The organism is Sphingomicrobium sp. XHP0239, assembly GCF_039555325.1.
GTDB lineage: Bacteria > Pseudomonadota > Alphaproteobacteria > Sphingomonadales > Sphingomonadaceae > Sphingomicrobium > Sphingomicrobium maritimum.
On sequence record NZ_CP154608.1, the window covers coordinates 561,187 to 670,269 of the forward strand.

Annotated in this window: 117 protein-coding genes, 1 tRNA gene, 1 pseudogene and 2 riboswitches (2 of these 121 cut by a window edge); of the genes and pseudogenes, 50 read left to right on the top strand and 69 right to left on the bottom strand. The window is 64.8% G+C overall.

Translation table 11 applies throughout. From position 1 onward, the window contains the following. The 6 genes from WJT74_RS02820 to queE form a co-directional block, all read left to right on the top strand. Positions 1 to 250, top strand: partial view of an Hsp33 family molecular chaperone HslO gene (locus WJT74_RS02820; RefSeq protein WP_343346612.1) — the 3' end only. Its footprint begins 686 nt before the window's first position; the window shows 250 of its 936 coding nt (coding positions 687-936); its start codon lies beyond the left edge, outside the window; its stop codon occupies positions 248 to 250. A gap of 51 nt (positions 251 to 301) precedes the next feature. Then, entirely contained in the window at positions 302 to 712 is a 411-nt protein-coding gene (locus WJT74_RS02825) for a DUF3617 domain-containing protein (protein WP_343346614.1), read from the top strand. Between the two features lie 124 nt (positions 713 to 836). Beyond that, positions 837 to 1,187 (top strand): DUF3147 family protein, encoded by a 351-nt coding sequence (locus WJT74_RS02830; RefSeq protein WP_343346616.1) that lies wholly within the window; start codon positions 837 to 839, stop codon positions 1,185 to 1,187. Next, positions 1,184 to 1,852, top strand: coding sequence for a 7-cyano-7-deazaguanine synthase QueC (gene queC / locus WJT74_RS02835; protein ID WP_343346618.1), 669 nt, complete (start codon positions 1,184 to 1,186; stop codon positions 1,850 to 1,852). Before WJT74_RS02830 ends, queC begins: the two co-directional genes overlap by 4 nt. Further along, a complete protein-coding gene (locus WJT74_RS02840) occupies positions 1,849 to 2,262 on the top strand; it encodes a hypothetical protein (RefSeq protein ID WP_343346621.1) in 414 nt (137 codons plus the stop codon). The genes queC and WJT74_RS02840 overlap by 4 nt, the downstream gene beginning before the upstream one ends. Then, a complete protein-coding gene (gene queE, locus WJT74_RS02845; RefSeq protein ID WP_343346624.1) occupies positions 2,259 to 2,888 on the top strand; it encodes a 7-carboxy-7-deazaguanine synthase in 630 nt (209 codons plus the stop codon). The genes WJT74_RS02840 and queE overlap by 4 nt, the downstream gene beginning before the upstream one ends. A gap of 18 nt (positions 2,889 to 2,906) precedes the next feature. Here queE and WJT74_RS02850 read toward each other — a convergent pair whose 3' ends face one another. Beyond that, complete coding sequence (locus WJT74_RS02850; protein WP_343346627.1) at positions 2,907 to 3,137, bottom strand: hypothetical protein; 231 nt, start codon at positions 3,135 to 3,137, stop codon at positions 2,907 to 2,909. A 1-nt stretch (position 3,138) separates the two neighbouring features. Next, a complete protein-coding gene (lipB, locus tag WJT74_RS02855; RefSeq protein ID WP_343346630.1) occupies positions 3,139 to 3,786 on the bottom strand; it encodes a lipoyl(octanoyl) transferase LipB in 648 nt (215 codons plus the stop codon). Between the two features lie 84 nt (positions 3,787 to 3,870). On the opposite strand from lipB, the gene WJT74_RS02860 reads away from it, so the two are divergent. Continuing rightward, entirely contained in the window at positions 3,871 to 4,716 is an 846-nt protein-coding gene (locus tag WJT74_RS02860; protein ID WP_343346633.1) for a glycerophosphoryl diester phosphodiesterase membrane domain-containing protein, read from the top strand. A gap of 6 nt (positions 4,717 to 4,722) precedes the next feature. Here WJT74_RS02860 and hemF read toward each other — a convergent pair whose 3' ends face one another. After that, positions 4,723 to 5,574, bottom strand: coding sequence for an oxygen-dependent coproporphyrinogen oxidase (gene hemF / locus WJT74_RS02865; protein WP_343346636.1), 852 nt, complete (start codon positions 5,572 to 5,574; stop codon positions 4,723 to 4,725). 205 nt (positions 5,575 to 5,779) lie between these two features. Here hemF and petA point away from each other — a divergent pair, with 205 nt between their 5' ends. From petA to WJT74_RS02885, 4 genes are read left to right on the top strand one after another with little or no spacing between them, the layout of a single operon-like run. Beyond that, complete coding sequence (petA, locus tag WJT74_RS02870) at positions 5,780 to 6,331, top strand: ubiquinol-cytochrome c reductase iron-sulfur subunit (protein ID WP_343348264.1); 552 nt, start codon at positions 5,780 to 5,782, stop codon at positions 6,329 to 6,331. A 20-nt stretch (positions 6,332 to 6,351) separates the two neighbouring features. Next, positions 6,352 to 7,638, top strand: a complete 1,287-nt coding sequence (locus WJT74_RS02875; RefSeq protein WP_343346639.1) for a cytochrome b — start codon at positions 6,352 to 6,354, stop codon at positions 7,636 to 7,638. Between the two features lie 28 nt (positions 7,639 to 7,666). After that, on the top strand, positions 7,667 to 8,653 hold the full coding sequence (locus WJT74_RS02880) for a cytochrome c1 (RefSeq protein ID WP_343346642.1): 987 nt from the start codon (positions 7,667 to 7,669) through the stop codon (positions 8,651 to 8,653). A gap of 46 nt (positions 8,654 to 8,699) precedes the next feature. Continuing rightward, positions 8,700 to 9,257 carry an adenine phosphoribosyltransferase gene (locus WJT74_RS02885; RefSeq protein WP_343346644.1) on the top strand — a complete coding sequence of 186 codons (558 nt, stop codon included), beginning with the start codon at positions 8,700 to 8,702 and terminating at the stop codon, positions 9,255 to 9,257. Here the strand turns inward: WJT74_RS02885 and WJT74_RS02890 are convergent. Continuing rightward, positions 9,254 to 9,712, bottom strand: a complete 459-nt coding sequence (locus tag WJT74_RS02890) for a MaoC family dehydratase (protein ID WP_343346646.1) — start codon at positions 9,710 to 9,712, stop codon at positions 9,254 to 9,256. The two genes, WJT74_RS02885 and WJT74_RS02890, sit on opposite strands and share 4 nt — an antisense overlap. Next, on the bottom strand, positions 9,705 to 10,805 hold the full coding sequence (ychF, locus tag WJT74_RS02895) for a redox-regulated ATPase YchF (RefSeq protein WP_343346648.1): 1,101 nt from the start codon (positions 10,803 to 10,805) through the stop codon (positions 9,705 to 9,707). Before ychF ends, WJT74_RS02890 begins: the two co-directional genes overlap by 8 nt. Before the next feature lie 118 nt (positions 10,806 to 10,923). Here ychF and WJT74_RS02900 point away from each other — a divergent pair, with 118 nt between their 5' ends. Then, positions 10,924 to 11,520: a CPBP family intramembrane glutamic endopeptidase gene (locus WJT74_RS02900; protein WP_343346651.1), complete on the top strand. Its 597-nt coding sequence runs from the start codon at positions 10,924 to 10,926 to the stop codon at positions 11,518 to 11,520. Here WJT74_RS02900 and WJT74_RS02905 read toward each other — a convergent pair. The 6 genes from WJT74_RS02905 to WJT74_RS02930 all read right to left on the bottom strand — a co-directional run bounded on the left by WJT74_RS02905 (position 11,512) and on the right by WJT74_RS02930 (position 16,636). Beyond that, positions 11,512 to 12,516: an SDR family oxidoreductase gene (locus tag WJT74_RS02905; protein ID WP_343346653.1), complete on the bottom strand. Its 1,005-nt coding sequence runs from the start codon at positions 12,514 to 12,516 to the stop codon at positions 11,512 to 11,514. The two genes, WJT74_RS02900 and WJT74_RS02905, sit on opposite strands and share 9 nt — an antisense overlap. 42 nt (positions 12,517 to 12,558) lie before the next feature. Beyond that, the gene (locus WJT74_RS02910; RefSeq protein ID WP_343346656.1) at positions 12,559 to 13,155 is read right to left on the bottom strand and encodes a TIGR02466 family protein; all 597 of its coding nucleotides are present in this window, start codon (positions 13,153 to 13,155) and stop codon (positions 12,559 to 12,561) included. Then, the gene (pth, locus tag WJT74_RS02915; protein ID WP_343346659.1) at positions 13,152 to 13,721 is read right to left on the bottom strand and encodes an aminoacyl-tRNA hydrolase; all 570 of its coding nucleotides are present in this window, start codon (positions 13,719 to 13,721) and stop codon (positions 13,152 to 13,154) included. The genes WJT74_RS02910 and pth overlap by 4 nt, the downstream gene beginning before the upstream one ends. Before the next feature lie 88 nt (positions 13,722 to 13,809). Continuing rightward, on the bottom strand, positions 13,810 to 14,481 hold the full coding sequence (locus WJT74_RS02920) for a 50S ribosomal protein L25/general stress protein Ctc (RefSeq protein ID WP_343346661.1): 672 nt from the start codon (positions 14,479 to 14,481) through the stop codon (positions 13,810 to 13,812). 175 nt (positions 14,482 to 14,656) lie between these two features. Next, the gene (locus WJT74_RS02925; RefSeq protein ID WP_343346663.1) at positions 14,657 to 15,607 is read right to left on the bottom strand and encodes a TraB/GumN family protein; all 951 of its coding nucleotides are present in this window, start codon (positions 15,605 to 15,607) and stop codon (positions 14,657 to 14,659) included. A 90-nt stretch (positions 15,608 to 15,697) separates the two neighbouring features. Then, positions 15,698 to 16,636 (bottom strand): TraB/GumN family protein, encoded by a 939-nt coding sequence (locus WJT74_RS02930; protein ID WP_343346665.1) that lies wholly within the window; start codon positions 16,634 to 16,636, stop codon positions 15,698 to 15,700. A 217-nt stretch (positions 16,637 to 16,853) separates the two neighbouring features. On the opposite strand from WJT74_RS02930, the gene WJT74_RS02935 reads away from it, so the two are divergent. Continuing rightward, positions 16,854 to 17,711: a glycine--tRNA ligase subunit alpha gene (locus tag WJT74_RS02935; RefSeq protein ID WP_343346668.1), complete on the top strand. Its 858-nt coding sequence runs from the start codon at positions 16,854 to 16,856 to the stop codon at positions 17,709 to 17,711. Continuing rightward, positions 17,711 to 19,825, top strand: coding sequence for a glycine--tRNA ligase subunit beta (gene glyS / locus WJT74_RS02940; protein ID WP_343346670.1), 2,115 nt, complete (start codon positions 17,711 to 17,713; stop codon positions 19,823 to 19,825). The genes WJT74_RS02935 and glyS overlap by 1 nt, the downstream gene beginning before the upstream one ends. A 61-nt stretch (positions 19,826 to 19,886) precedes the next feature. Here the strand turns inward: glyS and WJT74_RS02945 are convergent, their stop codons facing one another. The 8 genes from WJT74_RS02945 to WJT74_RS02980 all read right to left on the bottom strand — a co-directional run bounded on the left by WJT74_RS02945 (position 19,887) and on the right by WJT74_RS02980 (position 27,255). Next, complete coding sequence (locus WJT74_RS02945) at positions 19,887 to 20,195, bottom strand: hypothetical protein (protein WP_343346673.1); 309 nt, start codon at positions 20,193 to 20,195, stop codon at positions 19,887 to 19,889. 139 nt (positions 20,196 to 20,334) lie between these two features. Then, the gene (locus WJT74_RS02950; RefSeq protein ID WP_343346676.1) at positions 20,335 to 21,324 is read right to left on the bottom strand and encodes a type II secretion system F family protein; all 990 of its coding nucleotides are present in this window, start codon (positions 21,322 to 21,324) and stop codon (positions 20,335 to 20,337) included. Between the two features lie 15 nt (positions 21,325 to 21,339). Further along, entirely contained in the window at positions 21,340 to 22,308 is a 969-nt protein-coding gene (locus tag WJT74_RS02955; protein WP_343346679.1) for a type II secretion system F family protein, read from the bottom strand. 89 nt (positions 22,309 to 22,397) lie between these two features. Next, a complete protein-coding gene (locus WJT74_RS02960; protein WP_343346681.1) occupies positions 22,398 to 23,678 on the bottom strand; it encodes a pilus assembly protein CpaE in 1,281 nt (426 codons plus the stop codon). Between the two features lie 2 nt (positions 23,679 to 23,680). Further along, positions 23,681 to 24,277, bottom strand: a complete 597-nt coding sequence (locus WJT74_RS02965) for a CpaD family pilus assembly lipoprotein (RefSeq protein WP_343346683.1) — start codon at positions 24,275 to 24,277, stop codon at positions 23,681 to 23,683. 25 nt (positions 24,278 to 24,302) lie between these two features. Next, entirely contained in the window at positions 24,303 to 25,718 is a 1,416-nt protein-coding gene (locus WJT74_RS02970) for a type II and III secretion system protein family protein (protein ID WP_343346685.1), read from the bottom strand. A 1-nt stretch (position 25,719) separates the two neighbouring features. Continuing rightward, positions 25,720 to 26,763, bottom strand: a complete 1,044-nt coding sequence (cpaB, locus tag WJT74_RS02975) for a Flp pilus assembly protein CpaB (protein WP_343346687.1) — start codon at positions 26,761 to 26,763, stop codon at positions 25,720 to 25,722. A gap of 45 nt (positions 26,764 to 26,808) precedes the next feature. Continuing rightward, complete coding sequence (locus WJT74_RS02980; protein WP_343348266.1) at positions 26,809 to 27,255, bottom strand: A24 family peptidase; 447 nt, start codon at positions 27,253 to 27,255, stop codon at positions 26,809 to 26,811. 80 nt (positions 27,256 to 27,335) lie between these two features. Between WJT74_RS02980 and WJT74_RS02985 the strand changes: the two genes are divergently transcribed. Then, positions 27,336 to 28,451, top strand: a complete 1,116-nt coding sequence (locus tag WJT74_RS02985) for an NAD(P)/FAD-dependent oxidoreductase (protein WP_343346689.1) — start codon at positions 27,336 to 27,338, stop codon at positions 28,449 to 28,451. On the opposite strand, the gene rnhA is transcribed toward WJT74_RS02985, so the two are convergent. Together rnhA and ispH are read right to left on the bottom strand one after the other, a co-directional pair. After that, the gene (gene rnhA / locus WJT74_RS02990) at positions 28,427 to 28,888 is read right to left on the bottom strand and encodes a ribonuclease HI (RefSeq protein ID WP_432215230.1); all 462 of its coding nucleotides are present in this window, start codon (positions 28,886 to 28,888) and stop codon (positions 28,427 to 28,429) included. The two genes, WJT74_RS02985 and rnhA, sit on opposite strands and share 25 nt — an antisense overlap. Before the next feature lie 5 nt (positions 28,889 to 28,893). Next, complete coding sequence (gene ispH / locus WJT74_RS02995) at positions 28,894 to 29,841, bottom strand: 4-hydroxy-3-methylbut-2-enyl diphosphate reductase (protein WP_343346692.1); 948 nt, start codon at positions 29,839 to 29,841, stop codon at positions 28,894 to 28,896. Between the two features lie 90 nt (positions 29,842 to 29,931). Here ispH and WJT74_RS03000 point away from each other — a divergent pair, with 90 nt between their 5' ends. The 8 genes from WJT74_RS03000 to WJT74_RS03035 all read left to right on the top strand — a co-directional run bounded on the left by WJT74_RS03000 (position 29,932) and on the right by WJT74_RS03035 (position 36,964). Further along, the gene (locus tag WJT74_RS03000) at positions 29,932 to 30,564 is read left to right on the top strand and encodes a hypothetical protein (protein WP_343346695.1); all 633 of its coding nucleotides are present in this window, start codon (positions 29,932 to 29,934) and stop codon (positions 30,562 to 30,564) included. A gap of 80 nt (positions 30,565 to 30,644) precedes the next feature. After that, positions 30,645 to 30,752, top strand: a riboswitch (glycine riboswitch). After that, a riboswitch (glycine riboswitch) is annotated at positions 30,753 to 30,840 on the top strand. Positions 30,841 to 30,899: 59 nt separating this feature from the next. After that, entirely contained in the window at positions 30,900 to 32,018 is a 1,119-nt protein-coding gene (gene gcvT / locus WJT74_RS03005) for a glycine cleavage system aminomethyltransferase GcvT (RefSeq protein WP_343346698.1), read from the top strand. Continuing rightward, on the top strand, positions 32,015 to 32,386 hold the full coding sequence (gene gcvH, locus WJT74_RS03010; RefSeq protein WP_343346700.1) for a glycine cleavage system protein GcvH: 372 nt from the start codon (positions 32,015 to 32,017) through the stop codon (positions 32,384 to 32,386). The genes gcvT and gcvH overlap by 4 nt, the downstream gene beginning before the upstream one ends. A gap of 16 nt (positions 32,387 to 32,402) precedes the next feature. Continuing rightward, positions 32,403 to 33,770: an aminomethyl-transferring glycine dehydrogenase subunit GcvPA gene (gcvPA, locus tag WJT74_RS03015; RefSeq protein ID WP_343346703.1), complete on the top strand. Its 1,368-nt coding sequence runs from the start codon at positions 32,403 to 32,405 to the stop codon at positions 33,768 to 33,770. Further along, positions 33,767 to 35,440 (top strand): aminomethyl-transferring glycine dehydrogenase subunit GcvPB, encoded by a 1,674-nt coding sequence (gene gcvPB, locus WJT74_RS03020; RefSeq protein ID WP_343346705.1) that lies wholly within the window; start codon positions 33,767 to 33,769, stop codon positions 35,438 to 35,440. The genes gcvPA and gcvPB overlap by 4 nt, the downstream gene beginning before the upstream one ends. Before the next feature lies 1 nt (position 35,441). Then, positions 35,442 to 35,915 (top strand): ABA4-like family protein, encoded by a 474-nt coding sequence (locus WJT74_RS03025; RefSeq protein ID WP_343346708.1) that lies wholly within the window; start codon positions 35,442 to 35,444, stop codon positions 35,913 to 35,915. Further along, a complete protein-coding gene (locus WJT74_RS03030) occupies positions 35,912 to 36,547 on the top strand; it encodes a DUF938 domain-containing protein (RefSeq protein WP_343346710.1) in 636 nt (211 codons plus the stop codon). Before WJT74_RS03025 ends, WJT74_RS03030 begins: the two co-directional genes overlap by 4 nt. A gap of 36 nt (positions 36,548 to 36,583) precedes the next feature. Continuing rightward, the gene (locus WJT74_RS03035) at positions 36,584 to 36,964 is read left to right on the top strand and encodes a PilZ domain-containing protein (protein WP_343346712.1); all 381 of its coding nucleotides are present in this window, start codon (positions 36,584 to 36,586) and stop codon (positions 36,962 to 36,964) included. 33 nt (positions 36,965 to 36,997) lie between these two features. On the opposite strand, the gene WJT74_RS03040 is transcribed toward WJT74_RS03035, so the two are convergent. Next, a complete protein-coding gene (locus tag WJT74_RS03040) occupies positions 36,998 to 37,645 on the bottom strand; it encodes a PilZ domain-containing protein (RefSeq protein WP_343346714.1) in 648 nt (215 codons plus the stop codon). Positions 37,646 to 37,922: 277 nt separating this feature from the next. On the opposite strand from WJT74_RS03040, the gene WJT74_RS03045 reads away from it, so the two are divergent. From WJT74_RS03045 to WJT74_RS03080, 8 genes are all read left to right on the top strand, one after another. Beyond that, on the top strand, positions 37,923 to 38,882 hold the full coding sequence (locus WJT74_RS03045) for a glycosyltransferase family 2 protein (protein WP_343346717.1): 960 nt from the start codon (positions 37,923 to 37,925) through the stop codon (positions 38,880 to 38,882). Then, positions 38,866 to 40,314, top strand: a complete 1,449-nt coding sequence (locus WJT74_RS03050) for a hypothetical protein (protein WP_343346719.1) — start codon at positions 38,866 to 38,868, stop codon at positions 40,312 to 40,314. The genes WJT74_RS03045 and WJT74_RS03050 overlap by 17 nt, the downstream gene beginning before the upstream one ends. A 22-nt stretch (positions 40,315 to 40,336) precedes the next feature. Next, complete coding sequence (locus WJT74_RS03055; protein WP_343346721.1) at positions 40,337 to 41,203, top strand: hypothetical protein; 867 nt, start codon at positions 40,337 to 40,339, stop codon at positions 41,201 to 41,203. A 178-nt stretch (positions 41,204 to 41,381) separates the two neighbouring features. After that, positions 41,382 to 41,876, top strand: a complete 495-nt coding sequence (locus WJT74_RS03060) for a 2Fe-2S iron-sulfur cluster-binding protein (protein WP_343348065.1) — start codon at positions 41,382 to 41,384, stop codon at positions 41,874 to 41,876. Then, positions 41,873 to 42,859 (top strand): FAD binding domain-containing protein, encoded by a 987-nt coding sequence (locus tag WJT74_RS03065; RefSeq protein WP_343346723.1) that lies wholly within the window; start codon positions 41,873 to 41,875, stop codon positions 42,857 to 42,859. Before WJT74_RS03060 ends, WJT74_RS03065 begins: the two co-directional genes overlap by 4 nt. Then, on the top strand, positions 42,856 to 45,045 hold the full coding sequence (locus WJT74_RS03070; RefSeq protein ID WP_343346726.1) for a xanthine dehydrogenase family protein molybdopterin-binding subunit: 2,190 nt from the start codon (positions 42,856 to 42,858) through the stop codon (positions 45,043 to 45,045). Before WJT74_RS03065 ends, WJT74_RS03070 begins: the two co-directional genes overlap by 4 nt. Beyond that, positions 45,042 to 45,893, top strand: a complete 852-nt coding sequence (locus WJT74_RS03075) for an XdhC family protein (protein ID WP_343346728.1) — start codon at positions 45,042 to 45,044, stop codon at positions 45,891 to 45,893. Before WJT74_RS03070 ends, WJT74_RS03075 begins: the two co-directional genes overlap by 4 nt. Then, positions 45,883 to 46,452 carry a nucleotidyltransferase family protein gene (locus WJT74_RS03080; RefSeq protein WP_343346730.1) on the top strand — a complete coding sequence of 190 codons (570 nt, stop codon included), beginning with the start codon at positions 45,883 to 45,885 and terminating at the stop codon, positions 46,450 to 46,452. The genes WJT74_RS03075 and WJT74_RS03080 overlap by 11 nt, the downstream gene beginning before the upstream one ends. Before the next feature lie 68 nt (positions 46,453 to 46,520). On the opposite strand, the gene WJT74_RS03085 is transcribed toward WJT74_RS03080, so the two are convergent. From WJT74_RS03085 to WJT74_RS03170, 18 genes are all read right to left on the bottom strand, one after another. Beyond that, positions 46,521 to 47,516, bottom strand: coding sequence for an LLM class flavin-dependent oxidoreductase (locus WJT74_RS03085; protein WP_343346733.1), 996 nt, complete (start codon positions 47,514 to 47,516; stop codon positions 46,521 to 46,523). 180 nt (positions 47,517 to 47,696) lie between these two features. Then, entirely contained in the window at positions 47,697 to 48,479 is a 783-nt protein-coding gene (locus tag WJT74_RS03090; RefSeq protein ID WP_343346737.1) for a mechanosensitive ion channel domain-containing protein, read from the bottom strand. A 176-nt stretch (positions 48,480 to 48,655) separates the two neighbouring features. Then, positions 48,656 to 49,003: a D-Ala-D-Ala carboxypeptidase family metallohydrolase gene (locus tag WJT74_RS03095; RefSeq protein ID WP_343346740.1), complete on the bottom strand. Its 348-nt coding sequence runs from the start codon at positions 49,001 to 49,003 to the stop codon at positions 48,656 to 48,658. Between the two features lie 220 nt (positions 49,004 to 49,223). Further along, positions 49,224 to 49,709: an A24 family peptidase gene (locus WJT74_RS03100; protein ID WP_343346743.1), complete on the bottom strand. Its 486-nt coding sequence runs from the start codon at positions 49,707 to 49,709 to the stop codon at positions 49,224 to 49,226. Continuing rightward, positions 49,706 to 50,404, bottom strand: a complete 699-nt coding sequence (locus tag WJT74_RS03105; RefSeq protein WP_343346745.1) for a tetratricopeptide repeat protein — start codon at positions 50,402 to 50,404, stop codon at positions 49,706 to 49,708. Before WJT74_RS03105 ends, WJT74_RS03100 begins: the two co-directional genes overlap by 4 nt. Before the next feature lie 89 nt (positions 50,405 to 50,493). Continuing rightward, positions 50,494 to 51,504, bottom strand: coding sequence for a tetratricopeptide repeat protein (locus WJT74_RS03110; protein WP_343346747.1), 1,011 nt, complete (start codon positions 51,502 to 51,504; stop codon positions 50,494 to 50,496). Positions 51,505 to 51,515: 11 nt separating this feature from the next. Then, entirely contained in the window at positions 51,516 to 52,481 is a 966-nt protein-coding gene (locus WJT74_RS03115) for a type II secretion system F family protein (RefSeq protein ID WP_343346750.1), read from the bottom strand. A 16-nt stretch (positions 52,482 to 52,497) separates the two neighbouring features. Beyond that, positions 52,498 to 53,502, bottom strand: coding sequence for a type II secretion system F family protein (locus tag WJT74_RS03120; RefSeq protein ID WP_343346753.1), 1,005 nt, complete (start codon positions 53,500 to 53,502; stop codon positions 52,498 to 52,500). Then, positions 53,499 to 54,899 (bottom strand): CpaF family protein, encoded by a 1,401-nt coding sequence (locus tag WJT74_RS03125; RefSeq protein ID WP_343346756.1) that lies wholly within the window; start codon positions 54,897 to 54,899, stop codon positions 53,499 to 53,501. The genes WJT74_RS03120 and WJT74_RS03125 overlap by 4 nt, the downstream gene beginning before the upstream one ends. A gap of 3 nt (positions 54,900 to 54,902) precedes the next feature. Further along, the gene (locus WJT74_RS03130; RefSeq protein WP_343346759.1) at positions 54,903 to 56,099 is read right to left on the bottom strand and encodes an AAA family ATPase; all 1,197 of its coding nucleotides are present in this window, start codon (positions 56,097 to 56,099) and stop codon (positions 54,903 to 54,905) included. 13 nt (positions 56,100 to 56,112) lie between these two features. Then, positions 56,113 to 56,736: a TadE/TadG family type IV pilus assembly protein gene (locus WJT74_RS03135; RefSeq protein ID WP_343346762.1), complete on the bottom strand. Its 624-nt coding sequence runs from the start codon at positions 56,734 to 56,736 to the stop codon at positions 56,113 to 56,115. Then, positions 56,733 to 57,275, bottom strand: coding sequence for a TadE/TadG family type IV pilus assembly protein (locus tag WJT74_RS03140; protein ID WP_343346765.1), 543 nt, complete (start codon positions 57,273 to 57,275; stop codon positions 56,733 to 56,735). The genes WJT74_RS03135 and WJT74_RS03140 overlap by 4 nt, the downstream gene beginning before the upstream one ends. After that, entirely contained in the window at positions 57,272 to 58,987 is a 1,716-nt protein-coding gene (locus WJT74_RS03145) for a pilus assembly protein TadG-related protein (protein WP_343346767.1), read from the bottom strand. The genes WJT74_RS03140 and WJT74_RS03145 overlap by 4 nt, the downstream gene beginning before the upstream one ends. A gap of 58 nt (positions 58,988 to 59,045) precedes the next feature. Then, positions 59,046 to 59,339, bottom strand: coding sequence for a hypothetical protein (locus WJT74_RS03150; RefSeq protein ID WP_343346769.1), 294 nt, complete (start codon positions 59,337 to 59,339; stop codon positions 59,046 to 59,048). Continuing rightward, complete coding sequence (locus WJT74_RS03155) at positions 59,329 to 60,864, bottom strand: type II and III secretion system protein family protein (RefSeq protein ID WP_343346772.1); 1,536 nt, start codon at positions 60,862 to 60,864, stop codon at positions 59,329 to 59,331. The genes WJT74_RS03150 and WJT74_RS03155 overlap by 11 nt, the downstream gene beginning before the upstream one ends. Further along, positions 60,854 to 61,786, bottom strand: coding sequence for a Flp pilus assembly protein CpaB (cpaB, locus tag WJT74_RS03160; protein ID WP_343346774.1), 933 nt, complete (start codon positions 61,784 to 61,786; stop codon positions 60,854 to 60,856). The genes WJT74_RS03155 and cpaB (WJT74_RS03160) overlap by 11 nt, the downstream gene beginning before the upstream one ends. Positions 61,787 to 61,924: 138 nt before the next feature. Further along, the gene (locus tag WJT74_RS03165; protein WP_343346776.1) at positions 61,925 to 62,107 is read right to left on the bottom strand and encodes a Flp family type IVb pilin; all 183 of its coding nucleotides are present in this window, start codon (positions 62,105 to 62,107) and stop codon (positions 61,925 to 61,927) included. Between the two features lie 424 nt (positions 62,108 to 62,531). Next, entirely contained in the window at positions 62,532 to 63,302 is a 771-nt protein-coding gene (locus WJT74_RS03170; RefSeq protein WP_343346778.1) for a DUF2569 domain-containing protein, read from the bottom strand. A 157-nt stretch (positions 63,303 to 63,459) separates the two neighbouring features. On the opposite strand from WJT74_RS03170, the gene WJT74_RS03175 reads away from it, so the two are divergent. Continuing rightward, the gene (locus tag WJT74_RS03175) at positions 63,460 to 65,103 is read left to right on the top strand and encodes an ATP-binding protein (protein WP_343346780.1); all 1,644 of its coding nucleotides are present in this window, start codon (positions 63,460 to 63,462) and stop codon (positions 65,101 to 65,103) included. A gap of 70 nt (positions 65,104 to 65,173) precedes the next feature. On the opposite strand, the gene WJT74_RS03180 is transcribed toward WJT74_RS03175, so the two are convergent. Together WJT74_RS03180 and folK are read right to left on the bottom strand one after the other, a co-directional pair. Beyond that, a tRNA-Lys gene (locus WJT74_RS03180) sits at positions 65,174 to 65,249 on the bottom strand. A gap of 19 nt (positions 65,250 to 65,268) precedes the next feature. Further along, positions 65,269 to 65,778 carry a 2-amino-4-hydroxy-6-hydroxymethyldihydropteridine diphosphokinase gene (folK, locus tag WJT74_RS03185; protein ID WP_343346782.1) on the bottom strand — a complete coding sequence of 170 codons (510 nt, stop codon included), beginning with the start codon at positions 65,776 to 65,778 and terminating at the stop codon, positions 65,269 to 65,271. Positions 65,779 to 65,844: 66 nt separating this feature from the next. Between folK and WJT74_RS03190 the strand changes: the two are divergent. Together WJT74_RS03190 and WJT74_RS03195 are read left to right on the top strand one after the other, a co-directional pair. Continuing rightward, positions 65,845 to 66,531 (top strand): annotated as a pseudogene (locus WJT74_RS03190) (uracil-DNA glycosylase); the annotation flags it as partial. Beyond that, complete coding sequence (locus WJT74_RS03195) at positions 66,514 to 67,044, top strand: GNAT family N-acetyltransferase (protein WP_343348068.1); 531 nt, start codon at positions 66,514 to 66,516, stop codon at positions 67,042 to 67,044. The pseudogene WJT74_RS03190 and the gene WJT74_RS03195, both read left to right, overlap by 18 nt. On the opposite strand, the gene aguB is transcribed toward WJT74_RS03195, so the two are convergent. Together aguB and WJT74_RS03205 are read right to left on the bottom strand one after the other, a co-directional pair. Further along, positions 67,041 to 67,892 (bottom strand): N-carbamoylputrescine amidase, encoded by an 852-nt coding sequence (aguB, locus tag WJT74_RS03200; RefSeq protein WP_343346784.1) that lies wholly within the window; start codon positions 67,890 to 67,892, stop codon positions 67,041 to 67,043. The two genes, WJT74_RS03195 and aguB, sit on opposite strands and share 4 nt — an antisense overlap. Then, complete coding sequence (locus WJT74_RS03205) at positions 67,889 to 68,869, bottom strand: agmatine deiminase family protein (protein ID WP_343346787.1); 981 nt, start codon at positions 68,867 to 68,869, stop codon at positions 67,889 to 67,891. The genes aguB and WJT74_RS03205 overlap by 4 nt, the downstream gene beginning before the upstream one ends. A 108-nt stretch (positions 68,870 to 68,977) precedes the next feature. Between WJT74_RS03205 and WJT74_RS03210 the strand changes: the two genes are divergently transcribed. Beyond that, complete coding sequence (locus WJT74_RS03210) at positions 68,978 to 70,750, top strand: M61 family metallopeptidase (protein WP_343346791.1); 1,773 nt, start codon at positions 68,978 to 68,980, stop codon at positions 70,748 to 70,750. Positions 70,751 to 70,823: 73 nt separating this feature from the next. Here the strand turns inward: WJT74_RS03210 and rpsD are convergent, their stop codons facing one another. Further along, positions 70,824 to 71,438, bottom strand: coding sequence for a 30S ribosomal protein S4 (gene rpsD, locus WJT74_RS03215; protein WP_343346794.1), 615 nt, complete (start codon positions 71,436 to 71,438; stop codon positions 70,824 to 70,826). A gap of 138 nt (positions 71,439 to 71,576) precedes the next feature. Further along, positions 71,577 to 71,828: a hypothetical protein gene (locus WJT74_RS03220; RefSeq protein WP_343346796.1), complete on the bottom strand. Its 252-nt coding sequence runs from the start codon at positions 71,826 to 71,828 to the stop codon at positions 71,577 to 71,579. Between the two features lie 57 nt (positions 71,829 to 71,885). On the opposite strand from WJT74_RS03220, the gene WJT74_RS03225 reads away from it, so the two are divergent. Then, positions 71,886 to 72,200, top strand: a complete 315-nt coding sequence (locus WJT74_RS03225; RefSeq protein ID WP_343346798.1) for a chorismate mutase — start codon at positions 71,886 to 71,888, stop codon at positions 72,198 to 72,200. Between the two features lie 2 nt (positions 72,201 to 72,202). On the opposite strand, the gene WJT74_RS03230 is transcribed toward WJT74_RS03225, so the two are convergent. From WJT74_RS03230 to rpiB, 5 genes are all read right to left on the bottom strand, one after another. After that, positions 72,203 to 72,529, bottom strand: a complete 327-nt coding sequence (locus WJT74_RS03230; RefSeq protein WP_343346801.1) for a hypothetical protein — start codon at positions 72,527 to 72,529, stop codon at positions 72,203 to 72,205. Positions 72,530 to 72,621: 92 nt separating this feature from the next. Then, positions 72,622 to 73,341, bottom strand: coding sequence for an RNA methyltransferase (locus WJT74_RS03235; RefSeq protein WP_343346803.1), 720 nt, complete (start codon positions 73,339 to 73,341; stop codon positions 72,622 to 72,624). Further along, the gene (gene nrdR / locus WJT74_RS03240; protein ID WP_343346806.1) at positions 73,334 to 73,783 is read right to left on the bottom strand and encodes a transcriptional regulator NrdR; all 450 of its coding nucleotides are present in this window, start codon (positions 73,781 to 73,783) and stop codon (positions 73,334 to 73,336) included. Before nrdR ends, WJT74_RS03235 begins: the two co-directional genes overlap by 8 nt. Further along, positions 73,784 to 75,085, bottom strand: coding sequence for a serine hydroxymethyltransferase (gene glyA / locus WJT74_RS03245; RefSeq protein WP_343346808.1), 1,302 nt, complete (start codon positions 75,083 to 75,085; stop codon positions 73,784 to 73,786). A 13-nt stretch (positions 75,086 to 75,098) separates the two neighbouring features. After that, positions 75,099 to 75,524: a ribose 5-phosphate isomerase B gene (gene rpiB / locus WJT74_RS03250; RefSeq protein WP_343346810.1), complete on the bottom strand. Its 426-nt coding sequence runs from the start codon at positions 75,522 to 75,524 to the stop codon at positions 75,099 to 75,101. Between the two features lie 72 nt (positions 75,525 to 75,596). On the opposite strand from rpiB, the gene WJT74_RS03255 reads away from it, so the two are divergent. Further along, a complete protein-coding gene (locus tag WJT74_RS03255; protein ID WP_343346813.1) occupies positions 75,597 to 76,055 on the top strand; it encodes a DUF3429 domain-containing protein in 459 nt (152 codons plus the stop codon). On the opposite strand, the gene hemA is transcribed toward WJT74_RS03255, so the two are convergent. Genes hemA through WJT74_RS03270 form a run of 3 tightly spaced genes read right to left on the bottom strand, consistent with a single transcriptional unit; the run spans position 76,052 to position 79,203 of the window. Further along, positions 76,052 to 77,272, bottom strand: a complete 1,221-nt coding sequence (gene hemA, locus WJT74_RS03260; RefSeq protein WP_343346815.1) for a 5-aminolevulinate synthase — start codon at positions 77,270 to 77,272, stop codon at positions 76,052 to 76,054. The two genes, WJT74_RS03255 and hemA, sit on opposite strands and share 4 nt — an antisense overlap. Before the next feature lie 41 nt (positions 77,273 to 77,313). Beyond that, complete coding sequence (murI, locus tag WJT74_RS03265) at positions 77,314 to 78,102, bottom strand: glutamate racemase (protein ID WP_343346817.1); 789 nt, start codon at positions 78,100 to 78,102, stop codon at positions 77,314 to 77,316. Positions 78,103 to 78,147: 45 nt separating this feature from the next. After that, entirely contained in the window at positions 78,148 to 79,203 is a 1,056-nt protein-coding gene (locus WJT74_RS03270; RefSeq protein ID WP_343346819.1) for an EF-hand domain-containing protein, read from the bottom strand. 119 nt (positions 79,204 to 79,322) lie between these two features. Between WJT74_RS03270 and plsY the strand changes: the two genes are divergently transcribed. The 3 genes from plsY (at position 79,323) to topA (ending at position 83,627) form a co-directional block, all read left to right on the top strand. Beyond that, positions 79,323 to 79,961 carry a glycerol-3-phosphate 1-O-acyltransferase PlsY gene (gene plsY, locus WJT74_RS03275; protein ID WP_343346821.1) on the top strand — a complete coding sequence of 213 codons (639 nt, stop codon included), beginning with the start codon at positions 79,323 to 79,325 and terminating at the stop codon, positions 79,959 to 79,961. Next, the gene (dprA, locus tag WJT74_RS03280) at positions 79,936 to 81,024 is read left to right on the top strand and encodes a DNA-processing protein DprA (protein WP_343346822.1); all 1,089 of its coding nucleotides are present in this window, start codon (positions 79,936 to 79,938) and stop codon (positions 81,022 to 81,024) included. The genes plsY and dprA overlap by 26 nt, the downstream gene beginning before the upstream one ends. A 71-nt stretch (positions 81,025 to 81,095) precedes the next feature. Then, positions 81,096 to 83,627, top strand: a complete 2,532-nt coding sequence (topA, locus tag WJT74_RS03285) for a type I DNA topoisomerase (RefSeq protein WP_343346824.1) — start codon at positions 81,096 to 81,098, stop codon at positions 83,625 to 83,627. On the opposite strand, the gene WJT74_RS03290 is transcribed toward topA, so the two are convergent. Genes WJT74_RS03290 through coaBC form a run of 3 tightly spaced genes read right to left on the bottom strand, consistent with a single transcriptional unit; the run spans position 83,624 to position 86,003 of the window. Then, positions 83,624 to 84,367 carry a HesA/MoeB/ThiF family protein gene (locus WJT74_RS03290; RefSeq protein ID WP_343346826.1) on the bottom strand — a complete coding sequence of 248 codons (744 nt, stop codon included), beginning with the start codon at positions 84,365 to 84,367 and terminating at the stop codon, positions 83,624 to 83,626. The two genes, topA and WJT74_RS03290, sit on opposite strands and share 4 nt — an antisense overlap. Then, on the bottom strand, positions 84,364 to 84,807 hold the full coding sequence (gene dut / locus WJT74_RS03295) for a dUTP diphosphatase (protein WP_343346829.1): 444 nt from the start codon (positions 84,805 to 84,807) through the stop codon (positions 84,364 to 84,366). Before dut ends, WJT74_RS03290 begins: the two co-directional genes overlap by 4 nt. Then, positions 84,804 to 86,003 (bottom strand): bifunctional phosphopantothenoylcysteine decarboxylase/phosphopantothenate--cysteine ligase CoaBC, encoded by a 1,200-nt coding sequence (gene coaBC, locus WJT74_RS03300; protein ID WP_343346830.1) that lies wholly within the window; start codon positions 86,001 to 86,003, stop codon positions 84,804 to 84,806. Before coaBC ends, dut begins: the two co-directional genes overlap by 4 nt. A gap of 315 nt (positions 86,004 to 86,318) precedes the next feature. Here coaBC and WJT74_RS12215 point away from each other — a divergent pair, with 315 nt between their 5' ends. Both WJT74_RS12215 and WJT74_RS03305 read left to right on the top strand, forming a co-directional pair. Then, a complete protein-coding gene (locus tag WJT74_RS12215; RefSeq protein ID WP_432215237.1) occupies positions 86,319 to 86,435 on the top strand; it encodes an SHOCT domain-containing protein in 117 nt (38 codons plus the stop codon). A 92-nt stretch (positions 86,436 to 86,527) separates the two neighbouring features. After that, the gene (locus tag WJT74_RS03305) at positions 86,528 to 87,268 is read left to right on the top strand and encodes a bacteriorhodopsin (protein ID WP_343346833.1); all 741 of its coding nucleotides are present in this window, start codon (positions 86,528 to 86,530) and stop codon (positions 87,266 to 87,268) included. Here WJT74_RS03305 and ubiB read toward each other — a convergent pair. Both ubiB and WJT74_RS03315 read right to left on the bottom strand, forming a co-directional pair. Beyond that, positions 87,257 to 88,789 carry a 2-polyprenylphenol 6-hydroxylase gene (ubiB, locus tag WJT74_RS03310; RefSeq protein ID WP_343346835.1) on the bottom strand — a complete coding sequence of 511 codons (1,533 nt, stop codon included), beginning with the start codon at positions 88,787 to 88,789 and terminating at the stop codon, positions 87,257 to 87,259. The two genes, WJT74_RS03305 and ubiB, sit on opposite strands and share 12 nt — an antisense overlap. An 11-nt stretch (positions 88,790 to 88,800) precedes the next feature. Beyond that, positions 88,801 to 89,550 carry a class I SAM-dependent methyltransferase gene (locus WJT74_RS03315; protein WP_343346838.1) on the bottom strand — a complete coding sequence of 250 codons (750 nt, stop codon included), beginning with the start codon at positions 89,548 to 89,550 and terminating at the stop codon, positions 88,801 to 88,803. 60 nt (positions 89,551 to 89,610) lie between these two features. On the opposite strand from WJT74_RS03315, the gene mutM reads away from it, so the two are divergent. The 3 genes from mutM (at position 89,611) to dnaA (ending at position 92,596) form a co-directional block, all read left to right on the top strand. After that, the gene (gene mutM / locus WJT74_RS03320) at positions 89,611 to 90,423 is read left to right on the top strand and encodes a bifunctional DNA-formamidopyrimidine glycosylase/DNA-(apurinic or apyrimidinic site) lyase (protein ID WP_343346841.1); all 813 of its coding nucleotides are present in this window, start codon (positions 89,611 to 89,613) and stop codon (positions 90,421 to 90,423) included. A gap of 116 nt (positions 90,424 to 90,539) precedes the next feature. Further along, positions 90,540 to 90,803 (top strand): 30S ribosomal protein S20, encoded by a 264-nt coding sequence (rpsT, locus tag WJT74_RS03325; protein WP_343346843.1) that lies wholly within the window; start codon positions 90,540 to 90,542, stop codon positions 90,801 to 90,803. Between the two features lie 401 nt (positions 90,804 to 91,204). Beyond that, positions 91,205 to 92,596: a chromosomal replication initiator protein DnaA gene (dnaA, locus tag WJT74_RS03330; RefSeq protein ID WP_343346845.1), complete on the top strand. Its 1,392-nt coding sequence runs from the start codon at positions 91,205 to 91,207 to the stop codon at positions 92,594 to 92,596. 66 nt (positions 92,597 to 92,662) lie between these two features. Here dnaA and WJT74_RS03335 read toward each other — a convergent pair whose 3' ends face one another. The 6 genes from WJT74_RS03335 to secB all read right to left on the bottom strand — a co-directional run bounded on the left by WJT74_RS03335 (position 92,663) and on the right by secB (position 99,567). Continuing rightward, positions 92,663 to 93,742 (bottom strand): S1C family serine protease, encoded by a 1,080-nt coding sequence (locus tag WJT74_RS03335; protein ID WP_343346848.1) that lies wholly within the window; start codon positions 93,740 to 93,742, stop codon positions 92,663 to 92,665. Between the two features lie 599 nt (positions 93,743 to 94,341). Next, positions 94,342 to 95,568 (bottom strand): histone deacetylase family protein, encoded by a 1,227-nt coding sequence (locus tag WJT74_RS03340; protein ID WP_343346851.1) that lies wholly within the window; start codon positions 95,566 to 95,568, stop codon positions 94,342 to 94,344. A 71-nt stretch (positions 95,569 to 95,639) separates the two neighbouring features. Then, entirely contained in the window at positions 95,640 to 96,335 is a 696-nt protein-coding gene (locus tag WJT74_RS03345) for a DUF4136 domain-containing protein (protein WP_343346854.1), read from the bottom strand. Between the two features lie 92 nt (positions 96,336 to 96,427). Further along, positions 96,428 to 97,423, bottom strand: coding sequence for a tryptophan--tRNA ligase (trpS, locus tag WJT74_RS03350; protein ID WP_343346857.1), 996 nt, complete (start codon positions 97,421 to 97,423; stop codon positions 96,428 to 96,430). A gap of 2 nt (positions 97,424 to 97,425) precedes the next feature. Next, on the bottom strand, positions 97,426 to 98,988 hold the full coding sequence (gene murJ / locus WJT74_RS03355) for a murein biosynthesis integral membrane protein MurJ (RefSeq protein ID WP_343346859.1): 1,563 nt from the start codon (positions 98,986 to 98,988) through the stop codon (positions 97,426 to 97,428). Positions 98,989 to 99,003: 15 nt separating this feature from the next. Beyond that, positions 99,004 to 99,567, bottom strand: a complete 564-nt coding sequence (gene secB / locus WJT74_RS03360; protein WP_343346862.1) for a protein-export chaperone SecB — start codon at positions 99,565 to 99,567, stop codon at positions 99,004 to 99,006. Between the two features lie 202 nt (positions 99,568 to 99,769). Between secB and WJT74_RS03365 the strand changes: the two genes are divergently transcribed. From WJT74_RS03365 to WJT74_RS03380, 4 genes are all read left to right on the top strand, one after another. Next, a complete protein-coding gene (locus WJT74_RS03365; protein WP_343346863.1) occupies positions 99,770 to 100,426 on the top strand; it encodes a Tim44/TimA family putative adaptor protein in 657 nt (218 codons plus the stop codon). After that, positions 100,426 to 101,631: a murein transglycosylase A gene (mltA, locus tag WJT74_RS03370; RefSeq protein ID WP_343346865.1), complete on the top strand. Its 1,206-nt coding sequence runs from the start codon at positions 100,426 to 100,428 to the stop codon at positions 101,629 to 101,631. Before WJT74_RS03365 ends, mltA begins: the two co-directional genes overlap by 1 nt. Continuing rightward, the gene (locus WJT74_RS03375; RefSeq protein WP_343346867.1) at positions 101,612 to 102,169 is read left to right on the top strand and encodes a Smr/MutS family protein; all 558 of its coding nucleotides are present in this window, start codon (positions 101,612 to 101,614) and stop codon (positions 102,167 to 102,169) included. Before mltA ends, WJT74_RS03375 begins: the two co-directional genes overlap by 20 nt. A gap of 144 nt (positions 102,170 to 102,313) precedes the next feature. After that, the gene (locus WJT74_RS03380; RefSeq protein ID WP_343346870.1) at positions 102,314 to 104,035 is read left to right on the top strand and encodes a putative bifunctional diguanylate cyclase/phosphodiesterase; all 1,722 of its coding nucleotides are present in this window, start codon (positions 102,314 to 102,316) and stop codon (positions 104,033 to 104,035) included. Positions 104,036 to 104,040: 5 nt separating this feature from the next. On the opposite strand, the gene dapE is transcribed toward WJT74_RS03380, so the two are convergent. Together dapE and WJT74_RS03390 are read right to left on the bottom strand one after the other, a co-directional pair. After that, positions 104,041 to 105,174: a succinyl-diaminopimelate desuccinylase gene (dapE, locus tag WJT74_RS03385; RefSeq protein ID WP_343346873.1), complete on the bottom strand. Its 1,134-nt coding sequence runs from the start codon at positions 105,172 to 105,174 to the stop codon at positions 104,041 to 104,043. Beyond that, entirely contained in the window at positions 105,171 to 105,827 is a 657-nt protein-coding gene (locus WJT74_RS03390; protein WP_343346875.1) for a glutathione S-transferase family protein, read from the bottom strand. Before WJT74_RS03390 ends, dapE begins: the two co-directional genes overlap by 4 nt. Positions 105,828 to 105,929: 102 nt before the next feature. On the opposite strand from WJT74_RS03390, the gene WJT74_RS03395 reads away from it, so the two are divergent. Then, on the top strand, positions 105,930 to 107,435 hold the full coding sequence (locus tag WJT74_RS03395) for a glycosyltransferase family 39 protein (protein WP_343346878.1): 1,506 nt from the start codon (positions 105,930 to 105,932) through the stop codon (positions 107,433 to 107,435). Here the strand turns inward: WJT74_RS03395 and yihA are convergent. Both yihA and yidC read right to left on the bottom strand, forming a co-directional pair. After that, the gene (yihA, locus tag WJT74_RS03400; protein ID WP_343346881.1) at positions 107,432 to 108,064 is read right to left on the bottom strand and encodes a ribosome biogenesis GTP-binding protein YihA/YsxC; all 633 of its coding nucleotides are present in this window, start codon (positions 108,062 to 108,064) and stop codon (positions 107,432 to 107,434) included. The two genes, WJT74_RS03395 and yihA, sit on opposite strands and share 4 nt — an antisense overlap. Continuing rightward, positions 108,054 to 109,083 carry the 3' portion of a membrane protein insertase YidC gene (gene yidC, locus WJT74_RS03405; protein WP_343346883.1) on the bottom strand. It continues 710 nt past the right edge of the window, so 1,030 of the gene's 1,740 nt are visible here — the last part of the coding sequence; its start codon lies off the right edge, out of view — the gene reads right to left on this strand; it ends in the stop codon at positions 108,054 to 108,056. Before yidC ends, yihA begins: the two co-directional genes overlap by 11 nt.

A 109,083-nucleotide genomic window follows, 5' to 3' on the forward strand; every position in this document is an offset into this window, starting at 1 on the left:
CGACGCGTTGGTGTGGCGGCTATTCCACGAGGAGGACGAGGTCAGGCTTTCCGATCCGGTGCGGCTGGCGAAGGGTTGCCGCTGCAGTCCCGATTACATCGCCAGCGTCATCGCGCGTTTCCCGGTGGACGAGCGCAAGGACATGGTCGCCGAGGACGGAATGATCCGCGTCGATTGCGCCTTTTGCGCTACGAGCTTCCCGATCGATCCCGATGCGGTGGCCGACACGGAGACGGACGAAGCTGGCTGATACCCCATTGTTTACCTGCGGTTCATCCCCATATCGATAGGGATGATGACGATGAAGCGTGCCATACTAGCGATGAGCGGATTGCTCTTTGCCGCCTCGGCGGCGACGGCGACGGTCGGCGGAAATGCCGATCGCCAAGCTCAGCCGCGTGTTCTCGCGCCCATCGAAGGCGGTCTCTGGGAGATCACGCAGCTGGGAAGCGACGCTCGCCCGCGGCGTCTGTGTCTTCGCGACGTCTCGGTCTTGGCGCAATACGAGCATATGGGCCGCGAATGCACCCGGGTGACGGTCAACGAAAGCGGCAAAAAGGCGCTGGTGCGCTATACCTGCACCGCCGGAGGTTTCGGAACGAGCGAATTCGAGGTGGTCACGCCGCGCTCGATCACCGTCAAGACGCAGGGCATCAAGAACGGCTATCCGTTCAATCGGACGCTGCTGGCCCGGCGCACGGGTTCCTGCTGACCGGTATCACGCCGCCGCTCTGACAGGGGTCGATCGCTCCCAGACGGCGAAGGCGTTCGATGGTCCGTCATGTTGACGATCGACCCGTTTGTCGTGAGGAAGAATTTTCCCTAAGGCGCGCGGCATGACGCTCTTCATTCTCAAGGCGGTGATTTCGGGACTGCTGGTGGCGACCATCAGCACGTTGGCGCAGCGTTGGCCGGGCTGGGGAGGTCTGCTCGCGTCGCTGCCGCTCGTCAGCCTGTTGTCGATCCTGTGGCTCTATGGCGAGACGCGCGATACGGAAAAGGTCGCCGCACTGGCGATGGGGGCATTCTGGTTTTTCCTTCCCTCGATCCCGATGTTCCTCATCATCCCGTTCATGCTGCGCTCGGGCCAGTCCTTCGGCCTGACGATCTCGGTCGCCGTCGCGGTGACGCTGGCCCTCTACGCAGGCTGGTCGCAGATCGCGCCGCGGATGGGGATCGTGCAATGACCGCCAAGGCCGTAATCCTTCTTTCGGGCGGGTTGGACTCGATGGTGTGCGCCGGCCTCGCCCGCGAGGCGGGAATGGCGATCCACGCGCTGACGATCGACTACGGGCAGCGGCACCGGGTGGAGCTGGAAGCGGCGCGGCGGATCGCCGAGGCGATGGGGGCGGCCGAGCATGTCGTCCTGCCGCTGGACCTGACCGTGTTCGGCGGGTCGGCGCTGACCGACGACATCGACGTGCCGAAGGGCGGGGTGGGGAACGAGATCCCCGTCACCTACGTCCCAGCGCGCAACACGGTGTTCCTGTCGCTGTGCCTCGCCTTCGCCGAGACGCGAGGGGCGAACGACATCGTCATCGGGGTGAACAGTCTCGACTATTCGGGCTATCCCGATTGCCGCCCCCAATTCATCGCCAAATTCGAGGAGCTGGCGCGGCTGGCGACCAAGGCGGGGGACGAAGGTGCCGAAATCCGCATCCGCACCCCGCTCCAGGACATGACCAAGGCCGACATCGCGCGCGAAGCGGACCGGCTGGGCATCGATGCGGGCATGAGCCATAGTTGCTACGATCCCATCGGGGACCGCGCCTGTGGGGCGTGCGATGCCTGTCGCCTGCGCGCGCGAGGGTTCGAGGAAGCGGGGCTGCCCGACCCGACGATCTACGCATGAGCCCGGGACGATCCACACCTCTTAAGTGGCGCTGGTGGGCGGAAAAGCTCGGGCCGGAATTGGCGATTTCCATCGATCACAATCGAGTCGAGGTTCGACACAATGGCACGATGACCTATGCCAACGCTCCCTTCTCTTGCGAGCATCTGCTCGTCAGCGAAGCCACATTTTTAGAAGAAGCACTTAATCGGGCAGTGACGAAGCACGGGCTCGGTCTTCGCTGGTGGGCCATGACGTTCGTAATCTCGCCGCCGAAAGTTCCCATCCACGGCATCGAGGCAAACGGGATTTTTCAGGCGGCTGAAATGGCAGGCGCAAATGCCGTCCGATGGGCTAGCGAGCCCACTTGGTGTCCGAACCATTCGACCTGGCAGGATCGATATGTAGATTACGCGAGGGAACGCCGGTGACCTATGCGGTCAAGGAAATGTTCCTGACGCTTCAGGGCGAGGGGATGCAGGCGGGGTCGCGGGCGGTGTTCCTGCGCTTCGCCGGGTGCAACCTGTGGAGCGGTCTCGAGCGCGACCGCGGGAAAGCGATCTGCCAGTTCTGCGATACGCAGTTCGTGGGAACCGACGGGGTCAACGGCGGGAAGTTTCGAGAAGCGGAGGCGTTGGCGGACGCGGTCGCGTCGCTATGGGGCGAAGGCTCGGCGGAACGGCTGGTCGTCTGCACGGGGGGCGAACCCCTGTTGCAACTCGATGCGGCCTTGATCGATGCGCTGCATAGCCGGGGTTTTCGGATCGCGGTCGAGAGCAACGGGACCATCGCCGCACCCGAGGGCATCGACTGGCTGTGCATCTCGCCTAAGGCCGGGTCGGAACTGAAGCAGACATCGGGCAACGAACTGAAGCTGGTTTGGCCCCAACCGTTCGACCTCGACAGGCTGGAGGCCCTCGACTTCGATCACTTCCTCTTGCAGCCGATGGACGGCGAGGCGGTCGATGCGGCGACGGAAGCCGCGATCGAACTGGTCATGGAACGGCCGAAATGGCGCGTGACGCTTCAGACCCACAAGGTGCTGGGACTGGCGTAGCAGCGAAGAAGGCGGCGCCTATTCCGCGCTCTCTTCGCTTTCCTCGCTGGTCGAATCGATGCCCGGCACGTCTTCGTCGGCGAGGCCCCCGTCATAATCGGTCGCGGCGTCGATCGCGGTGATGTCGCGCGGGGCGGGGGTTTCGAGTTCGGTAGCTTCGGGCTGGCCCTCGGTGGGGACGGTTTCCTCGGCCGTGTCGCCACCGCAGGCGGCGAGCGCCAGCAGGGGCAGAGCGAAAATGATGCGCATGTCAGTCTCCTTGGCTCTCGCCTAGCGCGGAGAGGAATTGGGGGAAATGCTTTTCGAGCGCGGTGTCGAGATCGGACATGGTGGCGCCGGTGCCGAGTTTTTCGAGGCTGGTAACGCCATAGTCCGCAATCCCGCAGGGCACGATGCCGCCGAAGTGGGAGAGGTCGGGCGCGACGTTGATCGAGAAGCCGTGCAGCGTAACCCACCGCTTCACCCGCACGCCGATGGCGCCGATCTTGGCTTCTTCCGCGCCCGACCCGGTCCAGATGCCGATGCGTCCGGGCTCGCGGCGGGCCGTCACGTCGAGCGTGCCGAGCGCGTCGATCATCCAGCCTTCCAGGGCGTGGACGAAGCGGCGGATGTCCTTGCCGCGCCGTGCGAGATCGAGATTGAGGTAACCGACCCGCTGTCCGGGACCATGATAGGTGTAGCGCCCGCCGCGGCCCGCATCGAAGACGGGAAAACCGTCCGGGTTGGTCAGCTCCGCCGGATCCGCACTGGTGCCGGCAGTAAATAATGGGGGATGTTCGAGTAGCCAGGCTCGCTCGTGCGCCCCGGTCTCGCGGATCGCGGCGGCGCGCGCCGTCATATCGGCGAGCGCATCCGCGTAGGAGACCGGCGTATCGGAGACGTGCCATTCGGGCTGCATGGGGCGCGATGTGCGATGACGCTTCGCGCTTGGCAAGAGCGCGCGGAACGTTAGGTTGCTCGATCGAACGAAGGGGAGCGAAGCATGGCGGGATTGTCGATCAGCAAGGCATGGGACGACGCGCGTCCGATCATCGCCCGCGACGGGCGGCTGATGTTCATCATCGCGCTTGCCACGGTGGTCCTGCCGCAAGCCATTCTGACACTGGTCGCGCCCGATAGCGGCGAGACGGTGGACGGGGCCGAAGGCTCGTCGTTCCTGCTCTTGGGGCTCAACCTGCTGCTGGCGCTGGTCAATGTCGTCGGGTCGATCGCCATCGCCACGCTCGCGCTGACGAAAGGCGCGAGCGTGGCGGACGGCCTGATGCGCGGGCTGCGGCGTCTGCTGCCGACGATCGGAGCGAGTTTCGTGCTGCTGATCGTCGTGATGGCTATCGTCTTCGGCCTCATGCTGATCGGATTTGCCGGATCGCTGCCCGATCTGTCCGATCCCGAGGCGATGCCGGAAGTCTCCGCGCTCGGCGTCTTCGCGGTACTGGCCATTTTACCAATTCTGCTGTTCGTGGGGGTACGGTTCATGATGATGACCCCGGTCATTGCGGCGGAGAACGAGGGCATCTTCGGGATCCTTCGGCGGACTTGGCGGCTGACGTCGGGCCATTTCTGGCGGCTGCTCGGATTTCTGATTCTGTTCGGGATCGGGGCCATCGTCTTCATCCTCGGAACGACGCTGGTCGGGGGGCTGCTGGTCAAACTCCTGCTCGGCGATCCCGATCCGCTCACCCCCGCTGCGCTGGTCATGGGACTGATCAGCGGGCTGGCGGCGGCAGTGATCACCATCGTCTATTCAACGATTCTCGCGCGACTCTATCTCCAGCTGGCGGGCAAGCCTGCCGATCCCGATGCGGAAGAATTACGGGCCGCGGACTGAGGATGTCTATTCCCACCGCGCGAGCGGGGGGAGGCTCATCAGGATGGCATCGGTGTTGCCGCCGGTCTTGAGGCCGAACAAGGTGCCGCGGTCGTAGAGAAGATTGAATTCAACGTAGCGTCCGCGGAAGTCCAGCAGCGCGGCCATGTCCTCGTCGGTGAAGTCGCTGTCCATGCGTTTGCGCACGATCCTCGGGAAGACGTCGAGGAACGCCTCGCCCACATCGCGTGTGAAGGCGAAATGCGGTTCGAACAGGTCGCCTTCCGCGTCCAGCCGGTCGTAGAAGATCCCGCCGACCCCGCGATGCCGCTGTCGATGGGGCAGATAGAAATAGTCGTCCGCCCATTTGCTGAACTTCTCGTAATAGGTCGGATCGTGCGCGGCGCAGGCTGCGCGCAGGCGGGCGTGGAACGCTTCCGTGTCGTCGTCATAGATCAGCGCCGGATTGAGGTCGGCGCCGCCGCCGAACCAGCGCTTCGACGTCGTGATCATCCGGGTGTTCATGTGCACGGCCGGGACATGAGGATTGGCCATATGGGCGACGAGGCTGATCCCGGTGGCGAAGAAGGAAGGATCCTCCTCGGTTCCGGGAATCGATTTGGCGAATTCCTCGCTGAAGGTGCCGTAGACCGTGGAGACGTTGACCCCGACTTTTTCGAAAACCTTGCCCTTCATCACCCCACGCACGCCGCCGCCGCCATCCTCGCCCGCGGCGTCCTCGCGGTCCCACGCAATATAGTCGAAACGCGCGTCGGATCCGGCCTCCTGCTCGATCGCTTCGAACGCGGTGCAGATGCGGGTGCGCAGCGCTTCGAACCAGTCGCGTGCTGCCTGTTGCTGGGGGTCTAGGGCTTGCATGGGGAGGGGGTTTAGTGAGGACGGGCGGACGCGCAAGGCCGCTTCGTCCCCCTGACCGAAATCATGCCTTGGCAAACGGGGCGAAGCGCGGCTATCAGGCGCCCAACCGAAGGGGTGGCGCCATGCCGGCGATCCGCCCCTGATGCACAAGAGACCTACGGGATTTTCGATGGCCACGACCGCACAACCTGAGCAGCCGGACCCCATGCTGAAGGAAGACGAAGCGACGCCGACCGATGGCGTCCGTCGTCGCGACTTCCTCGATATCGCCGCGCTGAGCTTCGGCGGGGTGGGGGTCGCCGCCGTGGTGCTGCCCCTCATCAACCAGATGAGTCCCGACGCCGACGTGCGCGCGCTGGCCTCGACCGAGATCGACGTCAGCCAGATCCAGCCGGGGCAGGCGATCAAGACCAGCTGGCGCAAGCAGCCGGTGTTCATCCGCAACCTGACGCAGGAAGAGATTGCCGAGGCCAATTCGGTCAACGTCAGCAGCCTTCGCGATGCGCAGACGCTCGACGAGCGCACGCAGGAAGGGCATCGCAACTTCCTTGTCACGCTGGGTGTCTGCACCCATCTCGGGTGCGTGCCGCTGGGCGTCGGCGAGGGCGAGAACAAGGGCGAGTTCGGCGGTTATTTCTGCCCCTGCCACGGGTCGCACTACGACACGGCGGGCCGCATTCGCAAAGGACCCGCGCCGACCAACCTGGTCGTGCCCGAATTCGAATTCGTCACCGACGACCTGATCCGCATCGGGTAGAGGACAAGAGGAAGCACCCCATGAGTTTCGCCTGGGCAAAGCCTTACGAACCCAAGACGCAGCTGGGCCACTGGGTGGACCAGCGCCTGCCGCTGCCGCGCATGATCTACGGCGCGGTCGGGGGCGGCTATCCGGTGCCGCGCAACCTCAACTATGCCTGGAACTTCGGTGTTCTGGCCGGCGTGTTCCTGATGATCCAGATCGTCACCGGCATCGTCCTGGCGATGTGGTACAACAGCCAGGTCGGCACGGCGTTCGGCTCGGTCGAGCACATCATGCGCGACGTCAACGCGGGCTGGTTCCTGCGCTACGCCCACGCCAACGGGGCGAGCTTCTTCTTCATCGTCGTCTACATCCATATCTTCCGCGGGCTGTTCTACGGCTCGTACAAGGCGCCGCGCGAACTCGTGTGGATGCTGGGGCTCGTCGTCTATCTTCTGATGATGGCGACCGCGTTCATGGGCTATGTCCTCCCCTGGGGGCAGATGAGCTATTGGGGCGCACAGGTCATCACGGGCTTCTTCTCGGCCTTCCCCTTCATCGGCGAACCGATCCGCGTGTGGCTGCTCGGTGGATACGTGCCCGACCAGCCGACGCTGACTCGTTTCTTCAGCCTTCATTACCTCCTGCCGTTCGTGATCGCGGGCACGGTGATCCTCAAGACCTGGGCGTTGCACATCCCGGGCTCGTCGAACCCGACCGGCGTGGACGTGAAGACCGAGAAGGACACGTTGCCCTTCCACCCCTTCTACACCGCCAAGGACGGCTGGTTCGTGCTGGCCTTTCTGATGGTCTACGTCGCGGTCACCTTCTTCCTGCCGAACGCGCTGGGTCATGCCGACAACTACATCGAGGCCGATCCGCTGGCGACGCCCGCGCACATCGTGCCCGAATGGTACTTCCTGCCCTTCTACGGGATCCTCAAGGCGTTCACCGCGGACTTCATCCTGCCGGCGAAGCTGTGGGGCGTGGTCGCCATGTTCGCGGCGATCCTCATCCTGTTCCTGCTGCCGTGGCTGGACCGTTCGCCGGTGCGATCGGGTCACTATCGCCCGCTGTTCAAGGTGTTCTTCGGCCTTCTGATCCTCGACGTGTTGCTGCTCGGCTGGGCCGGCGGCGCAGAGGTGACGCCGCTCACGGTCGCGATCATGCAGGTCGCCACCATGTATTATTTCGCGCACTTCCTCATCATCCTGCCGCTGATCTCGAAGTTCGAGAAGCCGATTCCGCTTCCCAATTCGATCTCGAAATCGGCGCTGCACGGCGAGGACGAGGAAAGTGCGCCCTACGGGCTCGCGCGGGCCTGACGACGACACGGGGACAAGAGACGATTTTATGGGTCAGCTGATCAAGTTCATTGGTATCCGCGGCTTCGCTTTCTTCGCGGGCGTGGGCGTCATCATCGTCCTGCTGTTTGCGATGATCGGCGATCTCGCGACCTATTTCAGCGCCGAGCCCGAGGAATCGGCCGAGCATGCGCTGCACAAATATCCCAAGGACGTGTCCTTCTCGTTCGACGGGCCGTTCGGGCGCTATGACGACGCCCAGCTGCAGCGCGGTCTGGCCGTCTATCAGAACGTCTGCGCCTCGTGCCACGGCATGCAGTATGTTGCGTTCCGCAATCTCGAGGAAATCGGGTACAGCGCCGAGGAAGTGAAGGCGTTCGCCGCCAACTGGGCGGTCGAAGTGCCGACCATCGATGCCGACACCGGCGAGGCCACGACCCGCCCCGCACTGCCGACCGACACCTTCCCGATGCCGTTCGAGAACGAGACCGCGGCGCGGCTCGCGAACAACAACGCCTATCCGCCCGACATGAGCCTGATCGTGAAGGCGCGTAGTGGTGGGGCCCCCTACATCTACTCGCTGCTGACGGGCTATCAGGAGCCCTATCAGGGCTATGAAGAGCCGGCAGCCGAGCTGGCGGAACGGTTCCCCGACGCAGCGCCGGGTCCGGGCCTGTATCACAACCCCTATTTCAAGAACCTCAATATCGCGATGCCCCCGCCGATCACGACCGACGGGCAGGTAAGCTATCCCGAGGGTGCGCCCGAACCGACCGTCGAGCAGATGGCGAAGGACGTGACCGCCTTCCTTGCATGGGCCGCCGAACCGCGGGCCGATACGCGCAAGAACGCCGGGACCGCGGTGCTCATCTTCCTCGCCTTCGCGACCGTGTTCGCCTATCTCAGCTATCGCCAGATCTGGGCCGAGGCGAAGCGCAAGGTCGTCGCCAAGGGTCCGCTCGATCCCGAGAACATGGCCGAGCGCGAAGAGGCCAAGGCCGAGGCGGCCGAGAAGGGCCGTGGGGTGAAGGGCTGAGGATTTCGCGGCTTTCGCGGATGATCCCGTCGGGGGCGTCCCGGTAATGGGCGACCTCGACCGATCCCCCGACCGCAATGCCGATCTTCGCGCGATGGTTCGGACCATCGCCGACTTTCCGAAGCCCGGCGTGCAGTTTCGCGACCTCACGACGTTGTTGCTCGATCCCGCCGGATTGAAGGCCAGCATCGAACGGTTGGTGGCGAGCGTCGCGGGTCCGATCGACCTGGTCGCCGCGATCGACGCGCGCGGGTTCGCGATCGGCGGCGCGGTCGCGCAAGCGATGGACGCGGGGCTGCTGCTCATCCGAAAGGACGGCAAGCTGCCGGGCGAGACGATTGCCGAGGCCTATTCGCTCGAATATGGCGAGGACCGGTTGGCGATGCATGTCGACGCCTGCGCTCCCGGCGCCCGCGTCCTGCTGGTCGACGATCTGATCGCGACGGGCGGGACTGCCGGTGCGGCTGCGACCCTGGTGGAGCGGGCCGGGGCCGAACTGGTGGGCGCACGTTTCCTGATCGACCTGCCCGATCTGGGTGGAAGCGCCCGGCTCCGCGAGCGCGGAGTCGAGACGTGGAGCCTGATGGAGTTCGCCGGCGACTAGGCCGGGCGGCGGCGCGTCATCACGTTGCTGGTAAAGCGCATGACTTCGACATCGTCCTGATTGAAAACGCTCGTGCGGGTCTTGTGCAGCCCGACGTCGGAGCGCGAGTTCATCGGGCGCTTTTCGAGCACCTCGGTCTCGAGCCGAAGCGTGTCGCCGGGGTAGACGGGCGTGAGCCATTTGAGGTCGTCGATGCCGGGCGAGCCGAGGCTGGCGATCTTCTGCGGTGCCATCCTGTCGACCAGCATGCGCATCGCCATGGCACCCGTGTGCCAGCCGGAGGCCGAGAGTTTACCGAATAGGCTCGCTTCGGCAGCCGCGTCGTCGAGGTGGAAAGGCTGGGGATCGTAGGCGCTCGCGAAATCGATCACTTCCTCGCGGGTGACCTTGTAGGCGCCGAAACGATCGATACGACCGACGTCGATGTCCTCCCAGAAGACGCGATCGTCAGACATTGAACTTGAACAGCATCACGTCGCCGTCCGAGACCACATAGTCCTTGCCTTCCTGGCGCAGCTTGCCGGCGTCGCGCGCCGCGCTTTCGCCGCCCAGCGACACATAGTCATCGAAGGCGATGGTTTCGGCGCGAATGAAGCCGCGTTCGAAGTCGGTGTGGATCTCGCCGGCCGCCTGCGGCGCGCGCGCACCGCGGAACACTGTCCAGGCGCGTGCTTCCTTGGGGCCGGCGGTGAAAAAGGTGTGGAGATTGAGAAGCTCGTAGCCCGCGCGGATGATCCGGTTGAGGCCGGTTTCTTCGAGGCCCATCTCGCCGAGGAACTCCAGTCGTTCCTCGCGCTCCATCCCGACCATGTCGGCCTCAATCGCGGCGGAGACGATCACGGCCTCCGCACCTTCGGCTTCGGCTTTCTCGAAGACACGCTTGGAGAAATCGTTGCCGGTGGCGGCATCCTCCTCGTTCACGTTACAGACGTAGAGGACGGGCTTTGCGGTCAGAAGCTGCGCCTGTGCGAACTGCTTGGCCTCTTCCTCGTCGTTGATGTCGGTGAGACGCGCGGGCTTGCCTTCGCGCAGGAGATCGAGCGCCTTGCCGAGAACGGCCGCCGTGATCTTCGCTTCCTTGTCACCGCCGGTGGCGCGCTTCTGCGCGTTGGGGACGCGTTTCTCGAGGCTTTCCATGTCGGCGAGGAGGAGTTCGGTCTCGACCACTTCGGCATCGGCGATCGGATCGACGTGGTTGGAGACGTGCTGGATGTCGTCGTCCTCGAAACAGCGCAACACGTGGACGATGGCGTCGACCTCGCGGATGTTGGCGAGAAACTGGTTGCCGAGGCCCTCGCCCTTGGACGCGCCTTTCACGAGACCCGCGATGTCCACAAAGGCAAGCTGGGTCGGCACGACCTTCGCCGACTTGGCGATCTCGGCGATGCGATCGAGGCGCGCGTCCGGAACCGCGACCTGGCCGACGTTGGGCTCGATCGTGCAGAAGGGATAGTTTGCGGCTTGCGCCGCCTGTGTTTCGGTCAGTGCGTTGAAGAGGGTCGATTTGCCCACGTTGGGCAGTCCGACGATGCCGCATTTGAAACCCATGATGTCGTCTTTTCCGTCTGTCGCGAGCGAAGTCGAAGGACCGCTCTTCCTTGCAGCCGCCGACGTAGAGAAAGGACGGTCCTTCGACAAGCGCCGGTCGCGGGGATAGGGGGGAAGCATGGGAGATCGGACCAGAAGCAGCAGCGGCGCGACCTGGGCGACCGTCCTTATCAATCAGATGGCTTTCGCGGGCGCCGGATGGTGGTGGGCCGGTCGGCAGGGGCTGTCGCTGACGCAGGATCTCGCGCCGAGTGTCGACGCAGTGGCGATGGGACTGGCTGCGGCGGTGGGACTATATGGCGCGATCCTCCTGTCGAGATCGCTGTTGCCCGCGGTTTGGCGCGACCTGGATGCTCTGGTGCGCAAGATCTACGCCGAGAGCGGGTTGCCGCTGACGTGGCCCGCGATCCTCTTGCTCGGAACGGCGGCGGGGATCGGCGAGGAAATTCTCTTTCGCGGCGCGCTGCAGGGCTGGCTGGCGCAGGACTGGCCGATCATCGCGGCGGTGGCGTTGCCATCGGTCCTGTTTGCGCTGTTGCATCCCTACAGCCTCGCCTATGTCGCATATGCCTTCGTGATCGGCTGCCTACTGGGCCTCTTGTACGTCGTGACCGGAAGCCTCCTCGCCGTAGTCATCGCGCACGGTTTCTACGACGTGCTGGCGCTCGCCAAGCTCAAGCGAGTCGTCGAGGAGGATGCCGAGGCGTCAGCCTAGGTCGTTCTTCTGCACCGCCTGTACCGCGTCTCCCCAACGCGGGCTTTGTCCGATCCATCCCACCTGCGTCTTGGCGCTGACCAAATTGATCTCGGTCTGCGGTTTGCCGCCGGGATGGACGGGCACGCGCAGCGGCCGCTCGGAAGCGGGCATCGCGACGACGGCACCGATGGCACGGGCGACGTCGAGCACCTCGGCACTGCGGCCCGATCCGTCCTCGTTGCCCATGGCATCGACGATATCGGGATAGCCGGCCTTGTGGATGGGTTCGGCGCGGTCCTTCAACGCATTGGTATAGCGGTTGCGATTGACCCAGATCTCCGTCGGATAGCCGCCGGGCTGGATGATCGTGGAAGTGATGCCATGGGTGTGAAGCTCGTAGCCATATTGCTCCGCCATCGCCTCGACCGCGAACTTGCAGGGGCTGTAGAGCCCAGAAGCGGGCACGATCACGCGGCCGAGCTGCGAGGAGATGAAGAAGAGCGCACCCGAACCCGCCGCGCGCATCATCGGAAGGAAAGCATTGGTCACGCGCTGATAACCGAAGACGTTGGTGTCGAATGCATCGCGCATGGCGGTCTCGTCATGCACTTCGATGGGGCCGGTGATGCCGATCCCGGCATTGTTGACGAGGACGTCGAGACCGCCATCGGCCTCGACCGCCACGACGGCGTCGGCGATTTCTGCCGGCTCGCGGACGTCGAGCCGCAGGACGTGGAGGTCGAGACCCTCGACCTCGGCGAGCGCTTTCAGTTCCGCGCCTTCGGGTCGGGGCGTGTTGCGCATCGTCGCATAGACCCGGGCGCCTTTGCGGGCGAAATGTTCGGCCATCGCGCGACCGAAGCCGGACGAGGTGCCGGTGATGAGGATCCTTTTGCCCGCAAGGCTGGGAGTCTCCATCGTCCGCAGTTCGGCGTCCTGAAATCGTGCTCCGACGCTCGCGGCGGCGCCGATGGCGGTGCCGGTGGCGAGAAGGGTGCGGCGAGTGAGGGACATGGCGGGGCTCCTACGGAATGGGAGCCACAGTCTACACGGACCTCAGGCGAAGTTGAAGCTGATCGACAGCCGTTCGCCGGGGCCGGGGTGGGACAGGACCTCGTGCCGGAGGAAACTCTCCCAGAGGAGAAGAGTGCCGGGTTGCGGTTCGACCGTGATGAACGGCTGCAGATGGTCGGGGGCGTCGTCGCGTCGGATCGGAGCGGCCATCATCATGGTATGGCGCGGATCCTCGAACCGGATGGCGCCGGCCCCGGGAGGGACTTCGACATAAAGCGTTCCCGAAAGAACGCTGTGCGGGTGAAGGTGCGACGTATGATGCGCGCCAGCTTCCATGAGATTGACCCACAGATGGTCGAGCGTGGGTTTGTAGTCCCAGCCCAGTTCCTTCGCGAAAGCGCGGGCGCGGCGAGTGAGAAGGGGTTTCAGATCGCCGATCACGGGATCGCGGGTGACGAGATCGTCGAGCGAGGCGTAGCTGGTGTAGCCCCGATATCCCTTCTCCTCCGCCCATGCCTGTCCGGCCTCGTCTTCTTCTGCGAGGTAGCGGATCGTTTCGGCCAGTTCTTCGAGCCGCTCGCGGTCGAGCATCTCGCTTCGGTGAAGCGGAGTGGCGAAAAGGAGGCGCGTGTTGCTCATGCGCCCTGCCTTAGCGCCACGTCGTTCATGAACCGCGGACCGTCTCCCTTGGCGAGCCAATGCGCTTCGGCCGCCATCGCTCCGAGCATATGGGCGAGATCGTCCATCTCGGCTTTCGCGTAATTGCCGAGAACGTGGCCGGTGACCCGGTCCTTGCGCCCGGGGTGGCCAATACCGATGCGAACGCGACGAAAATCGGGTCCGAGGTGGGCGTTGATGCTGCGAAGCCCGTTGTGTCCGGCGAGACCGCCGCCGTCGCGCACCTTCACCTTCATCGGCGCAAGGTCGAGTTCGTCATGAAAGACGGTGAGCGCCTGTTCGTCGAGCTTGTAGAAGTCGAGCGCGGCACGGACCGACTGGCCGCTTTCGTTCATGAAAGTCTGCGGCTTGAGGAGCAGGACCTTGGCGTTGCCGATGCGACCTTCGCGGATCCGTCCCCTGAACTGCGACTTTTCGGGGCCGAAACCATGTTCCTCGGAGATGACGTCGAGGGCCATGAAGCCGACGTTGTGCCGGTGCAGCTGATATTTCTCGCCCGGATTGCCGAGCCCCGCCCAGATTTGCATGGCCGCGTCCTACCCAAAAACGAAACCGCCGCCCAGCCCGTTGGGCGGAGCGGCGGTTCGATCTTCGCGACTGAAAGCGGGAAGAGGCTTATTCGCCGCCTTCTTCGCCACCTTCGGCGTCGTCGCTCTGCTCGGTTGCGGGGACTTCGCCCGGATCGACGACTTCTTCCTCGTCCTCGTCATCGGCAGCCTTGAGGACACGGGGAGCGACCATCGTCAGCACGGTGTAGTCGCGATCGACCGTTGGCTTGGCGCCCTCGGGCAGCGTGACTTCGCTGATGTGGATGGCATCGCCGATCTCCATGCCGTCGATCGACACGACGATCTCGTCGGGAATGTCGCCGGCATCGACGACCAGTTCGAGCTCGTGACGCACGACGTTGAGCACGCCGCCTTCCTTCTTGCCCGGCGACTTTTCCTCGTCGACGAAGCGGACCGGGATCTTCACCTCGATCTGTGCGCCCTTCACGAGGCGGAAGAAATCGACGTGGATCGGGCGGCTCGTGACCGGATGGAACTGGACATCCTTGGGGAGGGTGCGGTGCTTGTCACCGTCGACCTCGACCCGGACGACCGAATTCATGAAGTGACCCGTCTGGAGCATCTTCACCAATTGCTTTTCCTCGACATGGATGCCGAGGGGTTCCGATTTGCCGCCGTAGACGACGGCGGGGACCCGGCCCTCGCGGCGCAGTTCACGGGAGGCTCCCTTGCCAGCCCGTTCGCGCAGCTCGGCGGGCAGCGTCAGCTGATCGCTCATATGGTTGTTTCCTTTTGGTTTTTCTCTCGTGCCGTCCCGCCTCCAGGGATGACCAGAACGGCGACCGGCGCGCTATAGGGGGGAAGCACGGCGCGTGCAAGCGAAACGGCCTCGGCGCGATCCCGACAGGCTGCGCTACAGACGAACCTCTGCAGACGATTCGGCCCGAGCGCGATTATTCATCGAGGCGGGACACGGCGAGACCATTTCGCTCCAGCATCGTCAGAAGGCTGTCCTCGCCGACGAGATGATTGGCCGGCACGGCAAGGAAGACCGCGCCGGGTGTCGCAAGTCGAGCGCGGATCCATTGAACCCAAGCGGTATTGCGGAGGGTCAGCACAGCCTCGCGAAGGGCGCTGTCGGGTTCGAGATAGCGGTTGAAGCTGCCGTCGATGGCAGCGAGGTCGCCGCGTGTCCAGGCGGCGAGCCTGTCGCCGAAGTCGGCCTTGAGTTCGTCGTTGGTCAAAATGGCGCTTTCGAGAAGCGCGCGCTGCGCCTCGACCGAAAGGCCGTCGTAGAGCGCGAGCTGGTCGTCGTTGGTGGCAAGATAGTCGATCGGCTTGCCTGCCTCTGCGAACGCCGCGCGAAGATCGGGGTCGGTGCCCGCCAACTCGGTCAAGCCGAGGGTGCGGGAGTGGGCGCCCATCAGCGTGATCGCGGCAGCCCAGTTTTCCATGACGTCATAGGTCTGCATCGTCACACCGGTGCGGGCGGCGAGCGTGGAGAGCGTAGGGCGCAGCGCCGGATCGACGCGCTGGAGAAGCGGCGGAAGGTTTCGGTCCAGCCCGATGGCGGCCATGCGCTCGCCGAGCGCCCGTTGTCCTTCGGGATCCGAGCGGGTTTCGAGAACCAGCGTGTCGCTGGCAGCGATGGCGGCGTCGATGGTGCGGGTGCGCCATTCATATTCCTCCGGCAACATCGCGAAGGTGCCGAGGATGTAGATCGTCGTGTCGCCGTCGGCGACCTGCCACAGCGCCGGGTCGACCGCCTCGGCGCGGGCGGCGGCGGAGCGGGGGGCGTCGATCGAGACCGCGCGGCTGCTGTCATATTCGTCGAGGCCGTTGGTAGCCGTGCAGGCACCAAGGCCGAAACTGGCAAGCGCGGCGAGCAGGGCAGGACATTTCACGGTGGGGTCTCCTCGGCATCAGCCGCAAAAAGAAGGGGCGGGCGCACCTTGGCACGCCCGCCCCCGTCAGGGTCAACTGGTTTCGACCGATCAGTCGTCGATGCGCGTCACGGTGTAACCGCGCTGGCGAAGCATGGCGACCACGCTGTCGTCGCCGACGAGGTGACCCGCCCCGACCGCTACGAACACGGTGCCTGGCTGGCCCATTCGCTGGATGATGTCGCCGGTCCAGTCGGTGTTGCGCCGCGTCAACAGGGCGCTGCGCACTTCGCCGCCGATCTCCATGCCCTCGTTGAAGACGTCGCCGATGGCCTGCTCGTCACCGCGGGCCCAGCTGTCCTGCATGCTGGAGAACATTTCGAGGATTTCCTCGTCGCTGGTGTCTTCGAGGCCCTCGAGGATGAATTCGCGCTGCGCCTCGGCCGACATGGTATCGAGATAGCTGAGCTGTTCGCGCGCGGTTTCTAGACCCTTGATGGGAAGGCCGCGCTCCTCGACGATGGTGCGCAGCGTCATCTCGACCCCGCTTTCGCCGGTCATGCCCGCCTTCATCGCGATGGCGTTGGACAGGGTCAGGCCGACGAACCAGGTGTCCATCACGTTGAGCGCCTGGGCAGGGATGCCAAGCGGTTCGACCATCGTCGCGACGCGCGTGGCGTACTCCTCGCCGATGCGAGCCGCGAGCGTGGGCTGCGACGGATCGATCGCCAGTTCGGTGATCAGCGGCTGCAGCGCGGCAGGATTCGACAGGTCGTCTGCGATCTCGAAATAGACTTCGTCGCTTTCCGCGAGCGCGGCGTCGATCGTGTCCGTGCGCCACTGGTAGCCCTCGGGAAGAAGGTGGAAGGTGCCGAGCATGTAGACGGTCGTGTCCTCGTCCGCGACGCGCCAGACGGCGGGGTCGATCGTCCCTTCGGGCGCGGTATTGCCCATCGTCGGGGCGGTGGCGACGGCCATGCCGTCGTCATAGGTGGCGCAGGCGGACAGGCCGAGCGCCGTCGCGGCGAGAAGGACGGTCTTCTTGATCATGATCATTTTTTCCCTTGCGGTTTCAGTGCGTTGAATTTCGCTTCATCGGGCGCGAACAAAGACATGCCACGCCGCGATTGCAAGTCGAACATGGACGATAGTGGTACACTGTGTCGCAGCGGGCACAAAGGTACCCCGCGGATCGCATCCGTGGATCGCTGGATGGTCGTTCGGGCTTGCTTGACGCTGCGGCGCACCTCGCGCAAAGCCCGCACCCATGCTGAGCTTTCAAGATCTGATCCTGACGCTTCACGCCTATTGGGGCGGCCAGGGGTGCGCCATCCTCCAACCCTATGACATGGAAATGGGGGCGGGGACGTTTCACCCTGCGACGACGCTGCGCGCACTGGGGCCGAAACCGTGGAAGGCTGCCTACGTCCAGCCCTGCCGCCGTCCGACCGACGGGCGCTATGGCGAAAATCCAAACCGTCTGGGTCACTATTATCAGTATCAGGTGATGTTGAAGCCGAGCCCTGCGGATCTCCAGGACCTATATCTGGGCTCGTTGCGCGAAATCGGAATCAATCCGCTGAAACACGACATCCGCTTCGTCGAGGACGATTGGGAAAGCCCGACGCTGGGCGCCTGGGGTCTTGGCTGGGAAGTGTGGTGCGACGGGATGGAAGTCACCCAGTTTACTTATTTCCAGCAGGTCGGCGGGTTCGATTGCAAGCCGGTGGCCGGCGAACTGACCTACGGGCTGGAGCGGCTGGCGATGTACATTCAGGGCGTCGACAACGTTTTCGATCTCAAGTTTAACGATGCCGGCACGACCTATCGCGACGTGTTCCTCGAGAACGAGCGTCAGATGAGCAAATACCACTTCGAGGTTGCCGATACCGAGATGCTGTTCGACGCTTTCAAGAAGGCCGCGGGCGAAGCGGAGAATGCTTTGTCGAACGACGTGCCGCTGGCTGCCTACGAACAGGCGATCAAGGCGAGCCACATCTTCAATTCGCTGCAGGCGCGGGGCGTGATCTCGGTGGCCGAACGGCAGGCCTACATCGGCCGCGTTCGTGATCTGGCGAAGGGCGCATGCGCGGCCTGGCTGGAGCGCGAGATGGAGACGGCGTGATGGCGAACTTCCTGCTCGAACTATTGTCGGAGGAAATTCCGGCGCGGATGCAGGCGAAGGCCCGCGAGGATCTGGAACGGCTGTTCGGCGAACGGCTCGCCGAGGCCGGACTGAGTGCGAGCGGGATCGAGACCTATTCGACGCCGCGGCGACTGGCACTGATCGCGCGGGGTCTGCCGGACCGTACCGAAGCCGTGCGCGAGGAAACGAAGGGCCCGCCGACGAGCGCGCCCGACCAGGCGATCGAAGGGTTTCTGCGCAAGGTCGGGCTGTCGAAGGACGATCTTGAGGTGCGCGACGTGAAGGGCCGCGACACCTATTTCGCGGTCGTCGACAGGCCGGGGCAGTCGAGTGCCGATATCCTCGGCCCCGCGATCGCGCAGATCGTTCGCGAGTTTCCCTGGCCCAAGTCGATGCGTTGGGGCCCGGCATCGAGTTCGAACGAGAGCCTACGCTGGGTCCGCCCGCTGCACCGGATCGTGGCGTTGCTGGGCGGCGAGGTGGTGCCGGTCGACATCGATGGCGTCGCGTGCGGGGCAGCGAGCCTCGGTCATCGCTTCCATCATCCGGGCGAAATCACCTTCGGCGGCGCGGACGATTATGTCGAGAAGCTGCGCGCCTGCCACGTGCTGGTGAACCATGAGGAGCGGGAGGCGATCGTCCGCGACGGCGCGAAGAAGGCGGCCGACGCAGTTGGCTACACGCTGATCGAGGACGAGGGTCTGGTGATCGAGAATGCGGGACTGACCGAATGGCCGGTGCCGCTGCTCGGTACGTTCGACGACAATTTTCTCGACGTGCCCGAAGAGGTCATCCAACTGACCGCGCGCACCGACCAGAAGTATTTCGTGATGCGGACCAGCGAGGGGCGGCTTGCCCCCGGGTTCATCTGCACAGCGAATATCGAAAGCAGCGATCCCGATGCGGTCGTGGCGGGCAACCAGCGGGTGCTGGCAGCGCGATTGAGCGATGCGCGCTTCTTTTGGGAGAACGATCTCAAGGTCAGCCTTGCCGACCTGTCGCGCGACCTCAATCGCAGCGTCTTTTTCGAGGGCCTGGGCAGCTATGCCGAGAAGGCGGAGCGGATCGGCGCGCTGTCGGGATACATCGCGCAGTTCGTCGAGGGCGTCGATGCCGATCAGGCACGTGAGGCGGGGCAACTGGCGAAGGCAGATCTGACCAGCGGCACGGTGGGCGAATTTCCCGAATTGCAGGGCACGATCGGAGGCTATCTTGCCAAGGCCATGACGCCCGAGCAGGCCGAAGCCATCGCCTATCAGTATCGCGACGATCCTCCTGGGCCGATGGCGCAGGTCGTCGGTCTCGCGGATCGGATCGACACGCTCGTCGCCTTCTTCGCCAAGGGACAGAAACCGACGGGATCGAAAGACCCGTTCGCGCTTCGCCGTGCGACGCTGCACATCATCGCGATCCTGACCGACAATGATCTTCGGCTGCCGCTCGGCCGCGTGTTCGAGCAGGCAGCAAGCGCCATTCCGGAGTCCGACCTCGATGGCGACGACCTGCTCGATTTCTTCGCTGACCGGCTCAAGGTGCAGCAGCGCGAGGCGGGGGTTCGGCACGATCTGATCGATGCGGTCTTCTCGCTTGGGGGCGAGGATGATCTGGTGCGGTTACTGGCGCGGGTACGGGCGCTTCAGGAGTTCATCGAGACCGACGCGGGCACCGATCTGCTCGCCGCCTACAAGCGGGCATCGAACATTCTCAAGCAGCAAGGTTTCGAGGGTGCGGGTGAACTTCCCGGAACGGTCGAGCAGACGGGCGAGGAAGACCCGCTCGCGCTGGTCGGGGAAAGCGATGCGTTCGATCGGGCGGTCGCGGCGTGGGACCATGAAGAGTTGCAGGGCGAGGAAAAGGCTCTCGCGGATGCGCTCGTGACCTCGGGCCCGATGGTGCGCCAGGCTCTCAACGATGAGGATTTCACCGATGCGATGCGGGCGCTCGCATCCCTACGCGGTCCCATCGACGCTTTCTTCGAGGAAGTGATGGTGGTCGCCGACGACGATGCGACGAAAGCGCGCCGGCTCGGTCTGCTGGCGCGATTCCGGACCCTCGTCGGCCAGGTGGCGGACTTCTCGAAAATCGAGGGCTAGCGCTCCGGACCGCCGTCGCGATCGTGTCGATCGCCACGGCAAAATCTAGTGAGGTCGAGACCTACGCGTCGCCCGGCTTGGTCGGCGCCCGATCGGCGCGATCCGGAACGCCGTCGCCATCCGTATCACGGTCGCGGACTGTTGTGCGGTCGGTGTCGCGGAGGGCGGCCGCACGGCGGCTGTCCTGGTCGCGCCAGCTGGTCTCCGCTGCCTTGTAGTCTGCCTCGATCCGTTCACGGTGCGCTTTTTCGGCGCGATAGCGTTCCTTCCACTTGCGGCCACCGCCCGCCATCAGAAAGGCGCCGATGATCACGCCCATCAGGAAGATGAGGCCGATCGAGATCCACTGGTCCTGCGTAAAGTCGAGCATGAAAATATCCCCTTGTTTCGCTGATGAAACAGGCCGAGCCGCCGAGCGGTTCCCTCTCAAGCAAATCGCCGCCGCCCCCTGACGGGAACGACGGCGATCTCTTCCCCCCACCAGGGAAGCGCGTGACGATCTGTGCCGACTATCCGTTGATGAAGTTGTCGGAGATCGAACAGGCCGCCGGACCCAGGATGACCACGAACAGGGTCGGCAGAATGAACAGGATGAGCGGAACGGTCATGATCGCGGGCAGACGAGCGGCCTTTTCCTCCGCGCGCATCATGCGCTCGTTGCGGAACTCGGCGGACAGGACGCGAAGCGCCGAAGCGAGCGGCGTACCGTATTTTTCGGTCTGGATCATGGTTGTCACCACCCCGCGCACGGCTTCGAGATCGACGCGATTGGCGAGGTTTTCGAACGCGATGCGGCGTTCAGCCAGGAAACCGAGTTCGATGGCGGTCAGGCCGAATTCGTCACCGAGTTCGGGATAGGCCTTGCCCAGTTCCTTGCTGACCCGGCCGAAGGCGGCGTCGACGGTCAGGCCCGCCTCGGCGCAGATGACGAGCAGATCCAGCGCATCGGGCAGACCCTTCTGGATCAGCGCGGCGCGCTTCTTGACCTTGTTCTCAAGCCACAGGTCGGGGGCCTTGTAGGCGCCGAACGTGGCACCCGCGACCGCGGCATACTTCTTGAGCGCGCCCCAGTCGGGCTTGATATCCACGACGTAGATCAGGACCACCGCGGCGATGCCGACGACGACCGGCATCACGAAGCGGGCGAAGATGATGAAATAGGCAAGGTCCTTCTTGCGGATCCCGGCCTGCCCAAGCTTGAGCTGCGCTTTCTCGACCTGGTCGGCCTGCAGCATCTTGAAGCTGCCGAGGAGATCGCGAAGGAAATCCGCCGACTTGTTTTTGTGGCGCAGGCTCTTGCGCTTGTTGGTCGACGCGACGATCCCGGCTTTCAGCTGTTCGCGGCGCGCGTTCAACGCCTTCACGCGCTTGGCCATCGGGTCCTTCGCGGTACCGGCCGCGTAGATAGCGACGAGTACGGCGAAGACTGCGACCGCCGACAGGAAGGTCGCGACCATCAGGACGTCGATGCCGAGGAGGGTGGGGCCCTGTGCTTCCATTGGTCCGTCTCTCTCCTAGATCTCGAAGTTGACCATGCGGCTCATGATGAAGACGCCGAGCGACATCCAGATGAGCCCGCCGATCCCGGCGATGATGAGGCGCTCGTCTTCGAAGAAACCCAGCATGTAAGGCGGGTTGATCACCATGATCAGCGCGAAGACGATGAACGGCAGCGAGCCGACGATCCAGGCCGAGGCCTTGGATTCCGAGCTCATCGCGCGGATTTTCAGTTTCATCTGAGCGCGCTTGCGCAGCACGTCGGCGAGGTTGGACAGCGTTTCGGCGAGGTTGCCCCCGGTTTCGCGCTGGATCGCGAGCGTGATGCAGAAGAACTGTATTTCGGCCGTGTTAATTCGGTCGGCCGCCCGCGCGAGAGCCGCCTCCATCGTCTTGCCGATCTTCATGTCGTCCGAGACCTGCTTGAACTCGATCGCCACGGGTCCGCGGATCTCGCTCGACACGATCCCCAGCGTTTCCGTGATCGGCAGGCCCGATCGCAGACCGCGCACCATCAGTTCGATGGCGTCGGGAAAGTTGGAGTTGAAGGCGTTGAGACGCCGCGTGATCAGCTTGCCGACAATGAAATGCGGCAGTCCCAGACCGACTGCCAGGCCGAACAGGACGCCCAGCGCCGCCGGGGCGCCGCGCAGGGTGAGAAGCGCCGCAATGACGAAGGCGATCGCGAAACAGATGAGCGCATAGCGCCCGAGCGTAATCTTCTTGCCCGTGCGATCGAGTCGCGCCTGAATGAGCGCGGGCCGCGGCATCAGCCGGGCGGCAAGGCTTTCGGCGCGGTTGTTGCGCTCCATGAGCTTGCGGATCTGCTTGTTGGCACTCGCCTGCAACGCACCGCCGGCGGCATGGCGTTCGCGCAGGGCTACGACACGCCGCTTGAGATGCTTGCGCGGCGAGGGGCCCTGGAAGGCGATCACGGCCATTCCGAGCGTCAACAGGAGGCCGAATGCAAGCAGGAAAGGCAACATGGCGCGTCTCTTCCTTCAATCAGTAGTCAAAGCGGGCGGCGGACCGGCGCGGGACGTGTCGTGACGGCCCGTGCCGATCCATCGCTCGATCAGGCGGCTTGCGCCTTGGGTTCCTTGGGCGTCGAGGAGAGCATGCCCTTGAGGCTGGTCATCACCGACTTCTTGGTGCCCTCGGCGGCACTCACGGCGTCCGCACCATCCTCGCTCGCATGGCTCAGCACCATGTTCGACAGGTTGGCGAAGGGCTGCGAAAGCTTGCCGGTCGCGACTTCCGCGAGCGGTTTGCCCAGCTTGGCGGCCTGTGCCGCCGACTTGGGATCGTCGGGGAAGATCAGGTCGACGTCGCGTTCGATCGACTGTTCGAAATCCTTGCGCCCGATCTCCAGCGCACCGCCCGAGGGCACGGCGTTGGCGACGACGATGACCTTGGTCTGCGGCGCGTTGGACTTAAGCCAGGCGAGCAGGCGGATCGTGTCGCGGGTCGCGGCCAACGTCAGTTCGCTCACGACGACGGCGACATGCGCGTCGTGCACCATGTGGGGATACTGGATCAGCATATGGCGCGGCGTGTCGATGACGGTCGATTCGAACGCGTTCTTCATTTCTTCCTGAAGCTGGAAGAAGGCGGTGCCGTCGGTGATCATGGGCTGGCTGATCGGCGCTTCGGCCGACAGGACCGAGAGCTTCTCGTTGGCGCGGACCATCGCGCGTTCGATGAACAGGCCGTCGATACGGCTGGGGTTCTCGATCGCGTCGGTCAGGCCGCGGCCCGGCTCGAGGTCGAGCGCCAGCGCGCCGGTCCCGAAATGGATGTCGAGATCGAGCAGCGCGGTCGAACGGTTGGCCTTCTCGCCCAGCATCCAGGCGAGGCTGGTCGCGATGGTGGAGGCACCGACCCCGCCGCGAACGCCGATGACGGCGGTCATGACGTGGGGCTTTTCGGCCTGCGTTTCGCCGCGCGGACCCGACAGGATCGACTGCGCCTGCGCAAAGGTTTCGCGCAGCTGATCGACCGTGAAGGGCTTCAGCAGATAGTCGTGGATGCCGCTGGCGACGAGGTCGCGATAAAGGCGCACGTCGTTGACCTGGCCGGCCGCGATGACGATCGTCCCCGGCTCGCAGACCTCGGCGAGCGAGTTGATGTCGTTGAGCGGATCGGCGCTTTCGCTGAGATCCACGAAGAGGACATTGGGGCTGGCCGAGACCGACAGCGACTGGACCGCGTTGCGCAATCCGCCCTTGTTGACCTTGTCGGGGCTCCAGCCATGTTCGACCGCAACGGGGCGGAGCATGTCCGCAGTTTCCTCGTCACACACGAAAGCGGTGAACGGTTCGCGAAGGCCGGCGCGGGCCTGGAAAGGTGCGTTCATGGTTATTCTCCTCCTGCACCACTATCGCGGTAGGTCTGGATGACGCTCTGGGCCCGACGCGTATCGACGAGGCCGTTTCCTTCGCGGCCGTAGACGAGGTCGTTGGGGTTCGCGATCATCGCCGCGAGGTTCCCGTTGACCCCGCAGCCGTAGCCCGGAAGCGCAACGTTCTGCGGATTGTTGAAGGCATCTTCCCGCCAGTTCGGGCAGCTCGGGACGCTGGCGACCGAGCGGACGACCACGACACGGGCGGAGCCGGGGGCGATGTTGCCCTCGGTCACCGGCGCGCCGTCGGCGAGCAGGAGCCCATATTCGCCAGCCACCGCGGCGACGCCGCTGCGTGCGGACGGATTGCCGTCGACATAGACGAGATCGCCGTATTGAAGGCCCATGGATTCGAACCAGCCCTTGAGGCGGGCGGTTTCGGTGGAAGGCAGGACGCCTCCCGGCGCCGCGACGTCCATCGCGAAGCTGGTTTGGCTGACCACCGGCACGTTGACGGCGCCGAGACCGGAGCGATCCGAGCGCCCGTCGTAGACATAATTCGCGCACCCGGAGAGGCCGACCGCGGCAGTGATGAGAAGAAGATGTTTCGTCATCGTGATTTCCTTTTGCGGGGACGCGTTAAAGGCTGAAGCCAGGCTGGACCGGAACCGAGGCGGCAGGCCGGGGCGCATTGCCGATGCGGGCCGTCGGGGTGACTCCGGCCGGGCCTGACACGCCGGTGTAGGTCTTGCCCTCGAGCTGGTGTTCGAAGACGTTGGGGTGGCGATATCCATCGACCGGGGTGGGCAGCTGGCCCGACACCGGATTGACGAGATAGGGCGTCACGATGATGACGAGCTCGGTTTCGTTCTTGCGGAAGCTGGTCGAGCGGAACAGCGCGCCGAGGATCGGCAGATCGCCGAGGAACGGCGTCTTGTTGATCGTGTTCTGCGCGTTCTGCCGCAGCAGTCCGCCGATCATGAAGCTCTGGCCCGAACCCAGTTCGACCGTCGTTTCCGCCCGCCGCGTCGTGATCGAGGGGACCGTGTAACCGTTCAGCGAGATCGCTCCGTCGTTCGACAGTTCGGAGACTTCCGGGGCGACGCGCATCGAGATGCGACCATCGGCCAGAACGATCGGGGTGAAGCTCAACTGCACGCCGTAGCTGCGATACTCGATCGATACGGCGCCGATGGCCTGGCTGACCGGGATCGGAAACTCGCCGCCCGCGAGGAAGCTGGCGGTTTCGCCCGACAACGCCGTCAGATTGGGTTCGGCAAGCGTCGTTGCGAGGCCGTCGGTCTCGGCAAGATCGAGCGCGCCGGTGATGTCGAGGCCGAACAATTCGCCCGCCGCCGCCAGGGTCGTTCCGACGGGGTTGCGGAAGACCGTTCCGTCGTCGTCAATGGCGGTGCCTTGCGAAATGCCGAATTCGAATCCGCCCGCGCCAAAGTTGTCGCCGAGGAGGTTGACCCCAATCGACTTCAGCGCCGACCGATTCACCTCGGCGATCCGTACCCGCAGATTGACCTGCTGGGGGGTGGCGGCGCGAAGGCGACTGACGACCTGTCCACCGCCGGTGTAGGCGGAGACGAGGCGCTCCGCCTCGATCGCGTCTTCCGGGGAGGCGACGGTTCCGGTGAGCAGAACGAGATCGTTCATGGTCGTCGCGCGGATGTCCGATTCCGGCATGGCGAGGCGCAACAGTTCGCCGACCGATCCGAAGTTGGTGCCGACTTGGACCTTGGCCGCCCAGACGACCTCGTCGCGGGCATTGGTGGCATAGATGTCGGTCGTTCCGGCGCCGAGCCCGAACAGGTAGAGTTCGCGGTTCGAGCGGATCTGCACGTCGGCGATGCCCGGGTTCGACAGGAAGATGTCGTCGATGGTGCCGGGCAGGCGGACGAGGCGTCCCGAGCCCTGGCTCAACGTCAGCGTCTCGGTCGGCTCGACCTGGGTCGATTGCGCCGCGGCGGTGCCGGCCAGCGCCATCGGCGCCGAGGCGAATGCGAGGGCGGCAAGCCCGACGCGAGTGATCGAAGCGATATTCTTCATCTTACTTGCTCCCGACAGGAACGACGGTGACGGCGGCGCCGCGCGAGACGCGCACGGTGGGCCCACGATGGACGACCGGCGCGGGTGCGGCTTCGGCCGGTGCCGGCGCGACCGCGACGGCGACCGGTGCGGCCGCCGGGGCAGCCGCAGCGCCGCCACGACGACGCGGGGGCATGCCCGAGCGTTCGTAACGCGACACCTGGCCGCCCGTGGTGGCCGTCACGTTCGTGTCGATCGGACGATTGGCGACCTGCAGCAGGATGCGACGTTCCTCGCTGGGAGTGACATTGTCCGGCAGTTCGACGACACCCGAGGCAACGGCCCGCTCGAGCTCGGCCTCGTTGTCCGCGATCGAGCGCAGGACGAGGCTCAGCGTACCGAGCTTCTGCGCGACCTGGATTTTCTCGGCCAGGCGCGGGGTCACTTCAAAGGTGACGAGACCGAAATTGGTGACGACCGTTTTGCCCTCGGCGTCCTTGGAGTCGATACGCTGGTCGGTCGCCAGGACGCGCAGATTGCGGATGATCGTCTCGGCGGCTTCCATGGGATCGCCTTCGTCGGTGGCATCGACCGTCTGCGTCAGGATCATGTCGACACGATCGCCCGGCAGGATGAAGCCGGCCGCGCCGCGCGCGGTGTCGATCGGGACGGTCACGGCGCGCATGCCCGGGCCGAGCGCTGCGGCCAGGAAGCCGCGATCGTTCGGGCCGACGAGGCTACCGCGCGTCACGGGCGAACCCGCGGTGATGGCGGTGCGGACGACGGTGCCGATGAGCGCGCTCGGATCGGCGCCTTCGTCGGCCTCGGTATAATAGACGCCTTCGACCAGCTCGGCCGGCCAGGGCTGGTAGGCCAGCGCCTCGGCGTCGATGATGGTGCCCACGGGCAAGGCCTTGCGGGCGACAAGGACGCGCGGTCCCTGTGGCACGGAGGCGGCCTGCGCTTCGGCAGCGGTGGCACCGGTAAACATCGACCGGGCCATGAATGCGGTGACGACCGCGATGACGAGTGCTCCGACGAGCAACATGATTTTCTTAACGTTCATGGCGAATTCGCCCTCCCCAAGTGGGTCCCATCCAATGCTGCATAGCTATCCGGCAAAATGGTTAAGAAAGCGTTGGGTGAGTAACCATAGTGTCGCGAACCCGATCGCGACGCCGTACGGCACCTCCGCTTTTTCCGTTTTTCCGCGGATTTTGTGGTCGCCCCAGACGACGAGGCTGAGCACCCCGCCGGCGAGCGACATGATGACGAGAAACTGGATCATGGCCGCCCACGGGAACCAGAGCGCCAAGGCGGTGGCGAGCTTGACGTCTCCGCCGCCCATCAACCGCATCAGAAACAAGACGTAGCAGACGATGAAGACCGCCATCGCCGTAGCGACGCGCAGCGCCGCATCGGGCCACAACGGAAGGCCGATCGACCACCAGAACAGGAGGGCGCCCACTGCCGTGACCAGCACGATCCAGTTGCGGATCCGGCGGGTCTGCACGTCGCGCACCGCCATATAGACCATCAGTGCGGCGAGTGCGCCCATCAGCGCCAAGGTAAAATTCGCATTCATCATGATGGCGAAGGTCTAGACGCAAGGACTTGCCAAACCGTAACCAAGCCAGCGTGAACGAACAGACGAGCTTCGATACGGTGGTGGTGGGCGCAGGGATCGCGGGGGCGGCGATCGGCGCGCACCTGGCCCGGCGCGGACTTTCCGTCCTGCTGATCGAGGCGGAGGAGCGGCCCGGCTATCATGCAACGGGACGATCGGCGGCGTTCTGGCTCGAAAGCTATGGGGGGGAGGCGGTTGTCCCGCTGAGCGCAGCGAGTCGCGCTTTTCTCGATCAGCCGCCCGCGAACTTCTCCCCCCACGGTTTTCTCAAGCCGCGCGGCGCGATCTACATCGCGCGCGAAGGACGAAGCGCGCCTTTCGCTCATTTGCCCGAAGGGCCGATCTACGAGCCGCTCGACCCGCAGCGGCTCCGCAGCCTCGTTCCGGGGTTGCGTTCCGAATGGTCGCAGGGGCTGGCCGAACCGTCGTGCCGTGAGATCGACGTCGCGGCCTTGCATCAGGCTTATCTTGCCAGCTTCACGCGGGCGGGAGGCGAACTGCGATGCGGGGCGGGGCTCGATCGCGGGGTGTGGGACGAGGGCGGGTGGAGCTTGCGGTTGGCCGACGGGCGGACGGTTCGGGCCGATCGGATCGTCGATGCGGCGGGGGCATGGGCGGACGATGTGGCGGAGCGGTGCGGGGTCGCGGGACTGCGGATCGAGCCCAAGTGCCGGACAATGCTCCAGTTACGTATCGCGCAGATGGAATGTCGGGCATTGCCGCTGGTCAACGACGCCGACGGCCGCTTCTATTTCCGCGGGGCGGGCGACCATAGCGTGTGGCTCAGTCCGCATGACGAATTGGAAAGCGTGCCGTGCGATGCCGCGCCCGAGGAGCTGGCGGTGGCAACCGCGATCGACCGTCTCCAACAGGTCGTCGACTGGCGGATCGAGGCGGTCGAGCGCAAGTGGGCAGGGCTGCGCACCTTCGCCCCCGACCGCGTGCCGGTCATCGGATGGGACGCGCATCAGCCGGGTTTCTTCTGGTATGCGGGGCAGGGGGGGACCGGAATCCAGACCCAGCCAGCGGCGGCGGCGCTGGCGCGAGCAATTTTCCTCGAAGACGAGCCTGCGGGATTGGTCGAGGGCATCGACACCGGCCCCTACGATCCGGCGCGGTTCGAGTAGCTTTCGGCTTCGAGTTCGGCCTCGCGAGTCGCGATTTCGTCGGCGCGCTCGTTCTCGGGATGGCCCGCGTGGCCCTTCACCCATCGCCAGTCGATGTCGTGACGAGCGGCGGCCGCATCGAGACGCTGCCACAGCTCCGCATTCTTCACGGGCTTTTTCGCGGCGGTGCGCCAGCCGTTCTTCTTCCACCCGTGGATCCACTTGGTGATCCCGTCGCGGACATAGGTGCTGTCGGTCGTCAGAACGACGTTGCAGGGCCGTTTCAGCGCCTCGAGCGCGGCGATGGCGGCCATCATCTCCATGCGGTTGTTGGTGCTGTCGGCTTCGGACCCGCACAGTTCCTTCTCGTGCTCGCCCAGGCGCAGGATCGCGCCCCATCCGCCGGGGCCGGGATTGCCCTTGCAGGCGCCGTCCGTGAAAATCTCGACCTTGTCCAAGAGGATCAGGCGACCAGTTCGCGGGGAAGCTTGAACACCATATTCTCTTCGACGTGGGCGACCTCGCGCTCGGTCACGTCGAAGCGGTCGCGAAGACTTTCGATGACTTCGCGGACGAGAATCTCGGGTGCCGAGGCACCGGCGGTGATTCCGACGGATGCGGGCGTTCCGAACCAGTCCCAGTCGATCTCGGCCGCACGGCCGATGAGACGCGCGGGCGTGCCGAGCCGGTCCGAGACCTCGGCCAGCCGACGGCTGTTCGAGGAGTTGGGTGCGCCGATGACGAGCAGCCGATCGACCTGCGGCGCGATCTGCTTGACCGCCGCCTGGCGGTTGGAGGTGGCGTAGCAGATGTCCTCGCCCTTAGGGCCGACGATGTCGGGGAAACGGCGTCGCAGCACCTCGATCACCGCGTCGGTGTCGTCGACCGATAGCGTCGTCTGGGTCAGAAAGCCCAGATTGTCGGGATCGGCGACCTCGACCTTTTCGGCATCCGCTTCGGTTTCCACCAGCGTCATGTGCCCGTCGGGGACCTGGCCGAAGGTGCCGATCACCTCGGGATGGCCTTCGTGTCCGATGAAGAGGATGTGACGACCATGTTCGATCATCCGTTCGGCCTGCCGGTGGACCTTGCTGACCAGCGGGCAGGTGGCGTCGAGATAGTCGAGACCGCGTGCTTCGGCGGCGCGGGGCACCGCCTTGGGGACGCCGTGGGCGGAAAAGACGACGGGCTTTCCGTCGGGAACGCCGTCCAGCGTTTCGACGAACACGGCACCCAGTCCGCGCAGCCGGTCGACGACGAACTTGTTATGCACGATTTCGTGACGGACGTAGACGGGCGGGCCGTATCGTTCGAGCGCGAGTTCGACGATATTGATGGCGCGATCGACGCCAGCACAGAAACCGCGCGGGGCAGCGACCAGGACGTCGAGGGCGGGGGAAGATGCGTTCATGAGGCTTTAAGTAGGCATTCGCTTGGCAAGCGTGAAGGGGGTTCCTAGAAGGCCCCGCAACGATCGACCGACTTTCATAAGGATTTTTCCATGCTCCGTTCGCTGACCCTCGGCCTTGCGATCCTCGGCCTTTCCGCCTGTGCCAACGAGGGCGAGATCGAGGACGGGGGGATCGTCGTGGCACGCGACCTGTGTCCGCAGGTCGCGATCCCCGCAGGAACCGGCTCGGTGACCCTGTTCAGCCAGGCGGGCTCGACGTCGGCCGATGCCATCGACGTGACCGCGACGATCACCAACGTCGATCCCGAATGTTTCGAGGACAGCGCCAGCATCGTCACGACGACCGGCTATTCCGTCTATGCGCAGCGCCGCGAGGCGGGACCGGCCCGCACGGTGCTGCTGCCCGTGTTCAACACCGTGATGCGCGGGGGCGAGGCGATCGTCTCGAAGCGCGTCGGGCAGGTGCGCGTTGATTTCGCCGAGGGTGCGATCCGTGCCGAAACGCGCGGCGAGGCGCGGGTGCGCGTCGACCGCGCCGCCGCGACCCTGCCGAGCGACGTTCGCGCGGAACTGACCCGCCGCCGCCGCTCGGGCGACGTCGATGCGGCGATCGATCCGTTGAGCCGTCCCGAAATCCGCAGCGCCGTCGCCAATGCGACCTTCGAACAGCTGATCGGGTTCCAGCTGACCCCCGAACAGCTGCAGTATAACGCGACCAAGTAGGCATCCCGCCTCAAGCCCGATTGACACGAATCGGCGCGGCTTTCACACCGGACCGGTCTCCGGCATCCTGATGGGTGTCGGGGGGCCAGACGGGAGAGTGCGCGGTTCCACGAGCGATCGGGGAAACGCGACGCCGAAGGAGCAACCGCCCCCGGAATCTCTCAGGCGACCAGAACCGCCTGGCCCTCTTGGACAGCCTGGAAAGAGCGTTGCCCGAATTCGGGGGAGCGCCACCGACGGGGTAAAACTCTCAGGTTCATGCGACAGGCGGGGGTGCGGATCGTAGCGCGGCGGCGAGGGTTTCGCCGCGTCCCGATCGCCCGGAGAGCGCATGCATGAGTGACGAAAAGACGCTTCCCCTCGACGACTGGCATCGCGCGCACGGTGCGCGGATGGTGCCGTTCGCGGGCTATTCGATGCCGATCCAGTACGAGGGCATCATCGCCGAGCATGAATGGACTCGAGAGCATGCGGGGCTGTTCGACGTCAGTCACATGGGGGGACTAAGCTTTCGCGGGGAAGGAGTCGCCGAGGCGCTGGAAGCCCTGATGCCCGGCGACTTCAAGAGCCTGAAGCCCGGCAAGTCGCGTTATTCCGTGCTGCTCGACGAAGACGGGGGCATCATCGACGATCTGATCGTGACGCGGGCGAGCGAGGACACCTTCCTGGCGGTCGTCAACGGAACGGTGAAGGCGGGCGACATCGCGCATTTCGAAAAGCATCTGCCTGGCGGCGTGACGATGACCCATCACGCGGACCAGGCATTGCTGGCGTTGCAGGGGCCCGAGGCGGCGGCGGTCATCGCCGAGACGCTGGGCATCGAAAGCGCCGCGGACCTCGGGTTCATGGAAGCCGGGATCGGCGGCTGGGAGGGAAACCAGCTGTGGATCAGCCGGTCGGGATACACCGGCGAGGACGGCTACGAGATCACGGTCGAGGCGGGCGAGGCGGCGGCGCTGGCCGATGCGTTGGTTGCCGACGAACGAGTGAGGCCCGTGGGTCTGGGCGCGCGCGATTCGCTGCGGCTCGAGGCGGGCTTGCCACTCTACGGACACGATCTCGACACCGAGACGACCCCGGTGATGGCGGACCTGGGGTTCGCGATCTCCAAGCGGCGGCGGGCCGAGGGCGGCTTTCCGGGCGCGGACCGGATCCTCAAGGAACTAGAGGACGGGGCGCTGGTCAAGCGGGTCGGCTTCACCGTCGAGGGACGCCAGCCGGTGCGCGAGGGCGCGCCCTTGCTCGACGACGAAGGCAATGTCGTGGGCAAGGTCACCTCGGGTGGCTTTTCGCCCAGCCTGAAACGGCCCATCGCGATGGGCTATCTCGCCACGCATCTCGCCAAGGACGGCGTCGTCATCAAGGCCGAGCAGCGAGGCAAGCTGTTCGATCTCACGCTCACGCCGATGCCGTTCGTGCCGCATCGCTATCATCGCAAGGGGAAAGCCAAATGAGCCTCTATTACACCAAGGAACACGAGTGGGTCCGCGTCGAGGGCGAGGTCGCGACGGTCGGCATTTCCGCGCACGCCGCCGAGCAATTGGGCGATGTCGTGTTCGCCGAAGTGCCGGAAGCAGGACGCGCGGTATCGAAAGGCGACGAGGCGGCAGTGGTCGAAAGCGTCAAGGCGGCGAGCGACGTCTATGCGCCCGTGTCGGGCGAGGTGACCGAAGGCAACGAGAAGCTCGACGGCGAACCGGCGCTGGTGAATTCCGATCCCGAGGGTGAGGGCTGGTTCTTCAAGATCAAGTTGTCCGACACGAGCGAACTCGATGGGTTGATGGACGAGGCGGCGTACAAGGATTTCGTCGACAGTCTCTGAAGAATTGGGAGCTTCCATGCGCTATCTTCCCCTGACCCCCGCCGACCGGAGCGCGATGCTCGAGGCGATCGGCGTGGACAGTATCGATGACCTGTTCGTCGACGTTCCCGAGGAGGCGCGTCTCGACGGATTGATCCCCGACCTGCCGACGCACGCATCCGAGATGACGGTCGAGCGGCACATGCGACGGCTGTCGAAGAAGAATCTCGCCGCCGCCGATGCGCCCTTCTTTCTGGGGGCGGGGGCCTATCGGCATCACGTGCCGGCGAGCGTCGATCATTTGATCCAGCGTGGGGAGTTCCTGACCGCCTACACGCCTTACCAGCCCGAAATCGCGCAGGGCACGTTGCAGATGCTGTTCGAATTCCAGACGCAGGTGGCACGGCTTTACGGCTGCGCAGTGGCGAACGCATCGATGTACGACGGGTCGACGGCCTGTTGGGAAGCGGTCGCGATGGCGAGCCGCGTCGCGCGGGGCAAGAAGAAGAAGGTCGTGCTGTCGGGCGCGTTGCACCCGCATTATGCCGAGGTCGTCCGCACGATGGCCAAGTTCACCGAGGACGAGATTGCGGGCGCGCCGCCGAGCCTGACCGCCATGCCCGACGACGACGGGCTGATCGCGCGGATCGACGACAATACGAGCTGCGTCGTGGTGCAATATCCCGACATCCTGGGGCGGATCCCCGACATCGCGCGGATCGCGGCAGCGGCGCATGACAAGGGCGCGCTTCTCATCGCGGTGAATACCGAGCCGGTGGCGCTCGGCGCGATCGAGGCGCCCGGCAATCTGGGCGCGGACATCGTCGTCGGCGAGGGACAGTCGATCGGGGTGGGCCTGCAGTTCGGCGGGCCGTATCTGGGGCTGTTCGCGATCCGCGACGAGAAGCATGTCCGCCAGATGCCGGGACGGCTGTGCGGGCAGACAGTCGACGCGGCGGGCAAGCGCGGCTTCGTGCTGACGCTGTCGACGCGGGAGCAGCATATCCGCCGCGAGAAGGCGACCAGCAACATCTGCACCAATTCGGGCCTGTGCGCGCTGGCCTTCAGCGTCCACCTCACGCTGCTGGGCGAGAAGGGTCTGCGGCAGTTGGCGGCGGAGAATCATCGCCTTGCCTGCATCGCTGCGGAGCGTCTGGCGGCGATCCCCGGTGTCAGCATTCTCAACGAGAACTTCTTCAACGAATTTACCGTCAAGGTCGGGCGCGACGCGCGGTCGCTGGTGCGCGATCTGGCGGATCGGGGCGTGCTGGCCGGCGTGTCGCTGGGACGGCTGTATCCCGACAGCGAGGGGCTGGACGATGCGCTGCTGATCGCCGTGACCGAGACGGTCAGCGAGGCGGATATCGATGCCCTGTGCGACGGGTTGAAGGAGGCGCTCGCATGAACAGGCCCAATGCATCCGGATGGCGTCCCGGAACGCCGACCGACGCGATCGACGATCGTCAGGGCGTCGAAACCGTGACGGGAAACCGCGCGCTGATGCTGGAAGAGCCGCTGATCTTCGAGATCGGCGATTCGGAAACGACGGGTGTCGATTTCGCGGCGCCCGCCGCAATGGACCTGGCGGGCGTCGAAGCGGCGCCGAGCGCACCCGAAGGCCAGAGCGCGAGCCGGCTGGGCAAATTCGTCCGGACCGATCCGATCGGCCTTCCGGGGTTGAGCGAACCGAGCGCGGTGCGACACTATACGCGCCTCAGCCGCCAGAATTACGCCATCGACCTCGGGCTGTTCCCGCTCGGGAGCTGCACGATGAAGCATAATCCGCGGCTGAACGAGAAGATCGCACGGATGCCGGGTTTTGCCGACATCCACCCCTTGCAGCCGCAGGATACGGTACGCGGCGCGTTGGAGGTCATCAACGAACTGGCGTTCTGGCTCATCCGGCTGACCGGGATGCATTCGGTGGCGATGAGCCCCAAGGCAGGAGCGCACGGCGAACTGTGCGGCATCCTGTGCATTCGCGCGGCGCTGGAAGCGCGGGGCGATGCGCGCGAGGTGGTGCTGGTGCCGGAGAGCGCGCATGGCACCAATCCCGCGACCGCGGCCTTTGCCGGCTACGACATCGAGAACATTCCCGCCAACGAGGACGGGCGCGTCGACCTCGATGCGCTGAAGGCGCGGCTCAGACCCGACGTGGCGGGGGTGATGATCACCAACCCGTCCACGCTCGGCCTGTTCGAGCGCGACATGAAGGCGATCAGCGATGCCGTCCACGAAGCGGGCGGGTTCGTCTATTGCGACGGCGCCAATTTCAACGCGATCGTCGGCAAGGTTCGCCCGGGCGATCTCGGCGTCGATGCGATGCACATCAACCTGCACAAGACCTTCTCGACCCCGCACGGCGGGGGCGGGCCGGGGTCGGGGCCGGTGGTGCTTTCCGAAGCGCTCAGTCCCTATGCGCCGCTGCCCTATACTTCGCGCACGAAAGACGGGGTCGTGCATCTCGTCGAGGAAGAGGATGCCGAGACGTTCGCGAACGAGCATTTCGGAGGGCCGCTCGACCATTTCGGGCGAATGACCGCCTTTCACGGTCAGATGGGAATGTTCACCCGCGCGCTTGCCTACATCCTCAGTCACGGGGCGGATGGATTGAAGCAGGTCGCCGAGGATGCGGTGCTGAATGCCAATTACGTGCTGCGCGCGATGGAAGACGTCCTCGACGCGCCTTTCGCTGCGGCCGGGCCCTGCATGCACGAAGCCCTGTTTTCCGACAAAGGGTTCGGCGGGGGACTGTCCACGCTCGATCTCGCCAAGGGACTGATCGACGAGGGTTTTCACCCGATGACGATGTATTTCCCGCTGGTCGTCCATGGCGCGATGCTGGTCGAACCGACCGAGACCGAGAGCAAGGCGACGCTCGACCAGTTCATCGCCGCCTTCCGATCGGTGGTCGAGCGGGCCAAGGCAGGGGACGAAGCGCTGACCGGCGCGCCCTATCATGCGCCTCGCCGCCGCCTCGACGAGACGCAGGCCGCGCGCCAGCCGGTCCTGGCCTACAAGGGCGGGGAGGTTCCCGGCAGCCTTGCGGCACGTAGCGAAGTGGGCGGGCAATAGGGTGGACTGGGCCGCGCTTTTCTCGGTCGCCAACACCTATGTCCTGCTGCCGTGGGCGGCGCTCATCCTGCTGCCGCGGGGGCCGGGGCTGCACGCGCTGGTCTTCTATCTCGGGATCGGACTGCTGAGCCTGGCCTATGCGATCTTGCTGGTGCTGCTGTTCGGCGGGTTCGTCGACCCGGTACGTGACGCGGGGCTCGCCGAGCCCGCCATGTTCGATTTCAGCCTGGCGGGGGTCATGGATCTGTTCCGAAGCGAGGGCGGGGTGACGTTGGGATGGATCCACTATCTCGCGTTCGACCTGTTCGTCGGTCAGTGGATCGCCAAGGATGGGGATCACAAGGGTGTTTCGCGGATCGTGCAGGGGCCGATCCTGTTCCTGACGTTGATGGCGGGACCGTTGGGGCTGCTGATCTGGATGGCGGTACGCGAGCGCGCCGCGCGGGCGGTCGCCGGGAACGGCAAGCGCGGGTGAGCGAACCCTATCAGATGGACGATCTGGGCGATGCGGACCGTCGCGAGGCCCCCGCAGTGGCACGCAACGTGGGGCCGATCGGCGATATACTGGCGCAATGGCTTCCGGGCGAAGGGTTCGTGCTCGAGACGTCGAGCGGGACGGGCGAACATGCGCTGGCGTTCGCGCGGCGGTTCCCCGCGCTGACCTGGCAGCCGAGCGATCCCGACGCTGCCGCCTTGCGCTCGATCGCGGCGTGGGGACGGGAGGGGCCGGACAATCTGCGTCCGCCGCTTCTCATCGACGTGCGCGAGAAGGATTGGGGCATCGAACGCGCCGACGCCATCGTGTCGATCAACATGGTGCACATCGCGCCGTGGGAGGCCGCGCTCGGTCTGTTGGACAGGGCGGCGCGGTTGCTTCCGGTTGGCGGTCCGCTGATCCTCTATGGACCCTGGTACGAGGCAGATCGACCGGCGGCGCCCTCGAACGAGGATTTCGACCGATCGCTGAAGGCGCGCGATCCGGACTGGGGGATCCGTGCGGTGGAAAAATTCGATGCAGCGGCGCGGGCGCGGGGACTGGTTCGCCGCGACCGTCGCGAAATGCCCGCCAACAACCTCATGTTGCTCTATATCAAGAGCCGCGCTTAAGCAGTTTTTTACCGGCTTTCTTCTACGACGAGCGTTATGGAGCACAATCGTCGTACCCCCCGCTCGCACCTGTTCATGAAAGCCGTGCTGGAAGTCGGCGGGCGTCAGCTCGACGTGCGCTTGCGCAACCTGTCTTCCGACGGCGCACTGGTCGAGGGAACGGACCTGCCGGTCGAGGGGACCGAGATCCTGTTCCGAAAGGAGAAACTATCGGTGCCGGGGCGGATCGCCTGGACCACCGACGGGCGCGCGGGCGTGAGTTTCGCGCAGGATCTGCAGCCCGAGGTGGTGCTTCGCCATGTCCCGCAGCCGCGCTCGCGGATGGAAGTGTCCTCGCGCCGCCCGGGATTGACCAGTTCGCAGTTGAGCGAGGGCGAGAAACGCTACGTCGACGAATGGTTGCTGCCGCGTAGCTAGGCGCGCGGTCCCAGATTTCTCTCAGAAACTGCTCTAGCCGGCCTTGCGGCTCGGCTGCCGGCATTCCTCGAGCCAGGCGACGAGGTCCCCGAGCGGCAGCAGTCGGTTGAACGTGATCCCCGCGACGTCGTCCTTCTGCCAGCGCACAGACGCGCGGATGGGGGCGAGGCCGGGCAACCCGATGCCGACGTCCTTGTCGCCCGTCGGCAGGAGCGCGTCGGTCCGAAGCTTGATCCCGCCCTGGCTGACGTCGAGCGCGGTGGCGGGCAGCGGGCGGCTGTCGACATAGACCGTCACGGGACAGTCGACCTCGATCCGCGGCATGCGCGGGCGCGTTCCCTTCATCGAGTGCGAAAGCAGATCGAGGATGTCGACCTGTTCGTCGAACTGGACCCCGACATTCTGGCCGCGGATCCAGGTCGCCTTGCCCCGAATCGGCTCGCCGCTCTTGAGTTCGACGGTCAGCGTTTCGCCGATGTCGATCGGGCAATAGGCGCGGATCATCATGCCGCCCGCGCTGATATTCTTGATGAGGCACAGTTCGCGCCGATCGTTGAGGGTGATCGAGCCGACGCGATAGAGGGTCAGATGGCGCTGGTCTCCGCGCCGATCCGCGCGCGCGGGTGATGGCGCCTCGTCGTCAAGCGAATAGAGCGTCGTTTCCATTATGCGGTCGGTCATTCGGGCGCGTCCCTCGTTCGCTGTCGCTGCGTCTTCCCGATTGCTAGACTTCAGAGGATTACCAACTGGTTATGGCCGGTCCGATTTCGCACAGGATCGTGTCGTCATTGCATCCGTTCCGGAGATGGAAGCGAGACGCGCATGGCGAATAGCGGGATCGTAAACGATCTGATAACCAAGTTTGGGCAGAAGGGTCGGCAATCAGATCGCAAGGGGGCAACCGGCCCCCGGTCGTGCGGTCGGCGGTACTGCCCAACGGGGGCGCTTCGGGGGACGCGTGGTCAAGCTTATCATCCAGATACCCTGCTACAACGAGGAGCAGACGTTGCCCTCGGTGCTGACCGGAATTCCCGAGCGGATCGACGGAATCGACGTGATCGAGACACTGGTGATCGACGACGGTTCGAGCGATCGGACGGTCGAGGTCGCGCGCAAGCTGGGCGTCACGCACATCGTCCAGCAGAAGCAGAATCGCGGGCTGGCGCGCGGGTTCCAGCGAGGCATCGACGAGGCGCTTCGATGCGGGGCCGACATCATCGTCAACACTGACGGCGACAACCAGTATGACGGTAGCTCCATCCCCGAGCTGGTTCGGCCGATCCTGGAAGGCTGCGCGGATATCGTGGTCGGCGACCGCGGTGCGGGCGAGCGACAGGATTTCTCGTGGACCAAGCGGTTCCTGCAGAAATTCGGTAGCTGGACGGTGCGGCAGCTCGCGTCGGTCCAGGTGCCCGATGCCGTTTCGGGCTTCCGCGCCTATACGCGCGATGCGGCGATGAACATCAACGTGCTGACCAATTTCAGCTACACCACTGAAACGCTGATCCACGCCAGCCAGCGCGGCTACAAGATCGCGTCGGTTCCGGTGGCCACGAACCCGCAGACGCGGCCGTCGCGACTGTTCAAGTCGATCCCGTCCTTCGTGTCGAAGCAGGCGGTGACGATCGTGCGCAGCTTCGTGATGTACCGCTCGCTGCGGGCCTTCGTGGGGCTGGGGTTGATCATGCTGCTGATCGGCATGATTCCGGTGGTGCGGTTCCTCTATTATTATGCGATCGGGGAGGGCGACGGGAAGGTCCAGTCGCTGATCCTGGGCGGCGTGTTCCTCCTCGCCGGCTATCTGACCACGGTCCTTGCGCTGCTTTCCGACGTGGTCGCGACCAATCGCAAGCTGATCGAACAGGTGCTCGGCCGCGTGCGGAAGATCGAGATGGCGGTCGATGCCGACTCCGAATAGCGCGGAGACGCTGTTCCGCGGCACGGCATTGGCGGGGCTGGCGGTGCTGGCTCTGTTCGTGCTGCTGCCGCCGGGCACCGAGAATCCCTATTTCGGGCACGACCTCTACGATGCCTATTATAGAGCCCTGCTCGAGGGCCGCTGGCAATTGTCGGCCAAGGTGCTGGGCGTGGAAGGGCATTATCTCGCCGATGGGCGGGGGTTCACCTATTACGGTCTGGCCCCGCTCATCCCGCGCTTCCTGCTCGGCTGGCTGCTGCCGACCGACGGCAGCGTGTTTCCCCTGCTGACCATCTTTCTGTTCACCGGGGCGGGATCGATCATGCTGCACCGGATCGTGCACGAGCGCGCGGTCGCGGCAGGCGCGTCGTCGATGCTACTGGTGTTGTTCGCCGGGATGGTGTGGCTGGCGGGGCCGATGCCGATCATCGCGGCCAATCATGCCGTCTATCATGAGCCGATCGCGGTGGGGTTCGCGGCGATCAGCGGGTTTCTCTATGCGGTGCACCGGAAGTCCGTCGGCCGCGGGTCGTTGGGAAGCGTTCTGGTGCTCGGCTCGCTATGTGCGGCCCTGGCACTGCACGCCCGCCCGCACGTCGCCATCGCGATCTGCGCGGGGCTGGCGGTGGTCGGAATCGCGGGAATCGTGCGGCGCGAGCGCTGGCTGGTCGCATCGATCGCGGGGGTCCTGATCATCGGGGCGTCGGCGGCAGGATATCTGGCCGCAAACCATGCCAAATTCGGCGACGCCACCGCCGCGCACGGCGAGTTCGCCGAAGACGCCAAGCTGCGCTACGGCACCGCTTTCCTCAAGTACGAGCACCCTAGATCCGAACGCGCGCGGGGATTCGAGGAACATGGCCGATTCAATGCCAAGCGTATTCCCACCCATTTTCTGGCACATCATGTGTTGATGGCAGACGCGCCGTCGAGCGATCTCGGCATGGGTGCGGTGGCATGGTCCGAACAGTTTCACGGTCACTCCCGCTTCGAGGGACCCCATATGGGGATGCTGTTCCTGTTCGCACCCTGGTACATGGTGGTGCTGCTGGGCCTGCGTCGCGGCAAATGGTCGGTGGAGAACGGGGCGATGGTCGCCGCGACGGGCGTGCTGTTCCTGCTGATGCTGTCCTACCCGACGATCACCTTCCGCTACCGGGTCGAGCTTTTCATGTTTCCCTTCGTCCTGGCGTGCCTGTCCATTCCGCGGTTCGTGACAAGGACCATGAGCGCGAAGTCCGACGTCGTGCGACGACTGCCATTGTTCGTCCTGGCGCTGGGGGCGTTCATGACCCTCTTCGCGAGCAATTGGTCGCGCCAGCTTTTCCCGGAAGCGGGACTTTTTCACCGAATGGACGATGCCGAATGTCTCGAGCGGCTCGGCATGGCGGGCGTGACCGCGACGCAGGCCGAGGCGAGTTGCAATCCATGAGCAGCGGCCCGCGGCGGAGCGCATGCGCGCGCTGATGGGGCACCCGGCCGCACGCTGGGCGGGCGGTCTGCTCAGTCTTGCGGCGCTGATCTGGCTGGCGATCGAGGCGCGGGCCCGCTGGCAGGCAGTGGACGGGTCAGCACTGACGACCGAGGTCTGGACGACTGCGGCGGCGGGCGCGGTGGCGATCGGGGCTGCCTACATCCTGCAGGCGCTCAACTGGCGCGATCTTGTCCGTTCTTTCGTCCGGGATCCCGAACTTCGCGGTACACCGCTGGTGCGCTCCTCGATGGTGACACAGGTGGCCAAATATCTTCCTGGGAACGTCGCGCATCTGGCAGGCCGACATATGCAGGCGACGTCCCTTGGCGTGCCGCACGGCGCATTGGGAAAAGCCTTGGGAAGCGAGATCGCGATCCTTCTGGGCGGCGCGCTTCTGGTCGTTCTTGCTGCCGTGGGCTTCCTTCCGACGGCGTTCGTCATCGAAGGTGTGTCGCTTCGTCCGCTCGCGCTCGCTGCGCTCGGCGGCGTCGTGCTGGTCTGTCTGTTTATCGGATGGCGGGGAGGGCAGGTGCTGCTGCTGCTCCTGGCGCGTGCGGTGGGATGGATGACGGTATTTGCGGCGGCCTTCTGGTTGCTGCTCGATGCAATTTACCCGGTCTCAATCGGCAGCGCGTTGGCGGCAGCGGCGATCGGGTGGGCGGTCGGCTTTGCCACGCCGGGGTCGCCGGGTGGGATCGGGACGCGCGAGGGCGCGATGACGCTGATGCTGTCGCCGAGCGTGCCGCTGGAGGCGCTGCTCCCGGCGCTGGCGCTGTTCCGGCTGGTCACCGTGGGTGCCGACCTTGTCTGTTTCGCGATCGGACGGGCGATGGGGAAAGACGACTGAGGGTCTGTGCGGAGCGGATCGGACAAAGTCACTCAAGGCTCGACCCCTGACGCACGGGCAATCGTTCCGAAGTCTGCTTCTCCTCCTCCAAATTTTCCAGTCCGTAGCGTGTTGACGGACCTATGCGGCTCGGTGACTGTTGAGGCTTCAGCAGGAGACGATCGTGCCAAAGAACATCATGGTGAACGGGACCGACTATCCGCTTCCTGACGACCCCCGTGTCGCGTTGCTCGATTTCCTGCGACACGATTGCGGACTGACCGGCACCAAGAAGGGCTGCGATCACGGGCAATGCGGTGCCTGCACCGTGCTGGTCGATGGACGCCGGATCAACTCCTGCCTCAGCCTGGCGGTCATGCACGAAGGGGACGACGTCCAGACCATCGAGGGCCTAGGCACGCCCGACGAGCCGTCCGCCCTGCAGCGCGCGTTCGTGGAGCACGACGGCTATCAATGCGGATATTGCACGCCCGGTCAGATCTGCTCCGCCACCGCGATGATCGAGGAAATTCGCGCCGGGATGCCGAGCGATGCGAGTGACGATCTCGACGGCGAGATGACATTCAGTGCTGAAGAAATTCGCGAGCGGATGAGCGGCAACCTGTGCCGCTGCGGCGCCTATGCGAACATCCTGGCGGCGATCGAGCACGTCGCGAACGGGGAGAGCCGATGAAACCGTTCGATTATCATCGCGCCGCCGATCTATCGGATGCCGCATCGTCGACCCGGCCCGACGACAGTCTCGCCATCGCGGGCGGAACGAACCTCATCGACCTCATGAAGCTGCAGGTCGAAACGCCCGCAACACTCGTCGACGTCAATCCGCTCGGGCTGGACGCGATCGAGGAGACCGAGGACGGCGGACTGCGGATCGGGGCGCTCGTGACCAACACGGACACCGCCAATCATGCGCGCGTGCGGAGCGACTATCCCGTTCTCGCCCGTGCGATCCTGGCCGGTGCAACCCAGCAATTGCGCAACAAGGCGACGACGGGCGGCAACCTGTGCCAGCGCACGCGCTGTTATTATTTCACCAATATCGACCAGCCCTGCAACAAGCGCGAGCCCGGATCGGGATGCGGAGCGATCGGTGGGGTCGCGCGGCTTCATGCGATCCTCGGGGCGAGCGAGGAATGTATCGCGACCTATCCCGGCGACATGGCGGTCGCCATGAGCGCGCTCGACGCGGTCGTGCATATTCTGGCTGCGGATCGCGAGGAGCGGACGGTGCCGGTGCGCGACTTTCACCGGCTTCCCGGAGAGACGCCGTGGCGCGACAATGTCCTCGAGAAAGGCGACATCATCACCGCCGTCACCCTACCGCCGCCGGTTCGAGGAACGCAGGTCTATCGGAAAGTGCGCGAACGCTCGTCCTACGCCTTCGCGCTCGTTTCGGTCGCCGCCATCGTCGACATGAAGGATGGCAAGATTGCTCGCGCCGATCTCGCGTTCGGCGGGATCGCGCACAAGCCATGGCACGACCCACGTCTGTCCGATCTGCTCGTCGGAAAAGCACCGTCGGCCGCGCTTTTCGACGAAGCCGCCGATCTGCTTCTCGAGGAAGCCGAAGGTCATGGCGACAACGATTTCAAGATCCCGCTCGCTCGGCGTACCCTTGCCGCCGTCCTGTCGAACGTCACGGAGACTGCCTTGTGAGCGCGCATTTCAAACAGGACGAACCGGTCGACACCAACCTGCTCGACACGATGAAGCAGGGCGTAATCGGCAAACCGCTGTCCCGCGTCGAGGGACTGGCGAAGACCACCGGCACCGCGCCCTACGCTGCGGAATATCCGGTCGACAATGTCGCGGAAGGCGTGCTCGTCACCGCGACCATCACCCACGGCGAAGTGACGTCGATCGACGAGAATTCGATCCGGGATATGCCGGGCGTCATCGGCGTGGTCACGCACAAGGATTTGACGACCCGCGCCGCGCAGGGAACGGCAGGCGAGGCACCCCAGCAGAGCCCGCGGACCGTCTGCTACTGGGGGCAACCGATCGCAGTGGTGGTGGCGGAGACCTTCGAACAGGCGCGCGATGCGGCCAAGCATCTGGTCGTCGAATATGACGTCAAAGAGGACGCGCCGATCGATCCGTCGAAGGTCGAGCTCGAAGAGCAGGACGACGAAAGCGTCGATCAGGGCGATCTCGACACGGCGATGTCGTCGGCGTCGCACAGTGTCGACCTGACGATCGAGACCGAAGGGCATGCGTCCGCCGCGATGGAGCCGCACGCCGCGATCGCGAGCTGGGACGGAGACAAGGTTACCGTGCATGCCTCGCTTCAGATGCTGAACTTCAACATCGCCGAACTGGCCGACGCGTTGGGGATCGAGGAAGAACAGGTCCGCCTGGTGTCGCGCTATGTCGGCGGGGGGTTCGGTTCCAAGCTCGGCATCAGCGAGGATGTCGTCGCCGCGGCACTGGCGGCGCGCGAACTGGGCCGACCCGTGCGCGTCGTCATGAGCCGCCAGCAGGTGTTTCAGTGCATCATGCGCCGGTCCGAAACGAAACAGCGACTGCGCCTTTCATGCCGCGAGGACGGAACGCTCGACGCCTTCGGCCACGAGGCGCGCGTGTCCAATCTGCCGGGCGAAAGTTTCGCCGAACCCGTGCTGCAGAGTTCGCATTTTCTGTACGGCGGAGAAAACCGCAAGTTGGCGCTCAAGGTCGCGCGTATTCACCGGATGACCGCGGGCTCGGTTCGTGCGCCGGGCGAAGCGGTGGGGATGCCCGCGCTCGAGGCTGCGATGGACGAGCTGGCCGAGGAAGCGGGGATCGACCCCGTCGAACTGCGGCTCAAGAATATTCCCGATCGCAATCCCGAGGAGGATCTGCCCTTTTCCTCCCACAAGCTGGCGGAATGTCTGCGGCAGGGTGCCGACGCGTTCGGATGGGACAGCGGGCCGCGCAAGCCGCGCCAGCGTCAGGACGGCGAATGGTGGATCGGCACGGGAATGGCGTCGGCCGCCCGTGTTCACAACGTCAACGAGGCGAAGGCCCGTGTCACGCTCAAGCCCGACGGGACCGCGCTGGTCGAAACCGACATGACCGATATCGGCACCGGGACCTATACGATCCTTGCGCAGATCGCCGGCGAGATGCTCGGGCTTTCGATCGACAAGGTTCTCGTCGAACTTGGGGATACGAAGCATCCTCGCGGTCCGGGATCGGGCGGAAGCTGGGGTGCGGCGTCGATCGGATCGGCGGTCTATGTCGCATGCCGTGCGCTGCGCGAAACGCTGGCCGAGCGCGCCGGCGTCGAGGCCGACACGCTGTCGCTGAAGGACGGCGAGGTCGTCGACGGACCGTCGATCGTCGACCTGCTGGAAGGATCGGACCTGTCGATTTTCGGGCATTACGAGCCGGGGGACATCGAGGACGATTATACCGCTTCGGGTTTCGGCGCCTTCTTCGCCGAGGTTCGCGTCAACCGGTTCACCGGGGAAACGCGCGTCAATCGCATGCTGGGGGCGTTCGGTTTCGGACGAGTTCTCAACGAGAAGACCGCGCGCTCGCAATGTCTCGGCGGGATCACATGGTCGATCGGAGCCGCGCTGACGGAAGCCTTGCTGTTCGATCCGCGCGACGGTCATCTCGTCAATTGCGACCTCGCCGAATATCACGTGCCCGTCCACCGCGACATTCCCGATGTCGAAGTCCTGATGGTCGAGGAGCGCGATCCGGTCGCCAGTCCGATTCAGGCTAAGGGGATCGGCGAACTGGGCATGTGCGGCGGTGCCGCCGCGATCGCCAACGCGATCTACAACGCCAGCGGGGCGCGCCTGTACCGTTACCCGATGACACCCGACCTGGTCATCGCCGCCTTGCCGGCGTGAACCGGACCGACAGCGACACCATCGACGCGCCGGCCCCCGATCATCGGGCACTCGTCGCCGCGTGCGAAGCGGGCACTGCGTTATGCACGATCGTCGGGATCGACGGCGCCTTCTCGCGGCGGCGCGGGGCGCAGCTCGCGGTGCGCGCGGATGGAGAAATCGTCGGGGACCTCGCCGACACCTGTCTGGAAGAGCAATTGCGGACCGACGTTCGCACGATCGAGGCACCCGAGCTGCGGCGCTACGGGAAGGGGTCGGACAAGATCGACTTCCGCCTGCCGTGCGGGGGTGGGTTGGACATCCTGCTGGATCCCACGCCCGATGTCGGTGCGTGTCGGCGGGCCGTCGCGGCGCTGAAGGATCGCCGACCGGCCGCGCTGGACCTCCCCGTGCCACCGTTGAGGAGCCGCGCCTACGTTCCGGCGTTGCAGGTGCGGATTTTCGGGACGGGGCCCGAAGCCGAGATTCTGAACCGGCTTGCCGAGAGCCTCGATATTGCGACGACGCTGCTCACCAAGGATGCTCTGGCGCTGCACCAGCCGAGCAGGCTCCCGCCGGCGGATCGATGGACCGCGTGCGTGTTCCTCTTTCACGACCATGAGTGGGAATTGGCGCTGCTGGAAGAAGCGACGGAAAGCGAAGCCTTCTACATCGGTGCGCAGGGCGGGGTTCGTGCTCGCTCCGACCGGATCGTGGAATTGGAGCGGCGTGGACTATCCGCCGAAGCGATCGGTAGGATCCGCAGTCCGATCGGCGTGGTAGAATCGTGCCGGACGCCGCGCCTGCTCGCCCTGTCCGCGCTGACTGAAATCCTCGCCGACTACGATGCGATGCACGATGGGGACTGACGGAAAGGTCGCGCTCGTCCTCCTGGCGGCCGGACAATCGCGGCGGTTCGGCGCCGACAAACTGCGTGCCCCGCTGGGGGACAGCGACGTCCTGACGGCGACGATGGAAAGCGGGGAGTATGCGTCGTTCGATGCGCGATACATCGTCGTTCCGTCGAAGGAATTGGTGATCGAACGACCCGTCCGTTGGCAGTCTGTCGTCAACCGGGAGGCGGAGAGCGGGATGGCGAGTTCGATCCGGGCGGGCGTCCGCGCGGCATCGGGGCACGAACGCATCGTCATCGCGCTTGCCGACATGCCGTTCGTCTCTGCGCAACATCTCGACCAACTGGGGAATGCGGGAGGCGTGATCTTCACGCGGCAACAGGATGGCCGTCCCGGAAGTCCCGCCGCCTTCCCGCGGCATGCCTTCTCCCGCCTGCTTCAGCTCCACGGAGATCGGGGTGCGGCGGCACTGGACTGGCCGTACGCCGCGCTGATGGACCCGGATGATGGGTGGGAGCTGAAGGATATCGACGAGCCCGCCGACCTTGTCGCTGCAAACCGGCGGCCGCGGTGATCGTTGTGGTGCAGCGCGTCTTTTGGCCACGAATGGCCGACGAGTAGCGATCGGCCTAGCAGCGCTGGCTAGTCGAACAACCCGGTGTTTGCGGCGGCCTGCGCGAGGAATTCGAACGAACGAATGCGGGCCGTATGATCGTAGATCTGCGAGGTCACGATCAACTCGTCGGCTTCGGTACGTTCGACAAGTTCCTTGAGGTTTCGCTCGGCGGTTTCCAACGAGCCGATGGCCGAACAGGAGAGCACGTTCTCAAGGGTCGCGCGTGTCGACGGCGATAGAGTGTCGACGAAATCCGAACTTGGCGGCGGCAACTGCATCGGCTGTCCCGTTCGCAAGGCGACGAAAGCCTGCTGGATCGATGTCGCCAGCAACTGCGCCTCGTCATCGGTATCCGCGACGAATGCGTTGAAACCCAGCATGACGTAGGGCCGATCGAGCTGTTCCGAGGGCTCGAAGGAACGGCGGTAGATATCGATCGCCTCCATCATCATCTGCGGCGCGAAGTGCGAAGCGAACGCGTAGGGAAGGCCCAGGGTCGCCGCCAGCTGCGCGCCGAACAGGCTGGAGCCGAGGATATAGATGGGAATGTCGAGGCCCTCACCCGGAACGGCCCGGACGCGTCCGTGGCTACCTCGGAAGTATCCCATCAGTTCCATGACGTCGTTCGGAAATTGCCGTTCGTCCGATGTCATGCTTCGTCGCATGGCGTAGGCCGCGCTCTGATCCGTACCGGGGGCACGCCCCAACCCGAGATCGACGCGGCCCGGATACAGCGATTCAAGAGTTCCGAACTGCTCTGCGATGATGAGCGGGGCATGGTTGGGCAACATCACGCCCCCCGATCCGATCCGGATGGTGGAGGTCTGCGATCCGACGAAAGCGAGCGCGACGGCCGTTGCGGCACTCGCGACTCCGGGCATGGAATGATGCTCCGCCATCCAGTAGCGGGTGTAGCCCAATCTTTCCGCAGCCCGCGCCAAGTCCGCCGACTGACGCAGCGCTTCGCCCGCATCGCTGCCCTCCACGATGGGCGCCAGGTCGAGGACAGAAAGTTTGGGCATGGGACTAAGATGGTCGGTCGCGCGATGAATTCAATTCTGCGAGCCTGATGGCATCCCTCGACAACCGTAAGGTCTCCGCGCGGGCAGCCCATTGAAAGCGACAATTTCCGTCGATCAAACTCAATTCCAAACCGCCGGCGTTGGGTTTTCCGCATTTTGTTCGGCGAGTCACGGCACCTTTCAATCGCGGCGTAGATCCGGTCTCTCGGAATGCACCAGGGAACCGATCGCGCAGGCGATGGCGTTTTCCGCGCTTCTCATGTCTACGGAGCCGTCCATGAGTTCGATGGTGATCCGATATTTGCCGAGGTCGGTCGTTCCGTAGTCGAAAACGATCTGGGACTGATCGGCCCCTGTCTTGCCGCGCTGCCGGTCGGTTCGACTCCTGTTTGCATCGAGTGAGGCCCTGGCGGCTCCTTCGATCTTGGACTGCAACGAAAAGATGTCGATCTCCGGCTCGAAGGTCATGTCGAAACGATGGCGAGTCCCCTTCGCCAGTTCCGGCACGACCCGCGCCGGTGAGGCGAACAAGAGACTGTGGGGCAGGATGATCGTTCGTCCTGTCGCTAGAATCGATCCGTCGGCCTGTTCGAACTCGCGCAAACGGGTGGCGAGAAGATTGATGTCGATGACCTCTCCCTTGGATTGCCCGATTTCAACGACGTCGCCGACCGAATAGGCCCTCGTGAAGGTGCGAAGCGCGGACCCGGAAAGGCACAGAATGATCTCTTTCGTCGCGATCACGATCGCCACGACAACTGCCGTCAGCGACAAGGCGAACGTTCGCAGTTGAGGGGCCCAGATCATCATCAACCCGACGACGGCCACGAGGAACAGAAAATTCCGGACATTCGCACTCCAGCGGCGAACGACATGCCCGGGCAGATTTTCCCGGCCTTTCAGGGTGTGGCCGACGACGAGGCGAAGGCCGAACAGAATGAGCAAGAGGGCGATCGATGCCAACGCGTCGCTCGAGGCAGAATCGTTCTGGGATAGAAAATTCATCTTTTTCCACAAATAGGAGCTGCACCGGCATCGGGCTTCCCGATGGGTTGCGAAGCGCCATAACGCACCGCGGCAAGGAATTGCAGGGTCGAAATCTTCGCTCACGACGAGCGAAGGGCGTTCGATGGAGACGACTATCGGGAGCCGGGGGCCAGGACGATCCGAAACCGATCCCGTTCGGTTGCGGCTTCTACCGAACGATCTGCATTGCCGGGATCAGCGGGTTTCGGGGATGATCGGTTGGCGAACGCGAAGTGACTATGGTCGCCTTCGTCGAGGCTCTCGACCAGAACATAGCCGGCTTGCCGATAGGCCTGCTCGATCTGTCGGTGCGAAACGCCGCGCGCGCGGGCGATGTCGATCGCGCGGTTGCGAAGATGGTGGCTGTTGCGCACCCCGCCGACCCGCCGATTGTGATCGGGCGTACGGAAGGTGGAGGTCACGCGCCCCCAGCGTTCGCCGATGGAGACGGCGTCAGCCATTCGAAACTCCGCCGCTGCACCTGTCGACAAGGGAGTGGTTTCGGGCTTTCGAGGCCCCGGCGCCGTGACGATCCGAAAGGTGGACGGAGCTTTCTCGGCGGGTGCGGGTGGCGGCGCAGCCTCGAAACCCACGGCGGCAGCCAAGCTGACGAACAAGGAGAGACATATCATCCGCTCCTCCGTCGTTCCGAACGGCCGTCGCGACCCGTCTCCGGGGGGATCATCCGAACAGTCCTCTCACGATCGCGCCGGCCACTATCCCGCCGAGTGCGATCGCAATCCCGTAGGGTAGGGTCCTTTCCCGAAGCGTCGATCGCGTCCCCGCGTTCGTCCGGGCCATGCGGATCGGCAACCATACCACGACCAGCAATCCTCCCGCGATGGCGACCGCGGGAAGAAAGACGAGCAGGTCCGCAGGGGTGAACCAAAATGCGGTGGCAGCCAGTAACTTGACATCCCCGCCGCCCAGCACGCCTCTGGAAAAAGCCACGCTTCCCACCATCAGGATGGGAATGAGAATGGCGGCATTCATCCAGAGCGCCTTCTCCACCCCCGAAAGAACCGACACCGCAATGCCTGCGGCGAGCAGTGCGATGACGAGCACGTTGGAGATCCTTTGCCGATAGCCGTCTTGGCCGGCCGCAATCGTCAAGAGGATCGCAAAGAGGACGAATGCCCAGCCCGGGGAATTGCCGATCAGATTCACCGGGGCTCCTCCACCGCAGCAAGGTTGGCCGCGGCTTTTTCGTAGTAGATGGGGCGGACTTCGACTGCGTGGGCGAAGGCCACAATCGCCCGATCCCGCTCGCCTCGCGCGGCCGCCGCGATCCCCGCGTCGTTCAGCCGGCGCGCATAGTCCTCATCGGTCTCGCCCGGCTCACGAACCGGAAGCGATCGGGCATCGACCAAGTCGAGGAGATCGAGATTGCTCTGTGCTCGAGCATGACGCGGTTCCAGCACAAGCGCCTTCACGAGCGGCGCGCGCGCTTCGCGCCAACGTCCCTGAAGCATGAGGGACCAACCGAGGTTGGAGTACAGTGTCGCATTCTCCGGACGGAGGGCGATCGCCCTTTGGTAGAAGCCGGTGGAGGCGGCAAAATCGCGTTCTCGATCGGAAGATACCGCGCAACCGTTGAGTACGACCCAGCTTGCGGCCGTTGAAGCGCACGCTCGCTCCAGAAGTGGGGCCGCATCGTCGCGGCCCGCCTTCATCGCAGCCATGGCCGCGCGTTCCAACAGGCGCTGATCCTCGGGCGTTTGGTGCAGTCGAACCATGTACGACGCGAGAGCGCGGGGATGATCGCCACGAGCGTAGGCGAGGTCGGCGGTGACCTCGTCGAGCGCCTCCGGGTCCGCGCCTTCCGACGCGGCTTGGCGCAGAAGTGCATCGGCCTGCTGCAATCGGCCCGCGGTCAATGAAACCCGTGCCTCGTCGAGCAAATCTGCCGCGGGTGCCAAGGCCAGTGCGATCGACAGCAGGATCGGTGCCCTCATCTGTCGCACCAGACGAGACCACGAAGCGGCGGTACGATCGCACCGCGAGCCGCCTGGGCCAATCGTAGCGTCGCAACGTCGTCGTGGTCGATCAGATTGTCTTCCAGCAGCATGGCAATGACATCGTCATCGAGCGTGACGGTCTCGATCAAGCGCGCCATTTCTGGGGCGACCTCGAGCGATTTCTGCGCGTCCGGGATGGCACTAGCATGGCCGGTCCCGACTGTTACCGGATCCGATGTGCTCGCAAGCGTCGGAAGAGCAGATTCCGATATCCCGCTTGCTTCGGGCGAGAGCGCGCTGATCTTCTCGATCGGGGAATGCGGTACCGGGTCATCGTTCGGCTTCGTCGCAGCGATTACCAGCGCCGGCGCCTTCTCGTCGCGCTTGGGCCAGATCGGTGTTTCGCGGGTGACCAGTTTGGTCGTCGCCCTTCCCGATGGTACCAGACGGGGACCGACGTCGGGCGATCGAACGGGTTTCACGCGCCGGGTAATGGCGGCTTGAGCCAGCCGACGTTCCTGTTCGTCGACCTGTCGCGCCAACTGCGTGAGTGCCCCGTCGTCGACGGGGGCCGATTCGAGACCCGAAGCGACGCGACGGTTCTCGGCTTCGAGAAGGAGGGCGCGCGCCTCTTCCGGACGATTGGCGCGGCTGAGCGTATGGGCCAGCGCGACGTAGAGGTCCGGGCGGTGCGGTGCCAGTGCCAACGCCTGCTCGTAGTTCGTGGCGGCAAGGTCCGTCCGCCCCATCCGGTCGTATGCTGCAGCCAGCAAGACGTATACGTCGGGATTGTCGGGTTCCGCCCGACGCGCACGCCGATAGGCTTCGATCGCGAGACCGACGTTGCCGAGGCGCATCATCGCGTTTCCTTCGGCAATCCGATCCGAGGCAGCCAGATTGCCCGCCTGGAGTGGCTGCTGGATCATTCGGATCTGCGTTGTCGGCGTCGTGCAGGCAGCCGTTCCGGCCGCAAGAACGAGCGTCAGGGCGAGCGAACGGTGCATCACGTCTTCTCCTATCCGAGCGCCGGCAGAAGGTTGCGCACGACGCGGATAACGGCGGGAATCATCAGCACGCCGATCATTGCCGGAAGCATGCATCCGACGAGCGGCATCGAGAGGAGCACGGGCACACGGTGCGCCCGTTCTTCGGCTCGTAGTTTCCGCTTCTCCCGCATCTCGGCGGCGTAGGTGCGCAGCGTCGCCGCGATCGAGGATCCGAGCTTGGTCGACTGGATGAGCAGTGTGGCGAATGCGCGGATATCGTCAACGCCCGCCCGATCAGCCATCCGCCGGAGCGCGTCCTCACGACTACGGCCGGCCCGCATCTCGAGCGTCACGGCGGCGAACTGTTCCGCCAGCAGCGGATGCGACGTCGCCATTTCCATGCCCACACGGTTGAAGGCTGCTTCGAGCCCGAGGCCCGCCTCGACGCAGACCAACATCAGGTCGAGCGCGTCGGGGAAGCCATTCTGCATTTCCTCACGCCGACGGTCCGCGCGAATGGTGACGAGGAGAGAGGGTACGTAGAGGCCGAATAGCGCAGCGATCACGCCGCCCACATAGAGCTTTACGAGCTGGTCGATACCTCCCACCGCCCACATCCACGTGACGACGAGCGCCGGGAGGGCGAGAACGAGAACGAACCGGATCAGGGTATAGACCCGGGGTGCGGCGGGCGAGGTATAGCCTGCTTCGAGCAGTCGGCGACGAAGCGTCGCATCCTTCGTATCGACGAGCGAAAGCCCGCTTTTCTCGATCGAATTGACGAGACGGACCCAACGACCCTGCGCCCGGTCGGCTCGGAGGGTCGCGGCGGTTTTTCCCGAGCGCGCGATTTCGGCGGGGCGTATCCGGGCGCGCACGGACTGACGTTGCCCGATCCGCGAGCCAGCCAGCATGATGACGAGTACCACCGCGAAGAAGATCATCGCGAGGATTGCGTAGCGGGCAAATTCGTTTGCGCTGAAATAGTCGATCATCGTCTCGCCGCTCCCTTCAGACCTTGATGTCGATGATCTTGCGCATGATCAGCACTCCGAGCACCCAGAGCACCGCCAATCCGACGAATGCCGGAGCGAAGATCGGATCGTCCGCGGTGTCGAGAAAGAAGCCGGGCTTCAGCATGAAGATCAACATGAAGGCACCCAGCGGCAGGAACGACAGGATGATGGCGGTCATCCGGCCTTCGGACGAAAGCGCCCGGACTTTCAGGTAGAGCGCATGGCGCTCGCGAATGACCTTGCTGAGATTCTCGAGAATTTCGACCAAATTGCCGCCCGTTTCCTGCTGGATCGACAGGCTGGTGACGAACATGCGCATGTCGTCGAGGTCCCAGCGGTCGGCGCAGTCGTCGAGCGCATCGCGAAAATCGCCGCCGTAGGTCGTTTCATCGACGATCAGGCCGAATTCCGTCCCGATCGGATCGCTCATCTCCACCGTCAGCAGTTCGAGCGCGGCAGCGATCGGATGGCCCGCGCGAAGGCCGCGCACGAAGATGTCGAGCGCGATCGGGAACTGTTCCTCGATCTTTCGGCGCCTCTTGCCGGCCCGCATGTTCAGAATGATCAGTGGCAGCGCGAGGCCGAAGCACAGGGCGGCCGCCAGAAACAGGATGATCCGTCCCGCGCCCATTCCCATGCCGAGAAAATAGCCGACCGCCAGAAAAAGGACGAACAGGATAACCGGTAGCGCCATCAGGAGCAGCACGAGTTGCATCGGCGCGCTGGTGAGACCTGCCTGGTACATGAGCTTTTCGAGCTTTCGACCGGGGCCCTCCACGAACGCGGGAAGATTGTCGAACTCGCCGCGACGTTCGCGTCGTAGGGCCACAGCGGCCTCCTCGCGCGACATGCCGCGTTCGATCAGTTCGAGCCGCTTGTTGATCGCTCGGCCCGTCCCGCGCCGCCGCGCGATCGCGCGCGCGGAATATTCGACGAGGATCACCGTGGCGGCGAAGATGAAGATGAGCACGATGATCCGCAGCACGCCCGATGCGATCATTGGAAGCTCCGATCGGGCCGGAAGAGTTCATTCGAAAGTGTGACGCCGTGGGCGGCTGCCACATCGAGGAAGCGGGGGAGAATGCCGGTGGCTTCGAAATGTCCCTCGACCGTTCCATCTTCATTGGTGCCGGTCTTCTTGAAGCGGAAGATTTCCTGAAGCTGGATGACGTCCCCCTCCATGCCGGTGATTTCGCTCACGCTTATCAGTCGCCGACGCCCATCGAGCAGACGCGAGATCTGAACGACCAGGTTGATCGCCGAGGCGATCTGCGAGCGGCTCGAGCGTTCGGGGATGTCGATCCCGCTCATGCCGATCATCTGTTCGAGTCTCGAGATGCTGTCGCGGGGGCTGTTGGCATGGATGGTCGTCATCGACCCCTCGTGCCCGGTGTTCATCGCCTGCAGCATGTCGAACGCCTCGCCAGCACGGACCTCGCCGACGATGATCCGGTCGGGCCGCATACGCAGCGCGTTCTTGACGAGGTCACGGGCCGATACTTCGCCACGACCTTCGATATTGGGTGGGCGCGTTTCGAGCCGGGCGACATGATCCTGCTGCAACTGGAGTTCGGCGCTGTCCTCGATCGTGACGATACGCTCCGACGAATCAATGTAACGCGAGAGCGCGTTGAGCATCGTCGTCTTGCCCGAACCGGTGCCGCCCGAGATGATGATGTTTCGCTTGGCGATCACCGCTGCTGTCAGCACCTCGGCGACTTCCGCGGGGAGCGAGCCGATATCGACCAGCTTCTCGAGATCGATTGGAACCTTCGCAAACTTTCGGATCGAGAGAAGGGCACCGTCGAGCGCGAGCGGAGGGACGACCGCGTTGACTCGGCTTCCGTCGGCAAGGCGCGCATCGACCATCGGAGAGGATTCGTCGATCCGCCTTCCCACTGCCGACACGATCTTCTGAATGATGCGAACGAGGTGGCTCTCGTCCTTGAAATGCACCCGTGTCCGCTCGAGGCGACCGTGCCGCTCGACATAGACGTTGTCGTGGCCATTGACGAGAATATCGCTGATGGACGGATCCTTCAGCAGCGGCTCCAGCGGTCCGAGGCCCAGCAGTTCGTCGAGCACGTCTTCGGTGAGCCGCTCGCGTTCGCCCGTGTTGAGCGCGTGGCTCTGCTTTGCGAGTTCTTCGGCGACGATCGATCCGATTTCGTCCGCAACCTGTTCGCGCGACATACTGTCGAGTGCCGACAGGTTGATCAGATCGAGAAGCCGCTGGTGAAGTTCGACCTTGAGCGCGATGCTGCTGTCGAATTCAGCGACTGGTGTTTCGCTGTCTATCGTATCCGGCGCGGGGGACGAGGCGGGAGCGGCGACGCCGTCGTCATCCTCGGGAAGGGGTGCCGGACGCTGTTCTTGCGGTCGTTTGATGTTCCACATGGCTCAGCGCTCCCCCAGGGCCGCGGCGACGCCTTGGCCAAGCGCGTCGAGATCCTTGGACAGCCGTGAACGGCGCCGCACTTCGTTCATCGGGACGCCGAGTTCGATCGTCTCGTTCATCACCTCGTCTTCGCGCACTACGGTGAAATCCGCCTCTCGGCCCAGAACCCGCTGCAGATCGCTGCGATCGACATTGCGAAAAAGGCCGCTTTCGAAGCGATTGACGATGATGCGGATATCGAGCGTCCCAAGTGACTGCTGCTCGATGAGATCGAGCTGGCGGCGGGCGCGAGAAAGACTGGGGACACTGAGCCCCGTGACGAGAAGGACGAGATCGGCGCGCGCCAGCAGCGACAGCGACCAATCGGTCCAGTTCGCCGGCAGGTCGACGAAGACCGTGTCATATTGATCCATCGCCAGCTCGAGAAGTGCGATCGCCCGATCGGGCGTCAGCAGGTCGAGCGGCACGATGTCCTTTGGTGCGGCGAGGACGTGGAGCCCGCTGGAATGGGGTTTCGCAATCGTCGACAGGAGGTCGCGGTCGACCCGCGATCCGGCCGCGATGAGATCCGCAAGGGTCAGACTGGGGGTCATGCCGAGCTGGAAGGCCGCGTCGCCGAACTGTAGATCGAAATCGATCAGGCAAGCGGTTCGGCCTGCCTCGGCCTCGGTGGCAGCATGGCGGGTGGCTAGCTGCGTCGTCAGCGCGGTAGCGCCGATGCCGCCTTCGCTGCGAATGGTGCAGACGAAGCGCGACGCGCCAAGCTTCGGCGAGTCCGAGGCCGCGTCGATCGCGTTGCGAACGGGGGCCAGGCTGGCCTCGAGGTCTTCGCGTTCGAGGGGAAGGGGAATGACGTCATGGGCGCCGGCGCGCACGAGTTGTCGCACGAAGGCGAGGGGCGGGTCGTAAGCAGCGACGAGCAGCGGCACGTCGCTGCTCTCGCGCAGCCGAGTGAACGTGGCGACTGCCTGGGGATCGTCGGGGCGCAGCTGAATGACCACCGCTCCCGCTCCCTTCAGGTCTTCTGCGCGCACTTCTGCCGACGACTGGATCGAGAAATAGTCGATCGAGAAGCCGACAACCGCGTCCGACGCCATCGCACCCGCCGCCGGGTCGAACAGGTACAATCGCAGCGCGGACGGGCGCACCGACGGCTGGAAACCGGGTCGATCGCTTTGCTGATGGTCCAATCGGGTCACGTCGCTTTCCGGATCAATTCGATGTCGTACCGGCGAAATCCTCCGCCGACAGTGAGGAGGAAGCCCGGGGGATGGGCACGTCGAACAGCTGGAGGGTGAAGATGGGCGAGAACGTCATGCCCGTGAGCGATACGGTGACGAGGGGGGCAAGATCCGGTCCATTCGGATCGCCGGCAAAGCCGAGGCCCGAGCCGCTGTATGCCACCTCCACGTTCGCATCCCCGATACGGGGGTCGAACAACCGCATCCGGTCGACGATCGCGGCGAAGGAGTCGCTGTCGAACGACGGGGAATCGAGGCCGATGCCGGTGGTCGTGCAACCATCCGCATCGCAGGTGATCGTGCCCAACGCCTCGCGCGGAATGACGTCGCCTTGGGTGAGGGTGCGAACAGCGCCACCGACCGTCACGGTCTTCCCGACATAGCTTTGCGACATGAACCCCGCCTCGACCGGATCGGTCACGATGGCAAAACGCACGCCCATTTGCGTCGCCTTCTTCGCCTGGTTGACTTCCCACAGATAGCGACCGCCATCGATGATGCCGAAGATGAGGAGAATGAGCAGCGGGAGGACAAGCGCGAACTCGGCCGCGGTGCCGCCCGTGCGATCGTTCCAGAGCCGGTGGATGCCCGTCATATGCCCATCACCGCAGACTGCGAGGTAGCGTTGAGGGTCAGTCCCAGCGGCACCCCGATATATCCGAAAACGGTGGGGTGGGGGATCGATGCCGTCACGGTGACGAGCGGTGCACCGACCGTACTGTCGCGGTAGATGCCGCCCATGGTCTGGTCCGCCGTGGCAGCATCGCCATCGTCGGCAGTTGCCGCGCAGACCACGGAGATCGTGAAAGCGGCGGCGCCCTGGTTCCAACCCCACAGCAAATCGTCGGCGGTTGCATCGAGCGTGCCCTTGCTCGCGATCAGTTCGGCATCGGTGACGATGTCATTGTCCGCTGGAAGGGTTGTCCCGCAATTGCCGTCGTACTGGTTCTGCGCGTGCCGCCCGGCGAACCGCGCGGCGTCGCGAACGCCCTCGACGAGGCGATGCTCGGAATAGAAATAATGCCCCATCTCGAACGCGCCGGCGACCAGCACGAGCACGAAGGGTAGCGACATCGCCAGTTCCGCCGCGGCGGTGCCGGCCGTATCGGAAAAGAGGCGACGAACGCGCATCATTTGACCAGATACGGCTTGTCACGGCGCACCACCGTTTCAAACGCGTTCGCGGATGCTTTCGTCTTCTCGATATACTCGACGTAAATGTCCTTCTGGTCGGTATACAGATTGGAACCCGTGCCTCGATTGATGGCAGGCTCGACGAGGAAGACGTTGATCCATTCTGCGACCGGCACATTCGGTTTATGACCATTAATGCCGAGCGCCTGGCAGTTGAGAACCGCGACCGTGATGAGGCGGCGATCGGGCTGGCCGGTCGCGACGTTTGTATCGACGCCTGCCGCCCCGGTGGCGGGAATCCCGAATGCCTTTTTGCTCGACCCGCCCTGCGACACGCCGATGCCGCGAAGGCCCATGGGGGTGGTGACCGACTTGTTGTCGATCTCCCAGCGGTAGACGTCGTAGCGCGCCGGAATCGTGCTCGCGAGCGCGCCCGTGTTGTAGCCGAGCGCGGTACGCCATTGTGCCTCGGTCCAGCCACCGTAATTGACCTTGAAATAGGCGTTGGCATCCCACTGGCCCGATCCCTGCACACCGCAGGTATGACGCGAACGGAGCGAGCTGTGGCACTTGTCATGGGGATAGCCCATGAAGGTGGGATAAGAGTCGAACGCCCCGTAATCGCGCAGCGTGTAATTGGCGGTTCCCGGCCCAGGGACCACGGTCCCGCCACCGTTTGGTTCGGTGCGCCAGGTGACCTTATTGCCTTTGCCCTCGTCCTTATAGATGCGCGTCCCGTCGGCGTTCTTGTAGATGATGCCGTCGTCGCCCGGCCCGTCGCGGTCGGGCAGGTAGGGGTCGTACGCGTCCGCGGCGTCGAACTCCCACGAGCCAGCATTCTTGCAGGCAGTGGCGTTCGCGCCGTTGACATCGCATTTGAGGTCCTTGCGCGTGTTGACCGAGGGGGAGCAGGTCCCGCCGCCATTCTGCGTCGGGCAGGTGGAATTGCCGTTGGCGTAGACGTCCATGCGCGTGTTGAAGGCATCGAGGACAGAGGCGGTCATGCCGGTCTTGGTCGTGACGCCATCGGTCGATTGGCAGACGCCCGACGGCGTATTCCAGCCAAGATTGCCGCCGAGCGCGGGGGCGCCGTTGCCTTCGCCCGCCTCGAGCCAACCGAAGTTGCCCGGAACCGTCGCGTCGCCGGTCACGAGCCGCAAGCCGGTGCCCCGCGCCGGATCGTAACCCAACAATTCGTCGGTGTTGGTCGAGGGTTCGGTCGGGTTGCAGATCATCACGGGCGGCGTCTTGCAGATCGCGCTTTCCATCCCTGCGACGGCCATCGCCTGGGCGTTGCCCCCGAGCGAGCCGACAACGGGTGTCAGCGCGAAGTTGGCGCGACGGGTGACGGTTCGGACGCACACGAAATTGGCAGCGCTATCGTCGGCGGTGGTACTGGCAGTCGGGCAATCGGTGCCGTTGTGGGCCTCGGCAGCCCCCTGCGTGGCGTAGAAGCGGACCTGCAGGATCTCGATATCGATGCCCACATCGTCATCGGCGAGGTAGGTGTCGTTGCCGACGAGATGCTCGGCGGCGGCGGTGGCACGGGCGATGGCGTCCGCCTGTCCGTCCAACTGCGTCGCAGCGGCGAGTGCGGCCTGATCGGCGGCGCTCTGCAATTCGGTGTCGAGCGTGGCGAGGCGCGCATAATCGAAGGCGATGCCGCCAGCAGCAACCAGGGCGAAGACGCTCACACCGAGGATCGGCGCCACAGCGCCGTCATTCGAGGTTGCAAGTCTCCGTATCGACACCTTCCATCTCCTTGTCGCTCTAGCGCGGCGGGTTGCCCTGGCCGCTTCCGACGCTGCCGTTCGCATTGCCGCCACGAGAACTGGCGCTGGCGCGTTCGATCGAGCCTTCCCGATAGGCCTCGGCTGAATTGACCGCGACGTCGGCATTGTCGCCCGGTTGAGCGGCATCGGCGGACGTAACGACGCCGTCGGGATTGATCGTCTGGACCGTCCTGTTCCAGGCGGTCGCCTCGCCGAACGAGTGATCGACGGGCGCGCAGGCCGCGAGGGCCAGCAAGGGGAGGGCGGCAAGCGCCGTTTTCTCAATAGTCATGGCCGACCTCCAGTTCGATGGCGGATGGATCGATCGACGCCATTCCCTGACCCGTGGCGGGGGCGGGGGGAGGGACGGCATAGGCGCCGTCGCGCGATCGATTGAGCGGCGGCTGTCCGATCGGATTGGCGACCGGTGCCACCGGCGCGGTCGGATCCGGAATTGCCGCAGTCGCGCCGTCGGTCCGACCGAGCAGGAACAGGTCGAGCTCGTCGGGCGGGATCGCGGTGTCGGTGGGATAGCGATAGCTGCCCGCCGGTTGCGGACGAACCAGCCGCGGCGTCACGACGATCACGAGTTCGCTGTCATTCTTCTGGAACCGGGTCGAGCGGAACAGCGAGCCGATGATCGGCAGGCTGCCGAGGATCGGGAATTGGCTGACCGTCGTCTGGAAGTCGGTGCGCAGCAGCCCCGCCAGCGCGAAGCTTTCCCCGTCGCGAAGCTCGACTACGGCTTCGGCGCGGCGGGTCGAAAGGCCGGGCACGACAAGGCCGTTCACCGTGACCGAGGCAGAGGGGTCGATCGAGCTGACCTCGGGCGCGACGACGAGGTTGATGACCCCGTCGGCGAGCACGGTCGGCGTGAAGGCCAGGCTGACGCCGAACTGCTTGAATTCGACGGTGATACCGCGGCTGTCGTCGTCGCCGCCGCCGCCCTGGAAGACGGGGATCGGGAATTCGCCCCCCGCAAGGAAGGTCGCGGGTTCGCCCGACAGGGTGACAAGCGTCGGTTCGGCCAGCGTCGTCACCAGCCCCTTGCGCTCCAGCGCGTCGAGCACCGAGGTGATCCGCGCGCCCAGCAGCGTCAGGCTGCCGGTGAAGACGCCGAAGCTGTCGACGATCTCGGAAATGCTGGTGACGGGTCCGGTGGGGCTGGGCGACACCGCGCCGCCTACGCCGCTTGCCGCACTGAAATTGCCATTACCGACGAACAGGCCCGAACCGATGTCCTTGAGCGCGGAGCGGCTGACCTCGGAGAAGGTCACCTCCAGCATGACCTGCTGCGAGGCGCCGACCGACATCATGTTGATGACGTTCTCCTCGCCCGCATAGACGGCGGCGAGGCGCATCGCCCGGTCCGCGGAGATGGACGAGGATACGATGCCTTCGAGCACGACATTGTCGTTGACCATCCGAGCACCGATGCTGTCGCCCGGTATGAGCTCGGACAATTGCTGGCGCAGCCCCATCACGTCGGGACCGACCGCGACGTCGACGACTGCAATCAGCCGGTCGCGCGCGTCGAACAGGGTAAGGCTGGTCGTGCCCATCGAGCGTCCGAGGACGTAAAGGCCCTGGTCCGACAGCGGCAGCACGTCCGCGACTTCGGGATTGCCCACGAGTGCACGGGCGTAGGGACGGTCGAGTTCGAGCACCTCGCTCTTGTTGACCGGGATCGACAGCGATCCCGCATGGACTCGGTCGGTCTGCATCGAGACCTGGGCATGGGCGGGGGCGACCCAGGCGGTCGCGCCCCATCCGAGCGTGCCGGCGAGAAGCGCCGTCCTTAGCGTCCTAGCGATCATAATCCCCCACCTCGTACGTCGTCGATGAAAGCCCGCGCGTCACTTCCACCTTGGGCGCCGGTGGTGGCGGCGGCGGGGGAGGCGGCGCGGGCCGCGATGCAGTCGGCTGGCGGGCCGGGCGGCGCGCGGGCCGCGGCGCGCTGGCTCGGGAAACGCTGGTGCGCTGCGGCGGCGCGGCGCGGCGCACGGCTTCGCCCGTCATCTCGTAGCGCAGGTCATCAATGCTGATGGTGCGCTGCATCCCGGAATCCTGTTCGATGCCGGGCTTGCGAAGCACGAGGCTGAGCGAGCCCAACTGCTGGCCGAGGGCGAGCTTCTGCGCTTCGATGGGCGAGACCTCGAGCGTCGCGGTGCTCGATACGGCGGGCGCGTCGCTCTGGCCTTGCGCGTCCTGGTCCATCGCGATGACGCGGATGTTCTGGAGCAGGAGGTCGGTGATCTGTTCGGTACCCGCATCGTTGGCGCGGGTGACGAGCACGTCAACGGTGTCGTTGGGCTTGATGAAGCCCGCGACGCCCGAGACGGCGTTGATCTGGACGGTGGCGGCGCGCATGCCGTCGGGCAGCGTCGCGGCGATCGAGGCGCCCTGGCCCTCGCCGGTCAGGTCGCTGGCGAGGAGCGGCTGGTTGAGGGCGATCTGGCGCAGCGCGTGGCGCGTCTGGCCCTCGGGGAAGAGCGCGTCTTCGGTCGTATAGACGCCTGCGGGCAGGCTGTTGGACGGGAATTCGGCCCAGCGGACGCGATCGGGGGTCACTTCCTGCCCGTAGGCAAGGGGACCGGCGGCGATCGCGACGCGGGTCATCGCGACGTTCGACTGGTTGATCGAATTTTCGCGGGCGGTGAAATAGCTGTTGGCGAGGAAGACCGCGACGAGGCCGAGCACGATGGCGATCGACAGAGCGATGATCGATTGGCGTCTCATCTTGCAGCATCCCCCCAAACACTGATTTGGTTTGTTATATCAGAGTTATTCCATTTTGGCTAATGCGCGCAGCTTTTGCGTGCCGAAATGAAATGGGCGACCCACACCCGGAGACATGGGTCGCCCATCTTCGGACGACTAGTCGCAGGTCACGCCGTCGGAATCGATACACTCGGACGCTTCGTCCATCGCATTGCCGATCGATCCACCCAGACCGATCGCCGCAACGGCGATCACCGAACCGATAATGGCAAGGATCAGCGCATATTCGGCCGCCGAGGCGCCGCTTTCGTCGCGCAGCATGTTCATGAAGTTCGTCATTGTTCAGTCCCCTACTTTTGTCTCCGGCACCCCCAACCCGGAACCCCGGGGGGACTGCCGTTACGAAACCCGAGGGGCCGGGAGCCAAACCATGTTCGGACGCGAAACATCCGAACACGACCAACCGAAACCGGTTGAACTCCAAGCACTTCGGATGACCTACAGCATGAACCTGTGTTAAAATCCGTCAACCCTGTTTGTTTGCCGCGGGTTAACAAACTCGATTTTGTTCCGTTCGAAACAAAGTTTATTTTTCGTTAATTCGGCTATGAATCGAATGGGATACGCCCAGCGCGGGCTTTGACGGGTCCGCGCGGCAATGCGTACCGATTTGGGACAGTTTGTGCTTTGGATGCAGCGGTTTGCGCCGTCCAAGCTTGCGTCGGGTACCCGACTCGGAGCGAGAAAGCCGCTATCGGATCGTTCAGGCCGGCACGCGATGCCGATAGGTGACGTTCACCCGCTTCGAGAAGATCAGGTAGGGCGCCCACAGCGCGACGCTGATCATGACCTTCTTCACGTTGGCATCGAGCAGCGTCGTCAGCGAGGCCGCGACCTCGGGCGGGAGGTCGGTCGCGGCAATCCGGTCCGCGATGACGAGCTGAAGCGTCATGTCGACGAGCCAGACGGTCGCGAGCAGGCGCGGGAACAATGGCACGCGGCGAAGCGCGGCGACGAAGGCGATGACGTAGAGCGAGGGCATTAGCACCACGTCGAGCGTCATCAGGAAATGCAGCGTCGCGAGCCAATTGGGGACGTCGGCCAGGATGGCGGGTATCGCGACGAGATATTCGGCGGCCCGCATCGGCACGTTCATCAACATACCGACCAGCAGGCTGACCATGATTCCGGTGGTGCCGTAGAGGCGGTGCCCTCTCGCGGTGGAGAGGTCCACGTCGCGCCATCGGCCGATGCGCGCGATCCGCCAGTCCGGCTGGGGCAGACGATCGCCGTCCGCGAACCATCGCAATGCCAAGGCCATCGAAACGATCGGGGCGCCCATCAGCAGGAGGTAGGGTGCGATCGTGCCCAGCCCCGCACCGCCGCTGCCCACCGGATTGATCGATACGCGAAGCGCCCCGCCGCACAGCGCCAGCACGACCCAGATCGCCATGAGCATCGGCAGGTTGCGTTCCAGCGAGGCGTGGAGCGACTCGGCACGGCGCGCGAGCGATATTGGCAGACTGGCGAGCATGATGGTGGGCTCCCGGGCGGTCGGTTTCCTATGGCGCTAGACCCGAACCCTTAACGAAGGATAAAGCATGATTGCCGAGTCCGAGGGTGAACGTGGTTCGCACCATGCGCGATCCGGGGCCGCGGGGCGTGCGGCGACAGAATGGGGGATAGAGGCGATGAACGCGACCGATCGGGACCAGCCGAAGTCAACGGACCTCTTGCGAACGCTGCCCATCGGCACGGTTCGCGACGTGGCGGGAGCATCGTCGCGGATCGTGCTGTCGGTGGCCGCCCTTCACGCCTTGGCGGAAGCGGACGATCCGGCGCTGCGGCTGTCCGGACAGGTCGGAAACCACGTGAAGATGCGGGTCGGGGAGGGGATGGTCCTGGCGACCGTACGGGGGCTGCGAACCGGTTCCGACGGGCTGGTGGGCGAGATCGATTTCGTGGGCGAAGGGTCTGCGGACGAAGAGGGAGTGTTGCGCGACTTCCGCCAGGGCGTGACGCTGTTTCCGCTGCCCGGGACGGAGGTCTATCCGGTGACCGACGCCGACCTGTCGACCGTCTTCGCCGCCGACGCGCGCGCGCACATCACCGTCGGCACGGTCTATCCGACCAGCGATATCCGCGCCGCCCTCTATGTCGACCCGCTGCTCGGCAAGCATTTCGCGGTGCTGGGCTCGACCGGTACCGGGAAGTCGACCGCGGTCGCCCTCATTCTCCATCGCATCGCCGAGATCGCTCCGAAGGGTCATGTCGTCATGATCGATCCGCACGGTGAATATGGCGCAGCCTTCGCGCAGAATGCCGCGCTCTTCTCGGCGGACAATCTGCAATTGCCCTACTGGCTCATGAACCTCGACGAGCATGCCGAGGTGTTGCTGACGAGCGAGGGTGCGGACCGGCGGCGCGACACCGACATTCTCGCCAAGGCGCTCCTGACGGCACGGCGAAAGGCGGGGCAGGGCCTCACCACTACGAGCGGGTCGGAGGGCGTCACGGTCGACACGCCCGTCCCCTATCTCCTGAGCGACCTCCACCAGATCCTCATCGACGAGATGGGACGACTCGATCGCGGAAACGAGGCCGGGCCGTACCAGCGGATCATCAAGAAGCTCGACGAAGTGCGGACCGATCCGCGCTATCAGTTCATGTTCGCGGGCATGCTGGTGCAGGACAGGATGGCGGACGTGATGACGACGCTCTTCCGGCTGCCTGCCGAGGGCAAGCCGCTGTCGATCATCGACGTGTCGGGCGTGCCCTCGGACGTGGTGAGGACGGTGGTATCGACGTTGGGTCGCCTCGCGCTCGACTATGCCGTCTGGGCACGCGAGGAAGAGCAGCACCCGATCCTGTTCATCTGCGAAGAGGCGCATCGGTACGTGCCGCGCGATGATGGCTCGGGAGGCGGCCAGGCGGTGCGGCGCGTCCTCGAGCGAATTGCGAAGGAGGGGCGCAAATATGGTGTGAGCCTAGGGCTGGTCACCCAGCGGCCGTCCGACCTGGCGAGCGGCGTTCTTTCGCAATGCGGAACGATCCTGTCGATGCGTCTCAACAATCATCGCGATCAGGAGGTCGTCGCGGCAGCCATGCCGGAAGGCGCCCAGAGCCTGATCGATGCTATCCCCGCGCTCCGCAACCGCGAGGCGGTCGTGAGCGGAGAAGGCGTGTCGCTGCCCTTGCGTCTGCGGTTCGATACGCTGGAAGAAGAGCGGCGTCCCAATTCGGACGATCCCGCCTTTGCCGCCTTGTGGAACCGCGAGGGGGATGAACGAGCGACCGTCGATCGGGCCATCAGTCGGTGGCGCGGGGGGCGGTAGTGTCGGGATGAACGCAGGTCCGCTTTTTAAAATGCCTCGTTCCGAAGTCAGCGCAAGTGTTTGAATTGGCTGGTGAGCCGTGCAGGGGTCGAACCTGCGACCTACTGATTAAAAGTCAGTTGCTCTACCAACTGAGCTAACGGCCCTCACCAGCCGGCCACCGCGTTAGCGGGCGGTGGCGGAGGGTTCAAGGGGCTTGGGGGATGCGAGACGGGCGGCGAGATGGCGGAGCTTGAGCGAACCGCCGGCACGCCAGTCGGGAGCGATCCGGGCAAGCGGGAAAAGTGCGCTGGCGCGCTCCTCCAGCGCCGGATGCGGTATGACGAGATCGCGGGCGACGTAGGTGCCGCCGTCCCATGCCAGAATGTCGAGATCGAGGACGCGGTCGCCCCAGCGACGGCCGCCCCTACGCCCGAAGTCATGTTCGATGATCTTGAGTGCTGCCAGCATGGCGTCGGGTTCGAGTTCGCTTTCCACCAGCGCGGCGGCGTTGGCGAAGTCGCGCCCCGCGAAGCCGAAGGCACGATTGCCGATGATCGGAGACGCGTCGAAGAGGCTGAAATCGGCCTCGAGCCGCTCGAACGCGGCGGCGACGACCTGTTCGGGGCGGCCATGCCGATGGTGACGGCGGTTGGAACCGATGCCGATGCCGTAGATGTGATCCGCGCTGCTCATCTCGACCCGCTAGAAAGCAAATTCGGGCGTTCGACAAGATCGGGACGGGCGTATAGGGCGTGAAGCATGTCCGATCCGTTCGCCCCCGACGGGGATGCCTCGACCCTCTCGCCCGCCGACCTGTCGCCGCTGCCGTCGGCCGAACCGCCCCGCGACTGTCCGCTTTGCCCGCGTTTGGTCGATTTCCGCATGCAGCTGCGGGGAGAATACCCCGACTGGTACAATGCGCCGGTCCCGGCCTTCGGAGATCGCGAGGCGGGAGTGGCGGTCATCGGGTTGGCCCCCGGGAAGCACGGAGCCAATCGGACGGGGCGGCCGTTCACGGGGGATTTCGCGGGCGATCTGCTGTTCGACACGTTTCGCAGGGTGGGGCTGTCGGTCGGCACATACGACAGCCGCATCGATGACGGGCTGAAGCTCAAGGGAGCCATCATCCTCAACGCCGTCAAATGCCTGCCGCCCGAGAACAAGCCGACGGGTCAGGAGGCGAACAATTGCCGCCCGTTCCTGCAGGAAATGCTAGGGATGCTACCCAAGGTGCATACGCTCTTCTGCCTCGGCAAGATCGCGCACGATGCCGCCTGCAAGACCCTGGGCATGACGTTGAACGCCAACAAGTTCGGGCATGGCGCGGTGCACGAAGGACCGGACGGACTGCGGCTGGTCGATAGCTATCACTGCAGCCGCTACAACCAGAATACCGGCCGTCTGAGCGACGCGATGTTTCTGGAGGCGATGCGCAGGGCCGTGTCGCCGGGGCTGACGGGCGAGCGGGCGGAGGAACTGCGGACCGACCGCCTGGTGCTGCGCCGCGCGCGATCCGACGATGCGGCGGCGCTGCATGAACTCTTCACCGACGAGGAGACGATGCGTTGCTGGTCGCGTCCGGTCCACGACACGATGTTCGAGACCGAGGAATGGCTGCGGTCGATGATCGAGGTCGACGAGGCGCATTCGGACGATTTCATCGTCGAGAAGGATGGCGAACTGATTGGCAAGTGCGGGCTGTGGAGCGTTCCCGAGATCGGGTTCATGATCCGCCGCGACCATTGGGGCGAAGGGTTGGCGAGCGAGGCGCTGGGCACCTTCGTCGACTATATCGCGGGGCGGGGGCTGCCCTATCTGTTTGCCGACGTCGATCCCGACAATCCGGGGTCAATCCGCGTGCTGGAAAAAGCGGGCTTCGAACGATCGGGATTCGAGGAGGGATCGTCGCAGGTCGGGGGGCGGCCCGTCGACAGCATCTACATGCGACGCGATCTCTAGAGGTCTTCCGCGAGCCGGCCGTAGAGCTCCGGCCGACGATCGCGGAAGAAGCCGAAGGCGGCGCGATGCTGGCGAATCTGGGCGATGTCGAAGCTGGCGGTGAGGACGCCGGTCTCCTCCGCTCCGAATTCGGCCACCAGATCGCCGCGCTCGTCGCAGATGAAACTGTGGCCATAGAAGCGCTGCCCGCATTCGGTGCCGATACGGTTGGCGGCGACGACCGGGACGACGTTGCTGACCGCATGGCCGATCATCGCGCGGCGCCACAGGCGGCTGGTGTCGAGATCGGGGTCGTGCGGTTCGGACCCGATGGCGGTGGGGTAGAAGAGGATTTCGGCCCCCATCAGCATCATCGCGCGCGCGGTTTCCGGATACCATTGGTCCCAGCATACGCCGACGCCCATCGTCCGATCGTCGGGACCCGCCCAGACCTTGAAGCCGGTGTTGCCGGGGCGGAAATAGAATTTCTCCTCGTACCCCGGACCGTCGGGAATGTGGCTCTTGCGATAGACGCCAGCGATCCTGCCGCCGGGCGCAATCCAGGCGAGCGAATTGTAATGGTGATGGCCGTCAGCTTCGAAGAAGCTGGTGGGGATCCAGATCGAGAGTTCATCGGCCAGCTTCTGCATCGCCAGTACGCTGGGGTGTTTGGCGGTCGGCCGAGCGGTGGCGAACAGCGTTTCGTCTTCCTCGCGGCAGAAATACGGCCCTTCGAACAGTTCGGGCGGCAGGACGACCTGCGCGCCGCTGTCTGCGGCCTCGCGAACGAGGGCGCTGACTGCCGCGATATTGTCCTGCGCCTGTCCGCCGAGTTCGAGCTGGAGCGCGGCTACGGTGATTTTGGTCATTGGGGCACCTGCTGACTGATGCAATGGAGGCTTCCGCCGCCGGTAAGGATATGGTCGGCCCGCACGCCGACGATGGCCCGATCGGGAAAGAGCGCGCCGATCGCTTCCAGTGCCGCCATGTCGTTGGGCGCTCCGTAGAGCGGGACTGCGACTGCGGCATTGCCGACGAGAAAATTCATGTAGCTGGCAGGCACGATTTCGCCGTCGCGAACGACCGCGCCGGGTGAAGGAATGGCCTCCACGGAAAGGTCGGCATCGAGCAGCCGCGCCATCGCATCGCCATAGATGCCGGCGTTGGGATCGTCATCGCCCGCCGGCTCGGGGACCGCGACGGTACCGGACGACACGAACCGCGCGAGATTGTCGATATGGCCGTCGGTATGATCGTTCGTCAGCCCGTCGCCGAGCCAGACGATCCGGGTTGCGCCAAGGTCGCGTGTCAGCCGCGCCTCGATCTCCTCGCGCGAAAGACCCGGGTTGCGGTTGGGGTTGAGCAGGCATTGCTCGGTCGTGATGAAGACGCCCGATCCGTCACCATCGATCGCGCCGCCTTCGAGAATCCAATCGGCCTTGGCATAGGAGAGATTTGCAGCGGCAGCGAGGCGCTCGCCGATGCTGTCGTCGCCTTCCAGTTCGTATTTGCCGCCCCAGCCATTGAAGCCGAAGCCCTTCGCTACCCCGTCGCCGCGAACGATCGGTCCGGTGTCGCGCAGCCAGATGTCGCCGAACGGTTCGACAATCACGCTCGCGAAAGGAGCGAGCTGTCGGGCGGCATCAGCCGCTTCCCCGTTGGCGGCGACGAGGACGATCTCTTCGCCCTTTCCTTCCTGCCACAGCGCGGCGGCGAGGTGCGCAACCTCCTGCTGCGCGGGTTCGAGATCGTCTTCCCATAGATCCGCATGGCTCGGAAAGCCGATCCACATGGCGGCGTGAGTTGCCCATTCGGGCGGGGGAGGGGCGACTGGCGGGTTCTTCATGTGGGGGCGGTTAGCAGGCCGTTGGTCGAACGCCAATCGCGGACGGCTTGCCGGGGCGCGGCGGGTTCGCCATCGTCGCGCATGAACGATGATCGAAAGGGCCATAGGATGATGAAGAAACTGCTTTGCGGGAGCGGCCTGTTCGCGCTGTCCATCGGTTCGGCGCACGCGCAGGTCGCCTACGAACTGGATCTGGCCAAGGCGGAATGGCAGCGCGGCGAAGTGACGGCGGTCTTCCCCGACCCCGACGGTGCCACGCTCGATGTGAAGATGCCCGCGTGGCGGACCGGCCGTTACACCATCATCGACCAGGCCAACGGCGTCCGCGACTTTGCCGCCACCGGTGCCGACGGAAGGGCGCTTGGCTGGGAAAAGGTCGACAAGTCGACGTGGCGGATCGATGCGCGCGGGCAGGGGCCGATCAAGGTGAGCTATCGCATCCACGCAGACCAGTTGGGAGACCGCCTTCGCCACTTCGACGACAGTCATGCCTATTTCAATGCGGCCGGGATTTTCGTCTACGCGGACGAGACCCGGGACGAGCCGATCACGGTGGCGCTGGAGGTTCCCCAGAACTGGCAAAGCTGGTCGGGACTGGACCGGACCGGACCGCACAGCTTTTCCGCTCCCGACTACGACGTCTTCGCCGACGATCCGATCGAAACGGGCCTCAGCGAACGCGTCACGTTCGAGGCGGACGGGATCGACTATGCGCTGGTGCGCTGGGGCGGCGGCAATCTCGACCTCGCCGCGGCGCAGCGCGACCTGGCCGCGATCGGGCGCGCCAGCCAGGAGATCTGGGACGGCTATCCCTTCGAGAATTATCTCTACATCGTCCACGCGACCGACGATGTCGGCGGAGCGACCGAATATGCGCGGTCGACCATCATGCAACGGCCGCGGAACAGCTTTGCCGGCGGCGGGTATCGCAGCTTCCTGACAACGGCCGCGCACGAGCTGATCCATGCATGGAACGTGAAGGGGTATCGCGCGGCGGGGATGAACCCGTACGATTATCAGACCGAGAACTATACCGATCTGTTGTGGCTGACCGAAGGTTCGACCAGCTATTTCTCCTACCTGATGATGGCGTGGGCCGATCTGGTCAGCGTCGAAGAGACGCTGGGCACGCTGGAAGGACAGATGCGGTCCAACGCGCTGACTCCGGGACGCGAGGTGCAGTCGCTACGCCAAGCGTCGATGGACGAATGGATCGGGGCGCCCGGCGACATGAGCTACAACGATTCGATCAGCATCTATCGCGAAGGGGCCATCGCCTCGATGTTGCTGGACCTGGAAATGATCGCGCGGACCAATGGGCGGGTCAGTTATCGCGACGTCCACCAGCGCTTGTGGGAGCGGTTCCAGGCGGGGGACGGAGCGTTCACGAGCAATGAGGTGAAGGCGATCCTCCGCGAACTGACAGGGTCGGACTGGAACGACTGGTGGGCGGCGCATATCGATTCGCCGCTCTTGCCCGACTATGCCGCCGCGCTGGCGCCGGTGGGGCTGCAACTCTCGCAGACCCGGTCCGCCGGCGCGACCACGGGCTGGCAGGTTCGGCAAGGCAATGCGGGTGCGACGGTCGGCGCCGTTCCGCGCGGCGGCGCGGCGTGGGATGCAGGCTTCCGCTCGGGCGACGTCATCGTGACGATCGATGGCGAAGAAGCGACGCCGGAGATACTGGACGGGCTGAGCGAACGGTCGCCCGGCACGAGCGTGGGGGTCGGCTATCTGCGCCGCGGGGAACGGTCCGAGAAGATCCTGACGCTCGGCGCTCCCACCGTGTTGCCGGGGATCGAGGCGGTCGCCAATCCCACCGCGGATCAGGCGCGGTTGTTCGAAGCATGGATGCTCAAGCCGCACCCCAACGCTTCATAGAGAGCGGCCAATGAAAAAGGGCGGCAACGGAATGAACCGTTGCCGCCCTTTTTTCGGTGATCGCGTCGCGTAATTAGCGCGAGTAGAATTCGACGACCAGGTTCGGTTCCATGCGGACGGGGTAGGGCACCTCGTCGAGCGTGGGAACGCGGGTGAACGTGATCTGGTGGTCGCTGTCGATGCCGACATAGTCGGGGATGTCGCGCTCGGCGAGGCTCTGCGCTTCGAGCACCAGCGCCATTTCCTTGGCCTTTTCGCCCAGCGAGATTTCATCGCCGACGTCACAACGGCGGCTGGCGACGTTGCACTTCACGCCGTTGACGCGAATGTGACCGTGGCTGACCATCTGGCGCGCGGCCCAGATCGTCGGCGCGAACTTGGCGCGATAGACGATCATGTCGAGACGACGCTCGAGCAGGCCGATCAGGTTCTGCGAAGTATCGCCCTTCATGTTCGAGGCGTCCTGGAAGGTACGCTTGAACTGCTTTTCGGTGACGTCGCCGTAGTAGCCCTTGAGCTTCTGCTTGGCGCGCAGCTGCAGGCCGTAGTCGGACATCTTGCCCTTACGACGCTGGCCGTGCTGACCGGGACCATATTCGCGCTTGTTGACCGGGCTCTTGGGACGTCCGAAGACGTTTTCGCCCATGCGACGGTCGAGTTTATACTTGGCGCTCGTGCGCTTCGACATGCTATTTTCTCCAACTAGCTCAATCAAATGATCCGGAACGCTCCGACAGGCGAGCCTGCCGCGATCACCGCTTCACCGGATGTGCGGGATCAATTGCGTGCGCCGCCCTTAGCGGGGGGCGCACGCCGATGCAAGCTGTCAGCCTTCGGAGCGGCTGCGGGCCTGTTCCAGACGCTCGGTTCGGCGCTCGGCCTCGTCCTTGCTGATTTCCTGCCCGTCGGCACCGTAATAGACGGTCCTGCAGCTCTTGCGAGCGGCGCGGCTATCCATTCCGCGGCTCTCGGTACAGACGCGCTTCTTCTCGACCTCGAGGCTGGCGAGGTCGGTGGCGGGCGGGGCCAGCGGCGTCGGGGCGGCGGCCACCAGGGCGGCGATCAGCAGGGTAGACATAGTGAATTCTCGTTTCTAGGCGGTGGGGCGATACGCGAACGCATCGGGGTCGAGGATATGAACGACATCAAAATGCCGCGCGATTGCAACAGCATGGAGCAGGTCCGTGCGGGTGTCGACCATCTTGATCGGCAGTTCGTCGAAATGCTGGCGCGGCGGTTCGGCTATATGGACGCGGCCGCCCGCATCAAGCCGAACCGCGAGGCGGTGCGGGACGAAGCGCGCAAGGCAGAGGTCAAAGCAAAGGTGGACGACGCGGCGCGCGAACTAGGTGTCGACCGGGCGCTGGTCGAGCGGATCTACGAGGACCTTATCGAGACGAGCATCGCCCACGAGCTGATCGAGTATGACCGGCGCGATACGGCCCGGTAGGTTCAGATTCCGGGGGCGTTCGGGATACCCGTCTTCAGGTCTCCGCTCGTTTCCGCGTCCTGGAATGTCGTGAATTCCTGCCCGTCGCGACGCAGATCCTCGCGCATTTCCTGCATATTCGTCACTTCTTCTCGCCAGTCGCGCGGCGTCCGGCAGATCTTCTGCTTGAAGCGCGTTCCTGTCAGCCGGATCGACTTACAGACGGGCTTCGGAACTTCCTTTTCCACGACGATTTCCTCATCGGGAGCGGCATCCTCGATGGGTTGCGGCTGTCCGACCGAGGCGCTCGAGGCAAGCGTGGTCGCGAAAAGAACGGTCAGGATTGTCATCGTACGACTCCTTCTGATCGGAGCATCGTATATCTCTATCGCGCTGCCGTCAAAACCGCGTCTGACACGCGGCACCGTTGAAGTCGCATGGGCTAACGCGCGGGCTTTTCCAGCCCCTTGATGATCGAGAACAGCGCCTTGACCTCGCGGCTCGACCATTGGGGTTTCGTGAGCAAAGTGCGGATGGTCGCGCGGGTCGCCTCGGTGCGGTCCTCGGGGAAGAAATAACCGCGCTCCATCAACGCGCCGTCGAGATGACCGATCAGCGCGTTCAGTTCGCCCACAGGAGCAATGGGTTCGGCGTCCTTGCGGGTGGGCTGCGCCAGAGCGGCGCCGCGCGACCATTCGTAGGCGAGGAGGATGACGGCCTGCGCGAGATTGAGGCTGCCGAAGTCCGGATTGATAGGAACCGTGACGATCTTCTGCGCCAGATTGACGTCGGGGCCCTCGAGACCGGACCGTTCGGGGCCGAACAGGATCGCGCTGCGACCATCGGCGGCGTGCATCTCGCTCGCCATTTCCTCGGGCGTGACGACGGGGGTGTGAAGGTCGCGGCGGCGCACGGTCGAGGCATAGACGAGGCTGCAATCGGCCAGGGCATCGGCGGTCGTGTCGAAGACCTTGGCATCGTCGAGGATGCGGTCTGCGCCGCTGGCGGCGGGCCCGGCATCGGGGTTGGGCCATCCGTCGCGCGGGGCCACGAGGCGCATTTCGGTGAGCCCGAAGTTGAGCATGGCGCGCGCCGCCTTGCCGATATTCTGTCCGAGCTGCGGATGGACGAGGACGACGACCGGCGGGCGCGGATCACTCATCGTCGACGGAACCCGCGAAATTGGCGAAATCGCCGGCCTCCTTGAAGTCGCGATACACGCTGGCGAAGCGAATGTAGGCGACGTCGTCGAGTGCTTTCAGCCCGTCCATCACGGCCTCGCCGATCATGTCGGCGGGAACCTCGTCGCCCTGCGTTTCCAACTGTCGTTGGATCGAGTGGGCGAGACGTTCAATCTGCCCTTCCGAAATGTTGCGCTTGCGACAGGCATGCCGGATCGAGGCTTGCAGCTTGGCCTGTTCGAAGGGTTCGCGCTTGCCGTCCTTCTTGACGACGGTGAGATCGCGCAGCTGGACCCGTTCGAAGGTGGTGAAGCGCGCGCCGCAACCTTCGCACTGGCGCCGACGACGGATTGCGGCGCCGTCCTCGGACGGGCGCGAATCCTTCACCTGGCTCGCTTCATGGGTGCAGAAGGGGCAGCGCATCTAGCGGCCGGGGTAGATCGGGAAGCGGTCGCAGAGTACCTCGACGCGCTGTTTGACGTCGGCTTCGATCTGCGGATCGCCCGCGCCCCCGCTTTTCGCCACGCCGTCGAGCACGTCGGCCACCATGTCGCCGATCTGCCGGAACTCTTCCTCGCCGAACCCGCGGGTCGTCCCGGCGGGGCTGCCCACGCGGATGCCGCTGGTCTTCATCGGGGGAAGCGGGTCGTTCGGAACGCCATTCTTGTTGCAAGTGATGCCCGCGCGTTCGAGCGCTTCGTCGGCATCCTTGCCCGAGATGCCGAGCGGACGCAGGTCGATCAACCCGACGTGCGTGTCGGTACCGCCGGAGATGAGATCGGCACCGCGATTCTTCAAAGTCTCGCAGAGCACCTGGGCGTTGCGGATCACCTGCCGGGAATAGGTCTTGAATTCGGGGCGGAGCGCTTCGCCGAATGCGACCGCCTTGGCCGCGATGACGTGCATGAGGGGGCCGCCTTGCAGTCCCGGGAAGACGGCGCTGTTGAACTTCTTCCCGAGGCTTTCGTCCTGCGTGAGGATCATGCCGCCCCGCGGTCCACGCAGCGTCTTGTGGGTCGTGGTGGTGACGACATGCGCATGAGGAAGAGGCGAGGGATGCTCGCCCGCCGCGACGAGGCCGGCGAAGTGGGCCATGTCGACGTGGAGATAGGCGTCGACGCTGTCGGCGATATCGCGGAACCGTTCGAAGTCGATCGTGCGCGGGTAGGCGCTGCCGCCCGCGATGATGAGCTTGGGGCGATGGTCCTTCGCCAGCCGTGCGACTTCGTCATAGTCGATGAGATGGTCGTCCTCGCGTACGCCATACTGAACCGCATCAAACCATTTGCCCGACTGTGCCGGCTTGGCTCCGTGGGTCAGGTGACCGCCGGCATCGAGACTCATGCCGAGGATGGTGTCGCCGGGCTTGATGAGGGCGAGATTGACCGCGCCGTTCGCCTGCGCACCCGAATGGGGCTGAACGTTGGCGTAAGCGCAGTCGAACAGTTCGCGGGCACGGTCGATGGCGAGCTGCTCCACGGCGTCGGAGGGCGCGCACCCCTGATAATAGCGTTTGCCGGGATAGCCTTCGGCATATTTGTTGGTGAGAACGGAGCCCTGCGCATCGAGTACGGCCTGCGAAACGATATTTTCCGACGCAATCAGCTCGATCTGCTTCTGCTCGCGCAACAATTCGCTCTCGAGCGCGCGATGCACGTCGGGGTCGGTCGTCGCGACGGAATCGGAGAAAAAGCCGTCGGGGCGGATGTCTGCGGCGGTGGCCATGTGCGAAATGCCTCTAGCTGAGTTTGTCGACGCGGCGCTGGTGACGCCCGCCTTCGAAGGGGGTGGTCAGAAACGCCTCGACGATCGCCTTGGCCATGTCGGTGCCGATCAGCCGTTCGCCGAGCGCGATCACGTTGGCGTCGTTGTGCTGTCGGGCGAGCGCCGCGCTCAAGGGTTCGGAAACGCGCGCACATCGGCAGGCGGGGTTGCGGTTGACGGCGATCGAAATGCCGATGCCCGACCCACAGATGGCGATGCCGCGTTCGGCATTTCCAGCGGCGATATGGTCGGCGAGCTTGGCGCCATAGTCCGGATAGTCGACGCTGTCGGTATCGACGGGACCAAGGTCGGCGACTTCATGACCCGCCGTGGTCAGCGTGTCGACCAGCAGCGCCTTGAGGGAAAAGCCGGCATGGTCGGAAGCAAGTGCGATTTTCATGATGCGCATTGTTAGCCGCCGCACGCCGCGAGGGCTAGCCAAAGGCCCGCGAAAATTGCACCAGTATCGCCGATGCGACCCTTCGGCCTGCCACCCTGGATCGCGTTGCTCGGATTTGGCGGCCTCCTGCCGCCGCTGGCGTTGATCGTCCTCGGGCAACTCGGCGGTCCCGCTGCCCACTCGATCGAGTTCTGGGGCGTGGTGTATGGCGGTCTGATCCTGACCTTTCTGGGCGGGACATGGTGGGCGTTCGCGAGCCGGTTTCCGCCGCGCAAGCTGCCGACCGGCATCCTGATCCTGTCGGTAATGCCGAGCCTGATCGTGTTCGCGCTGATGGTGATGCTGTTCAGCTTCGCGGCCCTGTCGCCGTTCATCGCCGGGCTGATCGTGGGCGGCCTCATCCTCTTCTCGCCGCTGGTGGACGCATGGATCGCACGGCGTCGCTACACCCCGCGCTGGTGGATGACTTTGCGCGTGCCATTGTCGATCATTCTGGCAGCGTTGACGATCGCCTGCGGCTGGCTGGCCTAGGCCGCGCGCACGTCTCGCAGATTGAGCCGGGCCCAGATTTCCATCAGCCCTTTCACCAGCTCGTCCATCATCGCCTCGGTATGGAAGGGGCCGGGGGTGAAGCGCAACCGCTCGGTCCCGCGCGGGACGGTCGGGAAATTGATGGGCTGAACGTAGCAGCCATATTCGGCCAGCAGGATGTCGCTGATTTCCTTGGCCTTGACCGGATCGCCGACCATCAGCGGGACGATGTGCGTCTCGCTTTCCATCACGGGAAGGCCCGCGACCGCCATCTTTTCCTTGAGCGCGCGGGCCGAGCGCTGCTGCGCGTCGCGTTCGACGGACGATTGCTTGAGATGCTTCACGCTGGCGAGCGCGCCCGCGGTCAGAACCGGCGAGAGCGACGTGGTGAAGATGAACCCCGGCGCGTAGCTGCGGATGCAATCGATGATGGTCCTGTCAGCAGCGACGTAGCCGCCCATTACTCCGAACGCCTTGCCCAGCGTGCCCTCGACCATCGTGACCCGCTCGGCGACGCCGTCGCGCTCCGAGATGCCGCCACCCCGCGCGCCGTACATGCCGACCGCGTGCACCTCGTCGAGATAGGTCAGCGCGCTGAATCGATCGGCCAGATCGCAGATCGCCTCGATCGGGGCGACGTCGCCGTCCATCGAATATACGCTTTCGAACGCAATCAGCTTGGGCGTGTCGGCCGGAATGTCGCGCAGCAGTTCCTCGAGATGCTCGAGATCGTTGTGGCGGAAGATCCGTTTCTCGCATCCCGAATTGCGAATGCCCGCGATCATCGAGGCGTGATTGAGTTCGTCCGAAAGGATGATGCAGCCGGGAAGCAGCTTGCCCAGCGTCGACAATGCCGCCTCGTTCGAGACGTAGCCCGAGGTGAAGAGAAGCGCGGCTTCCTTCTCGTGGAGGTCGGCGAGCTCGGCCTCGAGATGGACGTGGAGATGCGTGTTGCCGCCGATGTTGCGCGTGCCGCCCGAGCCCGCGCCGACGTCGTGCAACGCCTCTTCCATCGCGGCGACGACCTTGTCGTGCTGACCCATCCCCAGATAGTCGTTGGAGCACCAGACCGTGATCGGACGCGGTCCGTTGTGGCCGTGGAAACAGCGCGCGTTGGGATAGGCACCCTTGTTGCGCATGATGTCGATGAAGACGCGGTATCGTCCCTCGTCGTGAAGGCGGTCGATCGCGTTCTTGAAGATGCTCGAATAGTCCATGGGCCTGTGAGGGGAGCCTCTACTAATTCCTTACGCGTGCGTCAAAGGGTCGAAAGGTCGGTGATTCCGAAGCGGGTCAGCGCCTTTGCGAGACCTGGCGTGGCGGGCGCGGTAAGGAGGCCGCGACCCGGGGGGCGGGTCTCGGGCCAGTTCTGGTCCTTCGTCAGATAGGCGATCCGGCGCGCGATGCCCTGTCCCCCGTCGATGAAGGTCACGTCAGGATGCTCCTCGCGCAGCCAGTCGGCGACCAAGGGAAAATGCGTGCAGGCGAGGACGACGGTGTCGAGATTCTCGCCACCCGGCTGATCGAACAGCGGACGGGCGGCGGCGATCACCTCGGCCCGTTCGACGGGTTCGCCCGTTAGCCGACGTTCCGCCAGTTCGACCAGCGTGGCGGAGCCGTGGCGGAGCACGGTGCAGTCGGTCGCAAAATCGCTGGCCAGCGTATCGACATAGGGTTGGCGCACCGTGGCTTCGGTACCCAGCACGCCGATGACCCGGGACCGGCTTTGTTCGGCGGCGGGCTTGATCGCGGGAACGGTGCCGACCACCGGCACGTCGAGCGCGGCCCGGACATGGTCCAGCGCAATTGTGCTGGCGGTGTTGCAGGCAATGGTCACCAGTCTCGGCCGCACTCGTTCGACGAGCCGACCGAGCAGGGCGGGAACCCGCGCGGCGATCTCGGCCTCACTGCGTATTCCGTAGGGAAAGGCCGCGTTGTCGGCTGCATAGACGATCGGCGCCTTCGGCAACCGCTCGCGAGTCGGGTCGAGGATCGACAATCCGCCGATGCCGGAATCGAAGAAGAGAAGGGGGGCGTCGGGCGACATTTGCCGCCCTCCTGCCCGCCCTCTCGTTCGAGTGCAAGAGGCGGGCTACCGGTCTTCGTAGGGCACGACTTCGAACAGATATTCGTTGCCCGCATCGTCCGTGAAACTGACCGTCGCAAATTCGTTTGCCGTGACACGACCGTCCTCGTCCCGGTCCATGAAGGCGAAGATCTCGCGCGCCTCCTTCTCGAACCCCTGGAAGGTCGGGCGACCCGATCGAAAGGAGCTGGTGAGAAACTCGTTCAGTTCGATGGCACCGGAGGAATCGCGGTCGGTCCGAGCGAAGGCGAAGTCGTAAAGGTCTTCACCGGGGGGAGGCGTGAATGCGACGCGATTGGAATATTTGAATGGCTCGCCGCCCGAAAAATCACCCGGCTCTGCAAAATCGCCAAGCTCTGCAGTAAAGAAGGTGCGCGGGACCATCCCTTCGAGAAAAGCCGCTTCATATTCGCCCTTGTCGATCCGGCCGTCTTCATCGCCGTCGAGGATCGTGAACAATGCCTTGCGCCGCCGCATAGACTCGGCAAGGGCGGCGTCCAGATCGAAATGTTTGGGCATTCGGCTTTGGGCCAGACTGCCCACCAGCGAAGCAGGGACGAATTCGTCGCGTTCGATATAGCCCGTTCCGTCGAGGTCGATCCGGGCGAATCCCTCGGCTGCGGCGCCCAGTTCACCGGTCAAGGCATTCTCGACCGCCTCTTCCTGGGTTCCCTGTGCCGACTGGGATGCGGGGGACGATGAGAGAGCGAAAAAGGCGTACGCGCCCGCCGCCAGAATGCCGATTGTCGTCATGATGAGGGTTCCTTTGCGAACAGTCTTGAAGCCAACATGTGTCGGCTCGGTAGTCTGCTGCTCCGGCTGGCCCTCTGCCTCTAGGTCCGGTGAACCGGATACGGTTCGACCGTAGCGGTCGCGATGCAGCCGCGCCGCATCGAGGGAAGTATCGGCGCCAAGCTTCTGGCGAGCGCGCTTGAGGCGCTTTTCGACCGCGTGGTGCGAGATGCCGAGCTCGAGAGCCATCTCCTTGGCGGTCTTGTGATCGAGGATCCCTGCAAGAACTTCGCGTTCGCGGCTCGTCAGCGGGTCGGGGGACGTGGACATTCGCCGATTGTAGGCGAAAGGCGAGCCCAGCGGGAAGGGCGGTCGGACCGTACTTCTCAGAAGAACCAGTGTCCCAATCACCTTGCCAGTCTGGCCCGCACTGCTACCAAGGCCGGACCATGGACGCTTTCCAGACCTACTACTGGCCGCTGCTGATCGGCTACGCGCTGGGATCGATCCCGTTCGGGGTGCTGATCGTGAAGGCCGCGGGGAAGGGCGACCTTCGAAGCGTCGGTTCCGGGAATATCGGCGCCACCAACGCGGTGCGTGCGGGCGGCAAGGGCGTCGGGCTCACGGTGCTGTTCTTCGACGTCATGAAGGGCGTCGCGGCAGTGCTGATCGCGCGACACGCCTTCCCCCCGCAGGCCGAGATTTTCGCCGCCATCGGCGCGCTGCTCGGGCATCTGTATCCCGTCTGGCTCAAGTTTCGCGGGGGCAAGGGCGTGGCGACGATGTTCGGCATCCTCGTCGCGCTCGACTGGCGGATCGGACTGATCGCGCTCGCCGTCTGGATCCTCGCCTTCCTCGTGACGAAGATGTCCTCTGTCGGTGGACTTCTTGCCGCCTTGTCCTCTCCCATCGCCGCCGTATCGCTGGGGCGCGAGGACCTGTTCAATCTCCTGCTCGGATTCACTCTTCTCATCTGGTGGAAACATCGCGCGAATATCGCCCGGATCCTGAAAGGGACCGAGCCGCGCTTTGGCCGCCGACGAGACGTTGCCAGGGCAGACGATGACATCGAACCCCAACCGAATTGACGCCATCCGACTGATCCGCAGTCAGCGGATCGGGCCCGTCAGCTATCGTCGCCTGATCGAGCGGTTCGGAACACCCGGCGCGGCGCTCGAGGCCATCCCCGATCTTGCGCAGCGCGGACGCGGACGTCCGCCGAAACTCGCGAGCGAAGCCGAGGCGCGACGGGAGGCCGAGGCGGTCGATCGCCTCGGGGCGCGACATGTGATCGTCGGCGATGCGGACTATCCGCTGCTCTTGTCGCGGATCGAGGACGCGCCACCGGTCCTGAGCGTGAAGGGCGATGTCTCCCTGTTCTCGCGACCCGCGGTGGCGATGGTCGGCGCCCGTAACGCCAGCGCGGCGGCTTGCCGACTGGCGCGCGAGATGGCTTCGGGGTTGGGACGTGCGGGCCAGGTGGTCGTCTCCGGACTGGCACGGGGCATCGACAGTGCGGCGCATGACGGCGCGCTCCAGACCGGAACGATCGCGGTGATCGCCGGCGGGATCGACGTGGTCTATCCGCCCCAGAATGAAGCGCGACAGTCGGTTATCGGAGAACGGGGCCTGTTGGTCGCGGAAATGCCGCCGGGAACGCAGCCGACCGCACGGCACTTTCCGCACCGCAATCGAATCATCAGCGGCCTTTGTGCCGGAACATTGGTCGTCGAGGCCGCGCCCCGATCGGGAAGCCTCATCACCGCGCGGCTGGCGGGCGAGCAGGGACGGGAGGTTATGGCGATCCCCGGCAGTCCGCTCGATCCCCGCGCGAGGGGATGCAACGGGTTGATCCGCGACGGTGCGACACTGATCCAGGATGTCGAGGACATTTTGGCCGAGCTCGGTCCGATCGACGCACGGATGACGCGGGTGGCCGAACCGTCCGCACCGGCGCCCGTCGCGCAGCCGGAACCCGACGAAGCGGCCAGCCGGCGGGTCGAGGAATTGCTCGGACCGGTCGCGGTCTCGGTCGACGAACTGATCCGCCAGTCGGGTCTTTCGGCGCCCGAGGTGCAGCTGGCCCTGCTCGAGCTCGACCTCGCCGGACGGCTCGACCGCCATGCGGGGGGTAGAGTGAGCTTGCGCTGAATTCGCTTGACCCCCACATGGGCCGCCGCACCATCGCGCGTACGTGAAGGCACATTTCGGGGAAGCGGATTTTGAAACTCGTCATCGTGGAATCGCCGGCCAAGGCGAAGACCATCGAGAAATATCTGGGCAGCGGGCACAAGGTGCTGGCAAGCTATGGCCACGTTCGCGACCTGCCGCCCAAGGACGGGTCGGTCGATCCGGACCACGGCTTCGAGATGAAATGGTCGAACAACTCGGACAAGACCAAGCAGCTGAAGGCCATCACCGATGCGGCCAAGACCGCCGACACGCTGATCCTCGCGACCGACCCCGACCGCGAGGGCGAGGCGATCAGCTGGCACGTTCAGGAATATCTGGCGAAGAAGAAGGCGCTGCCCGAGGACACGAAGCGGGTGACTTTCAACCAGATCACCAAGAAAGCGGTGAACGACGCGATGGCCGCGCCGCGGGGCCTCGATGAAGATCTGATCGACGCTTACCGGGCGCGTCGCGCGCTCGATTATCTGGTCGGCTTCACGCTGTCCCCGATCCTGTGGCGCAAGTTGCCGGGCGCTCGATCCGCCGGGCGAGTGCAGTCGGTCGCCTTGCGGCTGATCGTCGACCGCGAGCGCGAGATCGAAATTTTCAATCCGCAGGAATATTGGCAGGTCGGCGCCCAGTTCGAGCAAGCGGGGACGCCGTTCGATGCGCGGCTGGTGAAGCTGGACGAGAAGAAGATCGACCGTCTGACGATCTCCAGCAAGGCCGAAGCCGATGCGGCCAAGGCGGTGATCGAGTCGGGCAGCTTCACGGTCGAGAGCGTCGAGCAGAAGCCGCTGACTCGCAATCCGCCGCCGCCCTTCACGACATCGACCCTGCAGCAGGAGGCAGCGCGAAAGCTGGGCTATTCGGCCAGCCATACGATGAGCCTCGCGCAGGGTCTCTACGAAGCGGGTGCGATCACCTACATGCGGACCGACGGGGTGACGATGGCAGGCGAGGCGCTGTCCGCCGCGCGGCATGCGATCGCGGACCGCTACGACGCGGGATACCTCCCCGACAAACCGCGCCAGTACAAGTCGAAGGCCAAGAATGCGCAGGAAGCGCACGAGGCGATCCGTCCCACCAACTTCCGCAAGGATCGTGCCGGATCGGGCGATGCGGCAAAGCTCTACACGCTGATCTACAACCGCGCGCTGGCGAGCCAGATGGCGGCTGCGCGGCTGGAACGCACCACGGTCGAGCTGGCCGACGGTGCGGGCCGTGCGACGCTGCGCGCCACGGGGCAGGTCGTGAAGTTCGCGGGCTTCCTCGCGCTGTATGAAGAAGGGCGCGACGATCGCTCGGACGAAGAAGACGGAGGCAAGATGCCGTTGCTGCGCGAGGGTGATGCGCCGGCAAAGCGCGAGGTGACCGCGACCCAGCACTTCACCCAGCCGCCGCCGCGCTTCTCCGAAGCGAGCCTGGTCAAACGGCTCGAAGAATTGGGGATCGGTCGCCCGTCGACCTATGCCGCCACGCTACAGACGCTGAAGGACCGCGACTATGTGCGGCTCGACCAAAAGCGCTTCATTCCCGAGGAGAGCGGCCGGTTGGTGACCGCATTCCTCGAACGGTTCTTCGAACGCTACGTCAATTACGATTACACCGCCGAGCTGGAGGAGGAACTCGACGATGTGTCGGGTGGCCGGATGGGCTGGCAGGCGATGCTTGAGGCGTTCTGGCGTGACTTCAAGCCCAAGGCGGGCGAAGTCATGGAGCAGAAGCCGAGCGACATCACCGCGGCGCTCGACCAGTTTCTCGAACCTTATCTCTTCCCGGCGACCGAAGACGGCGGCGATCCGCGAACGTGTCCGAAGGACGGAGGTCGGCTGGCGCTGAAGGGCGGCAAGTTCGGCGCCTTCATCGGGTGCGAAAATCATCCGGAATGCGACTATACGCGCCCGTTCGGGGTGCGCGGCGAGGATGCCAATCCGGGGCCGAGCGAACTTGGCGAGGGGATCGAGCTGAAGGTCGGTCGTTTCGGGCCCTATGTCGAAAAGGACGTCGAAGGCGAGAAGAAGCGCGCGTCGATCCCGAAGGACATGAAGCCTGAAGATATCGACGTCGAATGGGCGGAGAAGCTGCTGTCGCTCCCGCGCGAGATCGGGGCGCATCCGGAAACGGGAAACATGATCTCGGCGTCGATCGGCCGCTATGGCCCGTACCTGCTGCACGACGGCAACTACGCCCGACTGTCATCGACCGACGAGGTGTTCGAGACTGGCATGAACGCGGCGGTGGCGAAGCTGGCCGAAGCGAAAGCCAATAAGGGCCAGCGGGGACAGCGCGGGAAGCGCGAGCCGCTCGCGAAACTCGGAAAGCATCCGACGACCGAGGGCGAGATCCTGGTGATGGACGGGCGGTACGGCCCTTACGTCACCGACGGCAACGTCAATGCCACCATTCCGCGCGGCACGGATCCGAAGGACGTCACGCTGGATCAGGCGGTGACGCTGATCGACGAACGCGCCGCCAAGGCTCCGGCGAAAAAGAAGCGCAAGGCACCCGCCAACAAAAAGGCACCGGCCAAGAAGAAGACGGCGGCAAAGAAGAAGCCGGCTGCGAAGAAAGGCGACTAGCCGCAGGCCTTGCAGCTTGGGTCGGCGGGGATCGCGATGGCTCGCCAGCGGTTCTGAAGGCCGTCGTAGAGATGCAGCGTACCCGCATCATCGGGTCCGACACCGCAGACGAGGCGGATCGCCATCAGCGCGGCCATGTTGCCCATCATTCCGGTGAGCGCGCCGACGACGCCGGTTTCGGCGCAGGTATCGCAATCGTCGCTGTCGAACGCATCCCCGACGAAACAACGGTAGCAGGGCCTGCCACGCCACAGGCCGAGTTGACCCTGCAGTTGCTGCGCCGCGGCGCTGAGAAGCGGGATATCGAGAGACATACAGGTGTCGCTGACCGTCAGACGCGTCGCGAAATTGTCGGTGCCGTCTATCACGAGATCGTGACCGCCAAGGAGGTCGGCTGCATTTTCGGCGGTGATGTTCGTCGCGTGCGCGTCGATGGCGACGTGCGGATTGCGCGCTTCGGCGAAACGGCGGGCGAGCGGGGCCTTGCCCGCACCGATGTCGGCGGTGGTGAACAGCGGTTGCCGCTGGAGGTTCGACAGGCTGACGGCGTCGTCGTCGATCAGGGTGATATGGCCGATCCCCGCGCCGACCAGCGCGGGAAGCGCGCCCGATCCGATCCCGCCCGCGCCGACCAGTGCGACCCGCGCAGCCTTGAGCCGCCTTTGCCCGACGCCGCCGATCTGGGGCAGGACGATGTGGCGGGCGTAGCGGTCGAGTTCGTCGTCGTTGAGATCGGTCACTGGGTGCCGGTACTGCCAAACCCGCCTTCGCCGCGTGCGGTATCGTCGAGCGTGCCGACTTCTTCGAACCGGGCGAGGGTGACGGCGGCGGGAACGAGCTGCGCAATCCGTTCGCCCCGCTCGATCACGAACGGGTCGGGTCCGTGGTTGATCAACAGCACCTTCAACTCGCCGCGATAGTCGCTGTCGATCGTACCGGGCGTATTGGGAACCGTGACGCCATGCTTGAAGGCGAGGCCGGAGCGCGGCCGCACCTGGATTTCGTAGCCGCGGGGGATGGCGACCGACAGGCCGGTGGCGACGGCGTGCCGGTGCCCGGGTGCGATCGTCACATCTTCGGCACTGACCACGTCCATGCCCGCCGCGCCGTCGGTGGCGTAGGCGGGGAGGGGGAGGCCCTCGCCATGGGGGAGGCGCTTGAGCTGGATACTGATGGTCATGCGAGGTTTTCCGCGATCCTGTCGATGAGGTGCCGCGCGACGGCGGTCTTGGTCATGCTTTCCCAATCCTCGACGCCTTTTTCCGTGACGAGGTGGATGCGATTGTCGTCTCCGCCCATGACATCGCCGCTGACATCGTTGGCGAGGATCCAGTCGGCGTTCTTGCGTTCGCGCTTGGACCGCGCGTTCGCGATCACGTCGTCGGTCTCGGCCGCGAAACCGACGAGGAGCGAAGGGCGGTCCGGATGATCGCCGAGGTCGGCGAGAATGTCGGGGTTCGCCTGAAAGGTCAGTTCGGGCGGGCCCGCGCCCTTCTTGAGCTTCGCATCGCTGGCCTCGACGCGCCAGTCGGCCACGGCGGCGACCAGGATGGCGGCATCGGCGGGCAGAGCGGCCGTGACCGCCGCGTGCATCTGGCGGGCGGTCTCGACGTCGATCCGCGCGACACCGGGAGGCGTGTCGAGATTCACCGGACCCGCCACTAAAGTGACCCGCGCGCCCGCGACCGCGGCGGCGGCGGCGATGGCGAAGCCCTGCTTCCCCGAGGAACGGTTGGCAATCACGCGGACGGGGTCGATCGGCTCGTGCGTCGGGCCGGCGGTCACGAGAACGTGCTTTCCGGCAAGCTTCCCACGATCCGGTCTGAGCGTCGCCGCAGGATTTTCCGCGGCGTCGAGAGGCAGGGCGTCGATGATCGCGTCGATTTCCGGTAGGCGTCCCGGACCGAATTCGCCGCAGGCCATCGCACCCTCGTCCGGATCGAGGACGGTGACGCCGTCGGCGCGCAGTCGTTCGACGTTCCGCTGCGTCGCCGGGTGAAGCCACATGCGCACGTTCATCGCGGGAGCGACGGTTACGGGCTTGTCGGTGGCGAGGAGTAGGGTCGTGGCGAGATCGGTGGCGAGACCCGCGGCCATCTTCGCGATCAGATCGGCGGTGGCGGGGCAGACGAGCACGTGATCGGCGGCGCGAGAGAGTTCGATGTGTCCCATCTCCACCTCGTTCTTGAGATCCCAAAGCGAAGTGTAGACGGGGCTTTCGGAAAGCGCCGCGAGACTCATGGGGGTGACGAAGTGCTGGGCACCGTCGGTGAGCACGGGCGTGACCTCATGGCCCGCCTTGCGGACGGCGCGAACCAGTTCGGCGGTCTTGAAGGCTGCGATTCCGCCGCCGATGATGAGCAGAAGCCTAGCCATTCTCGAGATCCGGAAGTTCACAAAGGTAACGGCAGGTTCCTGCCGAATTACCTTCCCGTGCGGCACCGGACCTGAGCAGGGCGCGAGAGGGAAAGTGAGTGGGCATAGGCGCCGTCATGACAGGCAAAATCCTAATAGGAAAGTGCTCGAACTCGGCGGGAGTTGTGTTTGATAAGATTGCTGTTGTAACACAATACATCAGCTTGATCGACTCCACACACGATAAGCTGGTTATCGAAAATCGCCAGAACGAAGGAGACGCATTCCATGCAGGATGGGACGAACGACGACTCGGGGATGGTGCGACTGGGCCAAATGAAGCAACTGCAGTTCGATCAGATCCGTAGGCTGGGCGAGTTGCACAAAGACGGCTTTCTGACAGACGAGGAATACGCGAAAAAGAAAGCCGAAATGCTCGAGCGAATTAGATAAGCGCCACCAGCGCCGCGCCCGCAATCGATCGTGTGGGAGCCTTCGCCAGCCACCGGACGTTGGGCGCGAAACGACAGACAGGGGTGCAACCGATGACCGAGACGAATTGGCACTGGTTCTATGTGGCATGCATGGCTGCGGGCGCGCTGCTGTTCGTTCTGTGGAGCCGCGATCCCAAGCGCGTGCCGCAATATGAATATGCCATCGCGATCTTCATCCCCGTCTGGTCGGGGCTGGCCTATACCGCGATGGCACTCGACATGGGTACGATCGAGGTCGCGGGCCGAACGGTCTATCTCGCCCGCTATCTCGACTGGGTCGTCACGACGCCGCTACTCCTGTTCGCTCTGGGGTCGACCGGCATGTTCTTCCGGCCGCTCGACAAGACGACGCTGGCGACGTTGATGGGTCTCGACGTCGTCATGATCCTGTCGGGGCTGCTCGCCGATCTGTCGACCGAACCGACGCAGCAGTGGTTCTGGTACATCACGGGGTGTGTGTGCCTGGCGCTGATCCTGTCGATCCTCTGGGGGCGCGTGAGACGCGAGGCCTATGCGCACAACGAGGAGATCGGGAAAGCCTATACGAAACTGGCGGGCTATTTCACGCTGCTGTGGTTCGGCTATCCCTTGGTCTGGGCGCTGGGGCCCTCGGGGCTGGGCGTACTGGGCAACGACGTGGCGCTGTTCGTCATCCTGCCGATCTTCTCCAAGGTCGGTTTCTCGATCTTCGATCTGTACGAATTGCGCAAGCTGGCGCCCAAGTATCCCGATCTGGACGAGGAGGATCCCCGCGCGCGGCGGCGCCAGACCGCCGCCGGTTCAGCCGAATAGGGCGACGAGGCCCGCGCCGGCGGATCCTGCGATCAGCGCGGTGAGGAAATAGCCCAGGAAGTTGGGGCGTTCGATGATCTTCACCTCGGGCAAGGGAGCCGCCGGTGGCGCCCCGCCCTTCTCGGGATAGCTGGCGTCGATCTTGTCGATGAGGTGCGGCAGCCGCTCGATCGTGCGACGCAGGGCCGTGAGCCGGTCCGCGATCTGCACTTCGGGGCCGAGTTCGGTCCGCATCCAGCCGGCGAGGAACGGCTCGGAGACTTCCCACATGTTGATGTCGGGATCGAGGCTGACGACCACGCCTTCCTCCATCACCATGGTCTTCTGCAGCAGCAGGAGGTGCGGCTGGGTCGCCATGTCGAAATCGTGGGTGATGGCGAACAGGCCTTCGAGCATGCGCCCGACGCTGATCTCCTTGACGGGCAGCCCGCGGATGGGTTCGCCGACGGCGCGCAGTGCGGTGGCGAATTCATCGACGCTATGGTGCGCAGGAACGTATTGCGCCTCGAAGTGGATCTCGGCGACGCGGCGGTAATTGCCGGTGATGAGGCCGTAGAGAATTTCCGCGAGCCAAAGTCGCGCCTGCCGGTCGATACGGCCCATGATCCCGAAATCGACCGCGGCGAGGCGGCCGTCGTCCAGCGCGATCAGATTGCCCTGGTGCAGGTCGGCATGGAAGAAGCCGTCGACCACCGCCTGGCGCAGGAACGCCCGGACGAGAACGCGGGCGAGGCGCGGAAGGTCGTGCCCCTTCTCCACCAGTTGGGCGCGCTTGGTGACCTTGGTCCCTTCGAGCCATTCCATCGTAAGGACGCGGCGCGAGGTGCGGCGCCAGTCGATCTCGGGGACGTAGAAGCCGGGTTCGGCGACCATGTTCTCCTTGAGCTCGGACGCGCTGGCGGCTTCGCGCTGGAAATCGAGTTCGCGGCGGGTCCACTGGCGGAACTGGGCGATGACCTGGCGCGGGCGAAGACGCTCCGCCTCGCCGCCGAAGCCCTCGACCTGCGCGGCGGCCCATTCGTATGTTTCGAGCGCGTCGGCGAACGTGTCCTCGATCCCGGGGCGCAACACCTTCACCGCGACGGTGCGGCCTTCGGTGGTGACGGCCTTGTGAACCTGCGCGATGGACGCGGCGCCGACGGGGGTCTCGTCGAATTCGGCATACAGGCTCTCGAGCGGCGCGCCGAGCGCGGTCTCGATCTGGTGGCGAACCTTCGCAAAGGGCGCGGGCGGGAGATCGTCCTGAAGGAAGCGCAGGTTTTCCGCCGCTTCCTCGCCGACCAGATCGGGACGGGTCGCGAGCGCCTGTCCCAACTTGATGGCGGCGGGGCCGATCTCCTGAAAGGCGGCGGCATAGTCGGGCGTGGCGGGCTGGCGCGTGCCGAAGCGCGCAATGCGTAGGAGACGGCGGACGTGCGGCGGGGTCAGCGGATCGTTCTCGATCCCGCGCAAAGCGCCGTGACGGGCGAGCGTGCGTCCCCAGCGCATCAAGCGGGACAGGTGGGTCAGTCGTGTGGCCATCGATCGCGCGCCTAGACCTTCCAACCCGAATGGATCGCGACCAGTCCGCCGAGGATCGGCGTGTGCGAGGTGTTGGCGAACCCGGCGTCGCCGATCATCGCCTCGAACGCGGCCATCCGCGGAAAGCGGCGGATCGATTCGACCAAGTATTGGTAGCTGTCCGCATCGCCCGCGACGGCTTTTCCGACCCGCGGGATGACATTCTCGGCATAGAGGTCGTAGGCATTGCCGAACCCCGGCCACTCGCTGGTCGAGAATTCGAGGCAGTAGAAACGCCCCCCGCGTTTCAGGGTTCGATAGGCTTCCCGCAGCGCTGCGGGGATGTCGGTGACGTTCCGGATCCCGAAGGCGATGGTATAGGCGTCGTAGGCGTCGTCGGCGGTGTTCAGCGCCTCGGCATTCTCGACCCGCCACGCGAGACCTTCCAGGCCGCGTTTGCGGGCGCGTGTCCGGCCGACGTCGAGCATATCGGGGTTGATGTCCGCGACGGTGACATCGGCACCGCGCCGCGCCATGCGGAAGGCGATATCGCCGGTCCCGCCCGCCATGTCGAGGATCCGCTCGCCGGACCGAGGGGCGACCTTGGCGACGAACCGGTCCTTCCACAGTCGATGCATTCCGCCCGACATGAGGTCGTTCATCACGTCGTAGCGCGCCGCGACCGAGGTGAAGACCTCGCCGACGCGGCGGGTTTTCTCCTGGGCCTCGACCGGGGTGTCGCCGAACCAGACTTGTCCGTCACTTGTGGGCTTGTCGCTCATGCGCCGGTTGCTAGCAGGGCTTGAGGGCAGGGGGAACGGGTCTTACGTCCCGGATCGACCATGCCCGAGCTTCCCGAAGTCGAAACCACCGTACGTGGGCTGCGCCCGATCTTGGAAGGAGCCACGATCACGCGCGTCGTTCTGCGGCGCGCGGACTTGCGGCGGCCTTTTCCGGAGGGGCTTGGACAGGCGCTGACGAGTGCGCGCGTCACCGAACTGGCGCGACGGGCGAAATACGGGCTGGTGCGCACCGACCGAGGCGACACGATGATCTTCCATCTGGGGATGTCGGGCCGCTGGCGGATCGATCCCGAGACGTTGGAAACGCACGATCATCTCGTGCTGGAAACCGGGGAAGGGCGCCGCGTCGCGCTCAACGATCCGCGGCGGTTCGGTTCGATCGACCTGGTGCGTAGCGACGCCGAGGCGTCGTTCGCGGGCTTTGCCGGGATGGGGCCCGAACCCTTGCCGGTCGTCGATGCGGAAGAATTGCGGGCGCGCCTTGCGGGGAAGAAAGTGGCGATCAAGCTGGCACTGCTCGACCAGCGGGTGATCGCGGGACTGGGCAATATCTACGTGTGCGAGGCGCTGTTCCGCGCGGGGATCGCGCCCGGACGCAAGGCAGGTAGCGTGAGCAGAATGCGGCTCGAAAGATTGGCGCAGGCGATCCCCGCGGTGTTGGACGAAGCGATCGCGGCAGGTGGATCGACGCTGCGCGACTATGCCCAGCCCGATGGCGACTTGGGCTATTTCTCCAAGAAGTTCGACGTGTATGGGCGCGAGGGGAAAGAGTGTCATCGGTGCGGGGCTGCGATCCGACGCCGGGTCCAGGGCGGGCGGTCGACCTTCTATTGCGCCCGGTGCCAGCGATGAGCGGTCTCGCTTGACCTCATCAGGACATCTTTGTAAGGGAGCGCGCATGCCGGTGCCTGCTCTTGGAGCCTGGGCACCGTTTACTTTTTCAACGTACGAGATCGAGGTCATCATCTATGGCGAATTCGCCGCAAGCGCGTAAGCGCATCCGTCGCAACGAGCGCCGCGCGGAAATCAACGGTGCGCGCGTCAGCCGCATCCGCACCCACATCAAGGCCGTCGAAGCCGCGATCGAGGAAGGCAAGCAGGACGACGCGCAGAAGGCGCTTCGTGCGGCGCAGCCGGAAATCGCCCGCGGTGTCGCGAAAGGCGTGATGCACAAGAACACCGCGGCGCGGAAGATGAGCCGGCTGTCGAAGCGGGTTGCTGCTCTGGATTAATTTCGTTTCATCGCGAAACAGGTGACGGACCGTCGGGAAAGCCCCCGGCGGTCCGTTTCTTTTTGGTGACTGAAAAAAGTCTAGGACTTTCCGCGATTCGTGACTGTGTCGAGTAGCAGACAGTCCGAAAAAGACCAGAAAACCGCTATAAATCGATTTTCCGCGGCTTTGCGCTGTCAATACCAATTATTTCATCCAAATGAAAAAACGAGTCTTGAACAGCGGCGCTCAGGGCTCTTAAAACAGCTTCTCCGGCGGCGATTCAGGTCCCCGGGGGGCAAGGTAGAGACGGCAGTCACGGACGCCGCGGCACCCAGGTGTCTGCGCGTAACAGAGCCGCTTTGCCTGACGCACATTTGGTCAAGAGGAGGCGCGAGCCAGTGCAAGGCGAGGGAGAAGCTATGCGTCGACGCAACGCTCCCGGGTCCGAGCAGGCTCCGTTCGAGGCAGCGTGGGACGAAATCCGTTCCGGCCTTCGCAAGGACCTTGGTGCGCGCACGTTCGACGGCTGGGTGAAGCCCGCCGAGCTCGGCCGCTTCGATCCCGAAAGCGGATGTCTTCATATCGTGATGCCTTCGCAGTTTATGGCCGATTGGGTGAAGTCCCATTTCGGCGATCGGATTGCCTTGGCGTGGCGGCACCTCCTGCCGGTGGTTCGCGACGTGAAGCTGGTGCCCGGCGACGGCGCGCCCCGGCCCTCGCCGATGCTGGTGCTGGAAAATGCGCCCGCCGCTTCTCACGAGACCGCTTCGTCCGCGCCGCGGCATCCGCGACCTAATTTCGACCCGCGCCAGACGTTCGAACATTTCATCGTCGGCAAGGCGAACGAGGTTGCGGCGACCGCTTCCCGGACGCTCGCCGATGCCGACCGCGCGACCTTCAACCCGCTGTTCATTCATGGCGGCACGGGCCGCGGCAAGACCCACCTGCTGCATGCCATCGGTCAACGGTTTCTCGAGCGCAATCCCGATGCGCTGGTCGTGTCGATGTCGGCCGAGAAGTTCATGGTGGAGTTCGTCACGGCGCTGCGCGAGAACGACACGTTCACCTTCAAGAACCGGCTGCGTTCGGCCGATCTCCTGCTGGTCGACGACGTCCAGTTCATCGCGGGCAAGGAATCGACCCAGGAAGAATTCTTCCATACGATGAACGAGATCATCACCGCGGGCCGCCGCCTGGTGATCACGTCCGACCGCGCGCCGCAGGATCTCGACGGGATCGAGCCGCGCATCCTGTCGCGTCTGTCATGGGGGCTGGTCGCGGACATCAACGCGGCGGATTACGAGCTGCGGCTCAATATCCTGCGCGCCAAGCTGGACCAGTTGACGGGCGTCGAGATGCCCGCCGACGTGATCGACTTCCTCGCGCGTCGCATCACCAATTCGATCCGCGAGCTTGAGGGCGCGCTCAACCGCATTGCCGCTTATGCCATGATGACGGGCAAGGACATCGACGTGCCGTTCGTCGAGGAAGTGCTCGCCAATGTGCTGCGCGCTAATCAGCGCCGCATCTCGATCGACGAGATCCAGACGCGGGTGGCGGCGCATTTCTCGATCCGCAAGGCCGAGATGACGTCGGCACGACGGGCGCGCGAAGTGGCCCGCCCACGGCAGGTGGCGATGTACCTGTCGAAGCAGCTCACCCCCAAGAGCCTGCCAGATATCGGACGGCGTTTCGGCGGGCGCGACCATACGACCGTGATTCATGCCGTGAAGCGGATCGAGAGCTTGCGTGCGGCGGATGCGGAACTCGACGCCGATATCCGGATGCTGCAACGTCAGCTCGAGAATTAGGCGCGTTTTCGACCGCTTGCTCCTGACGCCAAAAGCCGCACCCGCGGTGCCGCAGGACGCTCGGATCTAGCTTCCCGCTTCCAGTTCGACATCTACCGCGCGGCGCTCGCCGTCACGGATGAGGGTCAGTCGAACGCGCTCGCCGATCGCATAATCGTCCAGCCGTGCGAGCAGATCGCCGACGCGGTCCACTTCCTGCCCGTCGAGCGCGACGATGATGTCGCCCGCGGCAACGCCACGGCGCGTGCGGCGGGCGGGCTGGAGACCGGCGCGGGCAGCGGGGCTGCCGCTTTCGACCTGGAGCACGAACACGCCCTCGATGCCCGAGGCGCGTTTGAGACGCGCATTGAACGCCTCGTCGCTGTCGATCCCGATACTGGGGCGGGCGTAGCGGCCGTTGGCGATCAGCTGCGGCACCACGCGCATGACGGTGTCGACCGGCACCGCGAACCCGATGCCGGCATTGGCGCCCGATGGCGAGAAGATGGCGGTGTTGACGCCGATCAGCCGTCCGGCGCTGTCAAGCAGCGGCCCGCCAGAATTACCGGGGTTGATGGCCGCGTCGGTCTGGATGAGCTGCCGGATGTCGGGCCCGTCGCCGCGCGGGAGCGAGCGTTCCAGTGCCGACACGATCCCGGTGGTCAGCGTCCAGTCCAGCCCGAAGGGGTTGCCGATCGCAAAGACCGCCTGTCCGACCTGAAGGTCGTTCGACGAACCGACGGGGATGCGGGCGGGAGAGGCGAACGCCGAGCCGCCGATCCGCAGGACCGCAAGATCGTGCGCGGGACTGGCGCCGACCAGCTCGGCATCGAATTCGCGTCCGTCGGCGAGCTGGACCTGGGCGCCGCTCGCGCCTTCGAGCACGTGCCAGTTGGTGATGACATGCCCGCGCTCGTCCCAGACGAAGCCCGAGCCGGAGCCGCGCGGCACCTGCATCACGTTGCGGCTCATGAAGTCGCGCACGCTTTCGCTGGTCGAGATGGCGACGACCGATTCGCGCGCAGTCTGGAACAGCTGGATTGTCGAACGTTCGTCCGCGCCGAGGTCGCCGCGCGGGGTCACGGTACGCGCCTCGGATGGCTGCGCGGGAAGCGACTGGACGGCGGGTTGGGCCGTAAGAAGGGCGGCAACGGCGATCAGGAGCATGACATTCACCAATACAAGAAAGACCATGAAGGCCCGGTTCTTGTGAATGGAAGTTGAAGCGGAGGGTTTCACGGCACCGACGTAGGAGCCGCGCCGCGGGGTTCAACCATTCGAATGCCCGCCAGCGGCATCCATGGCTCCGCGCTTCATGAAGCGGTCCTGCTTAGACGCACTCGCCGATCTTTCCCCATCCGACCAGGTTGGACACGTGGAGACCGTCCTCCGTTCTGCCGCCCGATGTGCGAACCTCTTCGCGTTTTTCTGCGGATTCCAGCCGAGATGCGAGATCGCTGCGCCGTAGCGGATCCTGGACCAGACCGGTTAGGCCGATCCCGTCCGTAAAAATGTAGACGACGTCGGGATCGTAAGTCGATGAAACGAGCCAACGCGATCGCGGCGAATGCACGTAGCCCGAACTCAATTCGTGAAGCACCTCAAATTCGACGGGCTCGCCGTCTCGTGTGTCAACGCTCCAGCTTTGCCCTGCCTCGTAAGGCCCGCATTCCTTTCGCCACATGATGTTGAAGGTTGTGCCGGTGAGACAATTCCATGTTTCCGACCCGCAGTCTTTTATGACTCCCGCGCGGTCACTGCCGCGATTAGTTTCCAGTCCACGATGCAAATCGATGAAGATGTGGGGAAGAAGCGCGAAGCGGGTCTCTCGCTCGGCCGCATGGGAGGGCGCAGCTTGTTGTTGGAATGAAGGCTCTGCGTTTGGCAGAACCAAAGCGACCAGCAGCGATGTGGAGAGCATGTTCGTCACCTTCGGAGAATGTCCTCGTTGTCGAGTCCCATTTCGCCTCGAGACCGTCGATGAATGCGGCGACATTGCGCCCTAGCGCCTCGATCGCGTAGCCGCCCTCCATGACCGCCACGACCGGCAATTGCGTGGCGGCAATGCGGGCGCCGATGCGGCGCATGTCGTCTGTCGTCAGCGCGAAGAAACTGATGGGATCGTCGATGAACGTGTCGGCGCCGTAGGACACGACCAGCATCTCCGTGCCCCTGTCTTCGATGGCGGCGATCGCGCGGTCGAGCGCAGGGGCATAGGCGTCCCATCCGGTGCCTCGGGGGAGGGGGAGGTTGAGCGTCGCCCCTTTGCCGCTGCCGCTGCCGCGTTCGTCGGCATGCCCCCAGAAGAAGGGATAGTCGGTGGACGGATCGGCGTGGATCGAGGCGAAGAAGATGTCGCCGTCCTCGTAGAAGATGTCCTGCGTCCCGTTGCCGTGATGATAGTCGACGTCGAGGATGGACACGCGGCCGAGCCCGCGAGCCTGCGCCGCGCGGGCAGCGATCGCCGCGGCATTGAGATAGCAGTAGCCTCCCCGGTAGTCGGACCCCGCATGATGGCCGGGCGGGCGCGACAGCGCGAAAGCCTGGCGCACGTCCCCGCGTTCGATGGCGGCAACAGCGGACAGCGCGCATTGCGCGGACTGATAGGTCGCGTCCCACGTTCCCGCGGCGATGGGGGTCGATGCGTCGAACCCGAACATTCCCAGCCGCGCGTCGATCCGCTCGTGCGATCGTTTGACGCGGCGCACGACGGGGAAGGCGTAGCCGATGGCATCGCCGGTGCGCCCCGCGGCGACCCAATCTTCATGCGCGGTGCGGAGGAACTCGACATAGTCCGCATCGTGAACCGCGAGGATCGCGTCCAAGCCATGATCGTCGGGTTCGGCCGTGGGGCCGAGCGCCGCCAGCATGGCATCGACCCGTTCGGGACATTCGGCGAAGTCGGTCCAGTCGCCATTGTGGAATTCGCGGGTCGGCGCGTGACCCCGCTGGCATTGAGAATGGAAGATCAGCATCGCGCGACGATGCGGCACGCGACCCGCAAAGAAAAGCCCGCCGCGGCACGAAGCCGGGCGGGCTGTTTCCTTGATGCGGCGGCGATGCGTTAACGACGGCGGTCGTCGTCCTCGTCGCGCACCGTGATCTTCACGGTTTCGCCGTTGCGGCCCGGGAAGTCGGTGAACATCGCTTCGATCAGATTGGGAACGAGCGTGCCGAGATTGTCGGTGCGGCTGCGCGCCAGTGCAGTGCCTTCGAAGATCGCCTGGTTGTCGGCGGTGCGACGGATGTCGACCTCGAGCCGCGAGCGATATTCGTCGTAGCTGCGGATGCCGCGGCCGTACCAGAAGGGATCGTCCCATCCGAAGGCAAAGCCGAGACGCGGACCGTAATAGCGGTGCCGCGAGAAGAGTGAGCGACGATAGAAGGGGTAGTAACCGCCATAGCCCAGACGGCTATAGCCGAGACCGACGCCGAAGCGCGGGCCGAACCGATCGCCGACGATCCGCTGGCGACCGTCGTCGACGCCATAGCCGACCTCGACCAGCATGGTGGCCGCATCGCGCGACGGCGCGGCGACATAGCCTTCCTCGGCCATCTCGCTGGCGACCATCGCGGCATAGCGCGAGAATTCGAGGCCGCCCTCGTTCTCGCTATCCATCGGGACGATGTAGAAACTTTCGCCCGTTGGGGCGGGCATGGCCTGGAAACGCGACACCTGCGCGGGAAATCCGCTGGTGGCGCAGCCGGTCAGGCCGAGAAGGGCGGTGCTGGCGACCGCGGCTTTGATGAGCGTACGCATGAAACTCTGAGCTCCTGGATGGGCTGAATAAGTGACTCTGCTTATAGCATAGTTCACCGTGAACCCATCATGAAGCTATTAATACTGGCCCCTCAACGCCTTAGGCCGAGGGTTCGATAGGCGCGATCGAGGGTCGGTTGCGCCGTGTCGCGCGCCTTCGCCGCCCCGGCGTCAAGGATCGAGTCGAGCGTATCGGGATCGGCGCGGAAGTTTTCGAGTCGCGTGCGGATCGGGGCCAGCCGGGCGACCAGCGCATCGCCGAGCGCGGGTTTGAACTGGCCGAAACCCTGACCGGCGAACTCGCGCAGCACTTCTTCCTCCGAACGATCGGTCACCGCGGCCATGATGCCGACGAGGTTGGTCGCTTCGGCGCGTCCTTCCAGTCCCCCGGGCGTGTCGGGAAGCGGTTCGGGGTCCGTGCGCGCCTTCTTGATCTTCGTCCGGATGGTGTCGTCGTCGTCGGTAAGGTTGATGCGGCTCATGTCCGACGGGTCGGACTTCGACATCTTGTTCGACGCATCGCGCAGGCTCATCACCCGTGCGGCGCGACCCGCGCCGATATAGGGTTCGGGCGCGGTGAACACCTCTTCGCCCGCGTGATGGTTGAAGCTTTCGGCAATGTCGCGGGCCAGTTCGATATGCTGCTTCTGATCCTCGCCCACGGGGACGTGAGTCGCCTGGTACAGCAAGACGTCGGCGGCCTGCAGCACGGGATAGGTGAACAGCCCCACGCTCGCCTGTTCGCGGTGCTTGCCCGACTTGGCCTTGAACTGCGTCATGCGGCTCAACCAACCCATCCGCGCCGTGCAGGAGAGGAGCCACGCCATCTCCGGGTGCGCGGGCACGTCGCTGTGTGCGAACAGGGTCGATCGTTCGGGGTCGATCCCGCTGGCGAGCAGCGCGGCCGCCATCTCGCGCACGTCACGGCGCAGCTTCTCGGGATTGCTGTCGACCGTGATGGCGTGAAGATCGGCGAGGAAGAAGAAGCAGTCGGTCTCGTCCTGCATGTCGACCCAGCGAAGGATCGCACCCAGGAGGTTGCCGAGGTGCAGGTCACCCGTAGGCTGAATTCCGGAGACGACGCGCATCGTTACAGCTTCCTCATCTTCTTCTTGCCGAGCAGCAGGAGGATGTCCTGCTTATCCATCGCGCCGATGATCCATGCGAGCACCAGATAAGCCGCGCCGCCCGACCCGCAGGTGACCGCGAGGGCGAGGAACTGGCGCGCGCTGCCTGCGGCGAACCAGTCGGCGAAGAGAATTTCGCACCCGATCAGGATCGCGGCCATGACGGCGGCGCACAGCAACTGTTTCAGCAGTCTGCCGAGCAACCAGGGCTCGATCGAGAAATGACCGCGTCGGGCGAGGATGATATAGAGCGCCAGCGCATTGGCCCACGCCGCCGCCGCCGTCGCGATCGGCAGGACGATGATGCCGTATTCGCCGATGAACATGAAATTGGCGATCACGCCGAGCCCGAGGGTCACGATCGTGATGATCGCGGGTGTCTTCATGTCCTTGCGGGCGAAGAAGCCGGGGGCGAGCACCTTGATCATGACGTAGGCCGGCAATCCGAACGCGAGCATGGAAAGGACCAGACCCGATACCGCCGCGTCCTCCTCCGAGAACCGGCCCCGCGCGAACAGAGCGGTCATGATCGGTTCGGCAACCACCATCAGCGCGACGGTCGCGGGAATGGTCAGCAGCATGGCGAGTTCGGTGGCGCGGCCCTGTACGTTGGCGGCCTGCTTGAACTCGTCCTGCCCGATATGGCGGCTGATCGCCGGAAGGATGGCGACCCCGATGGCCGAGCCGATCAGCGCGAGGGGGAGCTGGTTCAGACGGTCGGCCTGCTGCAGATAGACAAAGCTGCCGTCGTCGAGCCGGGTGACGAAATAGGCATAGAACAGCTGGCTGACGTAATAGCCCCCCGCACCGATCGTCGCGGGGATCATGAGGCGCAGCAACTCCTTGACCCGCGGCGTCATGCGCGGCGGACGAAGCGCCAGCTTCAGCCCAGCGCGGCGCGTCGCGATCACGGTCAGCGCCAGCTGGAGCACGCCGCCCGCGAGAACCGACCATGCCATCGCCCGCGCCGTCGTCGCGCCGCCGCTATCCCAGATCAGCAGGGCGCCGACCAACGCGACATTGAGCAAGGCGGGTGCGAAGGCCGCGGCCGTGAAGCGCGACAGTGAATTGAGGATGCCCGAAAACAGCGACACGAGCGCGATGAAGATGAGATAGGGGAAGGTGATCTGCGTCAGTTCGACCGCGAGATTGAATTTTTCCGGATCGTCGCGCCATCCTGCCCCGATGACGAGCATCAGCGCGGGCATGGCGATCACGAAGACGATCGTGATGACCATGAGGACCGGCAGGAACACCGCCTGCACTTCTTCGGCGAAGCGGCGGGCATCCTCGAGATCGCCGTCCTTGCCGACGCGGCGCGCGAACAGGGGCACGAATCCCTGGCTGAAGGCGCCCTCGCCGAGCAGCCGTCGCAGCTGGTTGGGGATGGTGAAGGCGAAATAGAAGACGTCGGCGGCCGCGCTCGCCCCCATGACGGCGGCGAGCACGATCTCGCGCACGAAACCGAGGATGCGGCTGACGAGCGTCAGGCCGCCGATCGTGCCCCCGGCCTTGACGAGGTTCATGTCGTGGCGCTCGCCCTAGGCGTCGGAAGCGGGCGGCGGCGCGGGCGGGGTGTCGCCCGGTCCACCGTTGCCTTGGCCCTGCTGCTGGGCCGCCATCGACTGCATCTGCTGCATGTAGACCTGACCGAAATCGATCGGGTCGAGGAGCAGCGGCTGGAAGCCCGCCTGATGCGTGGCATCGGCAATGACCTGCCGCGCGAAGGGGAACAGCTGGCGTGGGAGCTCGACGAGCATGATCGGCTGGAGCTGGTCGTCGGGAATGTTGCGGAGTGCAAACAGCCCTGCATAGGAAAGGTCGATGACGAACTGGGTGCCCTCGTCGGTCTTGGCCGAGCAATCGACCTTAAGCGTCACTTCGTGGACGTCGTCCTGGACCTTGTTGACCTCGATGTTGAAGCCGAGGTCGATCTGGGGCTTGCCCTTGTCCTGGAGGCTCTTCGGCGCGCGCGGATTCTCGACCGACAGATCCTTCACATATTGTGCAAGGCTCTGGATCGAGGGCCGCTGGTCCATGTCCTGCGGCGGCGGCATGGTGCCGGGCTCGGATGCGGGCGGAAGGTCGTTGTTGTCGTCGGCCATGTGATGATATCCTGATTGGGTGACGCGGGGTCGCGGAGGACCGCGTGCGCGATCAATGATGCGATGGCGCGGTTAGCAGGCCCGCAAATGCGACGCAACGCGGCTTTCGTGCGTTGCCCACCGACACAGGCTTTGAAAGCATGGGTTAAGGGCCCTATGTTAGGGTCATCGCATCGTTACCATCGTTCGTCAGGAAGTTTCATTGACCGCTCTCGTCATCCTCGCCCTCGTCGCCCTTTTCATCGGCCTCCGGCTGTTCAGCGTGCTGGGCGAACGGACCGGGCACGAACAGTCGCTCGTGGAACCCGCGAGCGACGCCGAACCCAAGATGGTCGAACCGAAACATGACATGACCGGTCCGGCGGCCTCGCCGATCGACGATGACAGCCAGATGGCCTACGTCCCGCTCGCCGGGCCGGGTGTGCGCGCCGTGCTGGCTGCCGATCCGGGCTTCGACGTGGCGCGTTTTCTCGAAGGCGCGACGAGTGCCTATCGGATGATCCTGGAAGCGTTCTGGCAGGGCAGGCTCGAAGATGTGCGCGAGTTCGTCGACGACAATGTCTACGAAGCGTTCGCGGGTGCCGTCGAGGCGCGCGAGGCGCAGGCACTGACCCTCGACAACCGCCTGATCGCGGTCGAGGATGCGATCATCGTGGCGGCACGGCTCGACCAGTCGATCGCCGAACTGACGGTTCGCTTCGAGGCCGATATCGCCGCCGTGACCCGCAACGAGGAAGGCGATGTGGTCGCCGGTTCGATGGACGATGCCGTCCAGACGCGCGATCGCTGGACCTTCCGCCGTGATGTCGCGGCGAAGGATCCCAATTGGATGCTGGTCGAAACCGACGAGGAATCGTGATGGCGCGCGCCTCGGCCCGTGTCGCGGGCCTGTTCGCCCTCAGTCTCGGCATCGGCGCCTGCGCCACCGCGCCCGAACCGTTGCGCCCGCCGCCGGTCCGGACAGCGCCGGTGACGACCAGCACGGCCGCCGTGCCCCCGACGATCGAAGCCGCAGAACCCGCTTACGAAAGCGCCATTCGCGCCCCCATCCGGCGGGTCGCCGCCGAGCCGCTCCGACAGGAGCAGGCCGAGCGGGCGCTGACGGCCTTCATCAAATCCTGTCCCAAGCTGCTTGCCCGCTCCGATCAGTCGGGGCTGACCGAACGCGCGGACTGGCAGCCGCTGTGCACCACCGCGCGCAGCCTGGCATCGACCCAGGCGATCGAATTCTTTTCCCGTCAGTTCGAATGGGTCGAGATCGCCGGTGGCGATGCGTTCGCGACGGGTTATTTCGAACCGCAGATCGAGGGGAGCCGCACGCCCACCGCAACGCTGAACTCGCCCGTCTATCGCGTTCCCGACGATCTGGTACGCGGCACCTTCACCGACGGGTCGGGCGAGGGACGCGGACGGTACGATCGTGCTGGCAATTTCGTCCGTTACTACGACCGCGAAGCGATCGAGAGTGGTGCATTGCGGGGTCGCGGGCTGGAAATCGCCTATGCCGATCCCGTCGATCTGTTCTTCCTCCAGATCCAGGGATCGGGCCGACTTCTTCTGCCGGGCGGGGAGGTCGTTCGGATCGGCTATGCCAACCAGAACGGGCGCGAATATGTCGCGATCGGGCGGTTGTTGCGCGAGCGCGGGATCATGGAAAGCGGCACGATCACGCTGGAATCGATTCAGAACTATCTGCGCGCCGACCCGGTTCGCGGCGCGGCGCTGATGAACGAGAATCCGAGCTACATCTTCTTCCGCGAATTGACCGGGGAGGGGCCCTTGGGGGCGCTCGAAGTCGCGGTCACGCCCCTCGGCACGGTCGCCGCCGATCCCAAGTTCGTGCCGCTCGGCGCGCCGGTATGGCTCGACATGGAAAATGACGTGGCCGACGGCATCTGGGTGGCGCAGGACACGGGTGGCGCGATCAAGGGCGCGAACCGCTTCGACACTTTCTGGGGCGCGGGCGCGGCGGCCAAGCGGATCGCCGGCGAGATGTCCTCGAACGGGCGGGCGCGGCTGTTGCTGCCGCGCGGGGCGGTGGCACGTGCGCTCGCTCAGCGCTGAGGAAAAGGAGCTCTGGGCAAAGGTCGCGGCGACCATCCAGCCGCTCTCACGCGACCGTGCAACGGATAGCCAGAACGAGGTGTCGGGTCCGCGCCCGGTGTCTGCTCCCGCTCCTACGGCCCAGCAGGTTGCGACTGCGCGCAGTGCGGTCAAGCGGGACCGACCGACGATCGTTCCACGACCGGCCGACCGGCACCTCGACGCGACGCTGGATGGCGGGTGGGACCGTCGGCTGCGGCAGGGAAAATTGTCCCCCGACCGCACCATCGACCTGCACGGATGCCGCCTCGACGATGCCTGGGAAGCGATCGACCGAGGGCTGGAACGGGCGATCGGTTCCGGCGAGCGGTTGGTCTTGCTGATCACCGGTCACGCGCCCAAGGGCGAACCACCGGTCACGCGTGGACGCATCCGTGGCGCGGTCCACGACTGGCTCGGCGCGTCGCGCCATGCCGACGCCATCGCGGCGGTGCGTCCCGCGGCTCCCCCGCATGGTGGTCGCGGCGCGCTCTATCTGGTGCTCCGACGCCCCCGATAAGGTCGTTGGGGACAGGGCGGAGAACCGCCGGGGTGACTCTTTATTAACGCTCCTCGTTTACATGGCGAAGTGGTCGCTCTCGCGCCGGCTCGGACAACCGGGGCCCGCGCAGTGGCGGATCCAGAAGGGGGGACAGACGTCAGCGTGGATCGAAGCAAGGCCATCACGCAGCGCGTATCGAACGTCATCCTGTCCGGGATGGCGGGGATGGCCTCGTTCGTGTTCTCGCTCGCGGCCTTCTTCTATCTGACCGAACTCCCCGACCAGATTCTCGCCAGCGTCGTGGCGGGCACCTTTTGCCTGCTGATCTGCTACATCGCGTCGGAGCGGCCCAATTCGCAGAGTACGCGGGCACTGTCGGCGCTCGGCAATCGTCTGCTGGCGGTCGAGGACGGCGATTTTTCCAGCCCGCCGCCGGAGATCGTTCGCAAGACCATGCCCGCGGTCGCGCAGGCAGTCGACACGTTGTTCAGCGAAGTGCGCACGTCGCTCGAGAACGCCAACGCGCTCGGCATGTTCGACACGGTGACCTCGCTTCCCAATCGATTGTTCTTCCGCGCCGAAGTCGACAAGCAACTGGCACTGCGGGAGGAGGGGGCGCAGGCGGCGATGCTGTTCGTCGATCTCGACCGGTTCAAGGCGGTCAACGATTCGATGGGTCACGCGCGCGGCGACCAACTCTTGCGGATGGTCGCCAACAGGCTCCGCATCGTGGTGACGGCCGAGATGGACGAAAGTAGTCTCGCCAAGCCACTCGTCGCGCGGCTGGCGGGAGACGAGTTCACCGTTTTCCTGTCGGACGTGGACGGCCTTACACAGGTCGAGCGGGTGGCGCGGCGGATCGCGATGGCGATCGCCGAACCGTTCGAGCTGCACGGCCATTCGATCGATGTCGGCGCGTCGGTCGGGGTCGCATTGTGCCCGCGCGACGGCACGAGCGTGGAGCATCTCATGCGCGCGGCCGACATCGCCATGTACGATGCCAAGGCACGGGGCGGGGGCCAGTACCGCCTGTTCACCGAGCAGTTGAGCGAGGAATATCGCCTGAAGGTCGAGACCGAGCGTGCGTTGACCGAAGGGCTGCGGCGCGGGGAATTCAGCCTGGCGCTGCAACCGCAGATGAGCCTTCGCACGGGCGAGATCATCGGTGCCGAGGCGTTCCTTCGCTGGAACCACCCGCAAGGCGATGTACGCAAGCCGTCGACCTTCATCGAAATCGCCGAGAATTGTGGCGTGATCAGCGACATCGGCGACTGGGTGCTGGAGGAATGTGCCGACATCCTGGCGCAATGGGCCAAGACGGGGCGTCCGCGCCGGCTGGCCGTCAACGTCAGCCCGCGACAGCTCGACCGGGCCGACTTCTTCGACCGGGTGCGCAGCGCGTTCGCCCGTCGCAATGTACCCCTCAGCCTCGTCGAACTGGAATTGTCGGAAAGCGCGGCGATGCGCTGCTCCGACGAACAGATTGCGGCGATGGCGAAGATCCGCAGCGAGGGCGCCACCATCGCCATCGACGATTTCGGCACCGGCTTTTCCAATATCGCGCGGCTGCGGTCGATGCCGCTCGACCGGGTCAAACTGGACCCGACGCTGGTGGCGGACATCGACCGGTCGGAAAAGGCGCGCAACATCGTCCAGTCCGTGATCGCGCTGATCCATGCGGTCGGCGCCGACATCGTCGCCGAATCGATCGAGAATGCCGCGCAGGCGGACATCCTGCGGACGATGGGCGCGCAGGTCGTGCAGGGGTATGTCTTCGCCCCGCCGATGGACGAGGCGGAATTCTTCGAATGGGTCGGCAACGCCGAACGGGGGCCGGGCGAACGGCTCGAGATCGTACCGGGCACCGGGACCGACGCGGCCTGAAGCGTTCAGTCGGCGGCGTAGATCCCGTCGATGACCCGTCCGTAGATGCGCGCAAGGGCGCGGATATCCTCGAGCGCCGCCGCTTCGCCAACCTTGTGCATGGTGGCGTTGGGCAGACCGAAATCCACCACCGGGCATACGGCGATCAGGAAGCGTCCATCGGACGTGCCGCCCTTGGTCGACAGATCGGTATCGATCCCGGTCTCGGCCCTGATCGCGTCCGACAGGACGTCGTAGAGCGTGCCGGGGGGCGTGAGGAAGCTCTCGCCCGAGATACGGGTCTTCACCTTCGCCTTCGGATCGACCGCGTGGACGCGGCGCACGATCTCGTCCGACAGGTCGGCGCCCGACTGCTTGTCGGTGAAGCGGATGTTGAGTTGGGTCGAGGCAGTGCCGGGGATGACGTTGGAAGCGTCGGTGGGGGTCTTGAGCGCGACATGTTCGAGGTTCGAGGGCTGAAAGGCATCGGAGCCTTCGTCGATGACCCATTCGTCGAGCGCCGTGACGATCTTCGCAAGGCGCGGGATCGGATTGTCGGCGAGGTGGGGGTAGGCGACATGGCCCTGGTGACCCGGCACCTCGATCCAGACGTTGAGCGAGCCGCGCCGCCCGATCTTCACCGTATCGCCGAGCCGGTCGACCGAGGTCGGTTCGCCGATGATGCACAGATCGGGCTTGATGCCGCGTTCGTTGAGCCAGTCGACGATGCGCGGCGTGCCGTAGGTGGCATAGCCTTCCTCGTCGCCCGTGATCAGGAAGCTCTGCGTGCCGCGGTCGGGCAGATGATCGGCGAGCGCGGCGACATAGGCGGCAATGGCGCTCTTCATGTCGCATGCGCCGCGGCCATAGAGAATATGGCCCTCGATCACGGGGTCGAAGGGGTCGTGGGTCCAGCCCTCGCCCGGCGGGACGACGTCGAGATGCCCAGCGAAGGCGAAATGCGGGCCGGGGGTACCGGTGTCGCGGATGGCGACCATGTTCTCGGTCGGGCCGTCGGGCTCTTCGCCCAGGACGAACCGATGAATGGTAAAGCCGAGCGGCTCGATCGCCTCCGCCAGCACATCGAAGACGGGGCCTCGGGCGGGGGTGATGCTGGGCTCGGCGATGAGGCGCGCGGCCAGGTCGATGGGGTCGATCATGCGTCCGGCTCGTACTGCTCGATCTCCCACGGCTCTTCCTGTGCCAGTTCGATCCACTCGACCATGTGCGCGTGGTGGATGACGTTCGAGACATATTCGGCGGCGAAGGGGGGCAGGGGGACCTTGTAGGTGACGAGGCGCGTGCAGACGGGGGCGAACATCATGTCGACCGCGCCCCAGTTGCCGAACAGATAGTCGCCGGGACCCGAGCGGCGCGCGCGCGCCTGTGCCCAGAGCGTGAGGATGCGGTCGATCTCGGGGATCAGTTCCTCGCCGACGTGGAAGTCCTCGACCCGCTTGCGCACGTTCATCGGCATGTGGCGACGCACGTTCGGGAAACTGGAATGCATTTCGGCGGCCATCGACCGCGCCATGCCGCGCGACGCGGCGTCTTCGGGCCAATAGGCGAAATCGGACCGCTCGCCGCACGTCTCGATGATGGCGAGACTGTCCCAGATGACGGTCTCGTCGTCCCATAGCACGGGCACCTTGCCGCCGCCGGGCGCGAATTCATTGCCCTCGCGGCGCTGCTCCCATTTCTCGTCGAACAACGGCACGACCAGTTCTTCGAAATCCAGCCCCGATGCCTTCATGGCGAGCCAGGCACGCAGCGACCAGCTCGAGTAAGCGCGATTGCCGATGATGAGTTTCATGGAAAGTTGAGGTTCCGTGGTTAAGGAGACAAGGATGGGCGGGCGATGCGAGAAGGGCATCGCGCAAGGCCGGGTTCTTGGCAAGGGGGACAGGACGAGGTGATGGAAACGCAGGCGACCGAGCGCGCGCCGCTTCGTTCGTGGTGGGCGTGGCTCGCCATGATCGTGGTCGTGGGCGGTGTGCTGCGACTCGTTCCGGCACCCGACGCGCCCTTGTGGGGCGACGAGGCATTGAGTCTGGTCATCGCGCATTTCCCGGCGACCGACCTGCTTTTCCAGCCTGTCGATCCGTCGGGCGGGCTCTATTATCTTGTCCAGAAGGCGTGGTTGCCGTTCGGCACCGATCCCGTCGTGGTGCGGTTGCCGTCGATCCTGTTCGGAACGTTGACGATCGTGGCGGCTTTCGCGCTGGGCGCGGCGGCGCGCGATGCGCGGACGGGCCTGTGGTGCGCGGCATTCTTCGCGGTTTCACCCATGCTCGTTGTCTACGCGAAGGAAGCGCGGACCTACGCACTGATGCTTTTTCTGCTCACGACGGCAGCAGCACTTACCGTTCATGGTTTCGCTAGGCAGAAGGACGATGGGCGATGGCTTGTCGCGGCGCTGGTCACCGGAGTTCTTGCGCTATACGCTCACCCGACTGCCTGGCTGGTGATCGCGCCCTTGGCTCTTTTCGGGTTCGCCCTTCGCACAAGGTGCCGCCGGGGAAGTTTGCTTCAAAACACGGCTTTCGGAGCGGGCGCATTCATCCTGTCACTGCCCGAGCTTCGTCGCCTATTGCTAATGCGGGAGACGGAGCAATTCAGCTGGCTTCGACAGGCGAACCCAATCGAAATCGCCTCCTATCTCATGGAGATTGCCTTCGGATGGCGAGCATCGGCCGATTTGCTCGCTTTCAACCTTTGCCTTTTCATCATCTCGGTGGGTGCATTCGCTTATCTGTTGGTTCGCCGAGAAGCGCGCGGGCGGTCAGATATCACCAATTATGTCCTGCTCACCTTCTTGTTGATCTATCCACTTCTTCTCTATGTCGTTGGCGGGGTGACGCCGATCGCCATGCTGCGAACGAGCTTACCCTTCTCTATCGGTTTTGCTTTGTGGTTCGGCCTGTCGATACGAACACGAATGAGCTCAATCGCCGGTGCAATTTTCATTTTGGCAATAGCTGCCAATCAGCTGACCAACGATCAGGCCCACGAAAAGCGCGATTGGCGAGCTATCGCGACAATGGTGAACAACATAAACCCCAATATTCCGTTACTCATTTGCGCCGACTATCTCGTACCGTCCTATCTCCTTGGCGATCGCACTACCTCGCGAGATGTCTATATCAGTGGGAATAGTGCGCTTTATCGCGCGCGTAAAACGGGCGAAGTCGGGTTGGGAGCGGCTTATATCCCTTATTGGCGAGCGCGGGTGGATAAGACGGCTCCGCGTCCCGAGAAGGTTGCGCCGGAAATCTTCAGCGAGGCACTATATCTTTCGGTAGATTGTCACCCTGTCCTCGATGCGCGGGTGACCGAAAATTACGGCTTCGAGCGCAAGGCTGATGTCGATGGATACGACAATTTGGGCCAGCCGATAAGCATCTCGCGATTGAGTCGTTAAAGTTCGATCATCTCGATCATTGCGGTGCGCAGTTCATCGAGGCCCATGCCCTTCTCGCTCGAGGTGACGAACATGTGAGGGTGCGCGGCGGGATGTTTGCGGGCTTCGGCGTCGGTCGCCTCGCGGACCCGTTCGAGTTCGCTGGCCTTGAGCTTGTCGGCTTTCGTCAGGACGATGTGATAGTTGACCGCCGCACCGTCGAGCATCGTCATCAGCTCGCGGTCGACATCCTTGATGCCGCGGCGGGCGTCGATCAGGACCATCGCGCGCGTCAGCACCTGCCGTCCGCGCAGATAGTCCTGAACCAGCGCCTTCCACCGCGCGACCATCGCGACGGGCGCCTTGGCGAAACCGTATCCGGGCATGTCGACGAGGCGCAATCGAACGGGCTCTCCGACCTCGAAGAAGTTGAGTTCCTGCGTCCGGCCCGGGGTGTTGGAGGTGCGGGCGAGCTTCTTGCGGCCCGTCAGCGCGTTGAGCAGCGAGGACTTGCCCACGTTCGAACGGCCCGCGAACGCGATCTCCGGGACGGTGGCGTCGGGCAGGAACTCGAGCTTCGGCGCGGAGAGCAGGAACTCGACCTTGCCGGTCAGCAGCTTGCGCGCTTCTTCGGCGGGGCTATCCGGCATTTTTGGCCGGATGCGCGGGCTCGCCCATCCCCTCGCTTTCCAGATCATAGCGCCAGTAGAGCCATTTCTGCTGCGCGATGGTGAGGATGTTCGATGTCACCCAGTACAGCTGAAGGCCGGCCGCGAACGGCGCCATGATGAACATCAGCACCCACGGCATGATGCCGAAGATCTGCTTCTGCATATCGTCCATCGGCGCGGGATTGAGGCGGAACTGCAGCCACATGGTGAAGCCCAGGAGGATCGGCAGGATCCCGATGGCGAGGAAGCTGGGCGGCGCGAAATCGAGGAGGCCGAACAGGTTGACGGGCGTCAGCGGGTCGGGCGCGGACAGATCCTGCAACCACAGCGCGAAGGGCTGGTGACGCATTTCCACGCTGACCAGCAGTACCTTGTAGAGCGCGTAGAAGATCGGGATCTGGATGAAGATCGGCAGACAGCCCGCGAGCGGGTTTATCTTCTCGGTCTGGTAGAGCTTCAGCATTTCCTGCTGAAGCTTCGGCTTGTCGTCCTTGTAGCGTTCCTGAAGCGCTTTCAGTTTGGGCTGCACCTTGCGCATCCCGGCCATCGACCGGAACTGCTTGTTGGCGACGGGGAAGAGCACGAAGCGCACGAGCACCGTCATCAGGATGATGGCGACACCGAAGTTGCCCGTCACCTTGAAGAAGAAGCGCAGCAGGTCGAACATCGGGCGCATGAACCATTCGAACCAGCCCCAGTCGATCGCCTTTGACAGCATGGGGATGCCGGCGTCGTCATACTGGTCGAGAAGACCTTTTTCCTTCGCGCCCGCGAACAGGCGCGCGTCGAAGTTCATCGCCTGACCCGGCTGGATGATGGTGGGGCCGGCGAGATAGTCGGTCTGGTAATCGCCGCCCGGGGCCTGGACCATGCGCGCGGCGACGTCGGCGTTCTGGGCCGGGATCAATGCGGTCAGCCAGTACTTGTCGGTGAAGCCGAGCCAGCCACCTTCGCTGGTGAAGCGCTCGCCGTTCGACCCCGCATCTTCGAGATCGTCA

What these genes read in the sequence shown, in the direction of transcription:
- WJT74_RS02825 (WP_343346614.1), top strand. Translation starts at nt 302, where the DNA reads ATGAAGCGTGCCATACTAGCGATGAGCGGATTGCTCTTTGCCGCCTCG.
- WJT74_RS02960 (WP_343346681.1), bottom strand. Translation starts at nt 23,678, where the DNA reads ATGAACGCACCTTTCCAGGCCCGCGCCGGCCTTCGCGAACCGTTCACC.
- petA (WP_343348264.1), top strand. Translation starts at nt 5,780, where the DNA reads ATGCTGAAGGAAGACGAAGCGACGCCGACCGATGGCGTCCGTCGTCGC.
- WJT74_RS03060 (WP_343348065.1), top strand. Translation starts at nt 41,382, where the DNA reads ATGGTGAACGGGACCGACTATCCGCTTCCTGACGACCCCCGTGTCGCG.
- hemF (WP_343346636.1), bottom strand. Translation starts at nt 5,574, where the DNA reads ATGCAAGCCCTAGACCCCCAGCAACAGGCAGCACGCGACTGGTTCGAA.
- WJT74_RS03050 (WP_343346719.1), top strand. Translation starts at nt 38,866, where the DNA reads ATGCCGACTCCGAATAGCGCGGAGACGCTGTTCCGCGGCACGGCATTG.
- dprA (WP_343346822.1), top strand. Translation starts at nt 79,936, where the DNA reads ATGACATCGAACCCCAACCGAATTGACGCCATCCGACTGATCCGCAGT.
- WJT74_RS02945 (WP_343346673.1), bottom strand. Translation starts at nt 20,195, where the DNA reads ATGCTCGACTTTACGCAGGACCAGTGGATCTCGATCGGCCTCATCTTC.
- WJT74_RS02980 (WP_343348266.1), bottom strand. Translation starts at nt 27,255, where the DNA reads ATGGGCGCACTCGCCGCACTGATGGTCTATATGGCGGTGCGCGACGTG.
- murJ (WP_343346859.1), bottom strand. Translation starts at nt 98,988, where the DNA reads ATGAACCTCGTCAAGGCCGGGGGCACGATCGGCGGCCTGACGCTCGTC.
- WJT74_RS02965 (WP_343346683.1), bottom strand. Translation starts at nt 24,277, where the DNA reads ATGACGAAACATCTTCTTCTCATCACTGCCGCGGTCGGCCTCTCCGGG.
- WJT74_RS03080 (WP_343346730.1), top strand. Translation starts at nt 45,883, where the DNA reads ATGGGGACTGACGGAAAGGTCGCGCTCGTCCTCCTGGCGGCCGGACAA.
- hemA (WP_343346815.1), bottom strand. Translation starts at nt 77,272, where the DNA reads ATGGACTATTCGAGCATCTTCAAGAACGCGATCGACCGCCTTCACGAC.
- WJT74_RS03125 (WP_343346756.1), bottom strand. Translation starts at nt 54,899, where the DNA reads ATGTGGAACATCAAACGACCGCAAGAACAGCGTCCGGCACCCCTTCCC.
- WJT74_RS03140 (WP_343346765.1), bottom strand. Translation starts at nt 57,275, where the DNA reads ATGATGCGCGTTCGTCGCCTCTTTTCCGATACGGCCGGCACCGCCGCG.
- WJT74_RS02970 (WP_343346685.1), bottom strand. Translation starts at nt 25,718, where the DNA reads ATGAAGAATATCGCTTCGATCACTCGCGTCGGGCTTGCCGCCCTCGCA.
- WJT74_RS03255 (WP_343346813.1), top strand. Translation starts at nt 75,597, where the DNA reads ATGCGACCCTTCGGCCTGCCACCCTGGATCGCGTTGCTCGGATTTGGC.
- WJT74_RS03110 (WP_343346747.1), bottom strand. Translation starts at nt 51,504, where the DNA reads ATGCACCGTTCGCTCGCCCTGACGCTCGTTCTTGCGGCCGGAACGGCT.
- WJT74_RS02890 (WP_343346646.1), bottom strand. Translation starts at nt 9,712, where the DNA reads ATGTCTGACGATCGCGTCTTCTGGGAGGACATCGACGTCGGTCGTATC.
- WJT74_RS03220 (WP_343346796.1), bottom strand. Translation starts at nt 71,828, where the DNA reads ATGTCTACCCTGCTGATCGCCGCCCTGGTGGCCGCCGCCCCGACGCCG.
- cpaB (WP_343346774.1), bottom strand. Translation starts at nt 61,786, where the DNA reads ATGAGACGCCAATCGATCATCGCTCTGTCGATCGCCATCGTGCTCGGC.
- WJT74_RS02885 (WP_343346644.1), top strand. Translation starts at nt 8,700, where the DNA reads ATGGGCGACCTCGACCGATCCCCCGACCGCAATGCCGATCTTCGCGCG.
- lipB (WP_343346630.1), bottom strand. Translation starts at nt 3,786, where the DNA reads ATGCAGCCCGAATGGCACGTCTCCGATACGCCGGTCTCCTACGCGGAT.
- WJT74_RS03395 (WP_343346878.1), top strand. Translation starts at nt 105,930, where the DNA reads ATGGAAACGCAGGCGACCGAGCGCGCGCCGCTTCGTTCGTGGTGGGCG.
- WJT74_RS03065 (WP_343346723.1), top strand. Translation starts at nt 41,873, where the DNA reads ATGAAACCGTTCGATTATCATCGCGCCGCCGATCTATCGGATGCCGCA.
- WJT74_RS03305 (WP_343346833.1), top strand. Translation starts at nt 86,528, where the DNA reads ATGACCGAGACGAATTGGCACTGGTTCTATGTGGCATGCATGGCTGCG.
- WJT74_RS02950 (WP_343346676.1), bottom strand. Translation starts at nt 21,324, where the DNA reads ATGGAAGCACAGGGCCCCACCCTCCTCGGCATCGACGTCCTGATGGTC.
- trpS (WP_343346857.1), bottom strand. Translation starts at nt 97,423, where the DNA reads ATGCGCGTCGTCTCCGGAATTCAGCCTACGGGTGACCTGCACCTCGGC.
- ubiB (WP_343346835.1), bottom strand. Translation starts at nt 88,789, where the DNA reads ATGGCCACACGACTGACCCACCTGTCCCGCTTGATGCGCTGGGGACGC.
- WJT74_RS02880 (WP_343346642.1), top strand. Translation starts at nt 7,667, where the DNA reads ATGGGTCAGCTGATCAAGTTCATTGGTATCCGCGGCTTCGCTTTCTTC.
- WJT74_RS03205 (WP_343346787.1), bottom strand. Translation starts at nt 68,869, where the DNA reads ATGAAGAACCCGCCAGTCGCCCCTCCCCCGCCCGAATGGGCAACTCAC.
- WJT74_RS03165 (WP_343346776.1), bottom strand. Translation starts at nt 62,107, where the DNA reads ATGACGAACTTCATGAACATGCTGCGCGACGAAAGCGGCGCCTCGGCG.
- WJT74_RS03335 (WP_343346848.1), bottom strand. Translation starts at nt 93,742, where the DNA reads ATGCTCCTGATCGCCGTTGCCGCCCTTCTTACGGCCCAACCCGCCGTC.
- gcvPB (WP_343346705.1), top strand. Translation starts at nt 33,767, where the DNA reads ATGAACAGGCCCAATGCATCCGGATGGCGTCCCGGAACGCCGACCGAC.
- WJT74_RS03040 (WP_343346714.1), bottom strand. Translation starts at nt 37,645, where the DNA reads ATGACCGACCGCATAATGGAAACGACGCTCTATTCGCTTGACGACGAG.
- WJT74_RS03095 (WP_343346740.1), bottom strand. Translation starts at nt 49,003, where the DNA reads ATGGCTGACGCCGTCTCCATCGGCGAACGCTGGGGGCGCGTGACCTCC.
- WJT74_RS02910 (WP_343346656.1), bottom strand. Translation starts at nt 13,155, where the DNA reads ATGAGCAACACGCGCCTCCTTTTCGCCACTCCGCTTCACCGAAGCGAG.
- ychF (WP_343346648.1), bottom strand. Translation starts at nt 10,805, where the DNA reads ATGGGTTTCAAATGCGGCATCGTCGGACTGCCCAACGTGGGCAAATCG.
- murI (WP_343346817.1), bottom strand. Translation starts at nt 78,102, where the DNA reads ATGTCGCCCGACGCCCCCCTTCTCTTCTTCGATTCCGGCATCGGCGGA.
- WJT74_RS03055 (WP_343346721.1), top strand. Translation starts at nt 40,337, where the DNA reads ATGCGCGCGCTGATGGGGCACCCGGCCGCACGCTGGGCGGGCGGTCTG.
- WJT74_RS03235 (WP_343346803.1), bottom strand. Translation starts at nt 73,341, where the DNA reads ATGAGTGATCCGCGCCCGCCGGTCGTCGTCCTCGTCCATCCGCAGCTC.
- gcvT (WP_343346698.1), top strand. Translation starts at nt 30,900, where the DNA reads ATGAGTGACGAAAAGACGCTTCCCCTCGACGACTGGCATCGCGCGCAC.
- WJT74_RS02935 (WP_343346668.1), top strand. Translation starts at nt 16,854, where the DNA reads ATGCTGAGCTTTCAAGATCTGATCCTGACGCTTCACGCCTATTGGGGC.
- folK (WP_343346782.1), bottom strand. Translation starts at nt 65,778, where the DNA reads ATGAGCAGCGCGGATCACATCTACGGCATCGGCATCGGTTCCAACCGC.
- pth (WP_343346659.1), bottom strand. Translation starts at nt 13,721, where the DNA reads ATGCAAATCTGGGCGGGGCTCGGCAATCCGGGCGAGAAATATCAGCTG.
- WJT74_RS03085 (WP_343346733.1), bottom strand. Translation starts at nt 47,516, where the DNA reads ATGCCCAAACTTTCTGTCCTCGACCTGGCGCCCATCGTGGAGGGCAGC.
- WJT74_RS02900 (WP_343346651.1), top strand. Translation starts at nt 10,924, where the DNA reads ATGGGAGATCGGACCAGAAGCAGCAGCGGCGCGACCTGGGCGACCGTC.
- WJT74_RS03230 (WP_343346801.1), bottom strand. Translation starts at nt 72,529, where the DNA reads ATGACAATCCTGACCGTTCTTTTCGCGACCACGCTTGCCTCGAGCGCC.
- rpiB (WP_343346810.1), bottom strand. Translation starts at nt 75,524, where the DNA reads ATGAAAATCGCACTTGCTTCCGACCATGCCGGCTTTTCCCTCAAGGCG.
- coaBC (WP_343346830.1), bottom strand. Translation starts at nt 86,003, where the DNA reads ATGGCTAGGCTTCTGCTCATCATCGGCGGCGGAATCGCAGCCTTCAAG.
- WJT74_RS02850 (WP_343346627.1), bottom strand. Translation starts at nt 3,137, where the DNA reads ATGCGCATCATTTTCGCTCTGCCCCTGCTGGCGCTCGCCGCCTGCGGT.
- gcvPA (WP_343346703.1), top strand. Translation starts at nt 32,403, where the DNA reads ATGCGCTATCTTCCCCTGACCCCCGCCGACCGGAGCGCGATGCTCGAG.
- mltA (WP_343346865.1), top strand. Translation starts at nt 100,426, where the DNA reads ATGGCGCGCGCCTCGGCCCGTGTCGCGGGCCTGTTCGCCCTCAGTCTC.
- queC (WP_343346618.1), top strand. Translation starts at nt 1,184, where the DNA reads ATGACCGCCAAGGCCGTAATCCTTCTTTCGGGCGGGTTGGACTCGATG.
- dut (WP_343346829.1), bottom strand. Translation starts at nt 84,807, where the DNA reads ATGACCATCAGTATCCAGCTCAAGCGCCTCCCCCATGGCGAGGGCCTC.
- WJT74_RS12215 (WP_432215237.1), top strand. Translation starts at nt 86,319, where the DNA reads ATGAAGCAACTGCAGTTCGATCAGATCCGTAGGCTGGGCGAGTTGCAC.
- WJT74_RS03150 (WP_343346769.1), bottom strand. Translation starts at nt 59,339, where the DNA reads ATGACTATTGAGAAAACGGCGCTTGCCGCCCTCCCCTTGCTGGCCCTC.
- WJT74_RS02860 (WP_343346633.1), top strand. Translation starts at nt 3,871, where the DNA reads ATGGCGGGATTGTCGATCAGCAAGGCATGGGACGACGCGCGTCCGATC.
- WJT74_RS03035 (WP_343346712.1), top strand. Translation starts at nt 36,584, where the DNA reads ATGGAGCACAATCGTCGTACCCCCCGCTCGCACCTGTTCATGAAAGCC.
- rpsT (WP_343346843.1), top strand. Translation starts at nt 90,540, where the DNA reads ATGGCGAATTCGCCGCAAGCGCGTAAGCGCATCCGTCGCAACGAGCGC.
- dapE (WP_343346873.1), bottom strand. Translation starts at nt 105,174, where the DNA reads ATGATCGACCCCATCGACCTGGCCGCGCGCCTCATCGCCGAGCCCAGC.
- ispH (WP_343346692.1), bottom strand. Translation starts at nt 29,841, where the DNA reads ATGAACGCATCTTCCCCCGCCCTCGACGTCCTGGTCGCTGCCCCGCGC.
- secB (WP_343346862.1), bottom strand. Translation starts at nt 99,567, where the DNA reads ATGGCCGACGACAACAACGACCTTCCGCCCGCATCCGAGCCCGGCACC.
- WJT74_RS02955 (WP_343346679.1), bottom strand. Translation starts at nt 22,308, where the DNA reads ATGTTGCCTTTCCTGCTTGCATTCGGCCTCCTGTTGACGCTCGGAATG.
- WJT74_RS02840 (WP_343346621.1), top strand. Translation starts at nt 1,849, where the DNA reads ATGAGCCCGGGACGATCCACACCTCTTAAGTGGCGCTGGTGGGCGGAA.
- WJT74_RS03000 (WP_343346695.1), top strand. Translation starts at nt 29,932, where the DNA reads ATGCTCCGTTCGCTGACCCTCGGCCTTGCGATCCTCGGCCTTTCCGCC.
- WJT74_RS03170 (WP_343346778.1), bottom strand. Translation starts at nt 63,302, where the DNA reads ATGCTCGCCAGTCTGCCAATATCGCTCGCGCGCCGTGCCGAGTCGCTC.
- WJT74_RS03115 (WP_343346750.1), bottom strand. Translation starts at nt 52,481, where the DNA reads ATGATCGACTATTTCAGCGCAAACGAATTTGCCCGCTACGCAATCCTC.
- WJT74_RS03315 (WP_343346838.1), bottom strand. Translation starts at nt 89,550, where the DNA reads ATGAGCGACAAGCCCACAAGTGACGGACAAGTCTGGTTCGGCGACACC.
- nrdR (WP_343346806.1), bottom strand. Translation starts at nt 73,783, where the DNA reads ATGCGCTGCCCCTTCTGCACCCATGAAGCGAGCCAGGTGAAGGATTCG.
- gcvH (WP_343346700.1), top strand. Translation starts at nt 32,015, where the DNA reads ATGAGCCTCTATTACACCAAGGAACACGAGTGGGTCCGCGTCGAGGGC.
- glyS (WP_343346670.1), top strand. Translation starts at nt 17,711, where the DNA reads ATGGCGAACTTCCTGCTCGAACTATTGTCGGAGGAAATTCCGGCGCGG.
- WJT74_RS02930 (WP_343346665.1), bottom strand. Translation starts at nt 16,636, where the DNA reads ATGATCAAGAAGACCGTCCTTCTCGCCGCGACGGCGCTCGGCCTGTCC.
- WJT74_RS03270 (WP_343346819.1), bottom strand. Translation starts at nt 79,203, where the DNA reads ATGTCCACGTCCCCCGACCCGCTGACGAGCCGCGAACGCGAAGTTCTT.
- WJT74_RS03155 (WP_343346772.1), bottom strand. Translation starts at nt 60,864, where the DNA reads ATGATCGCTAGGACGCTAAGGACGGCGCTTCTCGCCGGCACGCTCGGA.
- WJT74_RS03345 (WP_343346854.1), bottom strand. Translation starts at nt 96,335, where the DNA reads ATGCGTACGCTCATCAAAGCCGCGGTCGCCAGCACCGCCCTTCTCGGC.
- aguB (WP_343346784.1), bottom strand. Translation starts at nt 67,892, where the DNA reads ATGACCAAAATCACCGTAGCCGCGCTCCAGCTCGAACTCGGCGGACAG.
- WJT74_RS03195 (WP_343348068.1), top strand. Translation starts at nt 66,514, where the DNA reads ATGCGCAGGGCCGTGTCGCCGGGGCTGACGGGCGAGCGGGCGGAGGAA.
- WJT74_RS02905 (WP_343346653.1), bottom strand. Translation starts at nt 12,516, where the DNA reads ATGTCCCTCACTCGCCGCACCCTTCTCGCCACCGGCACCGCCATCGGC.
- rpsD (WP_343346794.1), bottom strand. Translation starts at nt 71,438, where the DNA reads ATGTCGAAGCGCACGAGCGCCAAGTATAAACTCGACCGTCGCATGGGC.
- glyA (WP_343346808.1), bottom strand. Translation starts at nt 75,085, where the DNA reads ATGGCCACCGCCGCAGACATCCGCCCCGACGGCTTTTTCTCCGATTCC.
- WJT74_RS03210 (WP_343346791.1), top strand. Translation starts at nt 68,978, where the DNA reads ATGATGAAGAAACTGCTTTGCGGGAGCGGCCTGTTCGCGCTGTCCATC.
- WJT74_RS02920 (WP_343346661.1), bottom strand. Translation starts at nt 14,481, where the DNA reads ATGAGCGATCAGCTGACGCTGCCCGCCGAGCTGCGCGAACGGGCTGGC.
- WJT74_RS03135 (WP_343346762.1), bottom strand. Translation starts at nt 56,736, where the DNA reads ATGACGGGCATCCACCGGCTCTGGAACGATCGCACGGGCGGCACCGCG.
- WJT74_RS03175 (WP_343346780.1), top strand. Translation starts at nt 63,460, where the DNA reads ATGAACGCGACCGATCGGGACCAGCCGAAGTCAACGGACCTCTTGCGA.
- dnaA (WP_343346845.1), top strand. Translation starts at nt 91,205, where the DNA reads ATGCGTCGACGCAACGCTCCCGGGTCCGAGCAGGCTCCGTTCGAGGCA.
- WJT74_RS03120 (WP_343346753.1), bottom strand. Translation starts at nt 53,502, where the DNA reads ATGATCGCATCGGGCGTGCTGCGGATCATCGTGCTCATCTTCATCTTC.
- mutM (WP_343346841.1), top strand. Translation starts at nt 89,611, where the DNA reads ATGCCCGAGCTTCCCGAAGTCGAAACCACCGTACGTGGGCTGCGCCCG.
- WJT74_RS03390 (WP_343346875.1), bottom strand. Translation starts at nt 105,827, where the DNA reads ATGAAACTCATCATCGGCAATCGCGCTTACTCGAGCTGGTCGCTGCGT.
- WJT74_RS02875 (WP_343346639.1), top strand. Translation starts at nt 6,352, where the DNA reads ATGAGTTTCGCCTGGGCAAAGCCTTACGAACCCAAGACGCAGCTGGGC.
- cpaB (WP_343346687.1), bottom strand. Translation starts at nt 26,763, where the DNA reads ATGAACGTTAAGAAAATCATGTTGCTCGTCGGAGCACTCGTCATCGCG.
- plsY (WP_343346821.1), top strand. Translation starts at nt 79,323, where the DNA reads ATGGACGCTTTCCAGACCTACTACTGGCCGCTGCTGATCGGCTACGCG.
- WJT74_RS03225 (WP_343346798.1), top strand. Translation starts at nt 71,886, where the DNA reads ATGAACGACATCAAAATGCCGCGCGATTGCAACAGCATGGAGCAGGTC.
- WJT74_RS02830 (WP_343346616.1), top strand. Translation starts at nt 837, where the DNA reads ATGACGCTCTTCATTCTCAAGGCGGTGATTTCGGGACTGCTGGTGGCG.
- yihA (WP_343346881.1), bottom strand. Translation starts at nt 108,064, where the DNA reads ATGCCGGATAGCCCCGCCGAAGAAGCGCGCAAGCTGCTGACCGGCAAG.